The sequence below is a fragment of the Segatella copri genome (assembly GCF_051861805.1).
GTDB classification, from domain to species: Bacteria; Bacteroidota; Bacteroidia; order Bacteroidales; family Bacteroidaceae; genus Prevotella; species Prevotella copri_M.
This window is the reverse complement of record NZ_CP146520.1, coordinates 1805687-1921029: the sequence shown is the minus strand read 5'-3', so window position 1 is coordinate 1921029 and position 115343 is coordinate 1805687. Positions and strand designations below refer to the sequence as shown.

Below are 115343 nucleotides of genomic sequence, written 5' to 3'. Positions count from 1 at the left end.
CTTCGTGGTAAAGGCGTAAATTGCAGTTTCTAAAAAATGGCATTAGACAAAAACAACATCATATACAGAAGACTTGATGAGCATGATGACATCAAGTGTTTTGATTGCGGAGATGAGGACTTGAACGACTTCATCAAAAATGACGCACCCTTGTATTATAAATCACGACTCTCCACAAGCTACATTCTAGAAGATAAAACTACAGGAGAAGTCATTGGTTACTTCAGTCTTGCCCATGATAGGATTTCATTAACCGATTTTCCAAGCAACTCTTCATACAATCGATTTAGAAAGAAGTTTTTTGCACAAGGGAAAATGTTTAAAAGTTACCCTGCCATCAAAATCTGCCGCTTGGCAACAAGTCTCAACTATCGAGGAGAAGGAATCGGTTCCATGATCATCAACATGATTATTGCCTCATACCAACAAGACAACAAAGCTGGATGCAGATTTGTTACAGTAGACGCTTATGCCAGCGCATTACCCTTCTACTACAACCAAGGCTTCATGCCTTTGTCGAAAGAAGATGAAGGCGCAGATACCCGACTGCTTTACTTCGATTTAAAACAGCTCTAAATAATAGCCAAACAAGGGTTCAACCACCTAATTCTCAAATATTTCTTAAAAAGAAGAGGAAAAATTTGGTGGTTTCAGGAAAAAAGCGTAACTTTGCACCCTGAAATTGTTAACAGGCTATAATGGGCATGCCCCGATGAGGGACATGAAATGAGGCGAAAGCTTCCCCATGACGTCTATTTTTTAATCATCAAATAATAAATAAAAGAAAAAATGAAAAAAGGTATTCATCCAGAGAACTATCGTCCTGTAGTATTTAAGGATATGTCTAACGGCGATATGTTCCTCACTCAGTCAACATGCAAGACTAACGACACTGTAGAGTTCGAGGGCGAGACTTATCCAGTAGTTAAGATTGAAATCTCTAGCACATCTCACCCATTCTACACAGGTAAGAGCAAGCTCGTTGATACTGCTGGTCGCGTTGACCGCTTCATGAACCGTTACGGCAAGTTGAAGAAGTAATATACCTTTTTAATTAAAGATATATTATCAGCGAAAGATAGGAAGTGTGTTCCGTCGTAGTTGCATATACGTCGGAATGCACTTTTTTTCTTTTATAAGTTAAAACATTAACAAGAATTACGAGAATTATGAAATATACCAAACTACTCATCCTCACGCTTTTGACAGCCATGACGTTCTCTGCCTGCGGCACCGACGACTCACTGCAGTTCAGATTCCCTGACCAGGAAAACAAGGGTGACAATACCGGGGGCGGCACCGGAGAATCAACCGATAAGACCAATTCCAACAAGAATGTGGCTACAGCCAATATGCCTGCCGTGGTGAAGAACGCCATCAACGGTCTGGAGTTCCCGAAGCTCAAGAACAACGGCAGCAGCTACGCCATCGTGCACATGGATAACACCACGGGCATGGTGAACTTCTCTACCGAATGGGACGACGACATGAAGAGCCAGCGATGGAGTTGCTATACCTTCCACACCGGAAACACGGCATCTAACGTAGATAGATGGAAACCTGCTCAGGGCGAGCGCCAGTATCCATGGGATACCGACCTGCAGGAACAGTGGGGCATCACCGATTTCACCGAAGACCCTACCCCAACCAAGCAGGGATTCGACCACGGTCATATCTGTCCTTCTGCCGACCGCAAGCTGAACCTTACCCAGCAGAAGCAGACTTTCTTCATGACCAATATGCAGCCACAGTACAGCAACTTCAACCAGCGTGGCACCTGGTATAAGATGGAGGATGAGCTGCGCAAGCTGGCTCCGAAGATTGACACCGATACCCTCTTCATCGTGAAGGGCGGTACCATCGACCCGGTGGGCAGCGAGAGCAACATCCTGGGATGGAAGAAGCAGGGTGCATCGAGCGACGTGAAGAAGCCTGGCTACATCCCTGTGCCAAAGTATTTCTTCGTTGCCGTGCTGAAGAAGGAGTATAACCAGAAGACCAAGCAGTATAGCTACAGTGCCTTCGGCTACTGGTTCCTGCACGAGAACAAGGCGTTCGACAAGAGCGACCTGCTGGGCAACTACGTGGTAAACATCAAGACGCTGGAAGACAAGACCGGCATCGACTTCTTCTGCAATCTGCCAGATGATATCGAGAAGAAGGTAGAAACCCAGGATGTGGAGGCCATCAAGAACCTCTGGGGATTCAAGTCATCGAAATAACAGCATAAGAAAAAAAGGGTGTGTCTTGTACTTCATGACACACCCTCTTTTTTAATACTTCATCGCATCATGCGGGAGCTAGTGTGACTTTGCCTGGTTGATCTCCAAGAGGTTTGCGTTCACGCTGCGCATTACGATGCTGTAGTTAATCATACTCGTTTTGTGTTTAATGAGTTCTTGTAAATCACAACTACCCAGAAAGCCCGTTTCCTGTGCTTTTTCTGGTCTTCATTGATGACCGGCGCCTGCCATCATTTAAGACCAGCTGCGGTCTTCTATGATGACCGCCCTGAGGCACAAAAGGCTATTCTTTCGATTGCCGGTGCAAAGATACGAAGATTTTGGGTATCCGACAAATTTAGGCATGTGATAAGGAGCGATTTTCAGCAAAACACTTACGATTTGAAACTTCGTTAAAAAACGGACTCTATTTCCTATGGGGCGCATCTCTATGTTTTTGCGGTGTCGAAAACTATGTTTTACCATATAAATCAGTATATTACAAAAGTAATAGCCGGTTACGGGAAACTTATTCAGTATTCAGTATTCAGTTTTTTTCGCTGTTGTTTCCATCCGCTCTATAGATAGTATATTATATATATATATTAATATATAATAATTACTTATAATTTGTAACCACAGAAAGGGTAACTATCGCGAAAAAAACTGAATACTGAATACTGAACACCCTTTTAGGCACCATAAGCCCTGGTTATAATGGCAATCATTAAGGCGCCCTTACATGGCGACTGGGTCGCGTCCAAAAATAACTTTTTTAAATAAAATCCCGAAATCCTTGGCAGTTTCAAAGAAAAAGCGTAACTTTGCAATATAATATAAACAATTATAAAAATAGGAGGTATAACATGATGCTAGGAATGAATGCACCAAAGGCTGTAGCCAAAGGTGAATACGCAAAAGCTATCCGCAAAGCCGTCCATGACTCTATCGAAGCTATCAAGAACGGAAAGGTTCCTGAGAAAAAAATCAAAAGTTCAATTTTGAGTGGAGGGTATAGCGGCAAAACAATCCATAGATTAGAGAGATTTAATTGAAATTTAACACATTATTTGTTGACCCTATCGCTTTTTTTTGTATCTTTGCAGCAGAAATGACTAAGAAATCATTCTATAACATTATTAACAATTAAAAAATTAGCTTATGAAAAAGTTACTACGCTATTCATTAACACTGGTTTTCGCGCTCGTAGCGAGCGTGGGGTTCGCACAAACCACATTTGACTTCGACAATGACTACAAGACTTTGTTCCCAGGTCTGCCAGGTGTTTCATCTATGGAATCTAACGAAGGAGATTTCAACGAGGCTACCACTTGCACAGTAGATGGCATCGCAGTTACTGTTTCTGCAAAGGAAGAAGGAATTACCAACGCCAACAGAATCTGGACCAGCTCTGCACGTTTGAGAATGTACTCAGGAACTCTCACCGTACAGGCTCCAGAAGGAAAGCAGATCTCTAAGATTGAGATTGCGCAGAAGAAATGGAATGCAAACAACAAAGTAGATAACGGTACCCTCGACACTAAGGGTAATTGGACTGGTTCTGCCAACAAGGTGGTTTACAGCATCGCTGGTAATACTCAGATTAAGACCATGACCGTTACTCTCGACAATGGCGGCACTACTCCAGAGCCACCAGTAGTAATCACCTACACCGACGTGGCAAGCGTGAAGGATCTCTTGGCTAACTACAAAGAGGATACCAAGAACCTCAACCTTACTCTTACCAACGCTAAGGTTACTTTCGTTAACGAGTACAAGGGAACCATCAATACTTATGTTCGCGAGGGCGATACAGCCATTGAGCTTCGTACCCTGGGCTTCAACATGCCAGTGAACAGCATCCTTACAGGTAAGGTAAAGGTAGATTTGAAGTACAACTATGACGTTCCTTACCTCACAGCCAATGCAGGTACAGACGATGAGAGCATCACCGTTACCGAGAGCGAAGAAGCTGCTCAGCCTATCGAGGCTACCATCGCCGACCTCATCGCCAACAAGTACTTGAACGACCTCGTTACCATCAAGAACTTCACATTCAGCAAGGAAGAATACCAGGCTGGCAAGTTCAACTACTACGCTAACGACGGCGAGCAGAAGATTATGATTTACGACAAGTTCAACAAGGTGGGCGGCGTTGCAGAACTCACAGAGGGTGAAACTTACACCGCAACTGGTCTCTATGGCGCTATCTTCAAGGGTACTCCAGAGATTCTCCCTACCCAGAAAGTTACTGCTGGCACTTCTACCGGCATCAACAACATCACAACATCTGCTGCTGACAATGCTCCTATCTTCAACCTCGCAGGTCAGAAGGTTGGCAAGGGCTACAAGGGTGTAGTGATCAAGGCTGGCAAGAAGATGATTCAGTAAGATTACAGATGATTCAGTAAGATTACAAATGATTCAGTAATGTTCTGAATATAAAACATAAAAAATCCGCTTCCACGACTTTCATGCCGTGAAAGCGGATTTCTTTTTTGCTTGCTGCGGAATAACCAATAAAAAAGAGGGTGTGTCATTATTCATCGGATTACGCGGAATAAACGGAACCTTAGCCGCCTTCCTCGGATTACTCACGGATTTTAAACGGAAACTCGACCTGGCGGTCGTGGCGATACCCCCTAAAGCTGGAATGCGAATGCGCTTGCCCAATGGCCGTAAGGCCAAATCCGTTTAAATTCCGTGCGTAATCCGTGAAGCAAGAATGTTCCGTTAACTCAGCGTAATCCGATGAAGAAAAACGATGAAGAAACAAAAAAGAGGGTGTATCTTGGACTTTTGACACACCCTCTTCTTTTTATCTTGATTTATCTATTCTATGCTGCACTTATCTTCTATCATTCAATCTCTTTTCAGCACCCGGAAGCTTCTTGATGCCTGTAGCCTTGCCGAAGGTATTCACTGATGCTGCTGCCGCAGAAGCTCTAGTAGCCTTCTTTGAAAATCCCGTAGGCTGCTCCTCGAAATTGAAGGTGATGACGTCGCCCTTGGCTGAACCCACGCCTATCATATAACCATAGAAGGTGTAGCGGTCTCTGCCCTGCTCTGCGCCCAGATGGAAACCAGTCTGGCTGGCACCGGCATCCAATACGAAGGTGGCTCCACTCTTGGCATACCTTATATAGATATCACCATTGTTGTCGATATACCAGGTGAACTCCAAGGTCTGCGAATCCTCTACCTCGCCCTTCCCATCATACACATCGTCAATCTCAACACCACTTCCGCTCAGCGCATTCTTCCTGTTGCCACTCTGGTAGAATATCATGGTGGCATAGAATTCATCCTTGCCGCGGGATACGCCATCATCGTTGATGTAACTGTAGGTCACCGGACCATACCATTTACCCACCAGCGTCTGGGCCTCTTCTATGAGCTGGCTGTTCTGCGAACCGCCGGAACCCTGGTTCCAGTCGCCCTGGTTCCATCCCCAGCCACCCTGGTTGTAATCCTCGTACCAGCCATAGTCGTCGTGCCAATAATGACCATCATCCCATGGGTCATCGTCGCAACTTGTAAATGTGAATGATGCCGCAGCTATCGCCATCAGCATCAGCAGAGATTTCATCTTCTTCATATCTTATATCCTTTCTTATATACTTATTTATACTTATCTATATTTATATGTTCTTTCTTGAATTCTGATGCAAAGATATACCAAAATTTACACCCTGCAAAGGGAAAAGTGGAATATTTTAAGGGAAAATCCCTATTTTCAAACAGTTTTTCCCTATCAACGCTTGTTTTTCTCAAAAAAATACACTACCTTTGCACGTAAGATAGACTGTTTTCCTACTCCCGGATGGCGCTATCCCTATCAAGATTTCGCGATTAATTAGATTATTAAGTATGAATAAAAGATATATTATCCCCCTGCTCCTGGCATTCATGGCCCACTTCACGGTCATGGCTGTGCCTTACTGCGACATCAGAAAATTCTCCATCACAGATGGACTCGCCGCTAACACCATATCAGACATCAAGCAGTCGCCCGACAAACTGATATGGTTTGCCACCTGGAACGGACTCTCCTACTACGACGGATACTCCTTCCATACCTTCCGAGATGAAGCCGACGATGTAGACCTGCTCTCCACCAACCGCATCATCTCCATCTACCCTACTTCAACAAACGATATCTGGTGTGTTACATCAGATAAGAGACTCTATTTGTACTGCACCCAAAAGTGTACATTCCTCAACAGCGGAAAGATGAACGAGCAATTCGGTATCAACCTGAAGGTGAAAAATATCTATCCTTTACATAAAGGCATCACCTGGATTACCAGCCAAGACGGAAACTACATCATAAGAACCGTCAAGAAGAGTGATCAGGAGCCGGAACGAGACATCCTCAGGGTGGGACAGCACGGACTGAGAAGCGGAAGAGTATGGCATATATGGGCCGACAAGAAAGGCCGAGAGTGGATCCTCACCGAAAAGGGAACCCTCATCTACAACCATCAATTCAGCACCCCTATGCCATTCAAATGGATCAGAGAGGTGCACGACAACATCTTCCTGGCTACGCCAAACGGCAAACTCGCCGTGTATGACGAGAAAGACAAGCTGGTGATGATTCCGATGCCTGCCGGCGTTACCCGAATCAACCAGCTGAAAAACACCGGATACCAGCTGCTCATAGCCACCAACATAGGTCTGGTGGTATACAATCCGCGCACCTTCAAGACCGAGGTGATCAACGTGCAGAGCCCGAGCCAGCCAATGGCAGAGGTGAAGAACATCTATACCGACGACTACGGCATGGTATGGGTGTTCACCGACGGCATGGGCGTAACCATGGTGAACCCGAAGACGGGACAGAAGACATGGCTCTTTGCCGACCAGCCCGACCCAGCCGACCGCACCACGAGCGACAAATACTTCATCACCCAGGACGAAAACAAGACGCTGTGGCTCATCCCCAACGGCGGCACCTTCAGCTATTTCGACCGAAGGGCAGGCAAACTGGTGCCTTATCTGCTGCGCAGCAACTCATCGGGCAACTTCCGTGTACCCAACATCAAGAAATTCTGCCTCTCAGACCAGGGCATCCTCTGGATAAGCGGCATGCACGACCTTACGCAGGTGACATTCAAAAAACATCAATACCACCTTACCCAGCTTGACGAAGGCGAATCGCCGGCGTACGCCATCTGCAACACCCCCGAGGGATACCACTGGACGGGCTACTACAACGGCGTAATCAAGATTACGGACAGCCGATACGAGAAGGTGGGCTATCTTGCCCCAAACGGACAGGTGGTTCCGCAGCAGGTGGCATTCTGCCCATCCGCCATCTTCTCCATCTTCTACGATACGGAGGGAAAGATATGGATAGGTACCCGGGAGCACGGACTCTTCGTGAGAACCAGGGAGGGAATGACCCAATTCATGCACAACCCAGCCGACAAATATTCGCTGCCATATAATAAGGTATACGACATCGTGGCCGACCGCCACGGCAGAATATGGATAGGCACCTATGGAGGCGGACTCACCCTGGTGCAGCCTTCCACCACGGGAAAGCTGAACTTCATCAGCCGCCAGAACATCCTGCCATGGCCCAAGAAGGGATTCAACAAGGTGAGACGCATCTTCTGCACCCCTACGGGAGAAATCCTGGCGGGCACCACCGACGGACTGGTTACCTTCAGCGACAACGTGAGCAACCCGGCGAAGATTCATTTCTATACCACCACCTACGTGGAAGGCGACACCACAAGGCTGGCGGCAAACGACGTGAACTTCATCATGCAGCACAGCAACGGCAAGACCTACGTATCACAGCTGGGCGGCATCCTGCAGAACGTGACAAGCAAGAATCTGCTGCAGAACAACATCCAGCTTTCGTACAACAAGAAAGTGAACTATGATGAGGGAACCGTGCAGAGCATGCTGGAAGACAACTCGGGCAACATCTGGGTGGTGCGCGAATCGAGCATCGACAAGTATAACCTGAAGACGGGAAAGATGGAGGTATTCGGCCCGAACGACTTCGACTTCAACATGTCGTTTACCGAAGCACGCCCTGCCCACGACCCAGCCACCGACGACATCACGGTGGGCACACCAACGGGCAGCCTTACCTTCAACCCTGCGAAGATGAAGAAGAGCCCTTACCAGGCACACATCATCTTCACCGCGCTGCACTATATGGGCGAAAAAGAAACGGAACCTATTCTGCACAAGGAAAAAGTGGTGATTCCTGCCAACAAGCGCAACCTGACCATCAGCTTTGCCGCCCTCGACTACTCAAGAAAATACAATCAGAAATACCGCTATCGCCTGGACGGCTTTACCCCTGAAGGCCAGTGGATAGAACTGGGAAAGAGCCACGACATCGGCTTCAACCGCATCGCCAGCGGCAACTACGTGCTCAAGGTAATGGGTACCAACTCTCACGGCGTATGGAGCAAATACGTAGCCGAGCTGCCTATCGAGGTAAGACCTACCTTCTGGGAGAGCATCTGGGGAAAAATTCTGATGGTAATCCTGCTGATGTGCGTGGTGGGCAGCATCTTCTACATCTACAACCGCAACCAGCGCGAGAAGATGAGCCACGAGATGAGCCTGATGAAGAACGACTTCTTCAGCGACGCCAGCCACAAGCTGCGCACGCCGCTCACCCTGATAGGAGGTCCGCTGAAGGAGGTGCTCGACACGGAACACGGTATCACCCGAAAGGGAAGGGAAATGCTTACCATCGCCCTGAAGAATTCGTACGAGATGCTCGACATGCTCAACAAGATTCTGAGATACGACAACTCTACCCTGATGAACAGGGACGGAAGTCTGACAAGCGGCAACGACACCCTGGTGAACACCGGCGGCGTAAGCTACATGGACTCTACCGAGAATGAAGAGGACGAGGTTCCAGGACAGATCAGCGACGAGAACGTGGCAAGATACCTGGCTGAAGCCGAAAAGGCTGAGAAGGAACTGGAAGAGAACATGACCGAAGAGGAAAAAATGGCAAGGGAAGAGCAGCGCAAGGAGCACACCGTATTGGTGGTGGAAGACAACCACGACCTGCGCAAGTACCTCTACACCATCCTCTCTGAACACTACAACGTGCTGCTTGCCGAAAACGGAAAGGCGGGACTGCTGATGACGCGCACCGAACTGCCAGACTTCATCATCACCGACGTAACCATGCCGGTGATGGACGGCATCACCATGGTTAGCGAAATCAAGCAGGATCACGAACTCTCGCAGATTCCTATCATCATCCTCTCGGCAAAGGCGAGCGTGCAAGACCGACTCAAGGGATTCGAGATGGGTGTGGATGCCTACATGACCAAGCCGTTCTCTACAGAATACCTGCTGGGTAGAATCAGCGCCGTGCTCAAGCAGCGCCACAACCTGCAGAAGGAAATGATCCAGAAACTGGAGCATACGGGCAATCTGATAGACAAAGCCATGAGCGGCGGCATCAGCAGCGGTATAAACGGCAGCAAGAACAATGCCCTGAACAATGGTTTGAACAATGCCCTGAACAATGGTTTGAACAATGCTCTGAACGATGGTCAGAACGGCGGCTTGATAGCTTCTTCTGCCAATGAACCGGAGAAGACGCTGAGCCAGATAACCAAAGAAATCACGGAGAAGGAACGTGAGAAGGAGGAGAAGGCAAGGCTGAAGCGCGAACAGAGCGACTTCGCCTTCATGGCAAGTCAGATTAACGATGCTACGACGGCAAGGATTCTGAAGTACGTGACGGAGCATATAGACACGCCAGACATGAAGATTGATGACATCGCCGATGCGATGGGCATGAGCCGAAGCGTGCTCTACACCAAGATTAAGCAGCAGTTGGGCATGACGCCTATCGATTTCGTAAGGCATGTGAGAATCATGAGAGCCTGCGAGCTGCTGAAGAATACCGACGAGTCGCTCTCGACTGTGGCATTCGCCGTGGGCTTCAGCGATCCGAAGTACTTCTCCAAGGTGTTCAAGAGGGAAACGGGCATCGTTCCTACGGAATATCGTGAACGTACCAGATAAAACGGATAAGGAAGTCAAGTTTCGCAAGTGAGCTCCACACGCCCTGAAAGGGCAGAAGCTCCTAGCCCAGGGCAGCGCCCTGGGTAATCATGGACGCAAGTTTGTCGCCCTGTAAGGGCAAAAGCTTCAAAAGAATCAGGCAATTTACAAAGCTTTTGCCCTTACAGGGCGCCTTGTTGATTGCTATTATACCCAGGGCGATGCCCTGGGCTAGGAGCTTTTGGGCCTTCAGCCCGTACTTGAACCACTTGCTAAACTTCAATAAGGAATATTGAAGAGAGGGTGTGGCAAAGTTTTGCCACACCCTTTCTTTGTGTTTATGTGGACGCAAACAGGGTTTAAACGGTTTGAAATCGGGATTAGAAATACGAAAAAAGGGTATAAAAGAGCCTGAAAAGGGCCTAAAGTGCATACAAAAAGGGTAATTAAGGCTTTTTAACTACGATTTTTGAAAAATTTATGTTGTAAATGATACATTATTCAAAAAAAAGTTTGTACCTTTGCATCAAGTTCTTAGAAAAGTTAAATGATAGATTAATCGTAACTTCCCCTATCGTTCTTTTTTTGTAGGGGAAGGGAAGGGCTCCGGGGATTGTGAAATTACCGGAGCCTTTTTTGTTTCTTTTTTTTAGAAATTTTATACCAATGTATGATGATTTCTGAAAGAAAAGTAGTACCTTTGCACTTAGTTAGTAAAACTACCCTGCAAATGGGCTTTAAGAAGTAACATAAAATTAGATATATAAATAAGAAATGAGAACCGTTTACGAATTCTCCGTTAAGGACAGAAAGGGAAAGGATGTTTCCCTGAAAGAGTACGCCAACGAAGTGCTGCTCATCGTTAACACAGCTACCAAGTGTGGCTTCACCCCTCAGTATGAGGAGTTGGAAAAGCTCTATGAGACATACCACCAGCAGGGTTTCGAGATTCTCGACTTCCCTTGCAACCAGTTTGGACAGCAGGCGCCAGGTACTGACGAAAGCATTCATCAGTTCTGCAAGCTTACATACGGCACGGAGTTCCAGCGCTACAAGAAGATTAAGGTGAATGGCGACGACGCAGCTCCCCTCTTCAAGTTCCTCAAAGAATGCAAAGGTTTCGCTGGATGGGACGAGAGCCATCCGCTCTACCCTGTGCTCGACAAGATGCTCTCTGAAGAAGACCCTAACTATAAGGAGAGCGCTGACATTAAGTGGAACTTCACCAAGTTCCTGGTCAACAAGAAGGGTCAGGTTGTAGCCCGCTTCGAGCCAACAACCAGTTTCGACGTAATTGCCAAGGCCATCGAAGAGTGGCTGAATGCATAAAAGTATTATACATTGCTTAAAAGGTTTTTATATTTTTAGATAACAAGAAGAGGGTGTGTCATAAGCCACACCCCATACGCCCTGAAAGGGCAGAAGCTCCTAGCCCAGGGCAACGCCCTGGGTAATGTTGGCAAAAAACAAAGTCGCCCTGAAAGGGCAAAAGCTTTGAAATTGAAAGCTTTTGCCCTTTCAGGGCGACTTTATTGTATTTATTCTAAAACCCAGGGCGTTGCCCTGGGCTAGGAGCTTCTGCCCTTTCAGGGCGTATGGGGTGTGGCTTATGACACAGGGCGTCCTCGGCTGCCATTATTTAGACTTATGACACACCCTCTTTTTGTTATCTAATCTACCTGAGGAACATTCTTGAGATATTTCTCAATCTCCTCGTCACTAACCTTGTAATTCTGCAAATCTCCATTGAGATAGCTCTCGTAGGATGGCATATCAATCAAGCCATGACCTGAGAGACAGAACAGGAGAACCGGAGCGGTTCCCTCCTCCTTCGCCTTCTTCGCCTCGCGGATGGTAGCTGCGATGGCATGGCAACTCTCTGGAGCCGGAATGATGCCCTCGGCACGAGAGAAAAGCATACCTGCCTCGAACGCCTCAATCTGAGGGATATCTACACCATGCATGTAGCCATCCTTGATAAGCTGCGAAATGATCATGCCCGCACCATGATAGCGCAAACCGCCGGCATGGATGTTGGCTGGCTTGAAGTCATGACCCAGGGTAAACATAGGCAGCAATGGAGTATATCCCGCTTCATCTCCGAAATCATACTCAAACTTACCACGTGTCAGCTTAGGACAGCTCTCCGGTTCGGCAGCGATAAACTCGGTGTGCTTCTTGCCATTCAAGTTATGACGCATGAATGGGAAAGCCAATCCGCCAAAGTTACTACCTCCACCGAAGCAGGCAATCACCTTATCAGGATATTCGCCAGCCATCGCCATCTGCTTCTCTGCCTCCAATCCGATGATGGTCTGGTGCAAAGCCACATGGTTCAGAACGGAACCCAGGGTGTACTTACAGCCCGGAGTGGTAGTAGCCAGCTCCACTGCCTCGGAAATGGCAGTACCCAGTGAACCTGGATGGTGTGGGTCGCGGGTGATGATGTTCTTGCCCGCACGGGTACTCATGGATGGAGAACCCTCGACGGTGGCTCCGAAGGTGCGCATGATGCTGGAGCGGTATGGCTTCTGCTGCATGGTAATCTTCACCTGGTAAACGGCTGCCTCCAAACCGTAGAGCTTGGCTGCGTAAGAAAGAGCACAGCCCCACTGTCCGGCACCGGTCTCGGTGGTAACGTTGGTATCACCCTCCTGCTTGCAGTAGTAGCACTGAGGCAGTGCCGAATTGATTTTATGTGAACCTAATGGGGTAGCACTCTCGTTCTTGAAGTAGATGTGTGCCGAGGTACCCAGCGCCTCTTCCAGTCCGTAGGCACGAACCAGCGGTGTGGAACGGTAGTAGGCATACTTCTCTCGCACATCCTCTGGGATGTCGATCCATGCATGCTCTGTATCGAGCTCCTGCTTGGAGCACTCTTTATTAAAGATCTGTGACAAGTCGTCGGCTGTGAGCGGCTTGTGGGTCTGTGGATTCAAAGGTGGCAATGGCTTGTTAGGCATGTCAGCTTGAATGTTGTACCACTGAGTAGGAAGTTCCTGCTCCTGAAGGATAAACTTTTTCTGTCTCATGATTGTTATTATTTGATATATTTCTATAATTCTACCTACATTCGTTTACAGATTGCACGGATTTACGAAAGATTCCCTTTCAATCTGTCAGAACTTGGGCGCAAAGATACAAAGAATTTTCCACATAGGCAAATGAAATGCTGATTTTATTTATAAAATATTTTAGAAAGTACTCCAAAGGGGTGGACAATGGGTGAAAATTATCCTACTCGGTGTTATTTTAGTCCAAAAACCACAAATAAAACAATTTTTACTCCTATAAACAACAAAATTTACCCCATCATTTACAGAAAACTTCGTATCTTTGCAACAGTTAAAACAAACGGCGTTGGGAAACGCTAAATCATCATCTTTTACTTATACAAATAAACAAGCAATGGTTTCGATAAGAGTATCGAAACCATTGCTATTTTTATATATATCCAACTAAAAGCTATCTTTAGTCCACCTGGTTTTATGATGAGAAAACCTGATGGCACTTATTCATCCACCTGAATCCCGGATATCATATCCAGCAGACTCCTTGCCTGCTCCACGCTCTTTACATGACTGATGCGGAGGATACGCTTGTTGTTCTTCTCCTTCAGGGCACAATCCTGAATATGACTGGTGGCATAGGCTATCACCCGCGAGAACATCTGGCTGCGATAGAACGGACTATCCACATTGCTCACAAACTGCAGCTGCATGGCTCCACCCTTGAGCAGAATCTTCTCGCAACCCAGCAGCTTGCCCACACGGCGAAGACCTACCACATGAATCAGTTCATCACCTTCCTGAGGTATCGGACCAAAGCGGTCGATCATGCGCTGGCGGAATGCCTCCACTTCCTCATCCCTATCCAGATGGTCAAGTTCACGATAGAGCAGCATTCGCTCGGCACTGCCGGGAACATAGGAATCAGGGAAATACATCTCCAGGTCGCTGTCTACGGCGCAATCGTCTACGAAGTCATCGCCCGTAAGCTGCTCGCCCTCTTTCATCTCCTCCTGATAGAGGTCGTTGAACTCCTCGTTCTTCAGTTCGGTTACTGCCTGCGAGAGAATCTTCTGGTAGGTTTCGTAACCCAGGTCTTCCATGAATCCGCTCTGTTCGGAACCCAGCAGGTTGCCGGCACCACGGATATCCAGGTCTTGCATGGCGAGGTTGAAACCGCTGCCCAGGTCGCTGAAGGTTTCCAGGGCTTCCAGTCGGCGGCGCGCGTCGAAGGTGAGTGCAGCCTTAGGCGGAGCTATCAGATAGCAGAATGCCTTCTTGTTGCTACGCCCCACTCTGCCTCGCATCTGGTGCAGGTCGCTCAATCCGAAGTGGTGGGCATCCATCACGATGATGGTGTTGGCATTGGAGATGTCGATTCCGTTCTCCACGATGGTGGTGGAGAGCAGCACGTCGAAGTCGTAGTTGATGAATCCCATGATGATCTTTTCCAGTTCCTCGGGCTTCATCTGTCCATGTCCGATGGCTACGCGGCAATCGGGCACCTTCTTCTCTATCAGCATCTTCAGTTCGGGGAGCTTGGCTATCCTGTCGCACACGAAATACACCTGTCCGTTGCGGCTCATCTCGAAGTTGATGGCATCGGATATGGTTTCCGCATTGAAGGTGACCACCTCTGTATGAATAGGAAAGCGGTTTGGCGGCGGGGTGCGCATGATACTCATGTCGCGGGCGCCCATCAGCGAAAACTGCAGGGTGCGCGGGATAGGCGTGGCACTCATGGTGAGGGTATCCACGTTCACCTTCAGCTGGCGCAGCTTCTCCTTGGTGGAAACGCCGAACTTCTGCTCCTCGTCGATGATGAGCAGACCCAGGTCGTGCCAATGCACGGTTTTGGAAATGAGCTTGTGGGTTCCGATGAGGATATCTATCTTGCCTTCTTCCAGGCTCTGCAGAATCTGTCGGGTGTCCTTGGCAGAACGGGCACGGCTCAGATAATCCACGGTGACGGGCAACTGCTCCAGGCGATGCATGAAGGTTTGGTAGTGCTGGTAGGCGAGCACCGTGGTAGGCACGAGCACTGCCACCTGCTTGCCGTCGCACGCCGCCTTGAAGGCTGCACGGATGGCCACCTCGGTCTTGCCGAAGCCCACGTCGCCACACACCAGTCGGTCCATCGGACGCTTGCTCTCCATATCCTTCTTCACATCGGCTGTGGCCTTGCTCTGGTCGGGGGTATCCTCGTAGAGGAACGATGCCTCCAGCTCGTGTTGCAGATAACTGTCTGAACTGTAGGCGAATCCCTTCTCCTTGCGACGCTTGGCATAGAGTTTGATAAGGTCGCGGGCTATATCCTTGATGCGCTTCTTGGCCTTGTTTTTCAGCTTATCCCAGGCTCCCGAACCCAGGATGGAGAGGCGTGGCGGTTCGCCGGTATCGCCACGGCGATACTTGCTGATTTTATACAGCGAGTGGATGGATACGTCTACGATGTCGTGGTTGGCATAGAAGATGCGGATCATCTCCTGGTAACTGTCGCCCGTAGGCACACGTACCAGTCCGCCAAATCTTCCGATACCGAAATCCACATGTACGATGAAATCGCCCGGTGCCATCTCCTGCAACTCCTTCATGGTGAGTGCCATCTTGCCCGCACGGGCAGAGTCGGAACGCAGGTTGTACTTGTGGAAACGGTCGAAAATCTGATGGTCGGTGAAGAAACATGCCTTCTTCTCGTGGTCAACGAATCCCTCGTGGATGGTCTTGTCTACGGGCTTGAACTGTATCTTATATTTCTCCAGTTCCTCGCTGGCGAAGATGTCCTTGAGTCGCTGCTGCTGCTTCTGGCTGTCGGCTAATATATATAAGGTGTAGCCCTTGAGCTGGTAATCCTCCAGGGTCTGTGCCAGAAGCTGGAAGTTTTTGTGGAAGAGCGGCTGCGGTGCCATATCGAAACTGATCACGGCATTGGAGTGGCCCTTGGCCTCGGCAAGCTGATCCTGCTTGCGGGCTATTGCGCCATCTGACATCTTGCCGAATTCCACGCGCACGTGTTCGCACAGGGCATGCTGGAAGTCGGTGGCACTCACCAGGTTGAGTTCCTTCTTCATCTCCTGGCGAATGCGTTCTGCCTCCATCTCGGTGGCTCCTTCCAGCTGCTCGGTAAGGCTCTGGGTGGAGAAGCCGTCGTTGTAGATTTTCTCGATGCAGTCGTGCAGATAGGTGTAATCCTTCATCACCACGAGCGCAGAAGGTTCGAGGAATTGGAGGAAACACTGCTTCACGGTCTGCCCGGTGGCGAGTTCCGGCACCACCTCGATGCTCTCGCGCTTGTCCTTGGAGAGCTGGTCTTCGATGTTGAAGGTGCGGATGGTATCGATTTCATCACCGAAGAAATCGATGCGGAACGGAAATTCGCAACTGTAGGAATAGACATCGATGATGCTTCCACGCACGGCAAACTGGCCAGGCTCGTAGACATAGTCCACCTCCTGGAGCTTGAAATCGCGCAACTGATGCACCACATCTACCTGTGGAATCTGCTGACCGACAGAAAGTTTCAGAATCTTCTCATCCAGATGCTGTTTAGACACCACGAGTTCGGCAAGGGCATCGGGATAAGAAACGATAAAAATGGGGTTGCCTGCCGACAATCGGGCAAGCACTTCGGTTCGGAGTATCTCGTTGGCGGCATCGCGCTGGCCATACTTCACGGCACGTCGATAGCTGGAGGGGAAGAAGAAGACGCTCTCCTGCCCCAGCATCTGCGTGAGGTCGTGGTAGAAATATCCCGCCTCGTCGGCATCATCGAGCACGAAAAGCACCGACCGCTTCAACCTCGTCTTCATCGAACCGAAAAACATGGAGGCTGAAGAGCACACCAATCCCTGGAGAAAAAGTGAATGCACCGACTTCTTCTTCAGTAAATCAACGAGGGCATTCGCCTGGGGCGAACGCCCGTAAAGTTTTGCTATATCCTGTAATGTCACTTCTTATCCCTAATTTAAGTTTCGCAAGTAGGCTCCACACGCCCTGAAAGGGCAGAAGCTCCTAGCCCAGGGCAACGCCCTGGGTATAAAAGTAATCAGCAAGGCGCCCTGAAAGGGCAAAAGCTTTGTATATTGCTTGGTACTTGAAAGCTTTTGCCCTTACAGGGCGACAGGCTTGCGTCCGTAATTACCCAGGGCGTTGCCCTGGGCTAGGAGCTTCTGCCCTTTCAGGGCGTGTGGGGTCTTCCCATCTGTCCTTTCAGGGCGTGTGGGGAAGTCACATGCGAAAGTTTAGTCCCTAACTTATTTTTGGATATTTCCTGAACCAGCCATCGAGTCGCAATCTCATCACTCCGAAGAATGCTTCGCCAAAGATACCGCCACTCATCTTGCTGGTTCCCTCGCGGCGATTCACGAAGATAACCGGCACTTCCTTGATCTTGAAACCTATCTTATAAGAGGTGTACTTCATCTCTATCTGGAAACCGTAGCCCTTGAAGCGGATGGCATCCAAATCGATGGTTTCCAGTACCTTGCGACGGTAGCACACGAATCCGGCTGTGGTATCGTGTACCTGGAAGCCCGTGACGATGCGCACGTACTTGGAAGCGAAATAGCTCATCAGCACGCGACCGATAGGCCAGTTGACCACGTTGACTCCCGATACATAGCGGGAACCTACGGCTACATCGTAACCCTCGTCGTGGGTGGCAGCGTAGAGGCGTGGCAGATCGTTAGGGTCATGACTGAAGTCGGCATCCATCTCGAAGATGAAGTCGTAGCCATGCTCCAATGACCACTTGAAGCCCTTGATGTAGGCGGTGCCGAGGCCCAGCTTTCCCTTACGCTCCAGGATGTGGAGGCGATTGGCAAACTCGCCGGCGATGAGTTTCTTGACGATGGCAGCCGTGCCATCCGGACTTCCGTCGTCGATGACAAGGATGTCGAATTCCTTCTCCAGGCCGAAGACGGCACGGATGATTTTCTCGATGTTTTCCTTCTCGTTGTATGTAGGAATGATTACAATGCTATCACTCATATTCTTTTGTTTTATAGTTACAAGTGCAAAAGTACAACTTTTATCTGAAATAAGCGAATTTATTGGTCGGGATTTTCAACAAAGCCCTGATATTCCTTATCAAGTCCCTGCATGATGGCGTCGTAGCTCTTGGTCATCTGGTTCTTGATGTTCTCCGGTCCCTTGCCTATCGGCTGGATTGGCTCGTGGATAGTGAGCCTGATAGGATGCCAGAACACCCAGTAGATGTCCTTCATGCGTGGCTTGACATCGAAACTGCCGTTGATGGTAAGCGGACAAACCGGCAACTGCAACTCGTCGGCAAGCATGAAGGCTCCACGGCGGAACACGCCCATGTGGCCGGTGAAGGTGCGGGCACCCTCAGGGAACACCACGAGCGACATGCCTTCCTTCAACACTTCGCGCGCCTTATCGTAAGAGGCACGAATCTTGGAAGGACCGCTCTTGTCCACGAAGATGTGGTGAGCATAGACGCAGGCGAGACCCACGAGCGGGATGTTGCGGATGCCTTTCTTCATCATCCACTTGAAGTTACGGCCCAGGAAGCCATAGATGAGGAAGATGTCGAAGGCGCCCTGATGATTCGCCACGAACACGTAGCTCTGGCCTTTCTTCAGGTGCTCCCTACCCTCTACCTTGACGGGCAGGAAGAGGATTCTGATCCACAACTGTGACCACAACTTGCCTGGATAATATCCCCAGAAGTGGCCATTGCCCAGCATACAGCCTACTACCGTTACCAGGCTGGTAAGGATGCTTGCCACAATGAGGATGGGCAAGCAAATGACTAATTGGTATAATCTATATATGTACTTCATCTTGTTTATTTCCTCTTTAAAGTTATAACTGCGATTTCCGGGGTGGCTCCGATGCGGATAGGCACGGTGCCGCCAAGTCCGGCTGTGGTATAGAGCTGACAGCCCTCACGCTCGTAGAGTCCGTAATCGAACGGGGCGAACATGGACGGACGGAGACCGAGCACGGAAACCTGTCCGGCATGGGTGTGACCGCTGAGGGTGAACTGCGGAGCCACGAGCACTGAGTCTCGGGAGCCGTGCATCTCGTTGATGGTAGACGGCAGCATCTCCTCCCACTGCGTTGGGATGTGCTGGAGCATCAGCACAAACTGTCCCGGCTTGATGCCATAGAGTGCCTGCGCCACCTGCGTGCGCTTAGGCTTGTCGTAGTTTTCCGTGCCTGCCACATAGATGGAATCCTTGCCCCGATGCAGCACGATGTGCTCATTCATCAGCAGTCGCCATCCGCAGGATCGCTCGAAGTTCTGCACCCTGAGCTCCATCTCCTTCTTGGCAAGCTGGTCGTCGTCATCGATGTGCATATAATAGGTGTAATCGTGGTTTCCCAACACGCTCACCACGCCATCCTTGGCATTCAGCGAACTGAGAAGTTCTTGATAAGGCGTTAATTCTGAAGGCTTTACATTCTGAATATCGCCCGTAAAGCAGATGAGATCGGCACGCTGGGCGTTGATGCTGTCGATGTCGCGCTGCGGCAAATCGCGTCGCCATCCGTAGAAGGACCCCAAGTGGATATCGCTGAAATGTACGATGCGGTAGCCATCAAACTCCTTCGGCAGATCTGGAACATAGACGGTGAGATGCTTGACCTCAAACCGCCTGATGCCCTTGGTGAAGCCATAGATGAAGCTGAAGAATGCCACGACGGCAAGCACGCCACCCACCAGTTTGCCCCAGTTGCGTGAAGCATGACGGCTTGGCGTATTGCGGTGGTGCTTGAATCGGCGTGAAAGGCGCATGCACTCCCAGCCCACGAAGCTGCAGAGGGCGAAGACAAACTGCGGCACGGCAAGCACCGCCATCATTCCGAACCAGATGTCGATGAGCATCGGGTCGTCGGGCATGAAGTCGGCACCCAGTGCCAGATAGGAACTGTATCCTATCACGATGGCTACAGGCAACCAATATAAAATCTTTCTCCATCCCTTGCGCACGTGCAGATACTGCCTGTCTATCCAGAGATATGGCAATACAGAGAACAGCACGATGGGAATTAGAATTCTTGCTATCATATCATTATGATTATATTATTATATCTTATCGTATTATCGTTTAATATGCCCAGCTATAAACTATAAATTATAAACTATAAACTGCCAAAAACCTTCTCATCAGTTCTACGGGCACGCCACGGCGGCGGGCGTAATCGCGAAGCTGGTCATCGCCTATCTTTCCCAATTCGAAGTAGTGCGACTTGGGATGTGCGAACATGAATCCCGAGACGCTGGCATGAGGCGTCATCATTCCCGTTTCGGTGAGTCGGATGCCTGCCTGCTTCATGTCGATGAGCTGGTCGATGAGGAAGTTGGCACTGGTATCGGGCAGCGACGGATAGCCGATGGCTGGCCGGATGCCCTGGTATTCCTCGCGATGCTGCTGCTCGATGGTGAGGTTTTCATCGGGTGCATAGCCCCAATACGCTCTATCTCTTCTCACCTCTTCGTGGAGTTTCTCTGCCGTAGCCTCAGCGAGTCGGTCGGACAGGGTTTGTGCCATCATGTTGAGATAGTCGTCATGGCTATACTCGTCGATGATGGTTCCATCCACCGAAGTGCAGAACACTCCTACCTGGTCTCTAATGCCCTGGGAAAGAGGACGGATGAAGTCGGCAAGGCAGAGATTGGGTTCGCCTGGTGCCGAAGGATGCTGCTGGCGAAGCATCGGGAATCGGAGTTTTTTATCGGATAGGAAGAAAATTAAATCATCCCCTTCGCTGCAGACTTCAAAGAGCCGGAAGATGGCATGGGTATGGTATTTCTCCTCCCAGGAGGCAAGCATCTGCAATGCCTCTTGCTTCATCTTCTCCTTGTCTTCCCTTGGCTTTCCGCTCAGTCCCCAGGCATGATAGAAATAGAGCCAGTTGATGAACGGAGTCAATTCTGATATGCTATAAGTCTTATTCATTAACTTCTGAAATTCAATTCCTCGCCACGATAGTCGGCATCAAAGGCTCCCTTATTATATATAAGGTGGCCGTTGCAGAAGGTCTGCTCCACCTGCCACTGATATTCGTGTCCCTCCATCGGGCTCCACTGGCACTTGCTCTGAATCACCTCCTTGGTCACCTTCCATGGCGACTGCGGTCTGACGATGACGATATCTGCCTGGTATCCCTTGCGAAGGAATCCTCGCTGACTTACCTGGAAGAGCTGGGCTGGCTGATGTGCCATCAACTCTACCATTCTTTCGATGGTGAGCACGCCTTCGTCCACCAGTTGGAGCATGGAAACGAGGGAGAACTGAACCATCGGCATGCCTGATGCTGCCTTGGCACACCCACCCTGCTTATCCTTCAACTCATGTGGAGCATGGTCGGTGCCGATGGTGGCTATGCGCCCGTCGTTCAGGGCACGGCGAAGGGCATCACGGTCGGCAAGCGTCTTGATGGCAGGATTGCACTTGATGAGCGCCTTCTTTGTAGCGTAATCGGCATCGGAGAAGACGAGATGGGCTATCACGGCTTCGCCGGTTATCTGAGGAAGATTCACTGAATCCGTGTTCTGAAGATTCTCTTTCGGAAGATTCTCTTCCTGATTATCAAAGAGTTCCAGTTCCTTGGCGGTGGTAACGTGGGCGATGTGAAGGCGGGTACCAAACTGCTTGGCGAGTTCTACCGCCAGTTTGCTGCTCTCGTAGCATGCCTCCACGCTGCGAATCTCGGGATGGTGCTCCACAGCTGGGTCTTCACCATACTTCGCCTTTGCCTCCGCCATATTGCGGTTGATGATGTCGGTATCCTCGCAATGGGTCATTACGGGCAGATCGAGCTGCTGGGCTGTGCTGAACACACGCTGCAGCGACTCCATCTTATCTACCAGCATATTGCCGGTGCTGGAACCCATGAAGAGCTTGATGCCCGGAACGTGATGCACATCGAGCTGGGCAAAGGAATCCACATTGTCGTTGGTGGCTCCATAGAAGAAACTGTAGTTTACATGACTCTTCTGTGCACCCAGCTTTCGCTTCTCCTGCCACGCCTCAAGGGTGGTAGTCTGCGGCACCGTGTTCGGCATCTCAAAATAAGAGGTGACGCCACCATAGGCAGCCGCACGGCTCTCGCTTTCGATGTCCGCCTTGCGGGTTAATCCCGGCTCACGGAAGTGGACATGGTCATCTATCACTCCAGGCAAAACAAAACACCCCGAAGCATCCACTACTTCGTCGTAGATGCCACGGGGTGCCATGCCTTCATATATCTCTGAAATAACTTCACCATCAACAAGAAGATCGCCCTTGAAGGAGCGACCCTCGTTGACTATAGTTCCGTTTTGAATTAATACTTTAGACATAATATAATGTTATCTTTTATTTTGCAGCCGGAATAGTTGGCTTTGCTAAATCATTAGGGGTTGGAGTCGCTGCTGGGGCTGTCGCCGCACTAGGGTCGCCCTGAGGTGCTGCCATCTGCTCCATTTCCGGAGTCACGCCGCCTGTAGATTCATGCGTACCATTCATGATGGCCTGGTTTTCCTGCGCCTTCTGATAGTAATCCTTCACGTAGGCATCGTTCTTGAAATGGTCGGTGGCCTTACTCATGATGTCCTCAATCCATGGTGAAAGCATCGGATACTGATTGCCCATGGTGACGAGGAAGAAGACGCCCGGACCCAGCACGTTATCGAAATTATCGGTGACGAAGGATGTGATCAGCTTATCCTCCTGGTCAGAGAGTCGCATCGCCTCCTCGTTGAGCTTCGCCGTAACCACCTGCATATCGCTACCGTTCATGATAGCCTGGTCGTGCTTATGAACCAACTCACGCTGCTGATTCTGCAACTGCTGGTATTTCTTGAAGAACCCGAAGAGCTTGTCGTTGAGCGGCGTGCCACTCACCACCTGCTGGGTATCATCAAGCTTCACCGTGATGCATCCGCTCTCCAGAACGAGTGGCAGCACGGGTTCATCATCCATGAAGATGTTAGCCATCTTGGCAGAATCCACACTTCCCTGGAAGTGGAACTGCCCATGGACTACATCACATGAATCAATTTTCTTAAATTCATTGTCTTTCAAGATTTGAAGATACAGCATACGACCATCTAAGGTGCTTACGTTAGAAGTACCTGAGATATCGTAACTGGCGGCGCATGATGTAAGCGCCATTAAGGTGATCAGTGCGTAAAATATCTTATTCATAAGCTTTGTAATTCACAATTCAGTGAACAAAAGTACAATCAATTATTGAAGTAGCGAAATAAATTCAAGCAATTTAATTGAATATTACATGTATTTATGTTTTATTTGCATTTTAGCTCGTGCGAAATGCGATGCGTGGTGTAGAGTTCAAGCAAGGCTGCAATGAGCAGGAACACCACCCACTTGTTGTAGAAATACATGATGTAGGTCTCCTGATTGGCGAACCAATGGCGGAAGAAGGCGTACACTGTATCTACCATCGAAATGCCCGACAGCACGAAGAAGATGTCGGCAATATACTGCATGCGCTTCAGACGGTGGATGACCTGCGAATCGCCCTCGTAGAACTGCATCGCCTGCACCAGGGAGAAAAGCACGGTGCCCAACAGGAACACCCAGCAGGTGTAAAGCAACATGTTAGGATAAATAAAACCAAATGCAAAGCAGCCCGCACCGACAACCATCAATACGCCACCAAGCAGAAAAATAGCACTCTGTATCTTACTTAACTGTTTCATCGTTATGATATAAATAGGGTTTAACAATATTACTCAACACTCTCAGCCTGCGATTCGGCAGCATCATCCGACGGCACCTCCTCATCCGGCAGATCGGTGCTCAGCACGAAGATGTCTTCATCGTCCGACTTCATGAAGTAACGCTCACGGGCAATCTTGCCAAAGACATCGGGTCCCTGGCGCATCTCCTTGAGCTGACGGGAGTCTTTTTCATACTGTTCACGGTATTTTCCGATCTCTTCACGCAAAGTTGCAATCTGCAACTGATACTTGATGTGCTGGCGGATGCTGTTATCATCAACAACGCCCACAATCAAAACACCCGCTATAATGACTATAAGATACTTATAGTGAGCGAGATAGTTCCATATAATACTTAGTTTCTGACTCATTAATTTCTATAATTTGACTTTATTTGTCTGAATTTGTTTGCAAAGATAATATTTTTTTGTTATCTTTGCATCACAATTAAGAAAAAATAATGCAAGACAACAAAGTTTCAAGCAAAAAGTAATGGAAGAATACATCGTTTCTGCAAGAAAATACCGTCCGATGACCTTCGATTCGGTTGTTGGACAGAGTGCATTGACCACCACTCTGAAGAACGCGGTGAAGAGCGGCAAGCTGGCGCACGCCTACCTCTTCTGCGGTCCTCGAGGCGTGGGCAAGACCACTTGTGCCCGCATCTTTGCCAAGGCAATCAACTGCGAGCATCCCCGCGAAGACGGCGAGGCATGCAACGAGTGCGAGAGCTGCAAGGCTTTCAACGAACAGCGTTCGTACAACATCTTTGAGCTGGACGCCGCCAGCAACAATGGCGTTGACCAGATCAAGACCCTGATGGAGCAGACCCGCATCCCGCCTCAGGTGGGTAAATACAAGGTGTTCATCATCGACGAGGTGCACATGCTGAGTGCCGCTGCCTTCAATGCCTTCCTCAAGACGCTGGAGGAGCCGCCATCGCACGTGATCTTCATCCTCGCCACCACCGAGAAGCACAAGATCCTGCCTACCATCCTGAGCCGATGCCAGATTTACGACTTCGAGCGCATGACCGTGGCCAATACCATCGCCCACCTGAAGATGGTAGCTGAGAAGGAAGGCGTGAAATACGAGGATCAGGCACTCGCTGTCATCGCCGAGAAAGCAGACGGCGGTATGCGCGATGCCCTCTCCATCTTCGACCAGGCGGCAAGCTTCTGCCAGGGCGACATTACCTATCAGAAGGTGATAGAAGACCTGAACGTGCTCGACAGCGACAACTACTTCAAGCTGGTAGACCTCGCCATAGAGAACAAGATAAGCCAGATGATGGTGGTGCTCGACGGCATCCTGAACAAGGGATTCGACGGCGGCAACATGATTCAGGGACTCGCCAAGCACGTGAGAAACGTGATGATGGCAAAAGACCCTCAGACCCTGCCCCTGCTGGAAGTAAGCGACGAGCAGAAGGCAAAGTATGCCGAACAGGCTAAGAAGGCACCTACACCTTTCTTATATAAGGCACTGAAACTGATGAACGAATGCGATGTGCACTATCGCCAGAGTTCGAACAAGCGCCTGCTGGTAGAGCTTACCCTGATACAGATAGGACAGATTACACAACCGGAAGACCAGGACGTGCCTAGTGCGGGGCGTACGCCCCATAGACTAAAATCCCTGTTTCAGAAAATCATTGCCCAGCTTAAGCCTGCTGCTCAGGGTGCAGGTGCCGGGCAAGAGAGCGGAAGCACAGCCTCATCCCCAGAGGGAGAAGCTGCGACTGTCGCTGCGGCTACTGCTGCGCCAAAAGCAGCTACAAAAGCAGCTCCTGCGAAGAAGAAGATAAGCCAGGTGAAACTGAGCGGCATAGGCATGAGTTTTGCCAACCTGAAGAAAACAGAAGAGGCTAGCCGACGCACGTATAATCCTATCGACCAGTTGAAGGACGACCCGAACGCCCAGGCTGCCCATACAGATACGGCTACGGATATCGAATTTACCCAGGAACAGGTGGAAGGACAATGGATAGGCATGTGTCTGAGAATGCAGAACGTGAAGGATTTCATTGGTCTTGCCAACCGCATGAAAGCGGTGGTTCCGAAGATTACCCAATACCCGAACATAGAAGTGGTGGTAGACAACCAGCTGCTGCTCAACGACATTCAGAGCATCAAGGGAAGAATACTGCAAACCTTCAAGATAGGACTGGGCAACCAATCTGTAACCATCGACTACCGACTGGCAGAAGCCAACGAGGTGACCAAGATTCTCTCGAAACGGGAATTGCTGGACAACCTGATGAAGGAGAACCCAGCCATCGCCAAACTCACCCAGGAGCTGAAGCTAGTCATGGCATAAACCTATATTTTAAAGAAAACAATGGCAAGAAGATTAAGAAAGAAACGCATCGCTATCATACTGATTACGTTCACCGCTATCATAGGATGGACTACGCACAGCTGCGTATCCCGCTGTTCATCATCTGACGAGAAGGCTAAAGCGGATACCCTGCCCAAGGCGCACATCAACGACTCCATCTCGAACGCCCTGACTGAGGGAAAGGAATACCACGAGATTGACTCCGTGGTAGAGAGATACCTGAAACGATGGGAAATCAACGGTGCCCAGCTCGTCATCACCCGCAACGACTCCCTGCTCTACGCCCGCGGATTCGGATGGGCTGACAAGGAAAAGGGCATCAAGATGGAGCCTAACATGCTGATGCGATTTGCCTCGGTATCGAAGCTCATCACGGCTGTGGGCATCATGAAACTGCAGGAGATGAAGAAACTGAAGCTGAACGAGAAGGTGTTCGGACCGAAGGGAATCCTGAACGATACCACCTATAACAATGGCATCAAGGACCAGCGATACTACGACATCACCGTGGAGCAGCTGCTTCGCCATCAGGCGGGTTTCAACAACTACGCCGGCGACCCGGTATCCTCCACCCGATACATCATGATGCAAAACCGCCTCACTACGCCTCCCGACCACAAGACGCTGCTCAGGATTCTGCTGAAGCGCCATCTGGGTTATACGCCGGGTCAGGGCAAATGCTACAGCAACCTGGGCTACATGATTCTTTCGATGGTGATTGAGAAGAAGAGTGGCATGAAATACGAGAACTTCATGCAGAAGTATGTGCTCCAGCCTGCCGGATGCTACGACATGCACATCGCCGGCACTTACTTAAAGAACCGTCGCCCCAACGAGACGAAGTACTACATGCACCAGGGCAGCATCCCTGTGTATGAATACAACAACAGTGGACGACTGGTGGAGAAATGCTATGGTGACACCGACCTTCCACGCTTGTCGGGTGCAGGAGCCTGGTGTGGTTCGGCTGCCGAGCTGAGCCGTTTCATCGCCAGCATCGACGGAATGCCTCATGTGAAGGATATCCTGAGCAAGAAGAGCATCCAGTTTATGACCACCGAGCAGCCCGACCATCAGTATTCCATCGGCTGGAACTACACGCCGAAGAGCAATCGCCCATGGATTCGCACGGGTTCACTGGCCGGCACATCGGCTCTGGTTCTGAAGTATCCCGACGGTCAGTGCTGGATTCTCATCACAAACACATCCACCTGGAAGGGTCACGGTTTCTCAAACGACAGCATGGCTTTCTTTGAAAAACTGAGACAGAAATACATGCCGGGCATGCCAAAGAAGGATTTGTTTATCTAAGGGGAAGCTGATTCCTCATAAAGGATAGATTTATATAGCCTGAAGAGGAAATATAATTAGCCTTAAGGAGAAATATATTTAGCCTTAAGGGAAAATATAATTAGCCTTAAGGGAAAATATTTTTTGCCTTAAGGATAGATATTTTTAGCTTTGAAGATAGATAGACATTGATGAATAGAAACAAAATAAAAGTCCCTGGAGAATGGAAACATCTCCAGGGACTTTTATTTTACTTGATTATCTTATCTGTTTTTACTTCAAAATGAAATATGCTTTTTTAGAAAGTATACTTCAAACCAATCTGACCACGCCAGCGGCTGTAGTAATCGCTATAGCTCTTGTAAGCATAAGCACCGGTGAATCGGTAAACACCACCTCCCTGATATTCAACAGGAGAATAGTAGGTGCCAAAGCCATCACCATAGGTATGACCCCAATCCTTGTTCAGCAGGTTGCCCACGTTGAGGATATCGAAGGTCAACTCGATGGAGTTAATCTGACCAGCTACCTTGAAGCTGTACTTCTGACCGAAGTGAACATCGAAATGATGCTCGAATGGCAGGTTATCAGCATAACGCTCGTAGTACTCACCACGGTGCTTGCTGAGGTAAGAATCCTCTGCAATCCACTTCTTCAACATCTCACGCTGCATCTCCTCGGTGAGCTTATCGCCATGGTTATCGCCAAACATGCGCTTGGTGAAGGTATTGTTGTTATACTTGGTTTCCTCGAAACGCATCTTGTCAATCTGTGCATCGGTTGGGATGAAGAACAGGTCATTACCCTTGGAACCATCCTCGTTCACATCACCATAATAATAATAGGTGTAAGGTGAACCGCTCTTAGCCTGGTAGATGACACCCAGGGTTGTCTTCCACTGCTTCTGATGACCATAGTCAATGTGGTAGTAAGCAGATGCCTGGATGCGGTGAGGCACGTTGTAGGCAGAGTTACCCACCTCCAAGTCGTTGCAGTCGCGATGAGTATACTGGTAAGTCCATGAACTCTTAGCCACAGAAGAACCGCCATTGGCAGCACTGCGAGAGCGGGTCCAGGTATAACTTGCCATCAGGTCGAGACCGAAGTCGAAATGCTTCTCTGCCTTCAGAGAGAGGTTGATGGTATGACCCTTCGATGTATTGCCCAGGGCATAGACACCTGCGATAGGAGTACCCTTCACTACGCTCTGATAGAGCGGACGGTTGTCCCACTCGTAACCATACTTCTGAGAGAAGGTTTCACCACTCTGCTCCTGAGCCAGGTTCTTATAGAGAATATCATTCAATGTCTTTGAGTAGATGGCCTCAGCGGTCCAGTCGATGCCCAACAGTTCAAAGTCGAAACCGAGGTTAAGACGGAGGTTCTGAGCAAACTTAAAGTTCTTGCTGCAAACGGCAACATCCTGGTTACCGGCGCTCACCTTCATCTTATCGGCATTGACATTCTGCTTGCTTGGGTCGAGGATGAGCTCCAAGCCCTTGGTAGAAGAGTTGTTGCTATCGTATGAAGAAAGCTGCAGACCTGTGCCTGAGAAGTTGTTGCTTACCCAAACGAATGGGATGCGACCGGTGAAGACGCCTGCACCACCACGGAGGATGAACTTACGGTCGTTGTTGATGTCCCAACGGAATCCCACACGAGGAGAGAACATTGGAGAGAAGTTGAGCTTATCATTGGTCTTCATGCCCCAACCCATCTTCTCAGACAAGGCGTTGAACTCGGCATTCTCCATCGGAGTATCAAAGAACACCGGAATATCCAGACGGAGACCATAGGTAAGAGTGAAATTGTTGCTGGCATTCCACTTATCCTGCGCATAGAAACCGAACTGGCCAGATGAGAATTCTGACGCCCAGTTAGGGTCGCCGGTTACGCTTGTGTTAGCCTGTCCATATCGATACTGGTTCATGTAAGCCTTGTTAGGATCCAATGTTCCAGCCATGTAATCATCGTAATAAGCCTTGAAGTTGTCATAACCCTTGAAGGTATAAGAACCGAACTTATCAGAGATGAACATGTTCTTGAAATGGTAAAACTCGTTGTGGGTACCGAAGATGAAGGTATGGTTGCCACGGAGCCAAGTCAGGTTGTCCTCAATGGTCCAGATGTCCTGGTTCAGGTAGTTAGCCTGAGAGTTACGCTCTGTACCGATGTTCACCGTACCGCTACCCACACCTGTGATGGAAATCATAGGGAGGTTGGCCTTGATATCACGGCTATCGCGTACTCTTACGAAGCTGACACGGGCCTCATTGCTCACGTTTGGAGAGATACGGCTCTGAAGCTCAGCGATGAAAGAGTTGGTATTGCTCTTGAAAGGATAGCTGTAGGCATAGGTGTTCAGGCTGGAAGCACTGCCGCCGCCACTCAACTGCTCTGCCTTGACCAGACTCCAGCGGATGGCAAATTTGTTGAACTCGTTGATGTTCCAGTCGAGTTTCAAGCCCGCCTTATCGCTCTTGGTGTAGATATCCTGGTTGCTGAAGTAGTCATTGAATGCTACGCCCTGCTTCTCAGCCATCTTCTGCAACATATTCATGATGTCCTTAGCCTGCTCGGTATTCACCTTCGAGTTACCGGAATCCACGCCATAGAGGTTAGGATACTCCTTGTTGGTACGCTCGTAGTTGGCGAAGAAGAAGAGTTTGTTCTTGATGATAGGTCCACCCAGGGTGACACCCATGTTGTACTGAGTCTGCTTCTGATACTTAGGTGCATAACCCGTTCCATCCAGATAAGGATACTTGGTACCGATGAGGTCCTGGTTGTAGCCATAGTAATAGGCAGAACCGTGGAACTTGTTGGTACCGCTCTTGGTGATGGCATTGATGGCACCACCGGTGAAACCGCTCTGTCGCACATCGAAAGGAGCTACAGACACCTGAATCTGCTCGATGGTCTCCATAGATACAGGCTGAGTACCCGCCTGACCGCCGTTGTTACCGCTGGAAGCCAGACCGAACACGTCGTTGTTGGCCGCACCATCAATCATGAAGTTGTTGTATCGGTTGTTGGTACCGGCAAACGACATGTTACCCGAATTGGTAACCGTGAGCTGAGGGTTCAATCGAGCCACATCGGCAATACCGTGGGTGATACTAGGCATATTGTTGATCTGCTCGGCATTCATACTGGTGGCAGCACCTGTACGTGAAGCAGCGAGACCCGCCTTGCCAGCTACCACCACTTCCTGGAGCTGATGCGCATCCTCCTTCAAGGAGAAGGTGAGGTTGGTAGTTTCACCCAAGCTCAGGTTTACATTATTGACACTCTTGTCCTTGTATCCGATGTAAGATACTTCAACCTTGTATGGTCCACCCGGACGCATACCCTGGATGGTGTAACGGCCATCGATATTCGTCACGGCACGATACACCGTACCTGAAGGCTGGTGAATGGCAGTAACGGTAGCACCGATGACACTCTCATTGTCGGATGTTACCTTACCGCTGATGCCTGATGTGGTAATCTGCGCCATTGCCGTAGAGACAACAAAGGCTAGCAAAACCACTAATAAATGCAATCTTTTCTGCATAGAATTTCAGATAAATTGGTTAATAATAACAGGATCTTATCTTCCTAGAAGACTTACTTAATCCTTTTTATACTTCTTAGCTGCAAATTTAAACAAAATTTTTGAAATAACAAGTTTTTAGAGGAAGAAAATTCGATTAAAATTGGAAAAAGACCCCGAAATGGGTGTTTTGGGATATAAACAGCTGACTATAACTGCCAAACACGCAGACAAAAAAAAGATGCACTCCCCTATTACTAGAGAAGTGCATCCTATATTTTATGGCTTATCTATTCTGACTCAAATCTATCTATTCAGACTTGAATCTTATCTATTCTTCCCAAGAACCTTATCCATTAGTTGAAGATGTAACGGATAGAGAACTGGATAGAATAGGTTGAGTTGAAGCTTGTCAAATTAGTGTAAGTCTTGCTCAATACATTCTTACCATCCTTTTGGAAATTGAAATGAGCAGGAGTTACAACACCCGTCTTCTTATCCTTCTTCTCAGCAGACCACTTCAAGGCAGCAGTATTCTTAACACTCTTGTAGAGTCCCCAGCTACTATTGAGCAAGTTGGCCAAATTCTTGATATCTACACCAAACTGAAGCGTATTCTTCTGACCACCCACATTGAGATAGAAGTTCTGGTTGAACTTGAAGTCCAACTGATGATGCCAAGGCATAACTGCACCACCACGCTCAGCATATTGTCCCTTGCGGTTCTTCAAGTAAGAATCCTGGTTGATATAATTCCAGAAATCATCACGCTGTGCATCTGCAGTATATGTAACCTCACCTGTCTTGGAATTAGTAACATCCATGAATTTCCAGTCATTGAGAGCCTCACGAGACTCTGGCACATACATCAGGGCATTAGAACCATAATCATTAACAACATTTGTACCCAAGTTATAAGAATAGCGTGTGCAGCTGTAACCATCAGCATAACCGATGTTCATGCCTTCATAAATCAAACCTACCTCAGAACCGAAATGCTTTGCATAATCCTTCTTGTAGGAAGCAGAGATAAGCAAACGGTTAGGAGCCACGTATGTACCATAACCCAACTCCATCTCGTTGTTACCATTTACAGAGTAACGGTTGTTATAGTATGCTGAGTTAACCTGATCGCCCACACCATCACTATAAGATCTAGCCTTTGAATAGGTATAAGATGCAGAGAGGTTCAAACCGAAGGCAAACTTCTTAGCCAAAGATGCAGTAATTGAGTAATAGTATGCTTTATGACCAGCATTGGTAATCATATAAGCATTCTGATACTCATTATCCTTATTGCCACTTGCACTCAATGAGTAGTAGCGACGAGTGTCACCAGGGGCAAGCTCAATGGTTTTTCCGCCTTCATAACAGTAACCCTTGTTGACTACGATAGCAGGATTAAACTCACGGCTATAGATACCCTCCAACGAGAAATCGATGTCGTAAGGTAACTTTACGTCAATTGCCAAAGAGCTCTTCCACGTAGCGTTCATCTTCAAGTCTTTGTCGATAATTGTTGGGGCAGAAGGAGCAGCTGCAGTCTCACGTGATGCAGACAAGCCTTGGTCGGTAAGTTCCTTCACCTGACCATCGCGATCAGCATGGAAGTGCTTCATCGTATAAAGGGTCTTGTCTGTAATATTATTATAAAAATAAGTATACTGACCACAACCTGAGTTACCCACAGCAGACACAAGCCATACGAATGGCAAACGACCAATGAAGTAACCAGTACCTCCACGGAGAACCAGTTTGTGATTACCGAAAACATCCCAGTTGAAACCTACACGAGGCGAAACTGTCAATGGAGCATCAGGCAGCTGATCGGTAGCATAGCTCTGCAGAGAGCCATCGTTCTGCTTGAATTTGATGGCAGCAAATGCATTGTTATAGTTATTTTTGAGTTCAGGATAGATAGGTAATTCAAAGCGTAAGCCACCTGTCAGGCGAAAACGATCTGAAAAGTTTACCTGATCCTGAATGTAAGCAGAGAACTGATTGTATTTCATCTTAGCCTTGAACTGGTCGCTACCATCCATTGGGAAAGTTACACCATATGCAACAGGAGCTCCACCAGCCATGAAAGCCTCAGGTGAATCATACACATAGTAACCAGCAGATGCTGCACCGAAACCATTCACTGCTTCATTGCTCTCATACTGAACACCTGCAGTGAAATTCTGAATGCCCATTGCCCATGAAGCCTCGTCTGTAACAACGAAAGTCTTCACCTGTCGCAAGTTACCCTGGGTGAATGGGTCAGGACCGAAGCCCATATAATAAGCACCTTCCTTCAAGATGTCCACTGTTGGGAACACACCACCAAGATAGGTACGAGGCTCATCCTGATAAGAATAAGTACCACGGAGTACATTATTCAAGATTCCCCACTTTGAGTTCCACTCTGCTGCCAAAGAGGTAAAGTTCTTCTCCTGATAATAACGGGAACTCTCAAAATACAAACCAGAATTAGCTGTACGACCCGACTGAGACTTACCTCCGGAGATGGTAACGCCATCAGATTTTCCACCAGGATAGATTACAGTATCCTTGAATGGAGTGGTTGAGCTAGATGGATTTGAAGAATCCTTGTCGTGACTCTTAGAGAAACGGATGTTCAACTTGTTGTTCTCGTTGATGTTCCAGTCGATACGAGCCAGGAACTTGTATGATGGAGTATCAAGAGAATATCCCTGATAACGACCTGGGTTGTAACCATAGGTCTTGTTGAGGAAGCTGAGCATATTGTCCATATCGCTCTGCAATGGGCGGTGAACAGTACCTGATGATGGAGACCACTCATCAGAAGCATTTACACGAGCTGTACCAGAAGGACCAGCAGAGATGTTGCTCTGATATTCACCGTTGGCGAAGAAGAACAACTTATCCTTGATGATAGGACCACCGAAGCTGGCACCCCATGTAGTAGAATGAGACTGGAGACGATTCAACTCGTAATCGCTCACCTTGTTACCACGCAAGTGAGAGTTGGTAGTGTACATATATGCAGTACCCTTGAAATCATTGGTACCGCTCTTGGTTACGGCACTGATAGCACCACCTGTAAATCCACTCAAACGAACATCGTATGGAGATGAAGATACTGAAATCTGATCCAATGCATCAAGAGAAATTGGTGATCCGTTACCTGGCAGGTTACCACCAATACCGAAGGCGTTGTTGAACGCAGCACCATCCACAGTAACATAAGACTGACGGTAGTTACCACCACCTACAGAGAAACCGCTACCTACGTTGGCACCCTGAGGAGTCAACTTCAAGAGGTCGTTCATGCTACGAGATACGGTAGGAACAGCCTCAATCTGGTCGGCATTAATACTTGTTGTAGCACCAGCACGGTCGGTGCGCATGTTGTTGTTGCGATCAGCCACAACCACTACGTCTTCCAACTGAGCAGCATCCTCAGCCAAAGTCTCGTTCAAGACTGTGTTCTGACCAAGAGAAAGAGAAATGCCCTTTACCTGCTTGTTCTTGTAACCCACGTAGGTTACTTCCAGAACATAAGGTCCACCCGGGCGCATACCCTGAATAGAATAACGACCATCCATGTTGGTCACTGCACGATAGACTGTACCAGAAGGTTGGTGAACAGCCTTGATTGTTGCGCCAATGACATCTTCGCCATTAGCTGTGATCTTTCCACTAACGCTAGATGTTGTTATCTGCGCCATTGCTGTGGTTACCATAAAGGCCAGCAAAGCCACTAATAAATGCAATCTTTTCTGCATACCTTTTATTATAAAAATTTAATTAATTGTTTGGGAAATATTCCCTCTTATATCGTTATCGAGTGCAAAATTAAACAAAAAATCCAATATAAGTGTTACAAAAGGGTGAATTTTATGCTTTTAAACATAAAAAAAAATCTGCGTTAAGCAAATAACGCAGATTTTCTTTAAATTATTATTTATTTATGGATTTTGCTTATAATATTTTTCACTCCTTTCTCTGCCAGATGCTCATCACCTTGCGGCGGATGGCAACGATGTTTAGGATGGAGACTATCAGGAACAGAACCAAGCCCAGGCAGATGGCAGGGAGCATCGTTCCCTCGTCGAGATCAGGGAAGATGGCTTCGATGAAGTCCATGTAGTAGCCACGAACGAAGAAAAGAATGACCCATGCAATGATGAGAACCACTACATTCAGCGAGATGGTGAGCACCTGGTATGGTTTCGCCACATCGTTAGGACTATAACCTATCAGCAGCAGATTCTCCAACTTGGATGAGTTCTTCTGTACCAGCAGATAGATGCTGAGCATCAGAATATAGAAGCTCAGGATAGAAATCACCAGTCCGATTACCATCACCAGCGACACCATCATGCGCAGGAAATAGGTGGTCTTCTCGGCATCCAACTTATCGGTCTCCACCTCGTAGCCGTTGTCATCCAAATATTTGGTGATGCTCTCGTCGCCCGGATTTCCTACTTCCACAATCAGGCGGTTAGGGTCGCTCTTCTGGTTAGGTGCGAACTCCTGGTTGCTCCAATCCATGAACGCCTGTGGCACGAGGATGGTATTGAGGCGGGAAGAGAAACCGATTACCTTTCCCTTGAACATCTCCTTCTTGCCGCCAGCCTGAATCTGGATGTTGAAATCTATCATTCCCATCAGTCCATCGCTTATCTTTGGCAGCGAGTGGCTCTGGGCGAATCCGAAGTTATACATATTAATATAGGTACGCGGAAGGATGATAGGCACTTCCTTGGAACCTGGAGTATATTTCCAGTCCTTGAGCGGCACATCCACGAAACCATCGGGAACACTCTCGAAGAAGAGTTCGCTGTTGAGTACATTCACGCCGTTTACGCCCATCTGGGCATCTACCTTGTATTCGGTGGAGGTAAACTTGCCCACCTTCTTCACGAACTTCTGATCACTTACATCATCTATCTCGGCACCCGAGAAGGTATTTGAGCGACCGCTGATGGTATTTCCCATACCTATCTTCTTGCTCATGATGAGATAGTCGGCTTTCATAAAACTGTCTTCCTGGGTGAAGACAGGCAGCACGTCCTTATAAAACTGGAAGCCGAAAAGGACGATGAGCATACCGAAGAGATTGGCAAAGGCAAAGCCGGCAAACTGAGGTATACTGATATGCTGACGAAGTAATTTCCAAACTAAATTCATTTATTATTAACTTTACTAAAGTTTAAACACGTGCTCGTAAGGCAAATCCATGTGCTTGCCGATGCTGGTTACGATGACGCCAGCTCCCTGCTCCTTCGCCTCTGCCATCATGATTTCGCCCATGATGCGGGAGTTGTTGTCGTCAAGGTGACTGATTGGTTCATCGGCGAGGATGAAGTCGAAAGGCTGACAGAGGGCGCGCATCATGGCTACTCGCTGCTGCTGTCCGAACGACATTCTGCCAATCTTTGCATCCACCTTATCGGCAATGCCGAGCATATCAAACCACTTGAGAATCTGCTCACGGGTCTTGAAGCCCGTAAGCTTATTCTTGATTTCCACGTTCTCCATCGCCGTAAGCTCAGGGAAGAGACGGAGTTCCTGAAAGAGATGACTGATGTGACGCTTTCGCATCTCTACCCAATCAGAAACCTTATAGTTGGCGGTAACATCATGATCAAACATCACGCTTCCGCTGTAGTCGTGACGATAGCCGAGCACATAGCTGCAGAAAGTACTCTTTCCGCTGCCACTCTCCGCTTCTACAAGATAAAGATGTCCCTTCTCGAAGGTAACATCCTGCTTCCATATCTCCGAGTTCAGGTCGTCACGCTGGGCGAAGACCTGCGGGAGAACGGAATGAAGCTGAATCTTTTCCACCTTATTATTTAATGAATGTATAATTAATAATGTATAATGTTTATTTACCCTTTTACCTTTAAAGTATAGACCACGGAAGTGAGATTTCCGAAGATTGGGGTGAGCAGACCGGTTACGGTAGAGATAGCATCGTCCTTTCCAGAGCCATCACCATTGGAACTCTTGGCTAGATTGATGACCATCGCCAGTTTCTGCCCCACGATGAGCTTCTGGATCTTCGCATCTATCGGATGATTGCTTGGCTTCACGGCATATTGGGCAGAGAGTTCATCGCTACCGCTGAAGAACTGCTTGTCGTCGGTTACTCCGAAGTAGAAAGAAGTCTTGCCATCGGTATAGAAATAGGCATTCTTGCCCCAGTTGGCAATCTTGGCACCCGGAGGACAGGAAGTCTTCCAGTAATCCACATCACCCAACCATTTGCTATGCGCCAACTTAGCAGCCATCATCATCTTCATGCTTGCATCGCCCAGGGTTGGCATCATGATAGCCATGTCGCCATCCACACTACGCATGATATTATCCATATCCACCGCCTGGTTGATGCCCATCAGGAGAGTCTGCAGACTGCGGTTGCTCTGCATCATCGGCAGGAACTGTTCACCCTTCACATTCATGAAGATACCCGCCAAGGCATCAGCAGGCATCGACTTCACGTAATTGCCCTTGATGGGGCGATAGTTCTGAAGAGCCTTCTGAAGAGCCTCATCGATAGACTTATTAAAGGAGAAAGTCTCGCCCTGAATCTGCAGGATGCCCTCCTTCACGTTCATCTCGGCAGCAATAACCACCTGTGAAGGATCGGTATCCTTAGGAGCACCCAGAGTGAATGGAGCCACAAACTTTTCCGGCAGAGCCTGCGCCTGCGCCACCATCGCCATCGGAGACGAAATACCCGAAAGACGATCGAACATAGGAGAAGCCGTAATGCCATCCTCTTCATCAGCCTTGAGATATTTCACCATCTGCTGCTGCAGCTGAGCCTGGGCATCAGCCACCACAGGACCCATCACGAGGAGAGCCTCATCAGAATATCCTACGAGCCAGGAATTCTTCAACACCGAGAAATGGAAGCCTTTTCGTTCCGTTACTTCGGTGGCAATATGCTTTTTGGCGAGAGTTGCGAGCCAATCAGAAACACCATCCTCGCTACTCACCTTGGCACAGAGTCCCAGGTTGCCATCGGCCGTTTCGAAGAGATACAACTTCTCGCTTACATCGATGCCGCAATTATCTACGTCATCTACATGGAGCAAAGTTTTCAGCATGCCCGCCTTATCCTCGTCGCTTTTATCAGCAGTCATCTGCTTCATGTCCACAGAGATAAGGGCAGTACTTTTCTTAGGAATGGCATTGAGATAATCACTGCCAGAACAGGAGCTTAGCAATAAGAAAGTTATTGCTAAGCCCATAAAAACTAAGTTCTTATACAATCTTTTCATCACAAAAACTAACACTTATGTATTTTTTCTTATATCATCTTTGTTATAGTCTTCTTGCGATATGCGCCATGTGAACCGCCACCAAGCCCGCCGTTTCCGTGCGAAGTCGGCTGGTTCCCAAGGATACGCTCTCGTAACCATTCTCCAGGGCAAGACGAACCTCATCGATGGAGAAATCGCCTTCCGGCCCTACCAATACCGTAATATCAGCAGAGGATGCATCGTTGCCTTCAGCACTATCAGAGAATGACGAGATTTCCTGGAAGAAGTCTTTCTTCTCTATCTCCTCGTAGCAATGGCAGATGAATTTTCTGCCTGGGCGAGGCGTCTGGATGAACTCCTTGAAGCTCTCCAGTTCGTTGACCACCGGTTTCCAAGCCTTATGACTCTGCTTCACGGCAGATATCACAATCTTGTCGATTCTTGGCGTCTTCACCACCTTACGCTCAGAAAACTGACAGTTGAGGAAAGAAAGCTCATCAAAACCGATTTCCGTAGCCTTCTCCGCCATCCACTCGATGCGCTCCATCATCTTGGTAGGAGCAATCGCCAGATGGATATGGCCCTTCCAGGCACGCTCTTGCGGCATCGTTTCCTTGATTTCATAGAGACAGCGCTTGCTGGAAGCCGCCGTCACCTCGGCACGATAGAACGAACCTTCCCCATCCATAAGGAAAATCTCGTCACCGCCCTTCAATCTCAGCACACGGAGCGCATGAGTAGCCTCCTCGGCAGGCAATTCCACCTGGGTTGCTGCCTCAGGCACATAGAAATATCTAACCTCTTTCATAGAAATATCAAATCTCTTTCTTTGAAATATCTTATTTCTTTCTTGAAATATCTAATTTCTTTATGTTACTTCTTGTTTTTTTCCTCACGGCGCTTCATCTCATCACGGATGAAGGAAGCACCCTCGTAGTTTTCTTCCTCCACGGCCTTATCCAACGCCTTCTGCAACAGAGAATCAGGCAAACTCATGATTGGAAGAGCCACACTCATCACTTCCTTATTAAAAGGTGTAGAGAACTTCTGGAGCACCTCCAGAGGGGCGCACATCTCATAACCACTTGTCAACGAAAGCAGCACAGCTGTTTCCGGAAGAAGTTCATAGCCCTTGCCGGTTATCGTATTTACCAGTTTTGCCTTGAAACCACGATCTTGAATACCCTCGAACTCAATGCGGTAATGGGTTATTTCCTCATCTTTCAGCACCTGTGTAAACACATCAACCAGATGATTTCGGGTTTCTTCAGCCTTATGCTCATGCCGTTTGATTTCGCTCGCCATCTCCTTAGCCAACACAATAGAGAGCGCACGGGTCTCCGCCATGTCGGTAAGCGTGATTACGCAGGCATCATCTGCCTCTGGAATAGAAAAAGTCCCTTTATAAATTAATTTATACATCATTGTTTTGTCTCCTTCTTTGGTCTGAACAATACGGCGAAGGCAACTCCGACCACAAGAGCATAACCTGCGAAGATAAACCAGCAAGTCTGCCAATCGCCCATCAAATATCCATTTTCCCAGTGACAGTAATGGTTAATCACCTGTCCTGCAAGAATTGTGCCAATAGATGCACCCAAGCCATTGGTCATCAGCATGAACAAACCCTGGGCAGATGCTCTGATCTTAGGCTCGCACATCTGGTCTACGAACAGACCACCCGACACGTTGAAGAAGTCGAAAGCCACACCATAGACGATGCAGGAGAGCACGAAGAGAATGACACCAGGGAATGCAGGATTACCCAAACCGAAGAATCCGAATCGGAATACCCATGCAAACATGGCGATAAGCATCACTACCTTGATGCCATAACGCTTCAGGAAGTATGGAATCAGGAGGATGCAGAGTGCCTCTGCCACCTGGGAAATTGACACCAGAAGAGTGGCATTGTTGGCTGCAAATGTATCTAACATACTAGGATCACCCTTGAAACTGGTGATAAATGGAGTAGCATAACCATTGGTTACCTGCAAACTCATTCCGAGCATACATGAGAAGATGAAGAACAGCGCCATCTCACGACTCTTGAAGAGCTTGAAGGAATCGAAGCCCCAGGTCTCCACCCAACTGCGAGCTTCCTTCTTGACCAGCGGACACTGAGGCAGAGTGAAGCAATAGAGGAAGAGCACGATGCTCAACGCACCAGAAACGAGGAACTGGAGGTGGGTATACTGGAACTTATAAGCATTTTCCGAAAAGAGGAACATGAACGAGCCATGATCCCAGGTAGCACAGTTGACAATCCACATGGTGGCAATGAAGCCCACGGTGCCGAAGACTCGGATAGGCGGGAAGTCCTTGATGGTATCCAGCCCATGATTTTTCAGGATAGTGAACGCCGAAGTATTCGACAGTGCCAGCGTAGGCATATAGAAAGCGACGCTGAAGGTATAAACCGCCATGAAGAGAGCCTCATCAGGCATGGCACTCGCCTCTCCCATCAGGAACAGCCCTATCATCGAGAGACCCGCCAGCAGATGGCAATAGCCCAGGAGTCTCTGCGGCTGGATATACTTATCCGCCACAATACCCATCAAGGTAGGCATGAAGATAGATACTATACCCTGAATGGTATAGAACCAGGAGATTTCTGCACCCATTCCGGCCTTGCCGAGATAGTTGCCCATAGAAGTGAGATAGGCTCCCCAAACAGCGAACTCCAGGAAGTTCATCACTGCCAAACGTACTTTTAGATTCATATCCTTAAATTCTTTTTCTTTGGTTTAAATTTATTTTTCTGCAGATTGCATCCTTTCGCTTTTACGGGATTGCATCCTTTCGTTATTAACAGGATTGCTTTGCAGATTATATCTTGCAAAGATACACAAATTATCTTAAAGAACACAGATTTTTGAAGATTTTCCTTCTGAAAGCTAGCTTATTTAACAAATAATATGTAATTTTGCACCCGAAATCAAAATATAAAAGAGATAATGTTAGTAAAGTTTTTCCTTACGTGTAACAAGATTGGTGCCTTTACCCTGGGTGGAGGCTACGCTATGATTCCCATCATGGAACAAGAATTCGTGGATAAGAACAAATGGATGGACAAACAGGAATTCATGGACATCATGGTGGTGGCTCAAACCACTCCAGGCATCTTTGCTATCGATATGGCTAGCCACATCGGTTACAAGCTGAAGGGGGTATGGGGCGGCATCGTGGGTGCCATCGGCATTGCCCTTCCTTCCATCATCGCCATCCTCATCATTGCCATGTTCTTCCAGCAGTTCAAGGACAATTATTGGGTGGGCAAGTTCTTTGCGGGCGTTCGTCCTGCCGTGGTAGCGCTGATTGCAGCTCCCTGCTTCAAGATGGCAAAGACGGCAAACATCAACCGCTACAACATCTGGATACCAGTAGTTTGCTGCCTGCTGATTGCCGCATTCGGCATTTCTCCTATCTATATTATCATTGCAGCCGGCGTGCTGGGATGGCTTTATGGAAAGTTTATAGTTAAAAGTTAATAGTTTATAGTTTTATAGTTAGAAAATGCTATTTTTAAAGTTATTCCTGATATTTACCAAGATTGGTACATTTAATTTCGGTGGTGGATATGCGATGCTTTCGCTCATCCACAACGAAACCGTAGTGAAGAACCACTGGCTCACCAATGCCGAGTTTACGGATATTGTGGCTATCAGCCAGTCAACTCCGGGGCCTATCGGCATCAACTGTGCCACCTACGTGGGCTATACAGCCTGTCTTCATGCCGGTTATCCTACCTGGGCAGCCTGGGCGGGTTCCTTCCTTGCCTCTCTCTCCATCATGTGGTTGCCCTTCATCATCATGATTCTCATCAGCCGCTATCTGATGACCCATAAGGATTCCAAGATTGTGAAGGATATCTTTGCCGGACTCCGTCCTGCCATCATCGGACTGATAGCTGCTGCTGCCATACTTCTGATGAATAAAGAGAATTTCGGATCGCCAACCGACAATCCATTTGCTTTCGGAGCCAGCGTAGCCCTCTTTCTGGGTGCATTCTATTTCACCAAAGCCAAGAAAGCAAATCCGATTTTGCTGCTTTTCATCTGTGGAATCATTGGGTTGTTTATCTTCTAAACAACCCAAACACCTTCAAATAGGCAAAAAAAAAAAATTGATTGTCTCACGACAACCAATCTTTTATTAACCTTAATAATCTAATACCATGAAAAACACGATGCAAAGTTACAAATAATCTCGTAACCTGCAATAATTTATTGTAAAAAACTTCAAGTATTTAACTCTCCTTAAAGCTTTTACCATTCCAATTAAACTTTCTTTGCAATTTTATGACATTTACCGCCTTTTTGTCATCTGCCGAAAGCAATGGCGAAGCCAATCGAACCACCAGTGCATTCTCGTTCTGCAAGAGCAAAGCACTCACCATCTTAGGCTCAATCATCGCCTTTAAATCAGCAAAGCGACTTTCGCTCATCGTATCGGGTTTCTGAACGAGCGTTTCCGCCAAGTCTTCCATGCGCTTGCCACCCAAGAAACGGCTTGCATCAAGCACTTTCCATTCTTGATTAAAGAAATAGAGTTCACTCTCCTTCTCTGGTCCGGCGAACGATTTGACCACACAGAGCACCGAGTCGCCATTTTCCATTGGCAACTTCTTCATCTGCAAAGTAGAAACCTTGCTCATGCGTACCTGCACGAAGTCCTGGGTCAGCGTATCCATCACGCTCACCTCCCCTAGCAGGTTCTTCACCTCAGCCTTCACGCCCATCTCCTGCAACTCGGCAAATTCCAGTCGCATATTGCTGTTGAGTGTAGGCATCATCTCATCCGGCATCGATACCAGCAAGTCTTTCATCGACTTGGCTTCCATGCCCAGGCTTGCAGTCAGCAAGCAAGCCAACATTATATATTTTATCTTCTTCATCACTACAATTCCTTAGACCACTTCTTTCCCCAAGGAGTAAAGAGCCAAATCAAAAATGCCGTAGCCGGAACTAAGCATATTGCGAAAGTTAAAGCCAATGTATTCATTTTTGAAGTCTTTAAATTATTTACTAAATTTCGCAAGTAAGCCCCATACGCCCTGAAAGGGCAGAAGCTCCTAGCCCAGGGCAACACCCTGGGGATAATATAGAGATGGTAATTACGCCCTGTAAGGGCAAAAGCTTCCATACTGCAGCTATATTTTTAAAGCTTTTGCCCTTACAGGGCGCGGAGCGACAACAACTATTACCCAGGGCGCTGCCCTGGGCTAGGAGCTTCTGCCCTTTCAGGGCGTGCCGGGAAATCGTCGCATAAATCATTACCAATCCTTCCATATTTCTCTATTTTCCGACAAAAGTACAGAAAATAATTGTAATCTGCAAGTTTTTTCGTGTTTTTCTATCCAACAATCGCTAAAAAAGCGAAAAAGAGGAAAGTGTTCTCTCATGGAAACACTTTCCTCTCAAATTATCTAATTCATTAATCGTACTATCTTAACGATAGAGGGATTTACTCCTCTACAGCAGCCTGCGCCGCAGCCAAACGTGCGATAGGCACGCGGAATGGAGAGCATGAAGCGTAGTTCATGCCAACCTTAGCGCAGAACTTAACTGATGAAGGCTCACCACCATGCTCACCGCAGATACCTGTGCGGAGGTTAGGACGGGTAGCACGACCATTCTCTACTGCCATTTTGATGAGCTGACCAACACCCTCCTGGTCGAGAACCTGGAATGGGTCAACCTTCAAGATCTTCTTCTCCATGTATGCAGGGAGGAATGAAGCGATGTCGTCACGAGAGTAACCGAAGGTCATCTGTGTCAAGTCGTTAGTACCGAATGAGAAGTACTGAGCCTCCTCTGCAATCTGACCTGCAGTAAGGGCCGCACGAGGAATCTCAATCATGGTACCAATCTCGAACTCAACCTCTACGCCGTACTCGATGAATATTTCCTTAGAAGTAGCGAGGATGATAGCCTTCTGCTGCTTGAGCTCCTGAACAGTACCGATGAGCGGAACCATGATCTCTGGACATGGGTTGAAACCTTCCTTCTTCAACTCGCAAGCTGCACCGAGAATGGCGCGAGTCTGCATAGCTGTAATCTCAGGGAATGTAATACCGAGACGGCAACCACGGTGACCGAGCATTGGGTTGTTCTCTGCCAGAGAGTTCACACGCTTCTTGATTTCCTCAACGCTTACACCCATCTCCTTAGCCATAGTCTCCTGACCAGCCAAATCGTGTGGTACGAACTCGTGGAGAGGTGGGTCGAGCAAACGGATGTTCACGTGGCAGCCATCCATAGCCTTCAAGATTCCGTAGAAGTCAGCCTTCTGATATGGGAGGAGCTTGGCAAGAGCCTTCTCACGACCCTCAACAGAGTCAGCCAGAATCATCTCACGCATGGCAACAATCTTCTGATCATCGAAGAACATGTGCTCTGTACGTGTCAAACCGATACCCTTGGCACCGAATGCACGAGCTACCTCAGCATCGTGTGGAGTATCTGCATTGGTACGGATCTCCATCTTTGTATATTTGTCGCAGAGATCCATCAGCTCCTTGAAGTCGCCAGAAAGCTCTGCAGCCTTTGTCTCAATCTGTCCTGCATAAACCTGACCTGTAGTACCGTTCAGAGAGATGTAATCACCCTCCTTGTAAACTACGCCCTCAATCTCAACAGTCTTAGTCTTGTAGTCAACGTTGATAGAGCCAGCACCCGATACGCAGCACTTACCCATACCACGAGCCACAACGGCAGCGTGAGAAGTCATACCACCACGAGCGGTAAGGATACCCTCGGCAGCAGACATACCTGCGAGGTCTTCAGGAGAAGTCTCGATACGAACCATGATGACCTTCTTGCCATCCTCGTGCCACACCTGAGCATCGTCAGCGTGGAATACAATCTGACCGCAAGCAGCACCTGGAGAAGCAGGGAGACCCTGAGTGATGACCTTAGCTCTAGAGAGGGCCAACTTATCGAATACTGGGTGCAAAAGCTCATCGAGCTTCTGAGGCTCACAGCGGAGGATAGCAGTCTTCTCGTCGATCATACCTTCGTGGAGAAGGTCCATAGCAATCTTCACCATAGCGGTACCTGTACGCTTACCATTACGTGTCTGGAGGAACCAGAGCTTACCTTCCTGTACGGTGAACTCCATGTCCTGCATATCGTGATAGTGGTGCTCCAGCTTATCCTGGAGAGCGTCGAGCTCCTTGTAAAGTTCAGGCATAGCCTCTTCCATAGAAGGATACTTAGCAACGCGCTCCTCCTCAGAAATACCAGCACGCTCAGCCCAGCGCTGAGAACCAATCTTTGTAATCTGCTGTGGTGTACGGATACCAGCTACAACGTCCTCACCCTGTGCATTGATCAGGTACTCACCATTGAAAAGGTTTTCACCATTACCAGCATCACGAGAGAAGCAAACACCTGTAGCAGAAGTCTCGCCCATGTTACCGAATACCATCGCCATCACTGAAACGGCAGTACCCCACTCATCAGGAATACCTTCCATCTTGCGATAGAGGATAGCACGCTCGTTCATCCATGAACGGAACACGGCGCAGATAGCACCCCAAAGCTGCTCGATTGGGTTGGTAGGGAAATCCTGGCCAGTCTGCTCCTTGATAGCTGCCTTGAAGAGCTCAACGAGTTTCTTGAGTGACTCAACAGAGAGGTCCTTATCGAGAACCACACCCTGCTCTTCCTTCACCTTTTCTATGATGGCCTCGAATGGGTCGATATCTTCCTTGTTCACAGGCTTCAGTCCCATAACGACGTCACCGTACATCTGTACGAAACGGCGATATGAGTCGTAAACGAAGTGAGGATTGCCGGTCTTCTTAACCAAGCCCTCAGCCACTTCATCATTCAAACCGAGGTTGAGGATAGTATCCATCATACCTGGCATAGAAGCACGTGCTCCTGAACGAACAGATACGAGAAGAGGATTCTCTACAGAACCGAACTTGCTGTTCATCAAAGCCTCCGTATGAGCCACTGCAGCCATTACCTCGTCCTGAAGGAGTTCCTTGATTTTCTCCTCACCCACCTCATAATACTCGTTACAGGTATCAGTTGTGATGGTGAAACCTGGAGGAACAGGAACACCAATAAGGTTCATCTCGGCGAGGTTTGCACCCTTACCGCCAAGTTCTTCACGCATCTTCGCATTTCCTTCGGCTTTTCCATTGCCGAACGTATAAACTCTTTTTTCGTTCATATTTTATAGGTTCAAAAATATTATATTATTTTGCTTATTACCAATTCTTAGTTGATGATGCAAATATACAATATTATTTTGAAACCACCAAACTTTTATACTCTTTTTTGCTATCCCGAGATTACATTTTAAACTGTTGTCGCACACATGCGGATATTTTTAACAATCCCCAAGAAAAAAGTGAGAAATGTAAGAAATTTAAAAGCGGGCAAAGTTGGCGATTCCCAAAAACATCATGTAGCAGAGGCGCAGGTCACACCACCAGACAGTCCATATTATCCCAAGCAACCAATATAACACAGCCCATACTATCCCAAGCAATCAATATAATAATGTACGCGCGTAAAAGGTACCAGATTAAAAATAATCGGGGCAAATCTTTCATTTCTCGCAAAAATGTAGTAACTTTGCAGCCATAAAGAAATACAAAACATTATTATGGCAAGAAAACGTAAACCATTACCGCTTTTGGAGAACATCACCATTGAGGCAGTAGCTGCCGAGGGTAAGTGCATCACTCGCGTAGATGACCAGGTCATCTTCGTGCCTTTCTGCGTACCTGGCGATGTGGTAGATTTGCAGGTAGTTAAGAAAAAACATAAGTATTGCGAGGCGAAGGTGGTTCGCTTCATCAAGAAGAGCGACGTAAGACAGGAGCCTATGTGCGAGCACTTCGGCATCTGTGGCGGTTGCAAGTGGCAGAATCTTCCTTACGAGGAGCAGATCAAGGCGAAGCAGAAGCAGGTGGAAGACCAGCTCACCCGCATCGGCAAGATTGAGCTTCCTGAGTTCCGCCCTATCATGGGCAGCGTGAAAACCCAGGAGTATAGAAACAAAATTGAGTTCGGATGCAGCAACAAGCGCTGGTTCACCGCCGAGGAGCTGGCCCAGCTGCCTCAGAAAGAAGAAGAAACCATCACTTCCCTCAAGGAGCGCCACGCCCAGAACGCCATCGGCTTCCATATCACCGGTGCCTTCGATAAGATTTACCCTATCAAGAAGTGCTGGCTGATGGACGACCTCTGCAACGAAATCCGCAACTTCGTTTTCGAATACGCTGATTCTCACGACTACACCTTCTACGACCTGCGTGAGCAGCATGGATTGCTCCGCAACATGATGATTCGTAATTCAAACACTGGCGAGTGGATGCTCGTGTTCCAGTTCCATTATGATGAGGAGGGTGATGAGCAGAGAGCATTGGAGCTGATGCAGCAGGTGGCTGACAAGTTCCCTCAGATTTCATCGCTCATGTACGTGGACAACCAGAAGGGAAACGACACCATCAACGACCTGGATCTCATCCTCTTCAAGGGCAACGACCACATCTTCGAGCTGATGGAGGATTTGAAGTTCAAGGTGGGTCCAAAGAGTTTCTATCAGACTAACACCGAGCAGGCTTACCACCTTTATTGCGTGGCTCGCGAGTTTGCCAACCTCACCGGAAACGAGTTGGTCTACGACCTCTACACCGGCACGGGAACCATCGCCAACTTCGTGGCTCACAAGGCAAAGAAGGTAATCGGTATCGAGTACGTACCAGAGGCCATAGAGGACGCAAAGGTGAATTCTCAGGTGAACAACATCGAGAATACCCTCTTCTATGCAGGCGACATGAAGGATATTCTGACCAACGAATTCATCGCCCAGCACGGTCGCCCAGACGTCATCATCACCGACCCTCCACGTGCCGGAATGCATCCTGATGTAGTGAACGTAATCCTGAATGCGGCTCCTAACCGCATTGTGTATGTAAGTTGCAACCCTGCTACCCAGGCTCGCGACCTGCAGTTGATGGACGACCACTACAAGGTGGCTGCCGTTCAGCCGGTAGATATGTTCCCTCATACTCCTCACGTAGAGAACGTCGTTTTGCTCGAGAAGCGCAGCGATGCTGAAATCAAGCAGAAGAAGAAGGAGCGCAAAGAGCGTGAGAAGGCGATAGCTGAAGCCAAGGCGGCAAAGGAAGCAGAAAAGCTTGCATTGGAAGCTGCTAAAGCGGAAGACTTGACTGCAGAGGAACTTGCGGCAAAGAAATAAACCTAAAAACAAAATAGAAATAAGATGAAAAAAGGTATCATCCTGGCGCTCATGGCTTTGACCACGGTCTCAGCCAGTGCACAAAAAAAGCAGACCATCGAATTGCCTTCGTGGTTGAGCAACGTAAAACTGTCGGGTTATGGAATGACCCAGTATCAGTACAGCGGACAGAAGAACGCTGAGTCCAACTCATTCAACATCCGAATGGGCCGTATCGCCTTGGAGGGTCGCATTGCAGACGACTTCTACTGGAAGACTCAGATTCAGTTTAACGGCAACACCTCCAACCTGGGTTCAAGCCCAAGAATGGTGGATCTGTTTGCTGAATGGCAGAAGTACGAGTACTTCAAGGTGAAGGTGGGTCAGTTCAAGAACCCATTCACTTTCGAGAATCCGATGCACCCTATCGACCAAGGCTTCATGGGTTATTCCCAGAACGTGAGCAAGTTGGCAGGTTTCAGCGACCGTGCCGGAGAGCACGCTTCCAATGGCCGTGACATCGGTTTGCAGTTGCAGGGTGATTTCCTCAAGAATGCCAACGGCCGCAACCTGCTGCACTATCAGATTGGTGTGTTCAACGGTCAGGGAATCAACACCAAGGACGTTGATAATCAGAAGAATGTGATTGGTGGCGTATGGGTAATGCCAGTGAGCGGCATGCGTATCGGTGCCTTCGGATGGACAGGTTCTTATGCAAGAAAAGGAGAGTGGACGGAAATAGTAACAGTACCATCTGGAGCGAATTTCTACGAAGTTAGAAAGATTACTCATCCCGACTATCGCAAGCTTGCCCAAAACCGCTACGCCTTCTCTTTCGAATATAAGAAAGACGGATGGACTGTTCGTTCTGAGTACATCCACTCTACGGGCAAGGCTTTTGCCAAGAGCATTACCAACTTCAACGATGCCAACGCCAAGGATTGCAGCATCAACGAGAAGATTGGCGATAAGGCACAGGGTGTTTACGGACTCGTCATTGCTCCATTGGCTCAGCTGCCTAAGAACAGCCGAATCGACATCAAGGCACGTTACGACATGTATCAGCCTAACGGCAAGAGCAACATGCAGAAAACCCAGTATGAGGCTGGCTTGAACTTCCACATCGGCAAGCGAATCACCATCCTCACCGAGTATGCGCTGGTCAACGACAAGACCCTTGCCAAGCACAATTACTCCATGGCAGATGCTGAGTTCTGCTTCCGCTTCTAACAGATACAGCAAGAGGGTGTGTCATAAGCCACATCCCATACGCCCTGAAAGGGCAGAAGCTCTTAGCCCAGGGTAACACCCTGGGTATTATGGACATATACAATACCGCCCTGTAAGGGCAAAAGCTTTCTTATATTTTTAAAGCTTTTGCCCTTACAGGGCGGCATTGTTGATTGCGGCTTTTAACCCAGGGTGTTGCCCTGGGCTGGGAGCTTCTGCCCTTTCAGGGCGTATGGGGCAAATCGTCACAGGGCGTGCGGGGCGAATTTTTCTAGAAAGAGTAAGAGAATCCGATAGACATGAATTCCTTAAACTGCCAATAACTATCACCATCCTTACGCTTCGCACCATCGTCGAAACGAGGATAGAGGAAGATATTCGATGAAATATAGCGGTTGAACTGGAAGGTGAGCGTGTTCTCCCACTCTATCTCAGCGCGCTTATAAGTAGTATATCCCCAAAGACGGGTCTTCCACTTCAAATTATCCATCACCTGCCAGGTCAGGTCGAAGGTACACTCCGAACCATAATCGGTCATTCCGTGCTCACCCTCCTTCAAACCATATCTTGTAGCAAGCTGCTCACGGCCCACATACTTCCAGTTGAGAGCCAGAGGAGCCAGATGGGCACTACCCTTCAACCTGTGGTTGAGCCAATCCACCGAATAATCCATACCGACAGAGAGGTTCAGATTGAATGGCGAGAAGAAATCGGAATAAACAAACTTATCATTGCTCTTGTAGCCATGGGCAAACTGCGTCTGCGCCACCATCTGAATGGTATAATACCATTTGCGGGAAGCCTGGAGTCCCAACTTGCTGGTGTATCGGATCAAGTCGTCGGAAGTCTTCAGGCTGTGCACGGAATCTCCTTTGGAAGTCTGATAGCCCAATCTCATCTCCAGCTTGTTCTCCCACTTCACTTTCTGCTTGTTGTTATAGTTGGCCTGCATGGTAAGTCGACCCAGCAGCGAATAGTTGCTCTCGCCACCCTTGTACCAGTTGTCCGACACGTAGTTCTGGAGGAACTGCAGATAGTAATCGCCTGCGAAAGTCCAGAAGTTAGGTCGGAAGATGACGATGTCCATCGGTGCCGCATCCGGTTCAATTGCCTTCGGTGCCACATCCTCAATGATGTCGCGCTTCTGCTTCTTGTTTCTGTTGTCAGCCACGATAGGTGCGCCCACCTCTTCCAGATGGCGCTGGGTCACCTTCACCAGATCGGGGCGTCGCAGATAGATATCCAGCAAGGCAGCATCCAGCTCCACGTCCAGCGAATCCCCCACTCCAGCCTGAGGCTTCAATCGCAGGAATCGATTGGCAGGCGAGCGATAGAACGTGAGCGGAGTAAAGAGCTTGGCAAACCTGGAATCATCAGAATCCATCCTGACGGGCTGGATGGAATCGATACGGGCACGCAGAGCCGACAGAGAATCAGCATAACTCTCTGCCAGGGTTGGCTCCATCACTTTCACAGTATCTTTTTTCACCACTGTGCGCTTGTGCAGGCGTTGTGCTTCTACCGAAACAGCCCCTGCAATAATCGTCAAAACGAGTAGTCCTAATCTTATTTTCATACCTTATTTTATCTATTCGGGCACAAAGGTAATAAATAATTCATAAATCCAAGGGCTTTATCCCAAATAATTTTGGTATTTCGCAAAAATATCGTAACTTTGCACCCAAAATTATTCTAATTTAAATTATATATATCGTGGCTGAAACAAAGTACATCTTCGTCACCGGTGGTGTGGTTTCTTCTTTGGGTAAGGGAATCATCTCATCATCCATCGGTAAACTTCTTCAAGCAAGAGGCTACAACATTACTATCCAAAAGTTTGACCCATACATCAACATCGACCCGGGTACACTGAACCCGTATGAGCATGGTGAGTGCTATGTAACGGTAGATGGTATGGAGACCGACCTCGACCTCGGACACTACGAGCGATTCACCGGCATTCAGACTACAAAAGCGAATTCTCTCACCACTGGTCGTATCTACAAGGCAGTGATTGACAAGGAACGCCGTGGCGACTATCTCGGCAAAACCATCCAGGTGGTGCCTCACATCACCGACGAGATCAAGCGCAACGTGAAGCTGCTCGGCAAGAAGTATCACTATGACTTCGTGATTACCGAGATTGGCGGAACCATCGGCGACATCGAGAGTGCCCCTTACATGGAAGCTATCCGACAGCTGAAATGGGAACTGGGCAAGAACGCCGTCAATGTTCACCTCACCTATGTGCCTTACCTCAAGGCAGCAGGCGAGTTGAAGACAAAGCCTACCCAGCACTCCGTGAAGGAACTGCAGAGCGTAGGTATTCAGCCAGATGTTCTGATTCTCCGCACCGAGAAGCATCTCGAAGAGGGAATCCTGAAGAAGGTGGCTAGCTTCTGCAACGTAGATTTAGACTGCGTAATCCAGAGCGAAGACCTTCCTAGCATCTACGAGGTGCCTGTAAACATGCAGAACCAGGGCCTCGACACCGCCATTCTCCGCAAGATGGGCGAACCTATCGGCGAGAAGCCTGCGCTGGGTCCTTGGAGAACTTTCCTCGACCGCAGAAACAAGGCTACCGAGACGGTGAACATCGGTCTCGTAGGAAAATACGACCTGCAGGATGCCTACAAGAGCATCCGCGAGAGTCTCTCGCATGCCGGCACCTACAACGACCACAAGGTGAAGATTACATTCATCAACTCAGAATATCTCACAGAAGAGAACGTGGCTGAGCAGCTGAAGGGTCAGGATGGCGTAGTCATCTGTCCTGGATTCGGCCAGCGAGGCATCGAGGGCAAGATCATCGCTGCCCACTACACCCGCACCCACGACATCCCTACCTTCGGCATCTGCCTGGGTATGCAGATGATGGTGATTGAGTTCGCCCGCAACGTGCTGGGCTACAAGGATGCCAACTCGCGCGAGATGGATGAGAAGACTCCGCATAATGTCATCGACATCATGGAGGAGCAGAAGAACATATCAAACATGGGTGGAACCATGCGACTCGGCGCCTACGAGTGCCTGCTGAAGCAGGGCAGTCGCGTGTTCAACATCTATAAGAAGGAGCATATCCAGGAGCGCCACCGCCACCGCTATGAGTTCAACAACGAATTCCTGAAGGAATACGAGAAGCATGGCATGATGTGCGTGGGCCGCAACCCAGAGAGCGACCTGGTAGAAATCGTGGAGATTCCGGGCTTGAAGTGGTACATAGGAACACAGTATCACCCAGAATACCAGAGCACGGTTTTGAAACCACACCCACTGTTTGTTGACTTTGTAAAGACCGCCATCGCTAACAAGAAATAGCAGGAAAAGAGCTAAGATTCTGCTGCATTCATCATGAAAAAGCGGATGGCTGTCTCTTCAGACAGCAGAAAGGCATAGAGTTTGCTGTCTCTTCAGAGAAAATAAAACAATAAAAATAAGAATGAATAAAAACAACATTTTCGGTTTCCTCCTGATTGCCGTAGTGCTGATAGGTTTCAGCTGGTACAACCAGCCATCAGCCGAAGAACAGAGAACGGCATTCGTTCAGGACTCCATCGCCAAGGCTAAGCATGCCGAGATGGAAAAAGCAAGCAAGGCTGCCGCTGATAAGCGCCAGGCTGATGCAAAAGCAAAAATCGAGGCAGACTCTACCGCCCTCTTCTACTCGGCTTTGAAGGGACAGGCTAAGACTGTAACGCTCGAAAACGAGAAAGTGGCGCTTACTCTCAACACCAAGGGTGGCACTGTAGAGAAAGCTGTAATCAAGGGGTATGTGGGTCACAACCTCGAGGTGAAAGATGGTTCTGCCGACCAGAAGGACGTTACGCTCTTCGACGGCAAAGACCAGTGCCTCAAGTTCATGCTCGAGGCAAAGGAAGCAAACATCATTACCAGCGACCTCTACTTCACTCCATCCAACGTTACCAAGAACTCTGTAACCATGACTGCTGTGGCTGCCCCTGGCAAGACCCTCAGCATGACTTACACCCTGGGCAAGGGCTACATGCTCCACATGAGCCTGCAGGCTGAAGGAATGTCTGGTCTGTTCTCACCAAACTGCAACAAGATGAGCATCGACTGGAGCGACAAGGCGCGCCAGCAGGAGCGTGGCTTTATGTTCGAGAACCGCTACACCACCCTCACCTATCATGAGGCAGAGGGCGGCACCGACCACCTGAACGAGGGCAGCGAGAAAATCGACGAGAAGATTGAAGAGACTATCGACTGGGTATCTTTCAAGAACCAGTTCTTCTCTGCCATCATGGTGGCTAAGGACAACTTCGACAAGGATGCCTTCATGACTTCTATTCCTCAGGAAAAGGGTACTGGCTACCTGAAGCAGTTCCAGGCTAAGATGAAGACTTCCTTCGACCCAACCGGCAAGAAGGCGTCTGAGTTTGAGTTCTACTTCGGTCCTAACGACTTCCAGATTCTGAAGAATACAGAGAAGGAGAGCACCTTCGGCAAGGACCTGGAGTTCCAGAAGCTCGTTTATCTGGGATGGCCTATCATCCGCTGGATCAACCGTTTCTTCACACTCTACGTGTTCGACTGGCTGAGCAATGTATTCCCAATGGGTATCGTATTGATTCTCATCACCTTGCTTCTGAAGCTCATCACCTACCCTATGGTGAAGAAGAGCTACATGAGTTCTGCCAAGATGCGTGTGTTGAAGCCAAAGCTAGAGGCAGCTACCGCTCAGTTCAACAAGCCAGAGGATCAGATGCAGAAGCAGCAGGCGATGATGGCAGAGTATGCTAAGTATGGTGTAAGCCCACTGTCAGGCTGTTTGCCAATGCTGATTCAGATGCCGGTTTGGGTTGCGATGTTCAACTTCGTTCCTAACGCCATCCAGCTTCGTGGAGAGAAGTTCTTGTGGATGAACGACTTGAGCACCTTCGACCCAATCTTCGAGTGGCACACCAACATCTGGTTGATTGGCGACCACTTAAGTTTGACCTGTATTCTCTTCTGCGTAGCCAACCTGTTGTATTCATGGATGACGATGCGCCAGCAGCGTGATCAGATGGTAGGTCAACAGGCAGAGCAGATGAAGATGATGCAATGGATGATGTATCTCATGCCATTGATGTTCTTCTTCATGTTCAACGACTACTCAGCAGGTTTGAACTTCTACTATTTCATCTCATTGTTCTTCAGTGCCGCAATCATGTGGACCTTGCGCAAGACCACCAACGACGAGAAGCTCCTCGCCATCCTGGAGAAGCGCTATCAGGAGAACAAGAACAACCCTAAGAAGGCAAGCGGCCTTATGGCAAGAATGCAGGCCCTCCAGGAATTGCAGCGCCAGCAGCAGGAAGAGATGATGCGTAAGCAGGCTGAACTGAACGAGAAAAAGAATAATCTCGGAAAAGAATAATCTCGGGGAAATAATAATCTCGGGAAAGATTACCCCTGGGGAAAGATTACCCCCGAAAAGGTATAATTTGTTAAATGATATTATAAATTATACCTTTTCGGGGGTATTTTCATTTTTTATTCGTATATTTGCCACCGAAAGGGTATAATATAGTATTACCAATAACATAATTTTACCCGAAAGGGTATAAAAGAAATTAAATATGAGCAATACATTATCATCATACGTCAAGGAAATGCGCAAGCAATTCGGATTGACCCAAGTAGATCTGGCAGCGAAATCGGGCGTAGGTCTCCGATTCGTAAGAGAACTGGAGCAGGGAAAGGAAACATTGCGACTCGATAAAGTAAATCAGGTTCTCCTCCTCTTCGGCCAGGAAATCGGCCCCGTTCCTATCAAAAAAGAATAAAAATAGAATTTTATGAAACAAGGAAAGATTTATCTCTACAACCAATACGTAGGCCTGCTGACGGAAGATGAAACGGGCTTCACCTTCGCCTATGATGCAGATTACCTGGCATCAAGTCAAGCCGAAGCCGTGAGCCTCACACTCCCGTTATCCAACGAACCCTACCACGATACCGTACTGTTTCCCTTCTTCGATGGGTTAATCCCAGAAGGATGGCTGCTGAACATCGCAGAAAGCAGTTGGAAAATCAACCAGCGGGATAGAATGTCACTCCTCCTCGCCTGCTGCAAGGATTGCATCGGAGCCGTCAGCGTCATCCCAGTAGATGACTCCCCTGCAGAAGGAACAAATGCTTCACCCCAAAACTAGAAAGGAGAAAGAAATATGGAAAAATGTCTATATTGCTATAAACCGCTCAAGCCAGGCCTGGTAGATTACCACCCTGCTTGTGCCAAGAAACTCTTCGGCACCAAGGAAGCCCCTGTTCTACCCTATGTAAGAAAGGAAATCGGCGACCTGGCAAAGCAAGTAGTGCGTGCCCAAACCACCCTCACGGGTGTGCAGGCAAAGCTCTCGCTCGATGTCAACCCAGGCGGAAAGAACGAACCATCCCGCTTCACCATCGTAGGCCTCTGGGGAAAATACATCCTCAAGCCCCAAACCGATCGCTATCGCTGTCTTCCCGAAATAGAAGACCTCACGATGCACCTCGCAGAAGCCGCCAAAATCGCCGTGGTTCCCCATGGCTTGATTCGCTTTGCCGATGGCGAACTCTGCTACATCACCCGGAGAATAGACCGCCAGGACGATGGAACAAAAATACCGATGGAGGATATGTGCCAGCTGTCCGAGCGTCTCACCGAATACAAATACAAAGGATCCTACGAGCAGGTAGCCAAACTCATCAAAAAGTATTCCTCCTTCTCGCAGCTCGACCTCGTGAACTATTGGGAGTTAGCCATCTTCTCGTGGATTACCGGCAACGCCGACATGCACCTCAAGAACTTCTCGCTCTACAACAACCGCAAGTTGGGCTATGGCTTAACCCCTGCCTACGACCTTCTCTGCACCAAGATTGTAATGCCGGAAGATACAGAAGAACTCGCCCTGACGCTCAATGGCAGAAAGCGAAAGATTCAGAAAGCAGATTTCATCAAGGTAATGACCGCATCAGGACTCAGCGAAAAGGTAATCAACAACATCGCCAAGAAGTTCCGCCGCTCCATCGTGAAATGGCTCGACCTCATAGAAGCCTCTTTCCTGCCGGATAGCATGAAGAAGGAATACAAAAAGCTGATTCTCAGCAGAGTCATGGCTTTGAGATAATTTCTTTCCGCAATTATTTCTGCAATTCTTTCCGCCAAGCAGAACAAACGAGAATAAAAAAAACAAAAAATAAGAATAGTATAAACAAAAAAAAGAAATGAAGAAAATACTCTTATCACTTTTAGCAGCTGTTGGCTTATCAACCACCGGCTGCTCAGCACAGGCTGGCCAATCATCAAAATCAGCCCCATCCGACGGCATCATCGTATTGGCTCCACAAGCCTTCATCAACCAGGCAAAGGCGGATACCACCAGCTTCCTCCTCGATGTACGCACCCCAAAGGAATATGCAGAAGGTCATCTGGCTGGCGCCCACCAATTGGATTACCTCAACCCCGAAGCATTCGATGCCGGCATCAGTAAGCTTGATAAATCCCGCACCTACTACATCTATTGCAGAAGCGGAAAGCGAAGCCATGGTGCCTGCCAGAAAATGAAGAAGCAAGGCTTCAAGGTATATGATATGGAAGGCGGAATCCTAAACTGGACCAAGCTCGGAATGCCGATTGAAAGATAAAGAATTACCCCCGAAAAGGTATAATTAATCAAACTTCACGATTAACTATACCCCTTCGGGGGTATTTTATTTTATCCGAATTTATTTCTTCAAGAGAATCCAAGCCGAATCTACTTCTTCAGCAGATTCCAAGCCGAATCTACTTCTTCAATACCGGCTCGCAGGTGATGCTGACACCAAGCTTCTTGAAAATCTTCTGATCCACATCACTCAGCATCACGGTGCAATGAGCCTGACAGCCACGGAGCTTTGGCAACTGCTCCAATGCCTTCCGGCAATTCTCATCATTCTCTGAAAGAACAGAAAGAGCTACCAAAACCTCATCCGTATGAAGACGAGGATTATGACCGCCCAGATAGTTCACCTTCGTATGCTGAATAGGCTCAATCATCGACTGAGGTATCAGCTTCAGCTCATGGTCGATGCCCGCCAGATGCTTGGTTACATTCAGCAGCAATGCCGCACTGCAACCCAGCAACTCACTGCTGTGACCGCAGATAATCGTGCCATCCTCCAACTCTATCGCAGCAGAAGTATGACCCGTCGCCTTCTTGTGATCCTTAGCCGCTACAGTCACCTTGCGATAAGCCGTGGTAATATTAGCCTGCTTGAAAAGCATCTGAATCTTGCTGATCTCCGCCTCGTTGCACGCACCGGCAGCCAACTTGTTGGTAGCCGCATAATAACGGCGGATAATCTCGTTCTTCGAAGCCTCGCAGCAAGCCTCATCATCCGAAATGCAGAAACCCACCATGTTTACACCCATATCCGTAGGCGACTTGTATGGATTGCTTCCGTAAATACCCTCAAACAAAGCGTTGAGCACAGGATAAATCTCCACGTCGCGGTTGTAGTTGATGGCAATCTTGTTGTATGCTTCCAGATGGAATGGGTCAATCATGTTCACATCATTGAGGTCGGCAGTTGCAGCCTCATAGGCGATGTTTACCGGATGCTTCAACGGGAGATTCCATACAGGGAAAGTCTCAAACTTGGCGTAACCCGCACGCACCCCACGCTTGTTCTCGTTATAAAGCTGACTCAGGCAGACAGCCATCTTGCCGCTACCAGGACCCGGAGCAGTGACAATCACCAGCGGACGCTCGGTCTCCACATAATCATTCTTGCCGAAGCCCTCGTCAGAAGCGATGAGGTCTACATCATGAGGATAGCCCTCGATGAGATAATGGCAGAAAGTCTTGATGCCCTCACGCTCCAGGCGCTGCTTGAAGGCGATGGCTGCAGGCTGACCGTTATAATGGGTGATGACAACAGAGCCCACCATGAAGCCACGGTTCTGGAACTCGCCACGAAGGCGCAGCACGTCCTCATCGTAAGTAATGCCCAGGTCGGCACGCTTCTTGTTCTTCTCGATGTCGGCGGCACTGATTACGATAACAATCTCGATGCTATCGCTGATTTTCTGGAACATGCGCAGTTTGCTATCAGGCTGGAAACCCGGCAAAACGCGACTGGCGTGGTGGTCATCGAAAAGCTTGCCTCCCAATTCCAGGTAAAGCTTTCCGTCAAACTTAGAGATTCTTTCCTTGATGTGCTCGGATTGAATCTTCAAATACTTCTCGTTGTCAAATCCTAACTTCATATTGTGTTATCTTTCTTTGAGTTGAATTCTATATCCTTATCGTTAAAAAAACAAATCGCCTGCAAAATTACAAAAAACTATTGAATTACGAGACAAATATGAAGATAAAGTTTCTAAAAAGTGACAGATAAGCCACAAGAAAGAGAAATAAACTCGCAATCCTTTCGCCAAATCGAATTTTTGCAGTAACTTTGCACCGAATATTCAATAAAATCACAAAAATATGATTAAAGCAATGATCCTGGCTGCAGTAGCACTCACCATGAGCGCAACTTCAGCCGATGCACAGACTATGATTGAAAAGAACAACATCAAGGTGGAAAACCACCTGATGACCCCAGAGGCTCTTTGGGCGATGGGAAGAATTGGTGGCGCCGAAGCTTCGCCTAACGGCAAGCAGGTGGTTTACCAGGTAGGTTACTACAGCGTGAAGGAAAACAAGAGCCATCAGATGCTCTTCATCATGGATGCCAACGGCAAGAACCAGAAGGCACTGACCACTGATGCCAAGAGCGAGACCGATGCGGCATGGATTCAGGGCGGAGAGAAGATTGCCTTCATCCGCGGAGGCCAGCTCTGGAGCATGAACCCAGACGGCACCGGCCGCAAGCAGCTCACCAACGACAAGTTGGGCATCCAGGGCTTCCGCTTCTCCCCAGACGGCAAGAAGGTAATCCTCATCAAGGAACTCCCTTACCACGGAACCATCAAGGAGAATCCTTCCGATCTGCCTCTCGCCACAGGTCGCCTCGTCACCGATATGAACTATCGCCACTGGGACCACTACGTAGAGAGCCTTCTCCACCCGTTCGTGGCTGATGTTGCTGCCGACGGCACCATCAATGCAGGCGAGGATATCCTGAAGGATGAGCCTTTCGAGTGCCCGATGGCACCATTCGGAGGCATCGAGCAGCTGGCATGGAGCCCTGATTCCAAGACCATCGCCTACACCTGCCGCAAGAAGGAGGGCGTTCAGTATGCCATCTCTACCGACTCTGACATCTTCCTTTATAATATAGGTACGCGCGAGACCAAGAACCTCTGCAAGGAGGCTGGCTATGTGGAGCCTAAGATTGATGCTACCAAGAGCATGAAGAACCAGGCCGTGAATGCGCCTGAGAATCTGAAGAACAATCCGGGTTACGACGTGAACCCTCAGTTCTCTGCTGATGGCAAGTACATCGCTTGGCAGAGCATGGCTCGCAATGGCTACGAGAGCGACCGCAACCGCCTCTGCGTATACGATCTCGCCACAGGCAAGAAGAACTATGTATCAGACAAGTTTGATTCAAACGTAGAAGGCTTCGTATGGAACAAGGACAGCAAGAGCCTCAGCTTCATCGGCGTTTGGCACGGAACCCTAAACCTCTATCAGGCCAACTTCAAGGGCGAAGTGAAGCAGATTACCAATGAGTGGGCTGACTACGGAAGCATCTCGCTTGCCAACAGCGGCAACAAGCTTCTCGCTACCAAGGCAAGCATGAGCCACCCTACAGATATCTACATCGTTACCCCTGGTAAGAATGCCAAGAGCACCAAGGTAGAACAGATTACCCACGAGAACGACCACATTCTGAGCCAGTTGAACCTGGGCAAGTGTGAGCAGCGATGGGTGAAGACCACCGACGGCAAGGACATGCTGGTATGGGTGATGTTGCCATCTAATTTCGATGAAACCAAGAAGTACCCTACCCTTCTCTTCTGCGAGGGCGGTCCTCAGAGTCCGGTGAGCCAGTTCTGGAGCTACCGCTGGAACATCCAGATTATGGCAGCCAACGGTTACGTCATCGTATTGCCTAACCGCCGTGGTCTCCCTGGTTTCGGCAGTGCCTGGAACGAGGAGGTTTCAGGCGACTGGACGGGTCAGTGCATGAACGATTATCTTTCTGCCATCGATGATGCTACCAAGAATCTGCCTTACGTAGATAAGGATCGTCTGGGATGTGTGGGAGCCAGCTTCGGCGGTTTCTCAGTATATTATCTCGCCGGTCACCACAACAAGCGTTTCAAGGCATTCCTCGCCCACGACGGAGCTTTCAATCTGGAGAGCATGTACACCGATACCGAGGAGGCTTGGTTCAGCAACTGGGAGTATGAGGATGCTTACTGGAACAAGGATAAGAGTGCCAACGCCAAGAAGACTTACGAGAACAGTCCTCATAAGTTTGTAGACAAGTGGGATACTCCTATTCTTTGTATCCATGGCGAGAAGGACTACCGCATCAACGCCAACCAGGGCATGGGTGCCTTCAATGCAGCCCGCATGCGCGGTATCCCAGCCGAACTCCTCATCTATCCTGATGAGAACCACTGGGTATTGAAGCCACAGAATGGCGTGCTCTGGCAGCGTACCTTCTTCGGATGGCTGGATAAATGGTTGAAGAAGTAAAACATAAAAAACGAAAAAAACGAGGTAACAGGTTACGCCTGATACCTCGTTTTTCCTTAAAGACTTTTAAGCCATTTTTTACCAGCTTTGGTACTTAACCAAATATTTAATACCAAAGCTACTATTCCAGTACCAGCCAATGTCATAATTAATGCTTCCATATCTTTACATTTTAGAAATTCTGTACCCAAACATAGACAACAAACTTGTTGTAACTAAACCAGTAACAAAGAGCCAAACAGCAGTAGTTGTTACATCTTCTTTTAAAAACATAGTTACTACATCTCCCACAACCATAGCTGTGAAAGTAGCCTTAGCCAAATCATAGAAGAATTTACTTAAGTTCTCGCGGCTAGACCTTAACTTTTCTCTATCTTCCCGTGCTGTCATACGCTTTTATTTTAAAACACTGCAAAAATACAACTTTCTTTTCAAACTAGCAAAGAAAAAGATGTTTTTTTTCTGGAAATATGATAAAAAAAGCTTGCTTCGAAAAATGAAGCAAGCCTTTTTTATATATTATAATTCAAAGATTTAGCTTACACGATTCAACTTCTTGATGATAGAGAAGATGAAGAGAGCAGATACAAGGCAGATGCCGGCAAGAACACCCCAGATGGTGATGAGGTTGAAGTTCTGCCCCCACATGATGCCAGGTACCATGACCAGCTGGTTACCGATGGCTGTGGCACCGAACCAGAGACCCATCATCAAACCTGCATACTTTGGAGGAGCTACCTTCGATACAAACGAAATACCGATTGGAGAAAGCAGAAGCTCGGCAAATGTAAGGATAAGATAGGTAGAGATGAGGAGGTTGGCACTGACACGTGTACCCTCTGTAGCAGGATCACCCTGCGCCAAAGGAAGCTCCAAGCCCATTGAACCTACTGCCATCCATACGAAACCGAGAGCGGCTACGAGCATACCCAAACCAATCTTCTCAGGCGATGTTGGCTCCTTGCCAATCTTGTTGAGCCAAGAGAACAAGGCTACACTCACTGGTGTCAATGCCACTACGTAGCATGGGTTGAACTGCTGGAAGATAGGAGCCTCAACTTCTACCGCACCCTCAAGGTTGCTATACTTATAGAAGAGGAACGCGATGGCTGCAACGATTACGCCGAACGAAATGCCCTTACCCTTGCCAGTCTTGCTCTGTGCCAATCCGAAGCATCCGTAAACCACGAAGATGCAGGCCACGAGGTTGGTAACATCGAATGCCATTGACTGCAGACCCTCTGAAGTCTTCTGAGTATAGTCGCGGGCAAAGAGTGTCAATGTATTACCATTCTGATGGAAAGCCATCCAGAAGAAGATAACCACGGCGAATACGAGACAGAGGCAGATGATGCGCTCCTTGGTCTCTGCCTTGGAAAGCTCGTTGGTCTCCTTGGCAGGAGTCTTATCGTCCTTGCTCTTGTTCTCAGAAGCAAGCACGTGCTTGTAGGTGGAGCTGAAGGCATAGTAGATGGCGATGCTGATGATGAGCGAAGCACAAGCCACGGCGAATGCGAAGTGGTATGAATCCGCCACTGATACGCTCAGACTATCCTGCGCCCACTTCATGATCTTGATGGCTGCAGTAGGAGCAAACATGGCGCCGATGTTGATAGCCATGTAGAAAAGCGAGAAGCCTGAATCACGGTTGCTGGCATACTGTGGCTCGTCGTAGAGGCGGCCTACCATCACCTGCAGATTACCCTTGAACAATCCGGTGCCCAGGGCGATGAGGATAAGCGAAACGCCCATGGCGGCTACGGCAACGGTGTCCTTGCCAAGAGGAAGAGAGAGGACCAGATAGCCGATGAACATGATGAAGATACCCGTGGTAACCATACGTCCGAAGCCAAACTTGTCGGCTGCAATACCACCGATGATAGGCAGGAAGTAAACCATCATCAGGAATGTGGAGTAGATAGTACTTGCCAATCCGGTTTCAAAGCCGAAGTTGGCCTGCAAATAGAGCAAGAACACAGCAAGCATGGTGTAATAGCCGAAACGCTCACCCGTGTTTGCCAAAGCTAAGGCCCATAGACCTTTTGGTTGATTCTCAAACATAATTTTTTATTTTTTTCTATTATTTATTATTTAGTTATTCTTTTCTCGCAATTTTCGTGCAAAGATACACATTTTTTTCGATATTTCAAACTTGTTGCATCAAAAACCTAACATAAAATACCATTTTTATATTCAAAAACGGCTAAATTTCTAAAATACAGACAAATCTTGCAAAAGTTTTCCATTTCTATTACAACAAGATTGCGTTTTTTTTTGTATCTTTGCAGCCCGAAACCGTAAAGGTGGATTCCGACAGTATTATAAGATAAAAAACAAAATAGAAAGGTAAAAGGATATTTATGAGACAACTTAAGATTAGCAAGAGTATAACCAACCGTTCCAGCGAAGCACTTGACAAGTACTTGGTGGAGATTGGTCGAGAACCTATGGTCTCTATCGACGAGGAGATTGAGCTGGCCCAGAAGATTCGCAAAGGCGGACGCGAGGGTGAGCGTGCCAAGGAGAAACTGGTTAAGGCAAACCTCCGATTCGTGGTGTCTGTTGCTAAGCAGTACCAGCACCAGGGTTTGGGTCTTACCGACCTGATTGACGAGGGTAACATCGGTTTGGTGAAGGCTGCCGAGAAATTTGATGAGACTCGTGGTTTTAAGTTCATCTCATACGCAGTGTGGTGGATTCGCCAGAGCATTCTCCAGGCCATCGCTGAGCAGAGCCGTATCGTTCGCTTGCCTTTGAACCAGGTGGGTGCGTTGAGCAAGATCAGCGCAGAGATCAGCAAGTTTGAGCAGGAGAACCAGCGCAAGCCTTCTGTTGCCGAGCTAGCACAGATTACCAAGATGGAGGAAAGCAAGATTGACCAGACCATCAAGGCTGACAATCACCACATGAGTATTGACGCTCCATTTGGCAGCGATGACGATGACAATGCCATGGTCGACGTGATGGCTTCGGGCGATGACAGCCGTACCGACAAGGGTGTGGATTTCGAGTCTATGGCAAGTGAGCTGCAGCGTGTGTTGGCTACGGTATTGAAAGAGCGTGAGCGCAAGATTCTCTGCTACTGCTATGGCATCGGTTGCCACGAGAAGGGTTTGGAGGAAATCGGCAGCGAGTTCAACCTCACCCGCGAGCGTGTGCGCCAGATTCGTGAAAAGAGCATCATCAAGCTCCGTGAAAGCGGAAAGATCAAGATCTTGATGAAATACTTGGGATAAGTTATAATTTATAGTTTATAGTTTATAATTTATAGTTTATTCGGATAGAAGACGAGAGAAAATTAGATAAAAACTAAGTTGCTCATAGCAACGAAGGAAAAAGGGCAATCAGTTGGTTCATCCCAACCTGATTGCCCTTTCTCTATTAACTATAAACTGTTAACTATTAACTATTCACAAAGTTTCCATTCTTATCTATCAAGCCGCTTATTCCGTCTCTCACTGCCTCGAAATAAGGATACTCATCTCTGAGACAAATCTCATCATAAAGGAAATCGGCTACGATGGTGTCCTTGCCGTCTGGCATGACCAATCCCATCTTGCCATTCTTCTCGGCTATTACCGGCATGATGCTCAGGTCATCATTGTAGATGTAGCACGTGCGGAGAAAATCATACACGGGCTGAAGCATCACGTTGCCCTGATGGTCTTTCATGCCAAACTTGCCGTTCTCCTCGAACACCTCGTGATAACGGATGTACTTCTCCTTCAGGCGATGATAGTAGAATACCATCTTGCGCTTGTCGTTCACGAAGTCCAGCATATACTGGAACGTATCGCAATAGTTAGCCACCGAACGAACCAAAATCATCTTCAAGTCCAAACCGTCCAATGCCTTTCGGTTCAAATCGATATACTTGGCAATGGCCTTCTCCTTCTCCGGAACAGAGAGGCTTGCCAATCTTTCCTCAAACTTGAGCATAGCTTGTTTAGTTCCCGACATTCCTTTAATGTATCGGTGAATCTGTCTGCCCATTTCCGAACAGATAAACTTGTCTATCTCCTGCTGCTCTATAGGGTCAGCATAGTCCTTAATCAATGATTCAGCTGTAGGGTTCATGGTTATTCCTTTCTTTTATAGAATTATACTATCAATGATTCTGAAGGACGAAGAGCAAACGAATTCTTCACTCTTCGTTCTTCACTCTTCACTTCATTTATTTCTTCACATTAGGCTGCTGCAGGCCATAGCCCTTGCGCTTGTCTTCCAGGAGGAGGAGGAAGGAGATGACGATGGCAATCACGCCGAAGGCTGCAAAGATGGTCATCGTCTCAGTATAGTCGATTACACCATCAGCACCCGTATTTGCCTGGTTCACCTTACCAATCCATACCGGAATAAGAGCCAGTCCGATATTCTGAATATAGAAGATAAGTGCGTATGCAGTTCCTAAGAGTTTCATTGGGATGATCTTTGGCACGGATGGCCACATGGCTGAAGGCACCAATCCGAAGGCAATGCCCAGGATGAGCATCATCACGATGGCAAGCACCCATGAGTTGAGTGGCAGGGCAAAGACTACGTGTACCAGAGTAAGGAGGCAACTGCCGATAATCATCAGCGTGGCACCCTTGCCATACTTGTCGTATACGCTGCCGAAGAGCGGAGTGAGGAAGATGGTACCGAATGGCAACATCGCAGGAATCAGACCTGCCATATTAGCATCAACACCATACTTGAAAATCATCAGCTTGGTGGCAAACTTCAGGAATGGGAATACACCTGCATAGAACATCAGGCAAAGGAATGCTACATACCAGAAACCTGTTGTCTTGAAAAGTCCACCCAGGTCGGAGAACTTGAATCCTTCTTCCGGTTCAGTAGCCGCAGCAGCTGCTGAAGCATCCTCCTTCTTATCCATCGCGCAATAAACCAGATAGACCAGCACACCGGCACAAAGCAAGGCTGCACCCAAGCCAATAGAAGCAGATACGCCGCCCATTGCCTTGGCAAAAGGAAGAGAAGCACCCAGGGCAGCGGCTGTTCCCAAACGAGCCGTAGCCACCTGCACGCCCATTGCCAGAGCCAGCTCATGACCCGTAAACCATTTCACGATGACCTTGCTCACGGTAATACCGCATATCTCACAGCCCACGCCATAGATGGCGAAGCCAAGAGCAGCGATGACTACCTGTGTACTATAAGTACCAAAGAATGGCACTGTCATTGATCCGGCAAACTCATGCCCCACTGCGTACCACTTCAACAAGGCTCCACCAAACATCAGGATGGTAGAGAGGATACCCGTAAAACGGATGCCGAACTTATCGAGAATGAGTCCACCGAAGAAGAGGAGCAGGAGGAACACATTAAAGTATCCGTAGGCTCCAGAGAAGAAGCCGTATTCATCCGAACTCCATCCGAGTCCGAGGCCATTCTCTGCCCCCTTGGCTGCTGTCAAGAGTGGCTCCAGCGGAGACATTACATCTGTAAAAAAGTAACCGAACATCATCGTGACGCTCACAATGAAGAGGGCGGTCCAGCGAGCTGACTTCGAGTCGCTCAATTTCATCTGAATTTTTTCTGTTGTACTCATCGTTTCAAAACATAAATGATAATTTCATTATCACTAATTTCTATTTTCTATTAATTATTAACTATAAACTATTAACTATAAACTATTAACTGTAAACTACTTTCTCCTAACGTTCTTCGTTCTTGTAATATCGAAGAGATAAGAGAGTTTCAATACTATCTGTCCGTAGTTACTCTTTCCGAAGTAATCACGCTTCGACGCACCGTAGATATTGCCCAATCCGTAGTAGTAGCGCGCCTCGGCAAGGAAGTGTCCCACCTTCGGGATGCTGTATTCAGCACCCAAGCCCAGGGCAATGCCGTAGTCCAACTTGTTCTTGATGGCCATGGTATCCTGCGCCACCACGGGACTTACGCGGTCGTTATCCGTCTTCGGCATGTTCTTCACGTCGAAGTTGGTATCTTTCGAATCGCTCAGATAGAATCCGAATTGCGGACCAGCATTCACGAAGATGTTCAATCCCCTCTCCTCTCTACCCCATGCCAGATGGGCAAACACTGGCACCTGGATATAGTTGATGGTGCGGCTGTAGGCCATTGCCTGCTTCGTATCCGTGATAATCACGGGCTGGTTGTCGAGATCGAGGATATCCTCCTTCCATCCCACCTGGGCGTAGTTCACCTCGGCGTAGATGGAGCAGATGGTCTTGAAGTATTTCTCGCAGGTATATTTCAGCGAGAGTCCTCCCGTGATTCCCCCGTGCTGTTTCTGCTGCACATCCGGTTCGAAGCCCACCGAACTCATCACGTATCCGCCGTTGAATCCGATGCTGAAGTCATTGCGATGTTCTCCTATCTGTGCCGAAACCGGGATTCCGAAGATCAGCAACAGGAAAAACAGTATATATTTTCTTATCAAACACATATCATAAAGTTCAATGTTCAAATCTCAAAGTTCAAAGTACTAATACTTAATCGCCTCTATCTGATGATTGAAGGTATAGTGAATCAGCTGGAAGCTCTTGTTCCTGTATCCGCCCCTGCTGGTCTTCACGAAATGCAGAGGAGTCTGAACAGGCTGATAATTCACCTGCTGACCATCCCCGTTGAAGTTGGCACCCTGCTTCTTCAATCCCTGGATAAAGAACATGCCGTGGTCGTAGCCCGTGATGGCGAAACGTGGCTGGGCTATCATCATCGGCTGATGGAACCAGGCTGCATAATTCTTCTCCAAGCTCTGCGTCTTTGCCGAGCTGGCATTATAATAGAAGGTGGAAGGGATATAAGTATCATACTTATAGAATCGCTCCAAGTTGTACTTGGCGTACATCAGCCATTCGGTGTAACCGAAAAGCGAGATGGCTGCACCCGGATACTTGCTGTCGAATTCATCCAGCTTGTTGAGCACCGCCGTCAACTGTGGTGAGCGGCCCGTGTTTAGGATAACCACATTCTGCTTGCTAGGCAGGAAAGCCTTGGCAAACTGGTCGATGCTTGAGTTCACGTTGGTGATGCTATAATTGATGTTTCTCTTCTCCAGCTCCTTACGGAGTCCGTAGGTGAAGACACCCTTTCTCGATGTAGAGTCGTTGCAATCTACGAAGATAGGATGCACATTGGTGAATCGCTTCAGGAAAGCCTGGATGGTGGATTCGTTCAGCGTCTCCTGACTCTGGTAAACCTGGAAGATTTCCTTGTTGCGCTCCACGTCATCCCCATTGATGGAGAAAGGAATCACCAGTTTGATGCCGTAGGTCTTGCAGAAGCCCGTCAGCGGAGCCACCTGCTTGGTATAGAGCGGACCGAAGATGATGTCGCACTTGTCGGCACCTTCCTGCAGCAGGGTGGTACGGATATCCGCATCTATCGGCACGTTCCAGGCATGGACATCGGTAGAGATTCCCTTCTGCTTCAACTCGTCGCAAGCCATCAGCAGTCCGCGGTAGTACTCCACCATTCTCTTTCCGTCGCCATCTACATCGTGCAAAGGCAACATCACGCCAATCTTCACGGCGTTGCTCACCACGGCAGGCGCAGCAGCACTCTTGGCAGGCGCTAAAGTCCCCGTGCCCGCAGTTGCGGCAGCAGCCGAAGCGCCGGCAGCATTCCCCGCCTTCTCCTGGTTCTTCTTCAAATCCTTCTCATAAGGAATAAACAGGGTGGCACCCTTCTGCAAGACGTAGCCCTCCTGTTTCATCTCCGGATTCGCCTCCATCAGTTCCGGCAAAGACAGTCCGTACTTGTTGGCAATGCCAAACACCGTATCCTTCTTCTTCACCGTATAAATGTCACGCCATTTGGTGGTCTGGGCGAAAACACCCATACTCAAAGTCAATCCCACAATCATCAAGAAATATCTCATACTTCTTCTCATAATCGTTCCAAATTTAATGTTAATATCTTCAGAAATCATGCCTTTCACGGCAATAATTCAACTTTTCACCTGCAAAAATACAAAAAATCTCGCATCTAGCCCAAAATCTCTAAGCTTTTTATTATCTTTGCACAAATTATTTGTAAAATGAGACTAAAAATAACGATACTTTGCATCATGTTGCTCGTTTTTGGGCACATTCATGCCGATGATGTTTATCCATCGGCAACGCCTACCGCTGCCTTCACGGGGCCTGACGGCGAAACCACCACCGACGAATCCTACAGCGGTTCGGCGCCAGTTCATGCCACCTTTGAAGCGCACCCTGCCGACTATGCGGGATGGGACGCCTACTACGAATGGAGGTTCTACAAAGACACGGCCCAGGAGCCATATATAATAAGGTATGAGGAGAACACCGACATCGACTTCACCGAGTCGGGAAGCATCCGCGTGGTGCTCTACGCCAAGTTTACCCAAGGCGAACTGGAGATAGAGACCACCAACGAGGAGAGTCCCTTCACCCTCTCCATCTCAGAGAGCGTGCTGCTCATGCCGAATGCCTTCAGTCCCAACGGCGACGGCATCAACGACATCTACAAGGCGAAGGACGGCTACCAGAGCATCACCGACTTTCATGGCTACATCTTCAACCGATGGGGACAGAAACTCTTCGAGTGGACCCATCCTGCCGAAGGATGGGACGGCACCTACAAGGGCAAGCCGGTGAAGGATGGCGTCTATTTCTGCCTCGTCAAGGCAAAGGGAGCCGACGGCAAGACGTACAACATCAAGAAAGATGTGAACCTGCTGCGCGGATTCACAGAAACACAAAACAATTCAGGACAATGATTTGATTTCAGCAATGAAGTTTCATTTCAGAAGAAAGATAAGAGCATGATTTCAGAAGAAAAAATAAATGTATGGGGCGCACGAGTTCACAATCTCAAGAACATTGATGTAGAGATTCCGCGCGACTCCCTCACCGTGATAACCGGTCTCTCTGGATCGGGCAAGTCTTCGCTGGCTTTCGACACCATCTTCGCCGAAGGTCAGCGCAGATACATCGAAACCTTTTCGGCCTACGCCCGCAATTTTCTGGGCAACATGGAGCGCCCTGACGTGGATAAGATTACAGGCTTGAGTCCTGTGATCAGCATCGAGCAGAAGACCACCAACAAGAACCCGCGCTCCACCGTGGGCACCACCACCGAGATTTACGATTACCTGCGCCTGCTCTTCGCACGTGCCGGAACGGCCTACAGCTACCAGAGCGGCAAGGAGATGGTGAAATATACGGAAGAGCAGGTCATCGACCTTATCCTCGATGAATACGAGGGCAAGGCCATCTTCCTCCTCGCCCCACTCGTGCGCATGCGCAAGGGTCACTATCGTGAACTCTTCGAGGGATTGCGCCGCAAGGGCTATCTCTACGTGCGCATCGACGGCGAAATCAGGGAGATAGAAAGAGGTATGAAAATCGACCGATACAAAAACCACAACATCGAGGCGGTGGTTGACAAGCTCGTGGTGAAGGAAAACGACGAGGAACGCATCCGCAAGAGTGTGGCTACGGCGATGAAACTGGGCGACGGAATGGTGATGGTTATCGAAAAAGGCGCTACAGAGGGCAAAAACTTCTCCAAGCGACTGATGGACCCCGTTACCGGAATCGCCTATCAGGACCCGGCGCCAAACATGTTTTCCTTCAACTCCCCAGAAGGAGCCTGTCCGCATTGCAAGGGACTGGGAAAGGTGGGCGAAATCGACCTCAAGAAGGTGATTCCGGATGATGAACTCAGCATCTACGAAGGCGGTATCGTGCCATTGGGAAAATACAAGAACCAGATGATTTTCTGGCAGATTGAGGCACTGCTGGCGAAATACGACCTGAAACTGAAGACGCCTATCTGCGAGATTCCGGAAGATGCCATGCAGGAAATTCTATATGGCTGTCTGGAAAACGTGAAGATTGCCAAGGAAAAGGTGGATACTTCTTCGGATTATTTCTGCGCCTACGACGGCGTGGTGGATTACCTGCAGAAGGTGATGGAAGACGATGAGAGCTCCGCCGGAAAGAAATGGGCCGACCAGTTTGTCTCTACCGTAGACTGCCCGGAATGCCACGGTCTGCGACTCAAGAAGGAGTCGCTTGCCTTCCGCATCTGGGACAAGAATATCTCTGAGGTGGCAAGCCTCGACATCACCGAACTCCGCTCGTGGCTCGAACAGGTGGAAGAGCATCTGCCTGCCATGAAGGCGAAGGTGGCGCACGAAATCATCAAGGAACTGCGCACCCGTGTCAACTTCCTTCTCGACGTGGGATTGGATTATCTCTCGCTCAACCGCCAGTCGGCTTCGCTCTCGGGCGGTGAGAGTCAGCGCATCCGTCTCGCTACTCAGATTGGCAGTCAGCTGGTCAATGTGCTCTACATCCTCGACGAGCCTAGCATCGGCTTGCACCAGCGCGACAACGAGCGACTTCTGAAAAGCCTCAAGGAACTTCGCGACATGGGCAACACGGTGATTGTGGTAGAACACGACGAAGACATGATGCGTGCCGCCGACTGGATTATCGACATCGGTCCGAAGGCAGGCAGAAAGGGAGGCGAGGTTGTTTTCCAGGGAACTCCGGCAGAAATGCTGAAGACCAACACCATCACCGCCCAGTATCTGAACGGCAAGATGGCGATAAAGGTTCCGGAAAAGCGACGCGAAGGCAACGGCAAGAGCATCACCATCCACGGTGCCAGGGGTAACAACCTGAAGAATGTGGATGTGGAATTCCCATTGGGCAAGCTCATCGTGGTAACAGGTGTGAGCGGTTCGGGAAAATCAACCCTGGTCAATGAGACCCTGCAGCCGATTCTCTCGCAGCATTTCTATCGCAGCTTGAAGAAGCCGATGCCATACGACAGCATCGAGGGCATCGACCTGATAGACAAGGTGGTGAATGTTGACCAGAGTCCGATAGGCAGAACGCCGAGAAGCAATCCTGCCACCTACACTGGAGTCTTCGCCGATATCCGAACCCTCTTCGTAGGACTTCCTGAGGCGAAGATTCGAGGCTACAAGCCGGCACGCTTCTCCTTTAACGTAAAGGGTGGAAGATGCGACGAATGCAAGGGCAACGGCTACAAGACCATCGAAATGAATTTCCTGCCGAATGTATATGTGCCTTGCGAGGTTTGCCACGGCAAGCGTTACAACCGTGAAACCCTGGAGGTGAGATATAAGGGAAAGAGCATTGCCGACGTGCTGGATATGACCATCAACCAGGCTGTGGAGTTCTTCGAGAACGTGCCTCAGATTCTCAACAAGATCAAGGCTTTGCAGAGTGTGGGCTTGGGATATATAAAACTAGGTCAGAGTTCCACTACCCTTTCGGGCGGAGAGAGCCAAAGAGTAAAACTCGCCACCGAGCTTTCGAAGCGAGATACGGGTCAGACGCTCTATATCCTGGATGAGCCAACCACCGGACTGCATTTCGAAGATATCCGCATGCTGATGGATGTGCTTCAGAAGTTAGTAGATAGAGGCAACACGGTCATCATCATCGAGCACAACCTGGATGTGATCAAACTTGCCGACTGGCTGATTGATATGGGTCCGGAAGGCGGACGAGGCGGCGGAAAGCTCCTCTTTGCCGGCACACCGGAAGACATGGTGAAGAGCGGTGTAGGCTACACCAGCAAGTTCCTGGCTCAGGTGCTGAAGAAATAAAGAAAAAGACAGAGATAAAAAAAACTCCGTTCCAATTCCGTGTAATTTCAAGATATTCATACACGGAATTGAAACGGAGTTTTTTATCTATGAAAGTCTATAGTCATTATTCAATAATCAATAATCTATACTCCATGCTCCTTCTTGGCTTTGTACTTAATCTGATCAAAACCCTCGCCATAAACACCAATCACGGCACTCTGACTGACAAAGGCATGTGGATCAATCTCGCTGATAAGGCGGAAAATGGCTGGAGCCTGGCGCTGCTTGGCAAGCACGAAGAGCATCTTCACATCCTGACCGGAATAGAAACCGCTGGCGTTAACCACCGTTACTCCTCTATCAGCATCCACGTTGATGCGCTTGCCTATCTCCTCATACTTCTGCGAAATGATGAAGAACTGTACACTTCTACGGCGACTGTTCACCACCTGGTCGATGCAGAATGCCTGAACGCAAAGAACCACATAACCATATAACACTTTTTCCCAATCGTGAACCACCAGATAGCTGGAACTGATGATGAAAATGTCGCATATCATAATCACTCTACCTAAGGAAATGTCGCGATACTTGTTGACAATGGCTGCAATGATATCCGTACCACCCGTACTTCCACCAACAGAGAAACCGAGTCCGATTCCGCAGCCACAGAAAACGGCACCCAGGAAAGCAGCCCATAAAGGTTGGTTTTCCAAGAGATGAATATCGCCTAAACGGCTGGAGAAGAAGGAGGTCAAGGCGGTTACCACGATGACGGCATAAACGGTCTTGACGCAGAACTTAGCTCCCAAAATCTTGAACGCACATATTAATAAGGTGGCGTTGGCGATGAAATACGGGATTTGCACAGGGCAACCGGTTGCCCAATAGATGATACTGGAAATACCTGGCAATCCGCTTGCCGTCACATTGGTAGGCAAGAGGAATACGTTCCATCCAATGGCGTAGGAAATCATTCCTATCGCAATCATTACATAGTCTTGTACAGACTTCCACAAGGGTCGAGGAGGATTCATACTTTATTGATAGTTTATAATTTATATTTTTTTAAAAGCTTTTGCCCTTACAGGGCGTTTTTAAATGCAATTACATTTACCCAGGGCGTTACCCTGGGCTAGGAGCTTCTGCCCTTTCAGGGCGTGCTGACTATACTTTTCTGGCGTGTGGGTTTTACCAAAATTTCTTCTGCTGCTCTGACCACTCAAAGCCTTGGGTAGCCATTTTGGCTTCTAATGCCGCACGGTTCACGTTAAAGTGATTACAGATTTCATCGAGTGTATCAAACTCGTGGTCACGAAGCAGGAAGTTGATGGCGCTTACGAGCATCGGAACATCATTCATTGGTAACTTATCCATTTTAAATTTATAATTTATAATTTACAATTAATAATTCATAGAGGAGGCACTATGCCTACTCGGGTGCAAAGTTACTGCAAATTTTAGATAAAACAAAAAAAAATCCCAGCAATCTTTTACCGATTACTGGGATTTTTCTAATTTATTGAATCTTTACGCATTCACTGCCACTGAAATCCAGTCGAAGACGAATGAGCAAATACCGAATGCTACGATACCTACGGTGCAGATAGCAAGCGCCAACTTGGTTGAGCATGCACTCTGGAAAGTAGGAAGCGGATTATCGCTGTGCTTGATGAACATAGCCTTCACGATGAGCAGGTAGTAGTACAAGCTGATAACTGTGTTTACCAATGCGATGAATACTACACCGTAAGCCCAGGCACCCAATGTGGTGTGGATATCGTGTGTACCAACTGCTGCCATGAACACGAAGAACTTCGAGAACATTCCGGCAAATGGAGGAATACCACCCAATGAGAACAATGCCAATGTCATCAGGAACGCCAAACGTGGGTTGGTCTTGTACAACCCATTGTAGCTGTCCATCTGAACTGTACCGTTGTTGTGCTCCTCAATAGATGAGATGATGGTGAAGACGCTCAGGTTGGCTACTACGTAAATCAATACATAATAAGTCAAGGCGCTCACGCTCATCGCTGAGTTACCTACCACAGCCAACATAATGTAACCTGCCTGAGAGATAGAAGAGAATGCCATGAAACGCTTCAGGTCGCTCTGACGAATGGCAAACAGGTTGGCGATAGTGATAGAAAGTACAATCACGATGTAGAGCAACACGGTCCAGTACTCTACCATTGGCTGGAACACCTTCATCAGGATGGCGCAGAGTGTGAACGCTGCAGCACCCTTAGAAACTACTGACAGATAACCTGTAACAGTAGTTGGTGCACCCTGGTATGAATCGGCTGTCCAGAAGTGGAATGGAACCAAGGAAATCTTGAAGCCCAGACCACTGAAGAAGAACACCATACCGGCGATGGTCAATGGTGATGCTGAAATCACATGAGCCATATCGTTGAAGTACAAGGTTCCACAAGCTGCATAGAGCAGAGAAATACCATAGATCATCACACCACTAGAGAAAGTAGCGGTCAAAACGAACTTAGCACCTGCCTCAGCAGAATTGTGACGGTACTTATCGAAGGCTACCAAGCAGGCCATTGGCACAGAAGCCATTTCGAGACCGAGGAAGAACAGGAGGAAGTGGTTGGCACTTACCATCATGTTCATACCCAGCAAGGTAGAGATAATCAACATATAGAACTCACCCTCCTTGAAGGCTGTGTCCTTACGGCTCAACCACTCCTTAGCCTGTACCATCACGATGAGGGTACCCAAAGCCAGGATAGTCTTCAAGACACCGGCAGCAGGACCAGTGGTGTACATGCCGCCAAATGCCTCTGAGGCTTCTGTAGGGAAGATGTTGAAGGCGATGTGAGCCACCATCAAGAGACATACCAGAGGATTGAACCACTTACGGTCTGCGCTCTTGGAACTGCAGAAGTCAGCAATGAAAGTGATCAACAGAACTATCATCAAGGTAGCTTCTGGAATCATATTTAAAAATTGACTGTAATTCATTTCTTCTGATATTTATTACATGATTACACTAAAGATAGGACCTACGGCGTCCATGATAATCTCCTCTGCCCAGAGTGGGAACATACCGAGACCTGCAACGCAGGCAATCAGACCTGCTACAGCGATACGCTCGTCCCAGGTAGCATCGTGAAGCTTCTCCAACTTTGGATTAGGAACCTTCTGATAAAGGATCTTACCAACACAACGCAGAATGTAAACCGCTGTAACTACGATTGAGGTACATGCGATGATGGTACATACACGATGGAATGTATCTGCATTCTGGAATGAACCTACGAAGATGGTCATCTCGGCTACGAAACCAGAGAAACCTGGCAAACCGAGGTTAGCCAAACCAGCTACAGCATAACCTACAGAGAGGAATGGAATAATCTTCATCAAACCACCCAGGTAACGTACGTCACGTGTACCAGCCTGATGGTAAATCATACCGATAACGGCGAAGAAGAGGGCGGTCATCAAACCGTGAGACAACATCTGGAGGATTGCACCAGTAGCAGCTGTCTCAGTCATCATACAGAGAGCGAAGAGCACCATACCACAGTGAGATACTGATGAGTAAGCGTTGATGTACTTCAAGTCGGTCTGTACACATGCTGACAAAGCACCATATACGATAGAGATGGTAGTCAGCACGAGGAACACCTTGATCCAGAATCCGTGAGTAGCAGCTGGCAAGAGGAACATGGCGATGCGGAAGCAACCGTAACCACCAAGCTTCATCAATACACCGGCGTGCAACATAGATACGGCTGTTGGCGCACTGGCGTGACCATCAGGAGACCATGTGTGGAATGGGAACAGGGCACCGAGAATACCGAAACCAATGAAGAGCAATGGGAAGAACACGTTCTGCACGCTCTCAGGAATCGCATGAGCACCATTGGTATGGTGAGCGATATCGAGGATTTCGAAGGTCTGAGCACCACTGTAGAAGTAGATTCCCAGGATACCGATAACCAAAAGGGCTGAACCACCCATCAACATCAAAGTCAACTTCATGGCTGAATACTCCTTTGCACCACTACCCCATACACCGATGAGGAGGTACATTGGAATCAGCGCTACCTCGTAGAACATGAACATGGTGAACATGTCGATTGAGATGAAGAAGCCATATACACCGATGCTCAAGAGGGTGAACCAGAGGAAGTATTCCTTCTTCATTGGCTCCATCTGCCAAGAGGCAAATGTTCCGGTGAACACGATGATGGATGTCAAGAGAATCATCACCACTGAAATACCATCCACACCGAGTGAATAGTTGATGTGCAATGGCTCAAACCAAGGCACACAGTAGGTGAAGAGCATCGGAGCTTGGTCGGCTGGCATTGTCTCACGAGCTTCGAGAAATGCAAACACCAAATAGATGGAGAGTGCGAGCAGTACGCTGGCACCGGCTACCATCACACCACGAACCTGCTTGTCGTTGCGTGCCAACCAGAGGCCGAGCAACATCAGGAGTGGTACTATGACGAATATACTTAAATTCATTTCTTTTCTATTTACTTAATTGTGAGACTTTCATTAAAGAAGTGCGAGCAGGCACAATGTCAATGCCACGGTACCGGTGAGGAACCAGATAGCATAGCTGCGAACATCACCACTCTGCCATGGACGGATGGTCTCGCCTGCCTCCTGTGTACCCCAAGCCATGAAGTTGAAGGTACCATCGATAACGTGACGGTCGAACCATGCGATTGGCTTTGAGAAGCAACCGAAGACAATCTTGTGGGTGAAGAACTGCCAAGCATCGTCGATATAGAAACGGTTCAACGCTGCCTTGTGCAACTTAGGCATCTTCTTAGCCAAAGCGTCTGCCAATGGAGTCTTCTTAGGAGCATACATGTAAGTAGCCAGACCGATACCGATGATTGCAACAATCACAGATGTAGTTGCCACGCTCATGTCGATATGGATATCGTAGCTCTGACCTGTAGCAGATACGAAGTGACCGAATGGAATCAAACCGCAGAGGCAAGAGATGATGGCGAGGAATACCAATGGACCCCACATCACGAAAGGAACCTCCTGTGGCTTGCGACGGTTCTCTGGATCCAGCTCATAGTAGCTCTGTCCCCAAAAGATTACGTAGTAGAGACGGAACATGTAGAATGCGGTCATACCGGCTACCACTGTCATGAACCAGCCCATGAATGGAGAGAACTGGAAGCATGCTGAGATAATCTCATCCTTTGACCAGAAACCTGCGAATGGAGGAATACCTGCAATCGCCAAGCAACCGATGAGGAAGCAGATGTTGGTAATAGGCATGTACTTGTGCAAACCGCCCATGTAATCCTTGAAGTTGCTGCCGATGATGACGATGATGGCACCAGAGCAGAGGAAGAGCAATGCCTTGAACATAGCGTGGGTAAACAGGTGGAAGATACCAGCCATGTAACCCAAACCACCGTGGTGGTTATCTACTGCGAAGCAGACACCGAGAGCTACGAGCATGTAGGCAATCTGAGAAATAGTAGAGAAAGCCAGACCACGCTTGATATCACGCTGGCAGCAAGCTACAGCTGCTGCATAGAATGCGGTGAAGGCTGCGATGTAAGCCACATAGTGCAATGTCTCAGGAGCATACTGTACCCAGATTGGGAAGAGGCTGGCTACCTGATAAACACCGGCTACAACCATGGTAGCAGCGTGGATCAACGCAGAAACAGGTGTTGGACCCTCCATCGCATCTGGCAACCAAATGTGCAATGGGAACATCGCACTCTTACCGGCACCACCGATGAACATGAGGAACAATGCTGTTGGCATTACCCAAGCAGCACCTGCCAAAGCAGAGTTGAGCTCTGGCTGAGCATTCAAGTCGTAGTTGAAGGTTCCTACGTAGAAGCTGTAGAACAGGATACCGATGAGGAAGAAGAGGTCAGCGAAACGAGTAACGATGAACGCCTTCTTGCTGGCATGAACTGCAGCATGCTTTGGATAGTAGAAACCGATGAGCAGGTATGAGCAAACACCTACCAACTCCCAGAAAAGATACATCTGGAAGATGTTGGTAGCTACTACCAAGCCCAACATTGACATGGTGAAGAGGCTCAGGTAAGCGTAGAAACGCTGCATACCCTTCTCATATTCCTCAACCTTGTAGTTCTCATCACGCTCTGCCATATAGCCGAAGCTGTAGATGTGAACCATGAAGCTGACGGTGGTAATCACGATGAGCATCAATACGGAGATTGGGCTCAGGCGGAAACCGATGTTGAAGGTGAGCAACTCAGTAAACTTCAACCATGTGAAATTAAATACGGTAACAGTTGGGTACATACCTGTTGAGGCATCGCGACCCACTGCAAAGAAGTACTCGTATGCTGTATAGACAGACATCGCGAATACACAGCCCATCAATACGGTACCGATGAGTGCTGCTACCGGTCTTTTCATCTTCATACCCACAAGTCCCAGAACCAGGAAGCTCAGGAATGGCAGAAGAAGTATCAAAAATGCATAATTGTATTCCATTGTCTTTTAGAATTTCATGTTTTCAATACTGTTCACCTGGTCACTGTGATAGTTGCGGTAAACGTTGATAATAATAGCGAGCGCTACGGCTGTCTCGGCTGCTGCTACTCCGATAGAGAACAATGTGAAGAAGAAACCTTCCAACTGTCCTGGGAAGAGGATGCGGTTGAACACAGCGAAGTTCAGGTCGGCTGCATTCAATACAAGCTCGATGGAGATGAGCATGGCTACGAGGTTACGGCGTGTACAGAAGCCATAGACTCCGATGAAGAACAAGAGTGCTGAGAGCACGAAGAAATATTGTACTGGAATCATTTCTTATCCTCCTTTCTTGCGATTAAGATACCACCGATGATACATGCCAACAGGAATACGGAGATGAACTCGAATGGCAATACATAGCCATACTTGTCAGCACCTACCAGTGCAGAACCTACCTGATCCATTGGCACCTCGGTGTCGGCTACAGATGCAGCCATATCAATAAAGTGATTCTTCAACACGATGACTGCCAGGGTTACGAAACCTACGAGGCAGACGAGTGCGCGACCAATAGCCTTGCTACCCTTCATGTGCTCCAGAAGTCCCTGGAGGGTACGCTTAGATACCAACTGGATGGCGAAGACGTAGAGGATGGTAATACCGCCCGCATATACGGAAATCTGAGCAGCACCCAGATAGGTATAGTCGAGCAGGAAGAACATACCTGCAATACCGAAGAGCACGAACAACAGGAAGGTTGCCGCACGCATGATACGCTTGGTAGCTACGCACATGATGGCTGAGCCAAGGATGACTACTGCCAAGATGACGAACATGAATAAATTTGCTGTTATCATTGTCTAAAGTCCTCCTTACTTAGTCTTGGTGTTAAACTTACCGATTTCCAATGGGGCACCACCCTCGATGAGGTTTGGAAGGCTGCCGCCCTTATAAACCTCCTTGTCAAGGTGCATCACCAACTTGTTGCGGTCGAAGACTGCATTCTCGAAATCGTTGACAAACTTGATTGCACCGAAGTTACATGCGTTGACACAGAGTTCGCAGAACATGCAGTCGCCCAAGTCGTACTGGTAATCCACCAACTTGCGCTTCTTCTTGCCTGTCTCTGGGTCCTCCACCATCTCGGTTACGATCTTGATGGTGTCGTTAGGGCATGACTTCTCACACAATGTACAACCCACACACTTGTAAGCCTCGTTCTCATCACGAACGAACACCAGGCGTCCACGGAAACGTGGAGAGATGTGGAGTGTAGTCTTGCGGTTCTCAGGATACTGCTCTGTGCTCTTTGGTGTGAAGTACTCCTTCATGGTTACCTTCATACCAGTAGCGAGGGTCTTCAAACCCGCTGCAATACCGCCGAAATATGAATTGTTAGACATACTTTCTTATTATTATAATAATGTGTATTAAAGATTATCCGTGGAATCCGAATGCTACGCATACTGTCATCAAGATCAGGATGACCAGTGACAATGGCATCAGATACTTCCACTCCAACTTCAGGATCTGGTCGATACGCAGACGTGGGAATGTCCAACGTACCCACATCAGGAGCCATACCACGGCGAAGGTCTTACCGAAGAACCAGATGAAACCTGGGATGAGGTTCATCAGATTGTCGAAGCCCTCGATACCGATGTTCAATGGTGCCCAACCACCGAGGAATACGGTAGAAGCAATACCAGAAATCACGAAGAGGTTAAGGTACTCAGCCAGGTAGTAGAAACCGAAGCCCATACCTGAATACTCAGTGTGGTAACCTGCGGTCAACTCACTCTCAGCCTCAGCCAAGTCGAAAGGACCACGGTTAGCCTCAGCATTACCTGCTACGAGGAATACGAGGAAAGCCAGGATTGCTGGCACATGACCCTTGATAATCAGCCAGTTCCAAGCACCAGTCTGAGCCTCAACAATACCGCTTACCTGCATGGTTCCGGTGAGGATTACTGCAGAAATCAGACAGAGACCGAGAGACATCTCGTAAGAAATCATCTGTACGGCACCACGCATGGCAGAAACCACAGAGTACTTGTTGTTAGATGCCCAACCAGCGAGGAACACACCCAAAACGCCGATAGAACTTACGGCTGTGATGAGGAATACACCTACGTTGAAATCAAGAATATGTGCTCCCTTGTTCCATGGAAGGAATGAGAAAGTACCTACAGAGGCAATGATCACGAGGAATGGTGCCATGTAGTAGAGCAGCTTGTCGGCTCTATCCACGGCGAAGATTTCCTTGATCAACATCTTGAGCACGTCGGCGAATACCTGGAAGATACCCCAAGGACCTACACGCATAGGGCCAAGACGGCACTGGAAGTAGGCACACACCTTACGCTCCATGAAGATAAGTACGATAGCAATGAGGGCGTATGCTGTCAAAATGCAGATACCCACGAGCACGCACTCAATCAGAATCGACAGGAAGTCGCCCAGACCCAAGGTCTGGCGAAGCAGATTGTCGATGAATGTTGTTACTATACTAAAATCAAACATAATTATCTATCAATATCAGGGATTACGAAATCGATTGCTGCACCTGTAGTGATGAGGTCGGCGATCTTCTGTCCACGAAGCATTGGGTCGAGCGCACCTGTCAAAGACAAGCCCATCGGACGCATCTTCATACGGTATGGACTCTTGTCACCCTTTGAGTCGAGATATACACCAAACTCGCCGCTGGCACCCTCTACAGAGAAGTACCACTGTCCCTCTGGAACCTTGATGATTGGCTTCTGCTTGATGTAGTACTCACCTTCTGGAATGTTGTCGATCAACTGCTCGATGATGTCCAAGCTCTGATACAACTCCTGGATGTGTACATAGTAACGATCCATTGAATCGCAACCGGTAAGGGTAATTTCCTTCCACTCTACCTTGTCGTACATATCGTATGGATGACGCTTGCGGGTATCGTTCTTCCAACCTGATGCTCTGCCGGCAGGACCGGTTACGGCATAGTTGATACAATCCTCAAGATTCATTGGTCCTACGCCTTCGAGACGGTTGTGAGTAATCACGTTGTCGCCGAATACGTCGAGGTACTCCTGAATCATCGGACGGAGATACTTGCAGAGGGTCTTCACGTTCTGAACGAAGTTAGGGTCGATATCTGCCTGAAGGCCACCGATACGGTAGTAGTTCTGGATCAGACGGCCACCAGTGGTCTCCTCCATGACGTTCAATACGTGCTCACGGTCGCGCATGCAGTAGAGGAATGCGGTCAAGGCACCCAAGTCCTGTGCGGTACAGCCAAGATAGAGCAAGTGAGAGTCGATACGCTGCAACTCGTCCATGATGGTACGGATGTAGCGGATGCGGTCTGAGAGTTCGATACCCATCGCCTCTTCGATAACGCCAACCAAAGCGTGGCGGTGCATCATCGCAGAAAGATAGTTCAGACGGTCGGTCAAAGCCAATGTCTGTGGATAGGTCATGCTCTCCCACATCTTCTCGATACCACGGTGAATATAACCGAGGTGTGGATAGATGCGCTTCACGGTCTCGCCATCGATAACGGTCTGCAGTCGGAGCACACCATGGGTAGATGGGTGGTTAGGACCGATGTTGACAACATAGTCATCCTCGTCGAAGCGGCGCTTCTCTGTAGCAACGAGATGGCCATCTTCGCTCAAGGAATACTCCATGGTGAAGTCATCCTCTGGCTCATCAGTACAAGGGAACTTGTTTGCCTCAGGACTCATATCGAAGTCCTTGCGCAATGGATAGCCCTGGAAATCTGTGCGGAGGAAAAGACGGCGCATATCTGGGTGACCCAAGAACTTGATGCCCACGAAATCGAAGACTTCACGCTCCAGGAGGTCAGCCACCTTCCAAAGATTAATAACTGTAGGAATCACATCACTGCCATCCACCTTCTTGGCGATGGTCTTTACCGAGCAGCGCTCGCTGGTCTGAGTATTCTCGAGAATATAGATACATCCGAGACCTTCCTCACCGAAGTCTTCACCGATGATGGTAACAAGGTAGTCGAAATGCTTCTCGTTCTTCAACTTCGCCATTTCTGAGGCGAAATTATCAAAACTCAATTCAATATTATTCAGTTTCATGTTCTTATACCTTATTATATTAATCAGTTAGACCTTTCTGAGGGTCGAAATCCTCAGGTACTTCTGTTACGATGATAGGCTCCTTGTTGCCGAGCTTCTCGCTGTCAGAGAGGTTCTCGTTGCTCAAGCCGCGGAGACCGCCCTTGCTCATAGAGAGATCCTTCTCATCCTGAGTCATCTTGTGGTTAGCACCACCGAAGAATTTCTCAACCTTTACCTTACGCTGCAACTGCATCATACCGTAAAGAATTGCCTCAGGGCGTGGAGGACAGCCAGGGATGTAAACATCCACAGGAACCAACTCGCTGATACCACGAACCACATTGTAGCTCTTCTTGAACGGACCGCCAGAGATGGCGCATCCACCCACAGCCACAACATACTTAGGCTCAGCCATTTCATCATACAAACGCTTGAACACTGGTGCCATCTTATTGGTAATAGTACCAGCACACATGATCAAGTCAGCCTGACGTGGAGAGTTACGGGTAACCTCGAAACCGAAACGGGAGAAGTCGTAGCGTGCACAACCTACAGCCATGAACTCGATACCACAGCAAGAAGTACCGAAGGTCAGTGACCAGAGTGAGTTACTACGTCCCCAGTTGATGGCAGCATCAAGGGAACCGACTACCACGTTAGCACCACCCTCATTGAGCTCCTGCGCAATCTTTTCGAGGGTATCATTGTCCTTAAACTCGTCGTAAGGAATACTCTTGATAGAGGCTCTTTTGTTTACTTCCATTCCAATGCTCCTTTCCGCCAAGCGTATGCAAGGCCAAATACCAATACCAACAAGAAGAACCCGATGCTCACGAGAGCCATTGGTCCAAACTGCTTAACTACGACTGCCCATGGGTAAAGCAATACTGTCTCGATGTCAAACATCAGGAAAAGGATGGCGAAGAGATAGTAGCCGATGTGTGATGGCAACCAGGAGCTGCCACGTGTCGGAATACCACACTCAAAAGGTTCACCCTTTACCGGATTGTATGAACGAGGACCGATCAACTTCGCAATGACATAAGCAGCCACCACCAAGGTTACAGCCGTCAGCAAAACGGTGATAAATAGTGTAAAGTTCATAAAAATTGTTATAACGTTATTTTGTTTAATGCTTCTAAGCGGTTGCAAAGGTAGCAATTATTTCTGAAAGAATATAATTTTTAATGTTAAATGTTAAATAATGGGCAAAAAAAGCCCATTATTTACCCAACTACTTGTCAGATTACTTACTTTACTACTTGCTTCCTCCTTGCTCTATTCCTTGAAGAAGCCAAATAATTCTGCATCTATCAGGTCGGTAATCTTGCGGAAGTCTTCGGGATTATCGGCAAATTCCAGGTTGTCGCCATCTACGATAATGAGGCGGCCCTTGTAGCTCTTAATCCACTCTTCGTAACGGTTGTTCAGGCCTTGCAGGTAGTCGATGCGGATGCTTTTCTCAAAATCTCTTCCGCGCTTCTCGATGTGCTTCACGAGGGTTGGGATGCTGCTTTTGATATAGATCATCAGGTCGGGGAGTTTCACCAGACTGATCATCAGGTCGAAGAGGTCGGTGTAGTTGGCGAAATCCCGGTCGCTCATCATACCGATGTCGTGAAGGTTGGGAGCGAAGATGCGGGCATCCTCGAAGATGGTACGGTCCTGTACGATGGTCTGTTCGGAGCGTGAGATTTCCACCACGTCGTGGAATCGCTTGTTCAAGAAATAAATTTGAAGATTAAACGACCATCGAGCCATATCCTTGTAGTAATCGGCAAGGTATGGGTTATTATCCACGGGTTCGAAGTTTGCCTTCCAACCATATCGCTTGGCAAGCATCTTGGTCAGTGTTGTCTTGCCACTACCTATATTTCCAGCTATTGCTATATGCATTTTCTTACTTTGAATTTTGAACTTTGAACTTTATGATTAGTAAATATGATTCTCTTAAGAAGATTATTCTTCCTTGGAAAAGAGGCCGAAGAGTTTGGCATCAATCTTATCTACGATGTCGCCAAACTGCTTGGGATTGTGCTCGAAGTCGAGGTCATCCACTTCTACCACCAGCACCCTACCCTTATACTTATTCATGATGAAATCATCATAAAGGCGGTTGATGCCTTCCAGGTAGTCGATAGGCATGCGCTGCTCATAGTCTCTGCCTCGTTTCTGAATATTCTTCACCAGGTGGGGAACCGAAGATCGGAGATAGATCATGAGTTCGGGCATCTTCACCACCTCCATCATCGACTCGAAGAGTTCCATGTAGGTTTCGTAGTCACGCTCATCCATGTGTCCCATCGCCCTGTTGTTGGCGGCAAAGACATACACGCCCTCGAAGATAGTGCGGTCCTGAATAACGGTTTCCTTACTGTGCTGAATCTCGAGCAGATTTTTGAATCGCTGCTTGAGGTAGAACACCTCCATGTTGAGTGCCCATCGGGAGATATCCTTGTAATAGTCGTCGATATATGGGTTTTCGGCAACGGGTTCCAGATACTGTTTCCAACCATAATGTTTGGAAAGCATTTTGGTGAGCGTTGTCTTGCCACTACCGATATTTCCTGCTACTGCTATATACATTATTTATATTGAATAATTTACATTTTAAATTCTATCTTGAGGCGTTCCTCAGACTAACTTATTTTCAATGGCTGCAAAAATACAATATTTATTCGGAATAACCAAAGAAAATGGCGAAGAAGATTCAAAAAAGAACAAGAGAAGCTTTTATATTTACCCTTAAGGCAAAAAATATTTTTCCTTAAGGGTAATTATATTTAGCCTTAAGGGTAAATATATTCCCGATTCAGTTATTGATGTGATGAACATAAAGAATCTGGCATGGCAGCAGAAATGACAGGTATTTTTAAGTAAAAGCCCCCAGCCTACTTTTTCAAGCAGGCTGGGGGCTTATGGATGATAGTAAGGTTATCAATAATCTCTTTCTATGAGTTCAAGACACATACGACTGTTGTGATAAGGACATTTCCAGAAACCAGCCTTATCATCTTCCTTATTCACCGAACCATCCTCCAGGATAGCCCAATGCCACTCGCCGTTCTTGGCATCCAACAGATGCTTCGCCACATAATTCCAACAGGTGATGGCTATCAGCAGATTCTCCTCGGTGCGGAAATGCTGATAGAGATCGATGTGACCGATGATGTTCTCACACTGTACCCACCACTGGCGCTGGAGATCATACTTATCCCCATCCTTCCAATGCTCATACACCATACTTCCATCCGGGCGCAATCCCTCGTCGGCAGCATCGGCTATTCTGCGGATGATGCGCTCTATCTTGCGCAGCAGTTCCTTATCGCCCAAGACCAGTGCCGTTTCATGAAGCAGCCAGGAAGCCTCAATGTCATGACCATAACTTTCGATATTTCTTTTTCCCTGCCACTCATCATTGAAGAACAGGTCAAGATGATAGGTCTCCTTGTTCAGAAGCTTATCGGTGAAGATATTGAGCAGGTTGCGGATACTTTTTTCCAATTCATCAGTCTTCCATACACGATAGAGATTGGTATAGGGTTCGATGATATGGAGATGGGTATTCATCGTGCGGGATCCGTTCTCATCCTTATCAGAAAGACGCATATCGGCTATAGGCTCCCACTCACGGGTCAACGCCTCGATATATCCGTTGTTCTTGACATCAAAGGCATGCTTCTCGATGTCGTGATATAGGGAAATCGCAATATCGAGCGCCTCCTTATCGCCCGTGGCACGAGCATACTCAGAAAACCCATAGATGGCGAAGCCGATGGCATAGGTCTGCTTCTTGGTATCAAGCGGATTTCCCTTGTAATCCACGCTCCAGTAGATGCCGCCATATTCCTTGTCGAGGAAATGGTCGCGCACATAGTTCTTGGCGCGGGTAGCAGCCTCCAGATACTCTGGTTTCTGGAGTACACGATAGGCAGCCGAGAATGCCCACAGGATGCGGGCATTCATCACGGCGCCCTTTTCGGCTTCAGGATGAACCTGGTCGTTGCCATCTACTCGTCCGTAGAAGCCACCATTCTCATCATCAGTTACTTTTTCTATCCAATAGTTGAGGATGTTGTTTTCCAACACATCCTTCATGGTTTCCTTCATATTTTCCATATTCGTTCTATAGTGATTATCAGTTAAATATCAATATTTACTTCCCGAGATACTTATTCCCGGGCACTGCCTACTTTCTGATAGGGAACTTCCAGGAGAGCACCATCAGCAGGAAGGCGATGACTGCCGGGAAGATAGAGAACAAGGACCATACCATGGTGAGCACAGAATCTGTGACACTGGCTGGGTCTATCATCGTATTTCCCATCTTATCCGTAATCATGTTGGCACCTGCCCAACCCAGGAAGAGGGCGATGAGCGAACCGGAAATGGCAGTACCAAACTTCTGACTCATGGTTCCTGAAGAGAAAATCAGTCCGGTGGCAGAGGTTCCGAAATGCTCTGTGTGATAGTCGGCTACATCCGCATACATAGACCACATCAATGGTGAATAGATGCCGATACCCATGGAAGTAAGGACAACGATAACAATCATCACCCAGATATAAGACGGATCCATCGGGATGAAGAAGAAGATGACCGAGAGGACCAGACAGAGTGCTGCTGCCCAGAAGAACGCCATTCGCTTGCTGCCCACCAATCGGGTGAACCATGGCGATACGCCGCCGAAAATCATACAGGTTACCTCACCAAACGCCATGAAGACGGTATAGTTGATAATCAATCCCTCGATAGTTACATTGCCATGCAGACAGTAATCGAACATATAGCCGGCTACAGCATAACGGAAACCATTGAAGAAATTGGTACACACGGCGATGGCTGTCATATAGAGCCATGCCTTGTTATGAACGAGGTCGGAAAACTGATGGAAAGAGAATTTCTCGGCACGCTTCGGCTTGAGGCGTTCCTTGGTAAGGAGACCGCAAACCAAGGTCATCACGGCTGCCGCAATACCAAGGATAGCACCGATAACAGCATACTGATGAGCAGCTGTACCGCCTACCATTTCTTGAAGATACGGAAAAGAAAGCAAGGTGATGAAACCCATCGCATAAGCTCCCACCATGCGGAAGGAAGAGAACTGATTCTTCTCGTCATCATCCTCGGTCATCACACCGAGCAGCGAACCATAAGGCACATTCACCATGGTATAAACCGCCATCATCAGCAGATAGAGGGCGTAGGCATAGATGCGCTTGCCCACAGGTCCAAAATCCGGGGTATAGAGCAGGAGCGCGAAAATCAATCCGAAAGGAATGGCACCATAGATGAGCCAAGGGCGATAGGTGCCGAAACGACTCTGGGTACGGTCGGCAAGGGTACCCATCAGCGGGTCGGTAACCACATCAAACATACGAGCCACCAGCATCAATACGGCAGCATCGGCAAACGAGAGTCCGAAGACATTGGTAAAGAAGAGCGGAAAGGCGATAGACATCACCTTCCATACTATGCCGCCCGCAGCGGCATCACCCAGCGCATAAGCAATTTTTTCTTTTATACTAGCCATTGTTTTACTTTGAACTATAAACTTTTAACTATAAACTTTTAACTATAAACTTTTAACTATAAACTTTAAAAAAGGGATTCATCCCTCGTACATATATAATACGTACGAGAGTCATGAATCCCTACAATCTTTATACCTATAAAAAATTATTTGCCTAATGTCTGTCTGTTCTTTGCTACCAAAGCCTTGATCTTCTCCACAGAGAACTGAGTGCGATAGTCATCCTTTGGTGTGTTCATGCAGTAGTCTACCAGACGGTCGATGGTTGAGGTAGCTACGTGCATACGTGTATCAGAAGAAGCATAGTAGATAAATACCTTGCCATCCTCATCTGCAATCCAACCGTTGGCAAACACTACGTTCATCACATCACCAATATACTCAGGACCCTCTGGTACGAGGAGGTATCCACCTGGTTCTGCGATGACCTCTGTAGGATCTTCAAGAGAAGTCATGTACATATAGAGCACATAGCGGAGACCGCTGGCACAGCCACGAACACCGTGAGCCAGGTGCAACCAACCCTTATCTGTCTTGATTGGGTGAGGTCCCTCACCATTCTTCACCTCCTGGATGGTGTGGTAATGACGGGCATTGATAATCTTCTCTTCCTTGATTTCGGCATGAGTGATGTCATCAACGAGTGCCCAACCGATACCACCGCCAGAACCTGTGTCAATGAAGCCATCCTGTGGACGGGTATAGAAAGCATACATTCCATCTACGAACTCTGGGTGGAGAACCACATTGCGCTGCTGGCTGTTGGTCTTCAAGTCTGGCAGGCGTTCCCAGTTAACCAAATCCTTGGTGCGGGCGATTGCCGCAGTAGCAGTAGCAGCACTCAGGTCGCCTGGCTGCTCATCATCGTGACGCTCAGCACAGAACACGCCATAAATGTAGCCATCCTCATGAGCGGTGAGTCGCATATCATAGATGTTGGTAGCAGGAATCAAATCCTCAGGCATGGTGATAGGCTCCTCCCAGAAACGGAAGTTGTCGATACCGTTAGGGCTCTCAGCCACTGCGAAGAAGCTCTTACGGTCGGCTCCCTCCACACGTACCACAAGCAGATACTTGCCGTTCCACTTGATGGCACCCGAGTTCAGTGTAGCATTCATCATGATGCGCTGCATCAGATATGGGTTGCTCTTCTCATCGAAGTCGTAACGCCACTCCAATGGAGTATGTTCTGCGGTGAGGATTGGGTTCTTATATTTCTCGTAGATGCCGTTTCCCCACTCTACTGGTTCATTCTTGCGGCTCAGCAATTCCTCATGATGAGCGCGAAGTGCTTTCACTTTGTCTTGAAATGTTGTCATAATATTTTTTACTTTGAACTTTAAACTTTGAACTTTGAACTTTGAACTTTATGATTAGTAAAGACTATTGAATTCTTCACTCTTCGTTCTTCACTTAACTTTCTTGATGTCTTTGGCAAAGAAGACTTTCTTTTCCTTCTTGAATGCCTTGAAGTCCTCAACGATGGCTCCATCGCCTACACCTGGGAGATAGGCTTCCTCCTGCGGCTTGTCCCATGCATTTCGCCAGAAGAGAACGTAGCTCAACTGATACTTCTGAAGTACCGGCCAGAGAGCCTGTGTGAACCAGTTCTGCTTCTGCGAAATACCACGGCATCCTGTCTCGGTGAGTGCAGGAATCCTGTTGATTTTCTTGTTGGCTTCCATCATTACATCCAGGGTATTCTTCAGATTGGTCTGATAGTTGGCATCATCGTTGTCAAACTCATAAACATCCACGCCTACCATATCCACGAAGTCATTGCCCGGATAACGCTCCAGGAAAGCCTCAACGGTTTTCTCGCTTCCGAGGTTAGGCGACCAAGCCCAAACGATATTTGTACATCCATTTTTAGTAAGTGTGCGATAGGTTTTTGCGTAAAGCTGGTTATATTGTGCAGGTGTACAACTGTTGGCTCCCCACCAGAACCATCCGCCATTCATTTCATGCCATGGACGGAAGATGACGGGAACGAGATTTTCTTTTTTATCTTTCAGCGAGAGGATGAAGTCTGATACTTTCTTGAGCCAGGCATCGAACTTCTTCTGCTGTGCTCCCCCATCGAGTACGGCAGCCACAGCATCTCCCTTCGGATCCCAGGCATTCTCGCCTGTTGCCGGATTCCAAGGATGCCAGCTCAGGGTAACGATACCTCCTCGCTTGTTCTGGGCGATAATCTCCTGGCGCATTCTATCAAAAGGAACCCCATCGAGGTTCTCCTTACTGTCCAGCTCTATCTTGCCGAGGTCAAAGCCCATCACGGCAGGATAATCGCCTGTGGTGAGAAGCACATCACTCTTTCCCTGATCCCATTTCCAAGTAGTACCATACACCGGATCATCCTGATGCCCCAACATAATACCCTTGTTTAATAATTTCTGCAGACGAATTATCTGTTGCTCAGCTGGTGTTTTGCAGCAAACCTTTTTGTCTTTACTGCAAGATGTACCTGCAGCCTGAACAGAAGCACCAGTGGTACCATCCACCTGTGCCATAGCTCCCTGCATCGCCAGCAGACAAACAGCACTGATCAATATTCTTTTTCCGAACATAATTTTATTTAGTTAATTGTTGAACAATCCAAGCCTGCCATTCATCCCACTGCTCCTGATACCAGAAATGACCGGTCATCTGGTAAAGACTCAGTGTCTTTGGCGCTTTCACACTATTATATAATCCGTAAGAAGAAGTAGGAGGAACCACCTCATCGTTATATCCGAAACTATACCAGCCTGGACAGGTGATGCGACGGGCGAAATTGGCGCCATCATAATAGCGGGCACCTTCCAATCGCATTTTCTCTAACTCCATGAGTTTCCGCTCTTTCCATGCAGCTCCCTGAGCCTGATTTTCCTTATAGAAATAGTGAGGCCAACCGCCTGCAACTCCGTGAATTTCAGCCTCGTAATCGCACATGGCATCATGTACGGGAGCCAGGAAGGTGATGCGCTTATCGAGTGCTGCCACAGCAAGGGAGAGGAATCCACCCTGGGATGAACCCGTTACGCCGATGGTCTTACCATTCCACTGAGGGAGAGAGGCGATGAAATCAACTGCACGAACGGCCCCTGTTACTACTCTCTTATAAGAGTTACGGTTAGGATTTTCGAGATTGGTATCCCAATAACCATTCAGTTCACCGTTGGCAAGATCATCATACACCTTCTGCTCCATGGTAACAGGCACTCCGTGGATACCGATTTCGAGGACAATGCACTCGGAAGGTGCAGTGTAAGTGTCGCCCGAATAAGGACGAACACCTGCACCCGGAACTCGAAGCAAGGCTGGATACTTGCCTTCTTTCACCGGTACGCTCAAGATGCCGTACATCTTAGAGCCCCAGCGATTGTTGTTATAACTGATTTCAAAAACTCTCTTGTCTTTGGTGCAACGCTCAGGCAGGAGAACCATCGTAGGATTAAGGTCGTTCTGGCGAGCCTCATCAAGTGCCTTCTTCCAAAAGGCATCGAAATCCTTCGGTTCCTGTGCGAAAGGAAGAATCTTCTCAGGTGAAAAACCTGCAGTGCAGAGTCCTTCGTAGTTTCTTCCATCCACATGAGCGATGACCTTGAAACGATAGAAGCCTGGCTGCTTCAGCGCCCCACTCCATTTCATCGTTCCATCCTTGAGGATGGTACTTTTCTTCACATCTGGAAACATCACCGGACCAGCCTCGTAATCAATATTTACATTATCTAATAGTGTTCCACTCTTGCGGACATTCACCGTGAAGGTTGCCTTCTCGCCTACCCGATAATTCCAATCCTGGTGGTCAGGTATCACCGTTACTACGATGTTATTTCCTTTGATTTGTGCACTCAGGTCTAACGACCCGAGCAAACTCATCACAACAACTATCATTATAAACCTAAAAACATGCTGCTTCATTGTTCAATCGTTATTAATTTATTGCTAATTGTTTATTTTCTGTTTTACGGCTGCAAAGATACTGCAAATTTTCGAACTTCTCATGTATTTTTTTGCTCAATAAACATACTTTTCTGCAAAGATGAAAAAAAGTGCTTATTTTTAAAATCCAATGATACTAATATCATATAAGGATGCTAAGTAATATAAGGTACGCGAACATTATATATAATATATCACCCCAACGGAATCTATTGATTCCAAACTTCTTTCCCGAGAAAAGAATAAATGAAAAGCATCCCAAGTCTACAAACATCAAAAAATCATTTTTTTGCAAGAAATTTGCTATAAAGTAAAAAAGTATCAGCAATTAGCAAAATAAGTATATTGTTTTTCATAAAAAAGCAGTAATTTTGCAGCGGAAATAGGAAAAAAGGCTTAACCCTCTCCTAAAACCATTCAAACTAACAAAACAAGGAATTTATGAACAATAAAAGTAGAGAAAAGTTGCTTGCTGGTGTAGCAGCCCTGAGTCTTCTCGGCATCTCTCCTCAGCAAACTTTTGCAGCCAGAATCACAACGAGTCAAGCTGTACAACAAACTAAAAAAATCACTGGTAACGTTTCTGACCCAATGGGACCTATCATTGGCGCTACAGTGAAAGTGAAAGGTACTAAAAATGCCGCAGTAACCGACATGGATGGTAACTACATCCTGAATGTGTCTGCCGGACAGATCGTGGAAGTATCTTACGTAGGTTACATCACCAAATCATTCAAGGTGGGCGGTCAGAACAAGTACGACATTACTTTGACCGAAGACAACAACAGTCTTCAGGAAGTAGTGGTTGTAGGTTATGGTACCATGAAGAAGAGCGACCTCGCCGGTGCTTCCGCTTCTATGGACGAAAAGACATTGAAGCAAACTCCTATCACCAACGTTGACCAGGCTTTCCAGGGAAAGATTTCCGGTGTAAACGCTGTCCAGACATCCGGTCAGCCAGGTTCTGCCGTAGCCGTTAGCGTGCGTGGTATCGCTACTATCAATGCCAATTCTGAGCCATTATACGTTGTAGATGGTGTCATCTTCAACTCTCAGAGCAACAGCGGTTCATCACTCGGTTTGGGTGATAAGCTCGGTAACGGTTCTCACTCAGCCGTATCTCCTCTCTCTTTGATCAACCCTAGCGATATCGTGAGCATGGAGGTATTGAAGGATGCTTCTGCTACTGCTATCTATGGTGCTCAGGGTGCCAATGGTGTCGTTTTGATTACTACCAAGAAGGGTAAGGCAGGCGAAGCTAAGTTTACCTATACCGGTAGCGTAGCTGCAAGTCGACAGAACAAGCGCCTGGATATCATGAACTTGCGCGAGTTTGCAGAATATTACAACGATTTGGCTAACCAGGGCGAAATCTCCAAGCCAGACCCTGTATATAGCGACCCATCTATCCTTGGTATCGGTACCAACTGGCAGGATGCTATCTTCCAGACAGCATGGCAGCAGTCTCACCAAATCGCAGCAGAAGGTGGTACTGATAAGGTAAACTACTATATCTCAGGCAACTGGACAGACCAGGACGGTACTATCATCGGATCAGAATTCCAGCGCTATTCTATGCGTGTGAACCTTTCAGCACAGTTGAAGAAATGGTTCAAGCTCGGCTTGAACGCAACTTATTCAAAGACAGCAGAGAGTTTGAAGCTGGCAGATGGTGAAGAAGGTTTGATCAACTACTCTTTGACAACACCTCCAGATATCCAGATTTACAATATTGATGGCGGATACTCAAGCGTATCTAAGGAAGGATTCACCAATCCTAACCCTATCGCCATGGCTATGGAAGATGATATTCTGCTCGACCGTCAGAGTCTTAATGGTAGTGTCTTTGCAGATATCACCCTGATGAAGGGCTTAACCTGGCATAGCCAGTTGGGTTTCGATATCGGTGCATCCAAGGCTGAGACCTACAACCCGATGATTGACCTCGGAACCTGGAAGCGTCAGAGTAACCAGAGCCGCCTGCAGAAGAACAGCAATAACTTCTGGTCGTTGAACAACTATCTGCAATATTCTACAACTATCGGCAAACATAGTATCACAGCTATGCTCGGACAGGAGTGCTGGGAATCAAAATATGACTATGTATCAGCATTCAACACCAATCTTCCTAACGATGTAGTTCACAACCCTGCATTGGGTCAGGGCGACCCACAGATAGGTGCCGGTTGGGGAAGTTCTTCCATGGCTTCCTTCTTCACCCGTGAGACTTACAACTACGATGACCGTTATCTCGCCACCTATACCTATCGTTATGATGGCAGTTCCAACTTCGGTCCAAACAACCGTTGGGCAGGTTTCCATTCATTGGCTTTGGGTTGGCGTTTCACCAACGAGCAGTTCATGAAGAACATCAAGTGGCTGAGCAATGGTAAGTTACGTATCGGTTGGGGTCAGACAGGTAACTCCAACATCGGTGGTTACAAGTGGGGTTCTGCGATGAGCACCATGGATACAGCCCTGGGTACCAGCTTCCGCCCTGCCAACCTGAAGAACCTCGATATCAAGTGGGAGACTCAGGAGCAGTGGAACGTAGGTCTCGACCTCGGATTCTTAAACAACCGCATAAATCTGACCGTAGATTGGTATAAGAAGATGAGTAAGGACATGCTGATGCAGCTCAACCTGCCTTCCATCATGGGTACCAGCGGTAATGCATCTTCAGCCCTCGCTGCACCATACGGAAACTATGGTGATATCGAGAACACCGGTCTTGAGATTGCACTCAACACCCACCCTATCGTTACCAAGGATTTCGATTGGAGTTCAGACGTCACCATATCTATCAACAAGAACAAACTGAAGAGTCTTTCGGGCAGTACTGCCTTGCTCGGCAAGGGACAGTGGAGCGATGTTGTGTCACGTTCCGTACCAGGCGAATCACTCTACGGCTTCTACGGTTACGTAGTAGAGGGAGTATATAAGGATCTCGAAGATATCCTCAGCTCTCCTGTTCAGACTCTCCAGAAGAACAACTACAACGAGACCACCGATGCCAACGGCACCAAGCATTACTCTTGGAAGGATGCCAGCAAGCTGAATCGTACCAACACCACCTACGTAGGCGACTTGAAATACAAGGACATCAACAATGATGGCAAGATTGACGAGAATGATAAGACCAACATCGGTTCTCCACTGCCAAAGTGGACCTTCGGATGGAACAATACCTTCCGCTACAAGAACTTCGACCTGAATATCTTCATCAATGGTTCTGTAGGCGCCAAGGTAGCCAACTATCTGAACATGAAGATGACTCACATGAACTCTCCATGGAGCAACCAGTTGAAAGATGTCAACAAGCGAGTTCACCTCGTAGCCAAGGATGGTAACCAGACTGGTAACTGGTATGACAACATCTCTAATCTGACCGTTGACAATCCAAACTCGATGTACCCACGTGCATCCATCAACGACCCTAACGATAACGACGCATTCAGCGACCGTTATATTGAGGATGGTTCATACCTCCGCTTGAAGAGCATGGCTCTGGGATACACATTCGACCAGAAGCTCATCCAGAAGATTGGTCTGACCAATCTCCGACTGACTCTCACAGCATCTAACCTCTTCACCATCACCGGTTACAGCGGTTACGACCCAGAGGTAGGTCTCTCTACTCAGAGTGCGAATGTATATGGTCTGGACTTCGGTCGCTACCCTTCTCCAACCACCGTTACATTTGGTTTGAACTTATCATTCTAATATCCAAAACGAACAGTTATGAAATTTAAGAACATTAAATATACAGCATTTGTAATGCTCCTCGGTATGGGAATGACCTCTTGCGGAGACTTCCTTGACAAACCTGTAGAGGACAATTACAACACAGAGAACTATTACAACGGTGATGCTTCCTGCATCTCTGGCGTAAACTATCTCTACAACTCACCTTGGTATGACTTCCAGCGTGGTTTCATCAAGATTGGTGAGGTTATGTCAGGTAATATGTACTGGGGATCAAGTCCTTACATGAACTTCAGTACCAACGGTACCGATGAGGACCTGGTGAACATGTCTTACTCTCTCTGGGCTGAGATTGGTCACTGCAGTACCGTTTACGAATCATTGAAGAACGCCATCAACACCTCAGAAAAGGTAAAAAACCAGTGCATGGGCGAGTGTCTTGCCTGGAAGGCGATGGCATACTTCTACCTGGTACGTACCTTCGGTGATGTGCCTATCATCCACAGCAACTCAGAGACGCTTGGCAAGGGTGACTACAACCAGTTGAGCAAGGTAGAAAAGGCTGATGTATATGAGTATATCATCATGACCCTGGAAAAAGCGATGGAACTTCTTCCTAAGGAAAAGAGCACTACAGGCCGTATCGACTACTATAGTGCAGAAGGTTTGCTCAGTAAGGTTTATCTGACCAAGGCTGGTGTTTCAGGCACCCTGAACCAGGAAGATTTGAAGAAAGCTGCCGAATATTCAAAGGATGTCATCGAGAACTCAGGCAGAGGATTGATGGAGCACTACGAAGATATCTTCCGTGGCTCAAACCAGTTCTGCGACGAGATTTTGATAGCATGGCGCTGGACAGTAGGTTCTAAGTGGACTTCTCAGAATACCCTCCAGAGCGACCTGGCTCCAGAAGGTTTCGACGAGAATGGTGACTGCTGGGGCGGTTGGCGCGGTCCATCCGTTGACTTAATGGAAGCCTTCGGTGTATCTCCTAAGGATGATCCTAGCAGTCGTATAGATCCTGACCACCGCCGCAAGGCAACTATCATGATGCCAGGCGATGTATATTCATACTTCTGGAGAGACCACGATCTTCCAGCCAAAGCACAGAAGGATGGTTTGAAGAAGGGATTCTCTTATCTGGATTTCTGGTATAACAAGGATTACAATACAGCAGCTACCGGTCAGTGCCAGGGTCTTTGCGGAGGTAACAACGTAAAGCATCTCTTCGGTGACAACGCAGACCACAAGGCTGAGTTGGGCATCACGCCAGGCCGTATGTCAAATGCTCTCCCTACTCCGCTCCTCCGCCTTTCAGACATCTATCTGATCTATGCAGAGGCACAGGTACAGATGGGTAACAATACCGATGCACTTGCCCTGGATTGCTTCAACAAGGTTCGCGGCCGTGCATACGAGTGGCAGGGCTTCGTAAGAAAGACCTCTCTTACATTCGATGACATCTGGAAGGAGCGCCGCCTGGAGTTTGCTGGTGAGGGTGACCGCTGGTACGACTACGTGCGCCGTGCATACTATGATGTAGACAGCTGCATCAAGGAATTGAAGGCACAGCACCGCAACCAGATGTGGAACTGTGATGAAGTTTACAAGGCATACTACAACAGTGGTACATGGGACAGCTCTAAGATGCAGTATGATGAGAATACAGCAGCTCCTAATGTAACAGCCAGCAGCTTTACATTGCCATTCCCAACAGAGGACGTAGCCCTGAACCCTAACCTGGGTAGCAACGCAACTCCAGTACACGTAGATGTACGTAATACATTCAGTTATTAATACCTATAGTTATTAATCAATAAAGAGAATTTCATTATGAATATCAAGAATATAAATGGGGCTTTATTCGCCGTGGCACTTGCAGCAGTCAGCGCGGGATTCACTTCTTGCGAGGACGAGCCAGACAAGTATGAAGTTGCAGGCGGAACCCCTACCATCGATTATGTTCGCCCTGTGGATGCTGCCAGCAAGGACTCACTGCTTACTGGTGCATCTCTCAACAATACCATCTGTATTGTGGGTAGAAACCTGAGAAGTGTGACCAAGATCAACTTCAACGACCAGGCTGCCGTACTGAACACCAGTTACATGACGGACAACACCATCATCGTAACGGTACCAAAGACCATTCCAGGCAAGGTGACTGACAAGATTTACTTCATCACCAACAACAATGACACTTTGGACTACAGCTTCAAGACCGTGGTTCCTGCTCCAACCATCAATAGCATGAGTAACGAGTGGGCGGCTCCAGGCGAAGAAGTAACCATCAAGGGCGACTACTTCCTGGATTACGACGACAGTCATCTGACTATCAAGGTGGGTGATAACTACACCATCCCTTACGAGGACTTGAAGATCAGCCTGAACAGCATCCGCTTCAATATGCCGGAGGATATGCCTAAGCATGAGCCTATCACCATCACCACCATCAATGGTACAACCAAGGCAGGCTTCCGCTACATGGACAACCGCGGTATGCTCTTCGACTTTGATACTCCTTGGAAGGAAGGTGGAGAAGTGTTGGGCAACAATGGTTGGCACAATCGCGACATCAAGAGCGATGCTACCTCATTAAGCGGCAACTTCCTCGTGATGGGCGATGCCGACATGGATACAAACGGTGCCTGGAACGACGGTAACTTCTCGTTCGAGTACTGGCCAGGAAGCTGGCAGGATCCGGAAACTTACTCTAGCCGTCCACGTATGCAGGATCTCGCCAACTTCAGCGACTGGAAGAACATGAGTCTGAAGTTCGAGATGTACATCGACAAGGACAACGCCTGGTCTGCTGCCCCTATGCAGATTTACTTCGGCAGCAGCAGCCTCGTCTCAAATGGTGCGGCAGGTGTGAAGGATATCTATGGCAACACATTGGCTGGAGCCAACAACACCTTCTTCCATGAGAAGGGTCAATTGGCACGTGCCCTCTACATGCCATGGCAGAACAACGATGACAAGCTCTATCACACAGATGGAAAATGGGTAACCGTTACCCTTCCTTTGGCCAACTTCGTTTACGACTATGATGGAAACAAGGGACTGAAATACAGCGGCGTGGGCGACTTCGACGCTTTCAACATCTTCATTGTCAAGGGTGCCTACAACGACGCATCAGTATTGCCTACAGGTGTGAAGTGTCACCCAATCATCAAGATTGACAACATCCGTGTGGTTCCAAATAAATAAACTTATAATCTGAATTGATATGAAAAAGATAAGCAAAATATTCGCCATGTTGGTGGTAGCCCTCGTAGGGCTATCGCTGACTGCGTGCAACGACGGAGATGATCTCTCTACCGACCAGTATGGCAACGACATCTCTCTCCAGTCATTCGGTCCATGCCCAGTGCTCCGTGGCGGTACCTTATATTTCTATGGTACCAATCTGGACCAGATTGAGTCTGTCAACCTTCCAGGTGCAGACCCTATCACCGCATACGAGATTCTCCAGAGCGGCTACAACAGCAAGATTTCCATCCAGGTTCCTGCAGAAAAATGCGAGCCGGGTCAGATTGTCCTGAAGACCAAGAAGGGTGGTGAGATTACATCCGTATCTCCTATCACCTATCGCGAGGACATCGAAATCACCAAGTTCTTCGTAGGTAACGAAGGTACTATAGTAGGTAATGTAGGCGACGTAGTGACCATCAAGGGTGATTACCTCAACCTGATGCACGGCGTTATCTTCGCCGGTAGCGATACCATCAAGGAGGCAGAGTTCGTAGGTCACGACCGCTATACCATCCAAGTAAAGATTCCTGTAGAGGCTAGAACAGGTGTCATAACACTGACTGATACGCTGAAAGACGGAACTTCTCTGGAGACCAAGGAAGAGTTGACCATCAACACTCCTGAGGCTACTCCTATCGAGAACCGCAACATCAAGGCTGGCGAAATATTGAGCATCAAGGGTTCTGCCTTCGACCAGATTGCCAGCGTGAAGTTTGAGGGTGCTACTGTTGATGCTGCCGACTTCAAGTCACAAAGCGCTACAGAGATTACCGTTGCTGTTCCTGTCAAGGCTACCGACGGTACCTTCTACGTAGTAACCAAGAGCGGTGTAGAAGTTCCTGTAGGCAACATCATCACCGTGGTTCCTACCCAGCTTGTTGCAACACCTAATCCAGTGAAGAATGGTGCTGAAATCACCATCACCGGTAAGGATATGGATCTGATTACAGGTATTGCATTCCCTAACGCCAAGGAATCTAAGCTTAACAAGGTTGAGACAACAAAGGTTACTTCTACAGTACCAGAGGATGCACAGAAAGGCGACATCACTTTGAGTCTTGATAATGGCAAGACCGTTGTAGTAGCCTATACCCTGGTGGAGCCAACCGTAGCTTCCTGCACACCAGCAGCCATCACAGCTGGCGAGAAGACCGTCATCAAGGGTACAGATCTCGACCTCGTGAAGAGCATCACCTTCCCTGGCGATGTAGAGCAGACCGTTGACAAATTTGCAGCACAGAATGCCCAAGCCATCGCAGTGACAGTTCCTGCAGCCTGCGCCGGTTCAGGCTTCAAGCTCAACCTGAAGAATGGTATCACTATCAACATCGATGGTCAATTGAGCATCAAGGCTGCTACTGATCCAGCAATTGCATCCGTAACACCAGGCGAGGCTATCGCAGGTTCAACCATCACCATCACAGGTAAGAACTTCCAGAACATCCAGAACCTCTATATCGGTTCTTACAAGGTAAATCGCTATACATCACGCAGCAACACCGAGATTGTCTGCCAGGTTCCTGCCACAGCAGAAGTAGGTACATACAAGATTGTAATGGAAGATCTTGATGGCAACAAGATTGAAGGTCCTGAGTTCAAGGTGGTTCCTGCCGAAAAGGATATCGCAGAACTTGTAACGAATATGGATAATGGGAAAATAACATATCCATTTGATTTCTCATGGTCAAGTGGCAGTGGAAAATTCTATTTGACCAAAGACGTATTTGAGAAAGTAAAGGTAAAAGTTGGTTCTAAACTGATTGTTTACAAAGACCCTACCGTCAAGGGACAAGTACAGATCAATAAGAATGAAGATGGTTGGCCAAATATAACAACTATTGCAGATTGGAATCCTTCAGAAAGTAAACTTGAATATGTTTTTGATGAAACAGCTGTAGAAGTTGCACACTCATGTGGCTTTGCTATTCAGGGCGACTTGACAGGAGTAACCAAGATTACTATCCTCCCATGAGATAGATATATTTAACATAAAAAACGCATTTATGTGAAATATAATTCGTAAATTTGTGGCGTAGTTTTATCAACTGCGCCACATTTTTAATTTTAACCAATTCATTTAATTAAAACATAAACCCGATATGAAGAAAATAGCATTATCCCTACTGGTAGCCCTGAGCTGCATCTCAGCCAAAGCTGCCGACGGCAAGTCGCTGTTTGTTTCATTCAACGATGGAAGCAGGATAGAGTTTGCACTGAGCACTCTACCGGAAGTAACCTTCGGAAATGACAAGATGACTGTAACATCTACAGCTACTACTGCCAGTTACGAACTGTGGAAGGTTTCCACCTTCACCTATGGCACCACTACGGGCATCCAGCAAATTGAAGCCAACAGTAAGTTTGCCTTCGAAGGAGACCGCATCATCGTGGACGGAACCCACAACCAGGTGAGCGCCTTCGCCCTCGACGGAAAGGCTGTAAGCCTCTCCCCTATCCTCGCCGGAGACAAGACCATCATCCCGCTGGATGAGCTGACCCACGGCGTATACATCATCAAAATCAATAACAAATCCATCAAAGTAGCAAGACAATGAAAAAGATATTACTCTCACTTCTGGCAGTAATGATTTCATTCACTGCCTTGGCACAAACTGATGGTGACAAGATTACCATCAACAATTCGGAAGGAAAGCAAGCTGAATGGAATCTGACAGGCGAAAGCAATACCGTCAGCAGCATGAAGCATAATGCTAACAACCAACTGGAAATTTATCTGAAAGGTCTGGAGGACTTCGGAGCATGGGAAACATACGACATCAACAAGATTAACAATGTCGTTTTCTCTATCTATCACGAAAGCGAAGTGGGCAATGTGAATCTCGCTGACCCAGCCGCAACAGAGAAGACCAAGCGTCTCTACAAATATCTGCAGCTGAATTATGGAAGCAAGACCATCTCTTCGGTCATCGCCAACGTTAACTGGAACACCCAGGAAGCAGATAAGATTTATAAAGCAACAGGCAAATATCCTGCCATGAACTGCTATGATTTCATCCATATCTATGTACCTAAGCAGGGTTCCAACGGATGGATCAACTACAACGACATCACGCCTGTTACCAACTGGGCAGACCAAGGCGGACTGGTATCGCTGATGTGGCACTTCAACGTGCCTAAGACCGAGAGCACCGTTCCGGGAACAGATGGAAGCGGTGTGACCTGCACCCCATCTGAAACCACCTTCAAGGCAGCCAACGTATTGACAGCCGGCACTTGGGAGAACAAGTGGTTCTATCAGGAAATGGATAAGGTGGTGGAAGTCTTGCAGAAGTTGCAGGATGCAGGCGTTGTTGCCGTTTGGCGTCCTTTCCACGAGGCAGCCGGCAATGCCTGTCTGAAATCAGGTGACAGCTGGGGCAAGTCCTGGTTCTGGTGGGGATATGATGGTGCCGAGACCTACAAGAAGCTTTGGCAGACCATGTTTGATTACTTCCAGAGCAAGGGAATACACAACCTGATTTGGGCTTGGACCACACAGAATTACAATGGCGATGCTAATACCTATGACAATGATGCCGACTGGTATCCCGGCGACAAGTATGTAGATATCATCGGTCGCGACCTCTACGGTTATGATGCTGCCAAGCAGGCACAGGAGTTCAAGGAGATTCAGGCACGCTATCCTGGCAAGCTCGTAGCCCTGGCAGAATGCGGAACTGATGCCAACAGCAACACAGCTACAGCCGGCATCGATGAGGCTTGGAATGCCGGTGCAAAATGGAGTTTCTTCATGCCTTGGTATGGAAGCAACATGCCATCCAACGACTGGTGGAAAGCGGCTATGAACAGCAAGAACGTGATTACCCGCGATCAGGTAAACCTGAACGCAAACTATGTAGAGGAAAGTGCTGTGGATGCAGTAAAGAACATGGGCATCGGTACCAATTTCGGCAACTGCACAGATGTGGTAGCCATGTGGATGAACATGAACAGCAATTCTGTTACTGATTTCGAGAAAGCATGGGGACAGGTTCCTACCACCAAACCGATGGTAGATTTCCTGAAGAAGAATGGTTTTAATTCTGTCCGCATCCCAGTTACCTGGTTCCAGCACATGAAGGAAGACGGAACCGTGGATGAAGCCTGGATGAACAGAATACAGGAAATCGTTGATTACGTGATTGACAACGGTATGTACTGCATCCTGAATGTTCACCATGATACAGGTGCTGATAGTGATGATGTGAAACACTGGATCAAGGCTGATGAAGCCAACTACAAGGAGAACAAGGAGAAGTTCGAGTATCTCTGGACTCAGATTGCCACCCGTTTCAAGAACTACGACCATCACCTGGTGTTCGAAGGTTACAACGAGATGCTTGATGCCGACAACACCTGGAATGCACCAAAGAGCGCAAGCAGCTATAAGGGTTTGAACGGATATGCCCAGAGTTTTGTGAATGCAGTACGTGCCACAGGTGGCAACAACGAGACCCGCAACCTCATCATCAATACCTATGCTGCAGCTAATGGTGACGACGTATTGAACAACCTCGCCATCCCTACCGACAAGGTGGATGGCCATATCGCAGTAGAAGTACACACCTACTCACCTTGGGACTGGTTTGCCAAAGGCAAATGGGATGCTTCCTGCAGCAAGGAAATCGCTGATATGTTCACCCGCCTGAACAATAAATTCATCAGCAAGGGCATCCCTTGCATCATCGGCGAATACGGTACACACGGAAGCAAGAGCGTCAGCAAGAACAGTTCTGCCAGCGAAATTCAGGCTGCTGCCGACCAGGCTGCCGACATTGTGAAGCAGGCAAAGGCATACGGCGTAGCCACCTTCTACTGGATGAGCATCTTCGACGGTACAGACAGAAGTGTACCACAGTGGACCTTGCCTACCGTGGTAGAAGCCATGAAGAAGGCATATAACGAATAAAAGACATGAGAATCAGATATTTCATATTGATTTTTGCAGCACTCGTGGCTTTCGCATCCTGCGGTGAAAAGAAAAAGAAATCGTACGATGAGATTGCCATGAGCGGTCTTACTACCCGCACGGAGAATCTGAAGACCAACCTCAAGGCTTTCGCCAACAAGGGAACCCTCATCGGACAGATGTACGGCACCCTGAGCGGAATGGGCTGGAACAGATGGGAATGCGATAGCGACCGCTGCGACATGAAGGCACTCTGCGGTTACCGTCCGGCAGCCAATGGATATGAACTTGCCGGCATCGAGAGCGGAAAGCAGCAGAATGCAGATGGAGTTCCTTTCAAGGCCATCCGGGAAGATGTGCTCAACCACTTCCGCAAGGGAGGATTACTCATCATGAACTGGACGATGCCGAATTACAACGGCAACGCAGATTTGCTGGAGGAATACACCAAACAAGTGGCCAAGTATCTCGACACCCTGCAAGACGGTTATGGTATCAAGGCACCCGTGGTGCTCAATCTTCTTCCTATCGACGGAAAAGCCTGGTATTGCCAGTTGAGCAAAGACGAATACATCGAACTTTACAAGAAATTGCAGGACCTGTTAGGGGATAATGACGTAACCAATGTAGTTTACGGCTATTCAGAGACCTACAAGCCTGGAAAGAAGCTGATGGAACGATATCCAGACCATCAGATTGATGTCATCAACGTCACCTATCTGCAACCCAGGAATGCCATCCGTCTTCCCCTCTATCAGCAGAGCATGAAGGAAATCATCACCCAGGCATTGCCTTTTGCACAGGAGCATAACAATGCTTTCGGCATGACAACAGGCATCGAATCGATTGGCGATTCCAGCATCTTCTCGGAAGTCCTTCTTCCTGAATTGAAGCAGCATCACATTGCCTACCTGATGTTTGGAAGAAACCAGGGAGAACCAATCAATGAACATTATTACACTCCTTATCCTGGAGTAGCCAACAGTAAGACCCATGGATTTATGGAGTTGGTGAATGATGATGTGAGTGTTTTCCTGGAAAAGTTGAACGGACTCTATTTAGAGCACTAAAAGCGAAAGGGCTAGATTGCAACCAGCAACCTAGCCCTTTTCTTGATAAATACTAATAAAACTAAACCATCTGAGTTTCAAACCCACGATTATTGAACAAACTTCTTGCCATTCTTGATTACAACACCCTTATAAGATGCACCCACCTGCTGACCTGCAAGATTGAATGTCTTGGAATCCTTGGCAGGAGTAACCACAAATGCATTGCTTATGCCAGTAGAAGGTTCCTTGACAGCCTGAATCAGATTAACAGCTGTAACAATATTGAAATGTCCATTGACGAACAAACCTGTTTCCTTCAATCTAGCAATATCCTCTGCATTCAAGACAATCTTATATGAAGTACTGCCACTTGCTACAGTAGCACAACCATACTCATTCAAGTCTGCCTTATTAGAAGTCAACACATCTTCTGTACCAGCAAAGATGGTCTTAAACTGCCACCACTTCTCTGTAGTCTCAGTATCAGTAGTATAAACAAACTCCAAGACATCACCAGCAGAAGCATTAGCAAACTTCTCAGCAGGAACGCTGAAACCATCAGCCCAATTGCCGAATGCGCATTCACCACTCCAAAGCTGAGTAGACGTTGTAGCAACAGCACTCTCCAACTCAATCTTAGAAACAACAACGCACATGCCTTGAACGAAGAAACTTGAGGCTTTTTTAAACTGCTCCAGAGACTCATTGGTAATTTCAAACTTCGCCTCACCTGGTTCCAGGAATACTACCTCAGAAGTACCTGCCATGTCTTCCCAAGCACCATTGGCACCGCTATTGACTTTCAGGAACACCTTAGAGCCCCACTCCCAGGATGCATTAATGGAAGCATCTACCTTAGAGGTAGTAACAACTATGTTATCGCCAGCCTTAGCAGTTGCCAAGTTGCTGAGTTCCACACCCACATTAGGCCATGAGCCATCCATTACCTGCTCACCTTCCCACAATGTTGTTCTACTTTGTGCAAAAGCACTAACTGCAGCAAAAGCTGCTACCATAATAGTAAAAAACTTTTTCATAAGCTTTGCTTAATTAAATTAGGTTTATATTTATTGTTATTTCTTATATATAGCATTTTTTCAGTTGCAAAGATACAACTAAATATCGAGAATATATGGTATTATCTTGCTGATTACTGATACTATTTTACTTATCTTTGTTTTTTTATTTCTTTGATACCATTTTCCTTTCACACCTAACCTATTCATCTACAAATCAATAAGATAAATGTGAAAGGAGAAAACAACAATATAAATAAAAACAGAAACAACTGAATTGGCAATAAAAGCAAAAGGAAAAGAAAAACAAGTAAGCCTCACTTGAAGTTGGATTGAGCCTTAAACGAACGTTACGTAAGGCTTACTCCAACTCCAAATGAGGCTCATTCCAACCTCAAGTGAGGCTTTATTAAAAATTTATTTTGCAGGCCAAGAAGCTGTCTTCACAGCCTCCTGGATGCTCTCCAGAATATGGGCATTGCTAACGGTGGTATTTGCACGATTGAAAATTGTCATGCTAGGAAGACCGCTATTCGTATCCCAAGCCACAGGCACACAACCATTATTGATGGCACTGGTAACAACAGCCTTGTAGTAATCCTTCACGGATGCATCATGAAGCGCATCCTTACCGATAGCCAGACGCTGGTTGGCACCAAACTCACCAATCAACACTGGATAACCCTTGTCGAAGAAATGAGTCTTCATCTTCTCCATCTGAGCCTCTACATAATCCTCATTGTATTTGGCATCAGCAGTGCGGTCGGCATCACCACCCTGGTTGTTCTTACCCCAATAGAGATAGTACTTGCCCCAATCCTTGTCTTCACTCAAATCAGTAAACTGATATGGATCGTAGAAGTGAACCTCTACCATCAATCGGTCTGTTGCAGAATCATGGATTTTATCCATATAATTATGAGCTACGGTATTGTCGATATTGGTATTAGGACCCTGAACCACCAGAACTCGCTTGGCATTGTTGCCACCTGTGGCACGCACTGCCTCAATGAAAGTCTGCTCATACTCTGCAATCCTATTGGCCAAATCCGCAGTGCCCAGCAATGCATTGGCATCACCGCCGCCCACACCAGGCTCATTCATACCGGCAAAGATAAGACGCTCGTCATAATCCTTGAAACTATTGGCTATCTGAGTCCAGATCTTGGTGAGTTTTGCCTTGGTAGCATCCACATCAGTAGCAGCAGTCAAACCATCATGCTCAATCCATCCACCATCCCAATGCTGGTTGATGATGACATAGAGATCGTTCTTGATGCAGTAATCTACCACCTCGTGAACACGGGCCAGCCAATCGGCATCGATGGTGCAAGCCTCAGCATCTGTGATGTGCCCCATTACCCAAGAACAAGGAATACGGACGCTCTTGAAACCAGAAACTTTCACCAGGTCGATGAACTGCTGGGTAGTCTTTGCCGACTGCCATGAAGTTTCAGAACCGATACTGGTATTCTTCCAGTTATTGGCAGCATTTCCTGCCTCCATCGTATTACCCAGGTTCCAGCCAGGATACATCAAGGCTGCAATATCCATAGCCGTCTTACTCATATCACCAGTAGTAGTACCCTGCTCCTGGTTGATGGTAACAGCTTCGGTGATGGAAGTACTGTCGTTTACCACCATGGTATAGCTGATGGTTGCCGAACGGGCATTGCTGATGTTGGCAGCCACCGAATAGTTGCGGGTGTATTCCACCATGTTGGCACGAGCAGTAATCTCACTCACCCATTCATTGCTGATGACCTGAGAATAACTTGCATTTGCCTTCAGGGTAACAGTAACCTGACCACCGGCAGCCCCTACATTTACATTTTTACTAGATGTGATGAGCAGTCCCTCGGTAGAGTTCTGGCTCACGGTAATAGTTTTGGTATCAGAACCAGCCGCTACGGTGATAGTTGCCGAACGGTCATCATTGGCTGTATTTGCCTCTGCCTTGATGAGGAAATGATGGGTAATACTAGAAGAGCCAGCCACTGGAGTTACAGCCAACCAAGCCGCTTCGGTAGAAACCGTTGGTACCTGAGCCGCCTTGACATATAAATCTGTCTCACCGCCATTCTTCGTAAACGCCATATCAGAACGGGAAACCACGAAATCCTTAGAGAGGCCTTCACCGCCTCCGATGGTATCCTCATTAGAACAGGCTGAGAAACTGACCATGGCAAAAGCCATGATCAGAAACGATAAAATTGTTATTTTCTTCATATTCATAGAATATCAAAATAATACGTATGATTACTTACCTGGAGTCAAGACATGATTAATCTTGACCTTAACCTGAGTAGGATCAACCAGGTCTTTCCACAAATCGTAGAGTTCGATGGTCCAAACCACTGCACCCGAGCATTTATCTGCCAAAGAAGCGGAAACCTCGTAGGTGCCATCGCCCTTCACATAAGTGCGACCGAATTCAGAACCGCCCCAGTAGCTAGGATACCAGCTAGATGTGGCATAAGAAAGTTCTGTCTTGTAGTTCTTGGAAGCAGAATCCTTCAGGTTGCCGTCGATACCCGAGATGGTGAAGTTGACAATCAGATTACCTGCGAATGACAAGGCTGAAGCATCCACTCCATTTGCCTTGGTATTACCATACTCATTGAAGATCTCAATACGACCGTCTGTGCCGTTGCCATCCTTGTTGTTGAACTCTGTCTTTGAGAAATCCATTGAGAATTCAGGATCCACATCAAACTTGATGCTCACAATCTCTGCAGTAATCTTGGATGCATCGATGGCATCAGCTGCCAGATTGTTGATATCCACACAGAATACCGCTGCACCTTCTGCCTCGGCACCACCTGTCTCCATCCAAACCGTATAGAGACCATCGCCAGTAACATTGGCATCATACTTGGAATTATCAAAGGCTGACCAGCGACTTGGATCCCAAGAAGCATCAGCATACTCCAAACCAGCCACATGACTGCCCGCACCTTCCTTCATGTTATCTGTCAAACCTGAAAGACGGAAAGTAACCACCATATTCTTGGTAAACTTAATCTGAGCCTGGTTGATGCCAGGATTGCTACCCGTAGAACCATACTGGTTGAAAATCTCGATACGGATTCTGCCGTTATTCTCAAGGTCGCCGACAACCAACTTGGAATTATCCACCTTCAACTCCGGTGACATGCGAACAGGACGAATCGCCAAACCCAGGTTGCGGGCCGAAACACCAGATGAAGCAGTACCATTGGTCAGATTGAGCGTCTGGCTATAATCCGTAGCGATGCTATAGTTATTACCGCTCCAATACAAGCCCTGGTTGCCCTCGCCTACCTTGGCAGTGCCGTTGCGGTAACCGGTGTAAGGCATAAAGATGCTGTTGCCATTGGCTGCAGTAAATCTGATACCCTTCACGCCCTTCACCTCAACTTCTGTCTGAGTGGTATTGGCAATCAACTCACTCATCTGATCGGCTGTAGGAGTAGAACTGCGCATCAAGGCACCTGCATCCACATTCACCTTCTTCAAGATGTCCTTATCCGTACCGGCGATATCCTCCACAGTATTGTAATCGATGAGATAAGTACTCTGATTCACACCTGTCAGATCACCATAGCCCAGAAGGGCACCTGTTTCTTCCTCTGATTCTGCACCCAGGTTGCACTTAGCCCAAAGGATGCTCAAACCCAAATCAACATATTCCATTGTCTGAGCAGGAGTGGTAAAGCTCTTGGTCTCACCATAGACAAAACCATCGCCCAACTCAAAATATGATGTATAATAGTAAGTAGTTCCAGGAAGCAAACCTTCCACACGTTGACTGATGGTCTTGGCACTGGCAGAGATAGGATAATTGATACCGTTCTCTACATCCGCCTCAGAGGTTGAAATCTTGAAACCGTAGTTCATCTGGGTCTCTCCCTCTATCAGGATACCTTCCAAGCCATTGGCTGTAGCACTCAGGGTGGCCTTGGTTGCCGTAACATCCGTGGCTCCGGCTGTAGCAATCTGGGCATCGGTTGCCACGAAGCTCTTCACCTCACCAAACTTGGTTACTATGCCCTGCAACTGTACGTAAGTGGCATAATAATAGGTATTGCCCTTGGTCAATCCCGAGAGAGTGGCGGTTACATTACCTTCGGCATCAATCACGCCTGGCTGCTTGGTGCCGGCTGTGGTAGGATCGGGGTTGGTACCGTAAACAACACCCACCGCATAGGCACCTGCATCCTGCTTGCTCAAGTCCAAGACCTTACCGCTGACTACTGCCGAAATAGCAGTAACAGAAGCATCACCCGTCTCAATGGTGCTAATCACATTTCCTGTGGCTGCAGAGTAGTCATCATCATCGCTACAGGAAGAGAGCGAGCAAAGACCGGCCATCAGCAGCATCACACCTGCTAAATATTTCATTTTCATAATCTAATCCACATTAAAGTTTCTAATCTTATTTACCCTCTGAAGGTGTCACTACAGGAGCACCTGTATCCATCTTCACGGTGATAACCACTTCGATGCTTGAAGAACACTTGAAGTCGGTAAACTCGTTATTGCCGGAATCAAACTTGAAGCATGCGGCTGGTCCCCATGGGTTCAATACATAACGACGGAAGGAGTTGGTACTTGAGTCGTCATCTGTATATCCTCTTGGAATGAGTGTATCATCAAAATCAACACTCTTGCCATCTACCTTGATGCTCTTGATGGTGATATCGCAGTTTGGATTGTCCTTCAGAATCTTGTTGACGTCGATGTAGAGAAGATATGGATTGCTCTCTGCACCCTCAAACTTCAAGGAATAGTCGCCATCGCCTGTGATGAACACATTGGTGCTCATATAGTTGGCGATATCGCCATCGTGCTTCCAGCCCCAACCGGAGTTGTTGAAGAAGAGGTTTGCCTTATACTTAGGACCTGATGCTGAACTTGCGCTCTGGGCTACCCAGTGGTATGCCTGATACTGATAGAGATTGCCCTGGTCATCAAGACACTGGCTACCGAGCCACAAATCCTTCAGATGTCCGGTATAATCATCCTTGCTGACTTTCAGGATGCGCAGGGTGTTGTCCGCATTGGCATGCATGTTGTAATTGCCCGTTGCAGAAAGCTGGGTATTACCGAAGCCCTTGTCGAAAGTGAATACGCCTTCATCAGTCAAGGTATATTTACCGGAAACCTGACTTCCATCAGGAGCGGTGTAGATATAGCTCTTTGACTCGCTGTTCATCACGAGGGTTGCATCCTCGATACCATTGGCTGCTGTAAGCTGAATGCCCTTGGCACTACCGTCGAGGTTGCAATAGTCAAACTGCCGTCCCTCTTCATTATCAGGGTTAGCCAACTTGTAGGTGATTTCCTTATTGGTCTTCTGCTCTACCCAGTCGCGCCAGTCGGTCATCAGCGTTGGCTTCACATGGGTGTTCTCTGCCACGGTAGGAGTCCAATTGTTCCAGTATTCCTCTGAAACGAAGTTGTAGCAAAGCAAGCACTTGCCCTCATCTGAATTGTCTCGAACTGTTGCTATCTGCAAACGGTCGTCGGCAAGTCCCATCAGCTTCAGTCCGCTACGCCAGTTGGTAGCAACCTTGTCATGTCCCGAATTGTGGAGCAGCTCCGCATCCGAGAAGGTGATGGTATGATTGTCTGTATCCAGCATGTAAGTACCCTTAAAGGTCTCACCTGTCTCAGCATTATATACGGTGACATGGGCACCACCAATCAGGTCGAACTCCATATAACCATAGTCGATAGCCGACATCACCCAGGAGTTACCTGGGATATCAGGAGTCCAGTTCCAATGGTCGCCGGCAGCAGCGGTCTGTCCCATCATGCAGGTACTCCAGTCATCATCCATACCCCAGAATCCGAGCGGACCTGCCCAAAGGTCTGAATGCTTGGTGATGGTATTGGCATCGATATCCAACTTCCATCGCTTCGATTTGCCTACGCCGCCACTCAGATAGGTCCACAGAGGATCGGTAACGAATTCGGCACAGAAATCATCTACCTTGAACTCGGCGTAAGGTCCCCAGAGGAAACCGCCGCGGGTTTCAACACCGACACGTGCCTGATAGGTACCATTGAAAGGAATCTTCAGGCTCACCTCATCCTGCTGGAAACGTCCCTGAGGCGTATCAAAGACCACCGAATAGCTCGATGGCAACAGACTCTTGAACTTGACGATATTAGGATTGCTTTCGTCGTGAGTAATCGTGAAGGCGATGTTCTCTGCCAAATCCTCAGAAGACAAGTTCTTATCGCCCAGACCAAACTCGTCTGGAGAGCAGCTCGCCATGAAGAGAATCATGACAGCTGCCAAAAGCGAATATATTTTATTTATAATCTTCATAAAACCAATACTTTAAAAAGTTAGAATTACCAACCTGGATTCTGCTTCAGGAGACCATGAGAAAGTCCGATCTCGGTGATAGGAATCTGAATCAAGCCACGTTTCTTGATGATATTCTCGGCACTGATGGATACGGTGGTTTTCTCGCCGCCATCCTTCACTTCCCAGGAACCGGCAATCTCCTTGGCTGCCTGCTCCACGCCCTGACGGAGCTGATCCCAATAGCGGATTCCCTCGAAGGCAAACTCAAGCTTGCGCTCTTTCAGGATGTTCTCCTTGGTAGCTGTCTGCTGAGAATAGTTGCCACTCAGGGTGGTGCCATCATCCTCGGTATAAGCACGCTTGCGAACCTGGTCGAAGTAAGACTGGGCATTAGGACTGCCCAACTCTGCTGCCATCAACAGGACATCGGCGTAACGGACGAGTACCCAATCCTGGAACTGACTGATTTGGAAATCGCCTGCACCCACTGTTTCCGTGTAATGCTGCAACTTGCCATCACCAGCAGTTTCGTGCTTAGACAAAGGGGTATATTTCTTCACGAAATATCCGGTGTATTCACGCTGGTCGGCAAGATAGGTGTTCTCGTAATCCTTCAACTGTGAAGCATCAATGATAGAGGCTGAACGGCGGGTATCACCCGTAGCATAGGCTGAAGCAATGGATGGTGTAACGGTGCATGCACCCCAACCCTGGCCATAGCCTTCGTAAACCAGACTACCGGTACGCATTCCTACCATCACCTGGAAACGGTTACCATCATTGTTGCCATTATAGTCGGCTGTGTAGTTGAACTTCATCGAGAGTATGGTCTCTGAGTTTCCAGGACCAGCCCAGGAAGAGTTCTCATGTGCCCAAAGTCCTACGTGGTCACCGCTCTTGTCATCAGCAGAAGCTGGCCACAAATCTCTGAATCGAGGTACCAGACTGAACTCGCCACTGGCGATGATATCCTCACAGGCTGCCAGTGCATCCGCCTTGGTCAAGCCCAACTGATCAGGCTCCTTGCCATAATAGCCACTATAGAAGAGGTACGCGCGAGCCAGAATTGCCTCGGCACCATACTTGGTGATATGTCCATCGTTGGTAGCCGCATCCTTCTTAGGATAGGCATTGGCAGGAATATGCTCAATGGCATACTTCAAATCTCTGAATACCAGACTATATACGGAGTCAGGAGCAGCCTGAGGAACCACATCGCTGGTGGCATGTTCCAGCAACGGGATGTTCTCCCAAAGGCGAAGCATATCGAAATAGCACAAGGCACGAAGGGCATGAGCCTCACCCAGATAAGTGTTCTTTGCATTCTCATCATCCCAGGTAATGCCTTCACCCTTATCGATAAACTCATTGCAGCGGAAGATGGCTGCATAATAGCTCTTCCACAAGGTTTCGTGCATATCGGTATAAGATGGTGCCTGATTCATGTCGAAACGGTCGAGAATCTGGGTGTTGCGGCCATCGGTGTTACCCGTACCGCCAAAGCACTCGTCACTCATCGTCTCGGTCAACTGATAAACGGTGAACGAAGGACCGTCTGAAACTGTACGCTGCCAACCGTCGTAGCAGGCATAGAGCGAGCGAAGTCCATCCTCCTGACTCTTATAGTAATTGCCGGAATTTGATTCTGTCTTGGAAGCCACATCCAGCCAACTGTCGCTGCAAGATGCCAGACCTCCCATAGCCAAAATACCCAAAGCGGCTATCTTTATTTTATTTGTCTTCATAATGATATCTCCTTTAAATTAGAACTTAAGATTCAAACCTACCATGAAGGTACGTGGACGTGGATAGTAACCCAAATCTACGCCTGATGCCCAACTGTTGACACCATAACCGATTTCTGGGTCCATGCCGTCATACTTGGTAAAGGTAAACGCATTCTGAACCTGGAAGTACAAACGGGCCTGAGATACGAACTTCTGATGCAGAAGCTTGGCAAAATCATAACCTAAGGTGATGTTGCTGATTCTCAGGAAGTCACCATCCTGGATAAAGAGGTCGGAGAACTGATAGTTCACATTGGTCTCTGTCACACGTGGATATTTGTTGGATGTTCCCTCACCAGTCCAGCGCTGCAGGATGGCTGAAGTGTAGTTGGCT

84 protein-coding genes and 1 pseudogene (2 of these 85 running past the window's edge) are annotated in these 115343 nt (G+C 48.0%); 31 read left to right on the top strand and 54 right to left on the bottom strand.

Translation table 11 applies throughout. From position 1 onward, the window contains the following. From V8Z93_RS07315 to V8Z93_RS07290, 6 genes are all read left to right on the top strand, one after another. Positions 1-33: the 3' end of a hypothetical protein gene (locus V8Z93_RS07315; protein ID WP_217743810.1), read on the top strand. 129 nt of this gene lie to the left of the window's left edge; the window shows 33 of its 162 coding nt (coding positions 130-162); the start codon falls outside the window, past its left edge; the stop codon is at positions 31-33. A 3-nt stretch (positions 34-36) separates the two neighbouring features. Then, positions 37-576 (top strand): GNAT family N-acetyltransferase, encoded by a 540-nt coding sequence (locus V8Z93_RS07310; protein ID WP_439431128.1) that lies wholly within the window; start codon positions 37-39, stop codon positions 574-576. A 213-nt stretch (positions 577-789) separates the two neighbouring features. Then, on the top strand, positions 790-1041 hold the full coding sequence (locus tag V8Z93_RS07305) for a type B 50S ribosomal protein L31 (RefSeq protein WP_203040277.1): 252 nt from the start codon (positions 790-792) through the stop codon (positions 1039-1041). Positions 1042-1169: 128 nt separating this feature from the next. Continuing rightward, complete coding sequence (locus tag V8Z93_RS07300; RefSeq protein WP_439431127.1) at positions 1170-2222, top strand: DNA/RNA non-specific endonuclease; 1053 nt, start codon at positions 1170-1172, stop codon at positions 2220-2222. 866 nt (positions 2223-3088) lie between these two features. Beyond that, on the top strand, positions 3089-3277 hold the full coding sequence (locus V8Z93_RS07295; RefSeq protein WP_439431126.1) for a hypothetical protein: 189 nt from the start codon (positions 3089-3091) through the stop codon (positions 3275-3277). Between the two features lie 106 nt (positions 3278-3383). Then, positions 3384-4613 (top strand): hypothetical protein, encoded by a 1230-nt coding sequence (locus V8Z93_RS07290; protein ID WP_439431125.1) that lies wholly within the window; start codon positions 3384-3386, stop codon positions 4611-4613. 457 nt (positions 4614-5070) lie between these two features. Here the strand turns inward: V8Z93_RS07290 and V8Z93_RS07285 are convergent, their stop codons facing one another. After that, the gene (locus tag V8Z93_RS07285; RefSeq protein ID WP_439431124.1) at positions 5071-5820 is read right to left on the bottom strand and encodes a hypothetical protein; all 750 of its coding nucleotides are present in this window, start codon (positions 5818-5820) and stop codon (positions 5071-5073) included. Positions 5821-6092: 272 nt separating this feature from the next. On the opposite strand from V8Z93_RS07285, the gene V8Z93_RS07280 reads away from it, so the two are divergent. Together V8Z93_RS07280 and V8Z93_RS07275 are read left to right on the top strand one after the other, a co-directional pair. After that, positions 6093-10250: a response regulator gene (locus V8Z93_RS07280; RefSeq protein ID WP_439431123.1), complete on the top strand. Its 4158-nt coding sequence runs from the start codon at positions 6093-6095 to the stop codon at positions 10248-10250. 753 nt (positions 10251-11003) lie between these two features. Next, positions 11004-11558, top strand: a complete 555-nt coding sequence (locus V8Z93_RS07275) for a glutathione peroxidase (RefSeq protein WP_203040266.1) — start codon at positions 11004-11006, stop codon at positions 11556-11558. A 341-nt stretch (positions 11559-11899) separates the two neighbouring features. Here the strand turns inward: V8Z93_RS07275 and V8Z93_RS07270 are convergent, their stop codons facing one another. The 10 genes from V8Z93_RS07270 to V8Z93_RS07225 form a co-directional block, all read right to left on the bottom strand. Then, complete coding sequence (locus V8Z93_RS07270) at positions 11900-13261, bottom strand: TrpB-like pyridoxal phosphate-dependent enzyme (RefSeq protein ID WP_439431122.1); 1362 nt, start codon at positions 13259-13261, stop codon at positions 11900-11902. A gap of 479 nt (positions 13262-13740) precedes the next feature. Continuing rightward, positions 13741-17187, bottom strand: a complete 3447-nt coding sequence (gene mfd / locus V8Z93_RS07265) for a transcription-repair coupling factor (RefSeq protein WP_439431121.1) — start codon at positions 17185-17187, stop codon at positions 13741-13743. Between the two features lie 298 nt (positions 17188-17485). Next, positions 17486-18226, bottom strand: a complete 741-nt coding sequence (locus tag V8Z93_RS07260) for a polyprenol monophosphomannose synthase (protein ID WP_439431120.1) — start codon at positions 18224-18226, stop codon at positions 17486-17488. A 59-nt stretch (positions 18227-18285) separates the two neighbouring features. Beyond that, the gene (locus V8Z93_RS07255; protein WP_439431119.1) at positions 18286-19044 is read right to left on the bottom strand and encodes a lysophospholipid acyltransferase family protein; all 759 of its coding nucleotides are present in this window, start codon (positions 19042-19044) and stop codon (positions 18286-18288) included. Between the two features lie 5 nt (positions 19045-19049). Further along, positions 19050-20276 carry a metallophosphoesterase gene (locus V8Z93_RS07250; protein WP_439431118.1) on the bottom strand — a complete coding sequence of 409 codons (1227 nt, stop codon included), beginning with the start codon at positions 20274-20276 and terminating at the stop codon, positions 19050-19052. A gap of 67 nt (positions 20277-20343) precedes the next feature. Further along, on the bottom strand, positions 20344-21168 hold the full coding sequence (locus tag V8Z93_RS07245) for a vitamin B12 dependent-methionine synthase activation domain-containing protein (RefSeq protein WP_439431117.1): 825 nt from the start codon (positions 21166-21168) through the stop codon (positions 20344-20346). Further along, positions 21168-22553, bottom strand: coding sequence for a dihydroorotase (locus V8Z93_RS07240; protein ID WP_218411659.1), 1386 nt, complete (start codon positions 22551-22553; stop codon positions 21168-21170). Before V8Z93_RS07240 ends, V8Z93_RS07245 begins: the two co-directional genes overlap by 1 nt. Positions 22554-22569: 16 nt before the next feature. After that, the gene (locus V8Z93_RS07235; RefSeq protein ID WP_203040258.1) at positions 22570-23400 is read right to left on the bottom strand and encodes a DUF4369 domain-containing protein; all 831 of its coding nucleotides are present in this window, start codon (positions 23398-23400) and stop codon (positions 22570-22572) included. A gap of 101 nt (positions 23401-23501) precedes the next feature. After that, positions 23502-23918 carry a hypothetical protein gene (locus V8Z93_RS07230; RefSeq protein WP_299332284.1) on the bottom strand — a complete coding sequence of 139 codons (417 nt, stop codon included), beginning with the start codon at positions 23916-23918 and terminating at the stop codon, positions 23502-23504. A 29-nt stretch (positions 23919-23947) separates the two neighbouring features. Further along, the gene (locus tag V8Z93_RS07225; protein WP_439431116.1) at positions 23948-24310 is read right to left on the bottom strand and encodes an FtsB family cell division protein; all 363 of its coding nucleotides are present in this window, start codon (positions 24308-24310) and stop codon (positions 23948-23950) included. A gap of 121 nt (positions 24311-24431) precedes the next feature. Here V8Z93_RS07225 and V8Z93_RS07220 point away from each other — a divergent pair, with 121 nt between their 5' ends. Then, positions 24432-26258, top strand: a complete 1827-nt coding sequence (locus V8Z93_RS07220; RefSeq protein ID WP_439431115.1) for a DNA polymerase III subunit gamma/tau — start codon at positions 24432-24434, stop codon at positions 26256-26258. Positions 26259-26279: 21 nt separating this feature from the next. After that, positions 26280-27590 carry a serine hydrolase domain-containing protein gene (locus V8Z93_RS07215; protein WP_439431114.1) on the top strand — a complete coding sequence of 437 codons (1311 nt, stop codon included), beginning with the start codon at positions 26280-26282 and terminating at the stop codon, positions 27588-27590. A 277-nt stretch (positions 27591-27867) separates the two neighbouring features. Here the strand turns inward: V8Z93_RS07215 and V8Z93_RS07210 are convergent, their stop codons facing one another. The 8 genes from V8Z93_RS07210 to V8Z93_RS07175 all read right to left on the bottom strand — a co-directional run bounded on the left by V8Z93_RS07210 (position 27868) and on the right by V8Z93_RS07175 (position 41071). Next, a complete protein-coding gene (locus tag V8Z93_RS07210; protein ID WP_439431113.1) occupies positions 27868-31125 on the bottom strand; it encodes a TonB-dependent receptor in 3258 nt (1085 codons plus the stop codon). Between the two features lie 335 nt (positions 31126-31460). Then, complete coding sequence (locus V8Z93_RS07205) at positions 31461-34856, bottom strand: TonB-dependent receptor (RefSeq protein WP_439431112.1); 3396 nt, start codon at positions 34854-34856, stop codon at positions 31461-31463. A gap of 208 nt (positions 34857-35064) precedes the next feature. Beyond that, positions 35065-36264 (bottom strand): ABC transporter permease, encoded by a 1200-nt coding sequence (locus V8Z93_RS07200; RefSeq protein WP_439431111.1) that lies wholly within the window; start codon positions 36262-36264, stop codon positions 35065-35067. A gap of 15 nt (positions 36265-36279) precedes the next feature. After that, positions 36280-36924 (bottom strand): ATP-binding cassette domain-containing protein, encoded by a 645-nt coding sequence (locus tag V8Z93_RS07195; protein ID WP_439431110.1) that lies wholly within the window; start codon positions 36922-36924, stop codon positions 36280-36282. A gap of 44 nt (positions 36925-36968) precedes the next feature. Continuing rightward, positions 36969-38336, bottom strand: coding sequence for a DUF4836 family protein (locus tag V8Z93_RS07190; protein ID WP_439431109.1), 1368 nt, complete (start codon positions 38334-38336; stop codon positions 36969-36971). Positions 38337-38409: 73 nt separating this feature from the next. After that, entirely contained in the window at positions 38410-39156 is a 747-nt protein-coding gene (locus V8Z93_RS07185; RefSeq protein ID WP_299332298.1) for a 16S rRNA (uracil(1498)-N(3))-methyltransferase, read from the bottom strand. Between the two features lie 65 nt (positions 39157-39221). Further along, a complete protein-coding gene (locus V8Z93_RS07180) occupies positions 39222-39773 on the bottom strand; it encodes a bifunctional nuclease domain-containing protein (protein ID WP_439431108.1) in 552 nt (183 codons plus the stop codon). Beyond that, entirely contained in the window at positions 39770-41071 is a 1302-nt protein-coding gene (locus tag V8Z93_RS07175; RefSeq protein WP_439431107.1) for an MFS transporter, read from the bottom strand. The genes V8Z93_RS07180 and V8Z93_RS07175 overlap by 4 nt, the downstream gene beginning before the upstream one ends. A 234-nt stretch (positions 41072-41305) precedes the next feature. Here V8Z93_RS07175 and V8Z93_RS07170 point away from each other — a divergent pair, with 234 nt between their 5' ends. Then, positions 41306-41839 (top strand): chromate transporter, encoded by a 534-nt coding sequence (locus tag V8Z93_RS07170; RefSeq protein ID WP_218411650.1) that lies wholly within the window; start codon positions 41306-41308, stop codon positions 41837-41839. A 25-nt stretch (positions 41840-41864) separates the two neighbouring features. Then, positions 41865-42437 carry a chromate transporter gene (locus tag V8Z93_RS07165; RefSeq protein WP_203040245.1) on the top strand — a complete coding sequence of 191 codons (573 nt, stop codon included), beginning with the start codon at positions 41865-41867 and terminating at the stop codon, positions 42435-42437. Positions 42438-42597: 160 nt separating this feature from the next. Here the strand turns inward: V8Z93_RS07165 and V8Z93_RS07160 are convergent, their stop codons facing one another. Beyond that, a complete protein-coding gene (locus V8Z93_RS07160; RefSeq protein ID WP_439431106.1) occupies positions 42598-43245 on the bottom strand; it encodes a DUF3256 family protein in 648 nt (215 codons plus the stop codon). A gap of 569 nt (positions 43246-43814) precedes the next feature. Continuing rightward, positions 43815-46535: a pyruvate, phosphate dikinase gene (gene ppdK / locus V8Z93_RS07155; RefSeq protein WP_439431105.1), complete on the bottom strand. Its 2721-nt coding sequence runs from the start codon at positions 46533-46535 to the stop codon at positions 43815-43817. Between the two features lie 438 nt (positions 46536-46973). Between ppdK and rlmD the strand changes: the two are divergent. After that, a pseudogene (gene rlmD / locus V8Z93_RS07150) lies at positions 46974-48422 on the top strand (23S rRNA (uracil(1939)-C(5))-methyltransferase RlmD); the annotation flags it as partial. A gap of 177 nt (positions 48423-48599) precedes the next feature. Next, positions 48600-49784 (top strand): porin, encoded by a 1185-nt coding sequence (locus V8Z93_RS07145; protein ID WP_439431104.1) that lies wholly within the window; start codon positions 48600-48602, stop codon positions 49782-49784. A 271-nt stretch (positions 49785-50055) separates the two neighbouring features. Here V8Z93_RS07145 and V8Z93_RS07140 read toward each other — a convergent pair whose 3' ends face one another. Next, positions 50056-51360 (bottom strand): DUF3078 domain-containing protein, encoded by a 1305-nt coding sequence (locus tag V8Z93_RS07140; protein ID WP_299332309.1) that lies wholly within the window; start codon positions 51358-51360, stop codon positions 50056-50058. Positions 51361-51497: 137 nt separating this feature from the next. Between V8Z93_RS07140 and V8Z93_RS07135 the strand changes: the two genes are divergently transcribed. The 6 genes from V8Z93_RS07135 (at position 51498) to V8Z93_RS07110 (ending at position 57416) form a co-directional block, all read left to right on the top strand. Continuing rightward, complete coding sequence (locus V8Z93_RS07135) at positions 51498-53102, top strand: CTP synthase (protein ID WP_439431103.1); 1605 nt, start codon at positions 51498-51500, stop codon at positions 53100-53102. Positions 53103-53223: 121 nt separating this feature from the next. Then, positions 53224-55164: a membrane protein insertase YidC gene (gene yidC / locus V8Z93_RS07130; RefSeq protein ID WP_439431102.1), complete on the top strand. Its 1941-nt coding sequence runs from the start codon at positions 53224-53226 to the stop codon at positions 55162-55164. A gap of 202 nt (positions 55165-55366) precedes the next feature. Further along, positions 55367-55573 carry a helix-turn-helix transcriptional regulator gene (locus V8Z93_RS07125; RefSeq protein ID WP_022111675.1) on the top strand — a complete coding sequence of 69 codons (207 nt, stop codon included), beginning with the start codon at positions 55367-55369 and terminating at the stop codon, positions 55571-55573. A 12-nt stretch (positions 55574-55585) separates the two neighbouring features. Further along, a complete protein-coding gene (locus V8Z93_RS07120) occupies positions 55586-55942 on the top strand; it encodes a HipA N-terminal domain-containing protein (RefSeq protein WP_203049051.1) in 357 nt (118 codons plus the stop codon). Between the two features lie 15 nt (positions 55943-55957). Continuing rightward, a complete protein-coding gene (locus V8Z93_RS07115; protein WP_439431101.1) occupies positions 55958-56899 on the top strand; it encodes a HipA domain-containing protein in 942 nt (313 codons plus the stop codon). Between the two features lie 97 nt (positions 56900-56996). Then, entirely contained in the window at positions 56997-57416 is a 420-nt protein-coding gene (locus V8Z93_RS07110) for a rhodanese-like domain-containing protein (RefSeq protein ID WP_439431100.1), read from the top strand. Positions 57417-57555: 139 nt separating this feature from the next. Here V8Z93_RS07110 and V8Z93_RS07105 read toward each other — a convergent pair whose 3' ends face one another. Further along, positions 57556-59019, bottom strand: a complete 1464-nt coding sequence (locus V8Z93_RS07105) for a DUF1846 domain-containing protein (protein WP_203040237.1) — start codon at positions 59017-59019, stop codon at positions 57556-57558. 223 nt (positions 59020-59242) lie between these two features. Between V8Z93_RS07105 and V8Z93_RS07100 the strand changes: the two genes are divergently transcribed. Beyond that, positions 59243-61408 carry an alpha/beta fold hydrolase gene (locus V8Z93_RS07100; RefSeq protein WP_439431099.1) on the top strand — a complete coding sequence of 722 codons (2166 nt, stop codon included), beginning with the start codon at positions 59243-59245 and terminating at the stop codon, positions 61406-61408. A gap of 165 nt (positions 61409-61573) precedes the next feature. On the opposite strand, the gene V8Z93_RS07095 is transcribed toward V8Z93_RS07100, so the two are convergent. Then, positions 61574-61798 carry a hypothetical protein gene (locus tag V8Z93_RS07095; RefSeq protein ID WP_203049055.1) on the bottom strand — a complete coding sequence of 75 codons (225 nt, stop codon included), beginning with the start codon at positions 61796-61798 and terminating at the stop codon, positions 61574-61576. A gap of 144 nt (positions 61799-61942) precedes the next feature. Further along, the gene (locus tag V8Z93_RS07090) at positions 61943-63469 is read right to left on the bottom strand and encodes a peptide MFS transporter (RefSeq protein ID WP_439431098.1); all 1527 of its coding nucleotides are present in this window, start codon (positions 63467-63469) and stop codon (positions 61943-61945) included. A gap of 299 nt (positions 63470-63768) precedes the next feature. On the opposite strand from V8Z93_RS07090, the gene V8Z93_RS07085 reads away from it, so the two are divergent. Next, positions 63769-64644 (top strand): sigma-70 family RNA polymerase sigma factor, encoded by an 876-nt coding sequence (locus V8Z93_RS07085; protein WP_089542826.1) that lies wholly within the window; start codon positions 63769-63771, stop codon positions 64642-64644. A gap of 166 nt (positions 64645-64810) precedes the next feature. Here V8Z93_RS07085 and V8Z93_RS07080 read toward each other — a convergent pair whose 3' ends face one another. The 4 genes from V8Z93_RS07080 to V8Z93_RS07065 form a co-directional block, all read right to left on the bottom strand. Continuing rightward, positions 64811-65485 (bottom strand): hypothetical protein, encoded by a 675-nt coding sequence (locus tag V8Z93_RS07080; protein ID WP_203039480.1) that lies wholly within the window; start codon positions 65483-65485, stop codon positions 64811-64813. 97 nt (positions 65486-65582) lie between these two features. After that, entirely contained in the window at positions 65583-66962 is a 1380-nt protein-coding gene (locus tag V8Z93_RS07075) for an MFS transporter (protein WP_439431097.1), read from the bottom strand. Between the two features lie 96 nt (positions 66963-67058). Further along, positions 67059-67826 (bottom strand): porin family protein, encoded by a 768-nt coding sequence (locus tag V8Z93_RS07070; RefSeq protein ID WP_439431096.1) that lies wholly within the window; start codon positions 67824-67826, stop codon positions 67059-67061. Positions 67827-67865: 39 nt separating this feature from the next. Then, entirely contained in the window at positions 67866-69275 is a 1410-nt protein-coding gene (locus V8Z93_RS07065) for a PBP1 and LysM peptidoglycan-binding domain-containing protein (protein WP_439431095.1), read from the bottom strand. A gap of 147 nt (positions 69276-69422) precedes the next feature. On the opposite strand from V8Z93_RS07065, the gene V8Z93_RS07060 reads away from it, so the two are divergent. Both V8Z93_RS07060 and uvrA read left to right on the top strand, forming a co-directional pair. Then, positions 69423-70127, top strand: a complete 705-nt coding sequence (locus V8Z93_RS07060) for a gliding motility-associated C-terminal domain-containing protein (protein ID WP_439431094.1) — start codon at positions 69423-69425, stop codon at positions 70125-70127. A 45-nt stretch (positions 70128-70172) separates the two neighbouring features. Then, positions 70173-72998 (top strand): excinuclease ABC subunit UvrA, encoded by a 2826-nt coding sequence (gene uvrA, locus V8Z93_RS07055; RefSeq protein ID WP_439431093.1) that lies wholly within the window; start codon positions 70173-70175, stop codon positions 72996-72998. 125 nt (positions 72999-73123) lie between these two features. Here the strand turns inward: uvrA and V8Z93_RS07050 are convergent, their stop codons facing one another. The 19 genes from V8Z93_RS07050 to V8Z93_RS06960 all read right to left on the bottom strand — a co-directional run bounded on the left by V8Z93_RS07050 (position 73124) and on the right by V8Z93_RS06960 (position 92924). Next, positions 73124-74017, bottom strand: a complete 894-nt coding sequence (locus V8Z93_RS07050) for a YitT family protein (protein WP_203049062.1) — start codon at positions 74015-74017, stop codon at positions 73124-73126. 154 nt (positions 74018-74171) lie between these two features. Continuing rightward, entirely contained in the window at positions 74172-74357 is a 186-nt protein-coding gene (locus V8Z93_RS07045) for a DUF4250 domain-containing protein (RefSeq protein WP_117727075.1), read from the bottom strand. A gap of 153 nt (positions 74358-74510) precedes the next feature. Beyond that, positions 74511-75962 carry an NADH-quinone oxidoreductase subunit N gene (locus tag V8Z93_RS07040; protein WP_218411565.1) on the bottom strand — a complete coding sequence of 484 codons (1452 nt, stop codon included), beginning with the start codon at positions 75960-75962 and terminating at the stop codon, positions 74511-74513. A 15-nt stretch (positions 75963-75977) separates the two neighbouring features. Continuing rightward, positions 75978-77477: a complex I subunit 4 family protein gene (locus V8Z93_RS07035; protein WP_218411564.1), complete on the bottom strand. Its 1500-nt coding sequence runs from the start codon at positions 77475-77477 to the stop codon at positions 75978-75980. A 33-nt stretch (positions 77478-77510) separates the two neighbouring features. After that, positions 77511-79466 carry an NADH-quinone oxidoreductase subunit L gene (gene nuoL, locus V8Z93_RS07030; RefSeq protein WP_264950424.1) on the bottom strand — a complete coding sequence of 652 codons (1956 nt, stop codon included), beginning with the start codon at positions 79464-79466 and terminating at the stop codon, positions 77511-77513. Between the two features lie 6 nt (positions 79467-79472). Further along, positions 79473-79781 carry an NADH-quinone oxidoreductase subunit NuoK gene (gene nuoK / locus V8Z93_RS07025; protein ID WP_006846356.1) on the bottom strand — a complete coding sequence of 103 codons (309 nt, stop codon included), beginning with the start codon at positions 79779-79781 and terminating at the stop codon, positions 79473-79475. Beyond that, complete coding sequence (locus V8Z93_RS07020; RefSeq protein ID WP_203039503.1) at positions 79778-80305, bottom strand: NADH-quinone oxidoreductase subunit J family protein; 528 nt, start codon at positions 80303-80305, stop codon at positions 79778-79780. Before V8Z93_RS07020 ends, nuoK begins: the two co-directional genes overlap by 4 nt. 15 nt (positions 80306-80320) lie before the next feature. After that, on the bottom strand, positions 80321-80851 hold the full coding sequence (locus V8Z93_RS07015; protein ID WP_203039505.1) for a NuoI/complex I 23 kDa subunit family protein: 531 nt from the start codon (positions 80849-80851) through the stop codon (positions 80321-80323). Between the two features lie 34 nt (positions 80852-80885). Beyond that, positions 80886-81971: an NADH-quinone oxidoreductase subunit NuoH gene (gene nuoH / locus V8Z93_RS07010; RefSeq protein WP_203039508.1), complete on the bottom strand. Its 1086-nt coding sequence runs from the start codon at positions 81969-81971 to the stop codon at positions 80886-80888. 2 nt (positions 81972-81973) lie between these two features. Next, on the bottom strand, positions 81974-83545 hold the full coding sequence (locus V8Z93_RS07005) for an NADH-quinone oxidoreductase subunit C (RefSeq protein ID WP_203039510.1): 1572 nt from the start codon (positions 83543-83545) through the stop codon (positions 81974-81976). Positions 83546-83564: 19 nt separating this feature from the next. Beyond that, complete coding sequence (locus tag V8Z93_RS07000; protein WP_203039512.1) at positions 83565-84290, bottom strand: NADH-quinone oxidoreductase subunit B; 726 nt, start codon at positions 84288-84290, stop codon at positions 83565-83567. Beyond that, positions 84281-84631 (bottom strand): NADH-quinone oxidoreductase subunit A, encoded by a 351-nt coding sequence (locus V8Z93_RS06995; protein ID WP_006846362.1) that lies wholly within the window; start codon positions 84629-84631, stop codon positions 84281-84283. The genes V8Z93_RS07000 and V8Z93_RS06995 overlap by 10 nt, the downstream gene beginning before the upstream one ends. Positions 84632-84805: 174 nt before the next feature. Next, positions 84806-85423: a deoxynucleoside kinase gene (locus tag V8Z93_RS06990; RefSeq protein ID WP_439432800.1), complete on the bottom strand. Its 618-nt coding sequence runs from the start codon at positions 85421-85423 to the stop codon at positions 84806-84808. A gap of 63 nt (positions 85424-85486) precedes the next feature. Then, the gene (locus tag V8Z93_RS06985; RefSeq protein ID WP_203039516.1) at positions 85487-86113 is read right to left on the bottom strand and encodes a deoxynucleoside kinase; all 627 of its coding nucleotides are present in this window, start codon (positions 86111-86113) and stop codon (positions 85487-85489) included. A gap of 351 nt (positions 86114-86464) precedes the next feature. Beyond that, entirely contained in the window at positions 86465-87646 is a 1182-nt protein-coding gene (locus V8Z93_RS06980; protein WP_439432799.1) for an AGE family epimerase/isomerase, read from the bottom strand. Positions 87647-87716: 70 nt separating this feature from the next. Further along, entirely contained in the window at positions 87717-89060 is a 1344-nt protein-coding gene (locus V8Z93_RS06975) for an MFS transporter (RefSeq protein WP_203049071.1), read from the bottom strand. Positions 89061-89206: 146 nt separating this feature from the next. Beyond that, entirely contained in the window at positions 89207-90379 is a 1173-nt protein-coding gene (locus tag V8Z93_RS06970) for a glycoside hydrolase family 130 protein (RefSeq protein ID WP_439432798.1), read from the bottom strand. A gap of 90 nt (positions 90380-90469) precedes the next feature. Continuing rightward, positions 90470-91630: a glycoside hydrolase family 26 protein gene (locus V8Z93_RS06965; protein ID WP_439432797.1), complete on the bottom strand. Its 1161-nt coding sequence runs from the start codon at positions 91628-91630 to the stop codon at positions 90470-90472. A 4-nt stretch (positions 91631-91634) separates the two neighbouring features. Then, a complete protein-coding gene (locus tag V8Z93_RS06960) occupies positions 91635-92924 on the bottom strand; it encodes an acetylxylan esterase (RefSeq protein ID WP_439432835.1) in 1290 nt (429 codons plus the stop codon). A gap of 504 nt (positions 92925-93428) precedes the next feature. On the opposite strand from V8Z93_RS06960, the gene V8Z93_RS06955 reads away from it, so the two are divergent. The 7 genes from V8Z93_RS06955 (at position 93429) to V8Z93_RS06925 (ending at position 105923) form a co-directional block, all read left to right on the top strand. Continuing rightward, positions 93429-96710 (top strand): SusC/RagA family TonB-linked outer membrane protein, encoded by a 3282-nt coding sequence (locus V8Z93_RS06955; protein ID WP_439432796.1) that lies wholly within the window; start codon positions 93429-93431, stop codon positions 96708-96710. 18 nt (positions 96711-96728) lie between these two features. Next, a complete protein-coding gene (locus tag V8Z93_RS06950; RefSeq protein ID WP_439432795.1) occupies positions 96729-98489 on the top strand; it encodes a RagB/SusD family nutrient uptake outer membrane protein in 1761 nt (586 codons plus the stop codon). 36 nt (positions 98490-98525) lie between these two features. Continuing rightward, positions 98526-99899, top strand: a complete 1374-nt coding sequence (locus V8Z93_RS06945) for a glycan-binding surface protein (protein ID WP_439432794.1) — start codon at positions 98526-98528, stop codon at positions 99897-99899. A 19-nt stretch (positions 99900-99918) separates the two neighbouring features. Continuing rightward, positions 99919-101916, top strand: a complete 1998-nt coding sequence (locus tag V8Z93_RS06940) for an IPT/TIG domain-containing protein (protein WP_439432793.1) — start codon at positions 99919-99921, stop codon at positions 101914-101916. Between the two features lie 127 nt (positions 101917-102043). Further along, positions 102044-102499: a T9SS C-terminal target domain-containing protein gene (locus tag V8Z93_RS06935; RefSeq protein ID WP_203039534.1), complete on the top strand. Its 456-nt coding sequence runs from the start codon at positions 102044-102046 to the stop codon at positions 102497-102499. Beyond that, positions 102496-104853 carry a cellulase family glycosylhydrolase gene (locus tag V8Z93_RS06930; RefSeq protein ID WP_439432792.1) on the top strand — a complete coding sequence of 786 codons (2358 nt, stop codon included), beginning with the start codon at positions 102496-102498 and terminating at the stop codon, positions 104851-104853. Before V8Z93_RS06935 ends, V8Z93_RS06930 begins: the two co-directional genes overlap by 4 nt. A 5-nt stretch (positions 104854-104858) precedes the next feature. Continuing rightward, positions 104859-105923 (top strand): hypothetical protein, encoded by a 1065-nt coding sequence (locus V8Z93_RS06925; protein WP_439432791.1) that lies wholly within the window; start codon positions 104859-104861, stop codon positions 105921-105923. 89 nt (positions 105924-106012) lie between these two features. Here the strand turns inward: V8Z93_RS06925 and V8Z93_RS06920 are convergent, their stop codons facing one another. The 6 genes from V8Z93_RS06920 to V8Z93_RS06895 form a co-directional block, all read right to left on the bottom strand. Continuing rightward, entirely contained in the window at positions 106013-106942 is a 930-nt protein-coding gene (locus V8Z93_RS06920; protein WP_439432790.1) for a hypothetical protein, read from the bottom strand. A 396-nt stretch (positions 106943-107338) separates the two neighbouring features. Next, positions 107339-109150 (bottom strand): cellulase family glycosylhydrolase, encoded by a 1812-nt coding sequence (locus V8Z93_RS06915; RefSeq protein WP_439432789.1) that lies wholly within the window; start codon positions 109148-109150, stop codon positions 107339-107341. 30 nt (positions 109151-109180) lie between these two features. Then, complete coding sequence (locus tag V8Z93_RS06910) at positions 109181-111304, bottom strand: hypothetical protein (RefSeq protein ID WP_439432788.1); 2124 nt, start codon at positions 111302-111304, stop codon at positions 109181-109183. Positions 111305-111338: 34 nt separating this feature from the next. After that, positions 111339-113240 (bottom strand): hypothetical protein, encoded by a 1902-nt coding sequence (locus tag V8Z93_RS06905; protein WP_439432787.1) that lies wholly within the window; start codon positions 113238-113240, stop codon positions 111339-111341. A 26-nt stretch (positions 113241-113266) separates the two neighbouring features. Then, positions 113267-114967, bottom strand: a complete 1701-nt coding sequence (locus V8Z93_RS06900) for a RagB/SusD family nutrient uptake outer membrane protein (protein ID WP_439432786.1) — start codon at positions 114965-114967, stop codon at positions 113267-113269. Between the two features lie 18 nt (positions 114968-114985). Then, positions 114986-115343 carry the end of a SusC/RagA family TonB-linked outer membrane protein gene (locus V8Z93_RS06895; RefSeq protein WP_439432785.1) on the bottom strand. 2816 nt of this gene lie beyond the right edge of the window, so the window shows 358 of its 3174 coding nt (coding positions 2817-3174); the start codon falls outside the window, past its right edge — the gene reads right to left on this strand; the stop codon is at positions 114986-114988.

Excerpts from the sequence above, each read along its gene's own strand:
- V8Z93_RS07310 (WP_439431128.1), top strand. The coding sequence starts at position 37 with ATGGCATTAGACAAAAACAACATCATATACAGAAGACTTGATGAGCAT.
- V8Z93_RS07305 (WP_203040277.1), top strand. The coding sequence starts at position 790 with ATGAAAAAAGGTATTCATCCAGAGAACTATCGTCCTGTAGTATTTAAG.
- V8Z93_RS07300 (WP_439431127.1), top strand. The coding sequence starts at position 1,170 with ATGAAATATACCAAACTACTCATCCTCACGCTTTTGACAGCCATGACG.
- V8Z93_RS07295 (WP_439431126.1), top strand. The coding sequence starts at position 3,089 with ATGATGCTAGGAATGAATGCACCAAAGGCTGTAGCCAAAGGTGAATAC.
- V8Z93_RS07290 (WP_439431125.1), top strand. The coding sequence starts at position 3,384 with ATGAAAAAGTTACTACGCTATTCATTAACACTGGTTTTCGCGCTCGTA.
- V8Z93_RS07285 (WP_439431124.1), bottom strand. The coding sequence starts at position 5,820 with ATGAAGAAGATGAAATCTCTGCTGATGCTGATGGCGATAGCTGCGGCA.
- V8Z93_RS07280 (WP_439431123.1), top strand. The coding sequence starts at position 6,093 with ATGAATAAAAGATATATTATCCCCCTGCTCCTGGCATTCATGGCCCAC.
- V8Z93_RS07275 (WP_203040266.1), top strand. The coding sequence starts at position 11,004 with ATGAGAACCGTTTACGAATTCTCCGTTAAGGACAGAAAGGGAAAGGAT.
- V8Z93_RS07270 (WP_439431122.1), bottom strand. The coding sequence starts at position 13,261 with ATGAGACAGAAAAAGTTTATCCTTCAGGAGCAGGAACTTCCTACTCAG.
- V8Z93_RS07260 (WP_439431120.1), bottom strand. The coding sequence starts at position 18,226 with ATGAGTGATAGCATTGTAATCATTCCTACATACAACGAGAAGGAAAAC.
- V8Z93_RS07255 (WP_439431119.1), bottom strand. The coding sequence starts at position 19,044 with ATGAAGTACATATATAGATTATACCAATTAGTCATTTGCTTGCCCATC.
- V8Z93_RS07250 (WP_439431118.1), bottom strand. The coding sequence starts at position 20,276 with ATGATAGCAAGAATTCTAATTCCCATCGTGCTGTTCTCTGTATTGCCA.
- V8Z93_RS07245 (WP_439431117.1), bottom strand. The coding sequence starts at position 21,168 with ATGAATAAGACTTATAGCATATCAGAATTGACTCCGTTCATCAACTGG.
- V8Z93_RS07240 (WP_218411659.1), bottom strand. The coding sequence starts at position 22,553 with ATGTCTAAAGTATTAATTCAAAACGGAACTATAGTCAACGAGGGTCGC.
- V8Z93_RS07235 (WP_203040258.1), bottom strand. The coding sequence starts at position 23,400 with ATGAATAAGATATTTTACGCACTGATCACCTTAATGGCGCTTACATCA.
- V8Z93_RS07230 (WP_299332284.1), bottom strand. The coding sequence starts at position 23,918 with ATGAAACAGTTAAGTAAGATACAGAGTGCTATTTTTCTGCTTGGTGGC.
- V8Z93_RS07225 (WP_439431116.1), bottom strand. The coding sequence starts at position 24,310 with ATGAGTCAGAAACTAAGTATTATATGGAACTATCTCGCTCACTATAAG.
- V8Z93_RS07220 (WP_439431115.1), top strand. The coding sequence starts at position 24,432 with ATGGAAGAATACATCGTTTCTGCAAGAAAATACCGTCCGATGACCTTC.
- V8Z93_RS07215 (WP_439431114.1), top strand. The coding sequence starts at position 26,280 with ATGGCAAGAAGATTAAGAAAGAAACGCATCGCTATCATACTGATTACG.
- V8Z93_RS07210 (WP_439431113.1), bottom strand. The coding sequence starts at position 31,125 with ATGCAGAAAAGATTGCATTTATTAGTGGTTTTGCTAGCCTTTGTTGTC.
- V8Z93_RS07205 (WP_439431112.1), bottom strand. The coding sequence starts at position 34,856 with ATGCAGAAAAGATTGCATTTATTAGTGGCTTTGCTGGCCTTTATGGTA.
- V8Z93_RS07200 (WP_439431111.1), bottom strand. The coding sequence starts at position 36,264 with ATGAATTTAGTTTGGAAATTACTTCGTCAGCATATCAGTATACCTCAG.
- V8Z93_RS07190 (WP_439431109.1), bottom strand. The coding sequence starts at position 38,336 with ATGGGCTTAGCAATAACTTTCTTATTGCTAAGCTCCTGTTCTGGCAGT.
- V8Z93_RS07185 (WP_299332298.1), bottom strand. The coding sequence starts at position 39,156 with ATGAAAGAGGTTAGATATTTCTATGTGCCTGAGGCAGCAACCCAGGTG.
- V8Z93_RS07180 (WP_439431108.1), bottom strand. The coding sequence starts at position 39,773 with ATGATGTATAAATTAATTTATAAAGGGACTTTTTCTATTCCAGAGGCA.
- V8Z93_RS07175 (WP_439431107.1), bottom strand. The coding sequence starts at position 41,071 with ATGAATCTAAAAGTACGTTTGGCAGTGATGAACTTCCTGGAGTTCGCT.
- V8Z93_RS07170 (WP_218411650.1), top strand. The coding sequence starts at position 41,306 with ATGTTAGTAAAGTTTTTCCTTACGTGTAACAAGATTGGTGCCTTTACC.
- V8Z93_RS07165 (WP_203040245.1), top strand. The coding sequence starts at position 41,865 with ATGCTATTTTTAAAGTTATTCCTGATATTTACCAAGATTGGTACATTT.
- V8Z93_RS07160 (WP_439431106.1), bottom strand. The coding sequence starts at position 43,245 with ATGAAGAAGATAAAATATATAATGTTGGCTTGCTTGCTGACTGCAAGC.
- ppdK (WP_439431105.1), bottom strand. The coding sequence starts at position 46,535 with ATGAACGAAAAAAGAGTTTATACGTTCGGCAATGGAAAAGCCGAAGGA.
- V8Z93_RS07145 (WP_439431104.1), top strand. The coding sequence starts at position 48,600 with ATGAAAAAAGGTATCATCCTGGCGCTCATGGCTTTGACCACGGTCTCA.
- V8Z93_RS07140 (WP_299332309.1), bottom strand. The coding sequence starts at position 51,360 with ATGAAAATAAGATTAGGACTACTCGTTTTGACGATTATTGCAGGGGCT.
- yidC (WP_439431102.1), top strand. The coding sequence starts at position 53,224 with ATGAATAAAAACAACATTTTCGGTTTCCTCCTGATTGCCGTAGTGCTG.
- V8Z93_RS07125 (WP_022111675.1), top strand. The coding sequence starts at position 55,367 with ATGAGCAATACATTATCATCATACGTCAAGGAAATGCGCAAGCAATTC.
- V8Z93_RS07120 (WP_203049051.1), top strand. The coding sequence starts at position 55,586 with ATGAAACAAGGAAAGATTTATCTCTACAACCAATACGTAGGCCTGCTG.
- V8Z93_RS07115 (WP_439431101.1), top strand. The coding sequence starts at position 55,958 with ATGGAAAAATGTCTATATTGCTATAAACCGCTCAAGCCAGGCCTGGTA.
- V8Z93_RS07110 (WP_439431100.1), top strand. The coding sequence starts at position 56,997 with ATGAAGAAAATACTCTTATCACTTTTAGCAGCTGTTGGCTTATCAACC.
- V8Z93_RS07105 (WP_203040237.1), bottom strand. The coding sequence starts at position 59,019 with ATGAAGTTAGGATTTGACAACGAGAAGTATTTGAAGATTCAATCCGAG.
- V8Z93_RS07100 (WP_439431099.1), top strand. The coding sequence starts at position 59,243 with ATGATTAAAGCAATGATCCTGGCTGCAGTAGCACTCACCATGAGCGCA.
- V8Z93_RS07095 (WP_203049055.1), bottom strand. The coding sequence starts at position 61,798 with ATGACAGCACGGGAAGATAGAGAAAAGTTAAGGTCTAGCCGCGAGAAC.
- V8Z93_RS07090 (WP_439431098.1), bottom strand. The coding sequence starts at position 63,469 with ATGTTTGAGAATCAACCAAAAGGTCTATGGGCCTTAGCTTTGGCAAAC.
- V8Z93_RS07085 (WP_089542826.1), top strand. The coding sequence starts at position 63,769 with ATGAGACAACTTAAGATTAGCAAGAGTATAACCAACCGTTCCAGCGAA.
- V8Z93_RS07080 (WP_203039480.1), bottom strand. The coding sequence starts at position 65,485 with ATGAACCCTACAGCTGAATCATTGATTAAGGACTATGCTGACCCTATA.
- V8Z93_RS07075 (WP_439431097.1), bottom strand. The coding sequence starts at position 66,962 with ATGAGTACAACAGAAAAAATTCAGATGAAATTGAGCGACTCGAAGTCA.
- V8Z93_RS07070 (WP_439431096.1), bottom strand. The coding sequence starts at position 67,826 with ATGTGTTTGATAAGAAAATATATACTGTTTTTCCTGTTGCTGATCTTC.
- V8Z93_RS07065 (WP_439431095.1), bottom strand. The coding sequence starts at position 69,275 with ATGAGAAGAAGTATGAGATATTTCTTGATGATTGTGGGATTGACTTTG.
- V8Z93_RS07060 (WP_439431094.1), top strand. The coding sequence starts at position 69,423 with ATGAGACTAAAAATAACGATACTTTGCATCATGTTGCTCGTTTTTGGG.
- uvrA (WP_439431093.1), top strand. The coding sequence starts at position 70,173 with ATGATTTCAGAAGAAAAAATAAATGTATGGGGCGCACGAGTTCACAAT.
- V8Z93_RS07050 (WP_203049062.1), bottom strand. The coding sequence starts at position 74,017 with ATGAATCCTCCTCGACCCTTGTGGAAGTCTGTACAAGACTATGTAATG.
- V8Z93_RS07045 (WP_117727075.1), bottom strand. The coding sequence starts at position 74,357 with ATGGATAAGTTACCAATGAATGATGTTCCGATGCTCGTAAGCGCCATC.
- V8Z93_RS07040 (WP_218411565.1), bottom strand. The coding sequence starts at position 75,962 with ATGAATTACAGTCAATTTTTAAATATGATTCCAGAAGCTACCTTGATG.
- V8Z93_RS07035 (WP_218411564.1), bottom strand. The coding sequence starts at position 77,477 with ATGAATTTAAGTATATTCGTCATAGTACCACTCCTGATGTTGCTCGGC.
- nuoL (WP_264950424.1), bottom strand. The coding sequence starts at position 79,466 with ATGGAATACAATTATGCATTTTTGATACTTCTTCTGCCATTCCTGAGC.
- nuoK (WP_006846356.1), bottom strand. The coding sequence starts at position 79,781 with ATGATTCCAGTACAATATTTCTTCGTGCTCTCAGCACTCTTGTTCTTC.
- V8Z93_RS07020 (WP_203039503.1), bottom strand. The coding sequence starts at position 80,305 with ATGATAACAGCAAATTTATTCATGTTCGTCATCTTGGCAGTAGTCATC.
- V8Z93_RS07015 (WP_203039505.1), bottom strand. The coding sequence starts at position 80,851 with ATGTCTAACAATTCATATTTCGGCGGTATTGCAGCGGGTTTGAAGACC.
- nuoH (WP_203039508.1), bottom strand. The coding sequence starts at position 81,971 with ATGTTTGATTTTAGTATAGTAACAACATTCATCGACAATCTGCTTCGC.
- V8Z93_RS07005 (WP_203039510.1), bottom strand. The coding sequence starts at position 83,545 with ATGAAACTGAATAATATTGAATTGAGTTTTGATAATTTCGCCTCAGAA.
- V8Z93_RS07000 (WP_203039512.1), bottom strand. The coding sequence starts at position 84,290 with ATGGAAGTAAACAAAAGAGCCTCTATCAAGAGTATTCCTTACGACGAG.
- V8Z93_RS06995 (WP_006846362.1), bottom strand. The coding sequence starts at position 84,631 with ATGAACTTTACACTATTTATCACCGTTTTGCTGACGGCTGTAACCTTG.
- V8Z93_RS06990 (WP_439432800.1), bottom strand. The coding sequence starts at position 85,423 with ATGCATATAGCAATAGCTGGAAATATAGGTAGTGGCAAGACAACACTG.
- V8Z93_RS06985 (WP_203039516.1), bottom strand. The coding sequence starts at position 86,113 with ATGTATATAGCAGTAGCAGGAAATATCGGTAGTGGCAAGACAACGCTC.
- V8Z93_RS06980 (WP_439432799.1), bottom strand. The coding sequence starts at position 87,646 with ATGGAAAATATGAAGGAAACCATGAAGGATGTGTTGGAAAACAACATC.
- V8Z93_RS06975 (WP_203049071.1), bottom strand. The coding sequence starts at position 89,060 with ATGGCTAGTATAAAAGAAAAAATTGCTTATGCGCTGGGTGATGCCGCT.
- V8Z93_RS06970 (WP_439432798.1), bottom strand. The coding sequence starts at position 90,379 with ATGACAACATTTCAAGACAAAGTGAAAGCACTTCGCGCTCATCATGAG.
- V8Z93_RS06965 (WP_439432797.1), bottom strand. The coding sequence starts at position 91,630 with ATGTTCGGAAAAAGAATATTGATCAGTGCTGTTTGTCTGCTGGCGATG.
- V8Z93_RS06960 (WP_439432835.1), bottom strand. The coding sequence starts at position 92,924 with ATGAGTTTGCTCGGGTCGTTAGACCTGAGTGCACAAATCAAAGGAAAT.
- V8Z93_RS06955 (WP_439432796.1), top strand. The coding sequence starts at position 93,429 with ATGAACAATAAAAGTAGAGAAAAGTTGCTTGCTGGTGTAGCAGCCCTG.
- V8Z93_RS06950 (WP_439432795.1), top strand. The coding sequence starts at position 96,729 with ATGAAATTTAAGAACATTAAATATACAGCATTTGTAATGCTCCTCGGT.
- V8Z93_RS06945 (WP_439432794.1), top strand. The coding sequence starts at position 98,526 with ATGAATATCAAGAATATAAATGGGGCTTTATTCGCCGTGGCACTTGCA.
- V8Z93_RS06940 (WP_439432793.1), top strand. The coding sequence starts at position 99,919 with ATGAAAAAGATAAGCAAAATATTCGCCATGTTGGTGGTAGCCCTCGTA.
- V8Z93_RS06935 (WP_203039534.1), top strand. The coding sequence starts at position 102,044 with ATGAAGAAAATAGCATTATCCCTACTGGTAGCCCTGAGCTGCATCTCA.
- V8Z93_RS06930 (WP_439432792.1), top strand. The coding sequence starts at position 102,496 with ATGAAAAAGATATTACTCTCACTTCTGGCAGTAATGATTTCATTCACT.
- V8Z93_RS06925 (WP_439432791.1), top strand. The coding sequence starts at position 104,859 with ATGAGAATCAGATATTTCATATTGATTTTTGCAGCACTCGTGGCTTTC.
- V8Z93_RS06920 (WP_439432790.1), bottom strand. The coding sequence starts at position 106,942 with ATGAAAAAGTTTTTTACTATTATGGTAGCAGCTTTTGCTGCAGTTAGT.
- V8Z93_RS06915 (WP_439432789.1), bottom strand. The coding sequence starts at position 109,150 with ATGAAGAAAATAACAATTTTATCGTTTCTGATCATGGCTTTTGCCATG.
- V8Z93_RS06910 (WP_439432788.1), bottom strand. The coding sequence starts at position 111,304 with ATGAAATATTTAGCAGGTGTGATGCTGCTGATGGCCGGTCTTTGCTCG.
- V8Z93_RS06905 (WP_439432787.1), bottom strand. The coding sequence starts at position 113,240 with ATGAAGATTATAAATAAAATATATTCGCTTTTGGCAGCTGTCATGATT.
- V8Z93_RS06900 (WP_439432786.1), bottom strand. The coding sequence starts at position 114,967 with ATGAAGACAAATAAAATAAAGATAGCCGCTTTGGGTATTTTGGCTATG.